The 111,869-nt window shown below is 68.7% G+C and carries 106 protein-coding genes, 2 pseudogenes, 1 riboswitch and 1 other annotated feature (2 of these 110 cut by a window edge); of the genes and pseudogenes, 54 read left to right on the top strand and 54 right to left on the bottom strand.

The window, feature by feature from the left end:
* Nucleotides 1-330: the 3' portion of a TetR/AcrR family transcriptional regulator gene (locus M5C98_RS23510; RefSeq protein WP_272549938.1), read on the top strand. Its footprint begins 324 nt before the window's first position; only the last 330 of its 654 coding nucleotides appear in the window; the start codon falls outside the window, past its left edge; the stop codon is at nt 328-330.
* Between the two features lie 19 nt (nt 331-349).
* On the opposite strand, the gene argP is transcribed toward M5C98_RS23510, so the two are convergent.
* A complete protein-coding gene (gene argP / locus M5C98_RS23515) occupies nt 350-1,246 on the bottom strand; it encodes an HTH-type transcriptional regulator ArgP (protein WP_272549939.1) in 897 nt (298 codons plus the stop codon).
* 95 nt (nt 1,247-1,341) lie between these two features.
* Here argP and M5C98_RS23520 point away from each other — a divergent pair, with 95 nt between their 5' ends.
* From M5C98_RS23520 to M5C98_RS23550, 7 genes are all read left to right on the top strand, one after another.
* Nucleotides 1,342-1,983 (top strand): LysE/ArgO family amino acid transporter, encoded by a 642-nt coding sequence (locus tag M5C98_RS23520; protein WP_272549940.1) that lies wholly within the window; start codon nt 1,342-1,344, stop codon nt 1,981-1,983.
* Nucleotides 1,980-2,393 (top strand): ACT domain-containing protein, encoded by a 414-nt coding sequence (locus M5C98_RS23525; RefSeq protein WP_272549941.1) that lies wholly within the window; start codon nt 1,980-1,982, stop codon nt 2,391-2,393. The genes M5C98_RS23520 and M5C98_RS23525 overlap by 4 nt, the downstream gene beginning before the upstream one ends.
* A 107-nt stretch (nt 2,394-2,500) precedes the next feature.
* Nucleotides 2,501-2,779 (top strand): DUF2164 domain-containing protein, encoded by a 279-nt coding sequence (locus tag M5C98_RS23530; protein WP_272549942.1) that lies wholly within the window; start codon nt 2,501-2,503, stop codon nt 2,777-2,779.
* On the top strand, nt 2,776-3,342 hold the full coding sequence (locus M5C98_RS23535) for a GNAT family N-acetyltransferase (RefSeq protein ID WP_272549943.1): 567 nt from the start codon (nt 2,776-2,778) through the stop codon (nt 3,340-3,342). The genes M5C98_RS23530 and M5C98_RS23535 overlap by 4 nt, the downstream gene beginning before the upstream one ends.
* A gap of 84 nt (nt 3,343-3,426) precedes the next feature.
* On the top strand, nt 3,427-5,337 hold the full coding sequence (locus tag M5C98_RS23540) for a B12-binding domain-containing radical SAM protein (RefSeq protein WP_272549945.1): 1,911 nt from the start codon (nt 3,427-3,429) through the stop codon (nt 5,335-5,337).
* An 89-nt stretch (nt 5,338-5,426) separates the two neighbouring features.
* Nucleotides 5,427-6,035: a hypothetical protein gene (locus tag M5C98_RS23545; protein WP_272549947.1), complete on the top strand. Its 609-nt coding sequence runs from the start codon at nt 5,427-5,429 to the stop codon at nt 6,033-6,035.
* Nucleotides 6,036-6,153: 118 nt separating this feature from the next.
* Entirely contained in the window at nt 6,154-6,999 is an 846-nt protein-coding gene (locus tag M5C98_RS23550) for a hypothetical protein (RefSeq protein ID WP_272549948.1), read from the top strand.
* Between the two features lie 69 nt (nt 7,000-7,068).
* On the opposite strand, the gene M5C98_RS23555 is transcribed toward M5C98_RS23550, so the two are convergent.
* Both M5C98_RS23555 and M5C98_RS23560 read right to left on the bottom strand, forming a co-directional pair.
* Entirely contained in the window at nt 7,069-9,672 is a 2,604-nt protein-coding gene (locus M5C98_RS23555; RefSeq protein ID WP_272549949.1) for a PAS domain-containing protein, read from the bottom strand.
* Between the two features lie 214 nt (nt 9,673-9,886).
* Nucleotides 9,887-11,191 (bottom strand): hypothetical protein, encoded by a 1,305-nt coding sequence (locus M5C98_RS23560; RefSeq protein ID WP_272549951.1) that lies wholly within the window; start codon nt 11,189-11,191, stop codon nt 9,887-9,889.
* Between the two features lie 270 nt (nt 11,192-11,461).
* Here M5C98_RS23560 and M5C98_RS23565 point away from each other — a divergent pair, with 270 nt between their 5' ends.
* Complete coding sequence (locus M5C98_RS23565; protein WP_272549952.1) at nt 11,462-12,748, top strand: solute carrier family 23 protein; 1,287 nt, start codon at nt 11,462-11,464, stop codon at nt 12,746-12,748.
* Nucleotides 12,749-12,801: 53 nt separating this feature from the next.
* Here M5C98_RS23565 and M5C98_RS23570 read toward each other — a convergent pair whose 3' ends face one another.
* The 4 genes from M5C98_RS23570 to M5C98_RS23585 form a co-directional block, all read right to left on the bottom strand.
* Nucleotides 12,802-13,530: a zf-TFIIB domain-containing protein gene (locus M5C98_RS23570; protein ID WP_272549953.1), complete on the bottom strand. Its 729-nt coding sequence runs from the start codon at nt 13,528-13,530 to the stop codon at nt 12,802-12,804.
* Nucleotides 13,531-13,757: 227 nt separating this feature from the next.
* The gene (locus M5C98_RS23575) at nt 13,758-14,168 is read right to left on the bottom strand and encodes a hypothetical protein (RefSeq protein WP_272549954.1); all 411 of its coding nucleotides are present in this window, start codon (nt 14,166-14,168) and stop codon (nt 13,758-13,760) included.
* Between the two features lie 140 nt (nt 14,169-14,308).
* Entirely contained in the window at nt 14,309-14,458 is a 150-nt protein-coding gene (locus M5C98_RS23580) for a hypothetical protein (RefSeq protein WP_272549955.1), read from the bottom strand.
* Nucleotides 14,459-14,749, bottom strand: coding sequence for a hypothetical protein (locus M5C98_RS23585; RefSeq protein WP_272549956.1), 291 nt, complete (start codon nt 14,747-14,749; stop codon nt 14,459-14,461).
* A 60-nt stretch (nt 14,750-14,809) separates the two neighbouring features.
* Here M5C98_RS23585 and M5C98_RS23590 point away from each other — a divergent pair.
* Nucleotides 14,810-14,935 (top strand): annotated as a pseudogene (locus M5C98_RS23590) (transposase); the annotation flags it as partial.
* A 35-nt stretch (nt 14,936-14,970) separates the two neighbouring features.
* Here M5C98_RS23590 and M5C98_RS23595 read toward each other — a convergent pair.
* Together M5C98_RS23595 and M5C98_RS23600 are read right to left on the bottom strand one after the other, a co-directional pair.
* Entirely contained in the window at nt 14,971-15,558 is a 588-nt protein-coding gene (locus M5C98_RS23595; protein ID WP_272549958.1) for a hypothetical protein, read from the bottom strand.
* Nucleotides 15,555-20,402, bottom strand: coding sequence for an RHS repeat-associated core domain-containing protein (locus tag M5C98_RS23600; RefSeq protein WP_272549960.1), 4,848 nt, complete (start codon nt 20,400-20,402; stop codon nt 15,555-15,557). Before M5C98_RS23600 ends, M5C98_RS23595 begins: the two co-directional genes overlap by 4 nt.
* Nucleotides 20,403-20,752: 350 nt before the next feature.
* On the opposite strand from M5C98_RS23600, the gene M5C98_RS23605 reads away from it, so the two are divergent.
* The 6 genes from M5C98_RS23605 (at nt 20,753) to M5C98_RS23630 (ending at nt 27,806) form a co-directional block, all read left to right on the top strand.
* Nucleotides 20,753-22,270, top strand: a complete 1,518-nt coding sequence (locus tag M5C98_RS23605) for an acetyl-CoA hydrolase/transferase family protein (RefSeq protein WP_272549961.1) — start codon at nt 20,753-20,755, stop codon at nt 22,268-22,270.
* Nucleotides 22,271-22,363: 93 nt separating this feature from the next.
* Nucleotides 22,364-22,786 (top strand): hotdog fold thioesterase, encoded by a 423-nt coding sequence (locus M5C98_RS23610; RefSeq protein ID WP_272549962.1) that lies wholly within the window; start codon nt 22,364-22,366, stop codon nt 22,784-22,786.
* 449 nt (nt 22,787-23,235) lie between these two features.
* On the top strand, nt 23,236-24,411 hold the full coding sequence (locus M5C98_RS23615; RefSeq protein ID WP_272549963.1) for a DNA adenine methylase: 1,176 nt from the start codon (nt 23,236-23,238) through the stop codon (nt 24,409-24,411).
* Complete coding sequence (locus M5C98_RS23620; RefSeq protein ID WP_272549964.1) at nt 24,408-25,163, top strand: hypothetical protein; 756 nt, start codon at nt 24,408-24,410, stop codon at nt 25,161-25,163. The genes M5C98_RS23615 and M5C98_RS23620 overlap by 4 nt, the downstream gene beginning before the upstream one ends.
* A complete protein-coding gene (locus tag M5C98_RS23625) occupies nt 25,160-26,137 on the top strand; it encodes a beta-ribofuranosylaminobenzene 5'-phosphate synthase family protein (RefSeq protein ID WP_272549965.1) in 978 nt (325 codons plus the stop codon). The genes M5C98_RS23620 and M5C98_RS23625 overlap by 4 nt, the downstream gene beginning before the upstream one ends.
* Nucleotides 26,130-27,806: an ATP-binding protein gene (locus M5C98_RS23630; RefSeq protein ID WP_272549966.1), complete on the top strand. Its 1,677-nt coding sequence runs from the start codon at nt 26,130-26,132 to the stop codon at nt 27,804-27,806. The genes M5C98_RS23625 and M5C98_RS23630 overlap by 8 nt, the downstream gene beginning before the upstream one ends.
* A gap of 378 nt (nt 27,807-28,184) precedes the next feature.
* On the opposite strand, the pseudogene M5C98_RS23635 reads toward M5C98_RS23630, so the two are convergent.
* Nucleotides 28,185-29,256, bottom strand: a pseudogene (locus M5C98_RS23635) (IS3 family transposase).
* Nucleotides 28,862-28,978 (bottom strand) — a sequence feature (AL1L pseudoknot). (Overlaps the previous pseudogene by 117 nt.)
* Nucleotides 29,257-29,692: 436 nt before the next feature.
* Nucleotides 29,693-30,265 (bottom strand): cob(I)yrinic acid a,c-diamide adenosyltransferase, encoded by a 573-nt coding sequence (locus tag M5C98_RS23640; protein ID WP_272549967.1) that lies wholly within the window; start codon nt 30,263-30,265, stop codon nt 29,693-29,695.
* A gap of 168 nt (nt 30,266-30,433) precedes the next feature.
* Between M5C98_RS23640 and M5C98_RS23645 the strand changes: the two genes are divergently transcribed.
* The gene (locus M5C98_RS23645; protein WP_272549968.1) at nt 30,434-30,814 is read left to right on the top strand and encodes an EF-hand domain-containing protein; all 381 of its coding nucleotides are present in this window, start codon (nt 30,434-30,436) and stop codon (nt 30,812-30,814) included.
* 152 nt (nt 30,815-30,966) lie between these two features.
* Here the strand turns inward: M5C98_RS23645 and M5C98_RS23650 are convergent, their stop codons facing one another.
* From M5C98_RS23650 to M5C98_RS23685, 8 genes are all read right to left on the bottom strand, one after another.
* Nucleotides 30,967-31,770, bottom strand: a complete 804-nt coding sequence (locus M5C98_RS23650; RefSeq protein ID WP_272549969.1) for an amino acid ABC transporter ATP-binding protein — start codon at nt 31,768-31,770, stop codon at nt 30,967-30,969.
* Nucleotides 31,754-32,407, bottom strand: a complete 654-nt coding sequence (locus tag M5C98_RS23655) for an amino acid ABC transporter permease (RefSeq protein WP_272549971.1) — start codon at nt 32,405-32,407, stop codon at nt 31,754-31,756. Before M5C98_RS23655 ends, M5C98_RS23650 begins: the two co-directional genes overlap by 17 nt.
* Before the next feature lie 32 nt (nt 32,408-32,439).
* On the bottom strand, nt 32,440-33,102 hold the full coding sequence (locus M5C98_RS23660) for an amino acid ABC transporter permease (RefSeq protein WP_272549972.1): 663 nt from the start codon (nt 33,100-33,102) through the stop codon (nt 32,440-32,442).
* Nucleotides 33,103-33,148: 46 nt separating this feature from the next.
* Nucleotides 33,149-33,958 carry a transporter substrate-binding domain-containing protein gene (locus M5C98_RS23665; protein ID WP_272549973.1) on the bottom strand — a complete coding sequence of 270 codons (810 nt, stop codon included), beginning with the start codon at nt 33,956-33,958 and terminating at the stop codon, nt 33,149-33,151.
* Entirely contained in the window at nt 33,955-34,728 is a 774-nt protein-coding gene (locus M5C98_RS23670) for a GntR family transcriptional regulator (RefSeq protein ID WP_272549974.1), read from the bottom strand. Before M5C98_RS23670 ends, M5C98_RS23665 begins: the two co-directional genes overlap by 4 nt.
* Nucleotides 34,729-34,820: 92 nt before the next feature.
* A complete protein-coding gene (locus tag M5C98_RS23675) occupies nt 34,821-36,323 on the bottom strand; it encodes a carboxylesterase/lipase family protein (RefSeq protein ID WP_272549975.1) in 1,503 nt (500 codons plus the stop codon).
* Nucleotides 36,320-37,315 (bottom strand): Bug family tripartite tricarboxylate transporter substrate binding protein, encoded by a 996-nt coding sequence (locus M5C98_RS23680; RefSeq protein WP_272549976.1) that lies wholly within the window; start codon nt 37,313-37,315, stop codon nt 36,320-36,322. The genes M5C98_RS23675 and M5C98_RS23680 overlap by 4 nt, the downstream gene beginning before the upstream one ends.
* Nucleotides 37,316-37,391: 76 nt before the next feature.
* Nucleotides 37,392-38,078 carry a TetR/AcrR family transcriptional regulator gene (locus M5C98_RS23685; RefSeq protein WP_272549978.1) on the bottom strand — a complete coding sequence of 229 codons (687 nt, stop codon included), beginning with the start codon at nt 38,076-38,078 and terminating at the stop codon, nt 37,392-37,394.
* A 135-nt stretch (nt 38,079-38,213) separates the two neighbouring features.
* Between M5C98_RS23685 and M5C98_RS23690 the strand changes: the two genes are divergently transcribed.
* The 8 genes from M5C98_RS23690 (at nt 38,214) to M5C98_RS23725 (ending at nt 44,932) form a co-directional block, all read left to right on the top strand.
* The gene (locus M5C98_RS23690; protein WP_272549980.1) at nt 38,214-39,638 is read left to right on the top strand and encodes an FAD-binding oxidoreductase; all 1,425 of its coding nucleotides are present in this window, start codon (nt 38,214-38,216) and stop codon (nt 39,636-39,638) included.
* A 17-nt stretch (nt 39,639-39,655) separates the two neighbouring features.
* Nucleotides 39,656-40,183: an STM3941 family protein gene (locus tag M5C98_RS23695; protein WP_272549981.1), complete on the top strand. Its 528-nt coding sequence runs from the start codon at nt 39,656-39,658 to the stop codon at nt 40,181-40,183.
* A 31-nt stretch (nt 40,184-40,214) separates the two neighbouring features.
* On the top strand, nt 40,215-40,544 hold the full coding sequence (locus M5C98_RS23700) for a hypothetical protein (protein ID WP_272549983.1): 330 nt from the start codon (nt 40,215-40,217) through the stop codon (nt 40,542-40,544).
* A 38-nt stretch (nt 40,545-40,582) separates the two neighbouring features.
* Nucleotides 40,583-41,008, top strand: coding sequence for a hypothetical protein (locus M5C98_RS23705; RefSeq protein WP_272549985.1), 426 nt, complete (start codon nt 40,583-40,585; stop codon nt 41,006-41,008).
* 66 nt (nt 41,009-41,074) lie between these two features.
* Entirely contained in the window at nt 41,075-41,449 is a 375-nt protein-coding gene (locus tag M5C98_RS23710) for a hypothetical protein (protein WP_272549986.1), read from the top strand.
* Nucleotides 41,450-41,582: 133 nt separating this feature from the next.
* Nucleotides 41,583-42,980, top strand: a complete 1,398-nt coding sequence (locus M5C98_RS23715) for an MFS transporter (protein WP_272549988.1) — start codon at nt 41,583-41,585, stop codon at nt 42,978-42,980.
* A 34-nt stretch (nt 42,981-43,014) separates the two neighbouring features.
* Nucleotides 43,015-43,860, top strand: coding sequence for a shikimate dehydrogenase family protein (locus tag M5C98_RS23720; protein ID WP_272549989.1), 846 nt, complete (start codon nt 43,015-43,017; stop codon nt 43,858-43,860).
* 61 nt (nt 43,861-43,921) lie between these two features.
* Nucleotides 43,922-44,932: an aldo/keto reductase gene (locus tag M5C98_RS23725; RefSeq protein WP_272549990.1), complete on the top strand. Its 1,011-nt coding sequence runs from the start codon at nt 43,922-43,924 to the stop codon at nt 44,930-44,932.
* A 116-nt stretch (nt 44,933-45,048) separates the two neighbouring features.
* On the opposite strand, the gene M5C98_RS23730 is transcribed toward M5C98_RS23725, so the two are convergent.
* Entirely contained in the window at nt 45,049-46,338 is a 1,290-nt protein-coding gene (locus tag M5C98_RS23730) for an MFS transporter (protein WP_272549991.1), read from the bottom strand.
* A gap of 64 nt (nt 46,339-46,402) precedes the next feature.
* Here M5C98_RS23730 and M5C98_RS23735 point away from each other — a divergent pair, with 64 nt between their 5' ends.
* The gene (locus tag M5C98_RS23735; RefSeq protein WP_272549992.1) at nt 46,403-47,344 is read left to right on the top strand and encodes an AraC family transcriptional regulator; all 942 of its coding nucleotides are present in this window, start codon (nt 46,403-46,405) and stop codon (nt 47,342-47,344) included.
* A gap of 67 nt (nt 47,345-47,411) precedes the next feature.
* Here the strand turns inward: M5C98_RS23735 and M5C98_RS23740 are convergent, their stop codons facing one another.
* Nucleotides 47,412-50,516, bottom strand: a complete 3,105-nt coding sequence (locus M5C98_RS23740) for a hypothetical protein (RefSeq protein ID WP_272549993.1) — start codon at nt 50,514-50,516, stop codon at nt 47,412-47,414.
* A 172-nt stretch (nt 50,517-50,688) separates the two neighbouring features.
* Here M5C98_RS23740 and M5C98_RS23745 point away from each other — a divergent pair, with 172 nt between their 5' ends.
* The gene (locus M5C98_RS23745; protein WP_272549994.1) at nt 50,689-51,315 is read left to right on the top strand and encodes a flavin reductase family protein; all 627 of its coding nucleotides are present in this window, start codon (nt 50,689-50,691) and stop codon (nt 51,313-51,315) included.
* Between the two features lie 25 nt (nt 51,316-51,340).
* Here the strand turns inward: M5C98_RS23745 and M5C98_RS23750 are convergent, their stop codons facing one another.
* Nucleotides 51,341-53,734: a hypothetical protein gene (locus tag M5C98_RS23750; RefSeq protein ID WP_272549995.1), complete on the bottom strand. Its 2,394-nt coding sequence runs from the start codon at nt 53,732-53,734 to the stop codon at nt 51,341-51,343.
* A 334-nt stretch (nt 53,735-54,068) separates the two neighbouring features.
* Between M5C98_RS23750 and M5C98_RS23755 the strand changes: the two genes are divergently transcribed.
* Nucleotides 54,069-54,287 (top strand): hypothetical protein, encoded by a 219-nt coding sequence (locus M5C98_RS23755; protein ID WP_272549996.1) that lies wholly within the window; start codon nt 54,069-54,071, stop codon nt 54,285-54,287.
* Nucleotides 54,288-54,352: 65 nt separating this feature from the next.
* The gene (locus M5C98_RS23760; RefSeq protein ID WP_272549997.1) at nt 54,353-54,655 is read left to right on the top strand and encodes a hypothetical protein; all 303 of its coding nucleotides are present in this window, start codon (nt 54,353-54,355) and stop codon (nt 54,653-54,655) included.
* A gap of 77 nt (nt 54,656-54,732) precedes the next feature.
* Here the strand turns inward: M5C98_RS23760 and M5C98_RS23765 are convergent, their stop codons facing one another.
* Together M5C98_RS23765 and M5C98_RS23770 are read right to left on the bottom strand one after the other, a co-directional pair.
* Nucleotides 54,733-55,668: an NADP-dependent oxidoreductase gene (locus M5C98_RS23765; RefSeq protein WP_272549999.1), complete on the bottom strand. Its 936-nt coding sequence runs from the start codon at nt 55,666-55,668 to the stop codon at nt 54,733-54,735.
* A 43-nt stretch (nt 55,669-55,711) separates the two neighbouring features.
* Complete coding sequence (locus M5C98_RS23770; protein ID WP_272550000.1) at nt 55,712-56,782, bottom strand: alkene reductase; 1,071 nt, start codon at nt 56,780-56,782, stop codon at nt 55,712-55,714.
* Nucleotides 56,783-56,880: 98 nt separating this feature from the next.
* Between M5C98_RS23770 and M5C98_RS23775 the strand changes: the two genes are divergently transcribed.
* Complete coding sequence (locus M5C98_RS23775) at nt 56,881-57,765, top strand: LysR family transcriptional regulator (RefSeq protein ID WP_272553381.1); 885 nt, start codon at nt 56,881-56,883, stop codon at nt 57,763-57,765.
* Nucleotides 57,766-57,826: 61 nt separating this feature from the next.
* On the opposite strand, the gene M5C98_RS23780 is transcribed toward M5C98_RS23775, so the two are convergent.
* The 13 genes from M5C98_RS23780 to M5C98_RS23840 all read right to left on the bottom strand — a co-directional run bounded on the left by M5C98_RS23780 (nt 57,827) and on the right by M5C98_RS23840 (nt 69,626).
* The gene (locus M5C98_RS23780; RefSeq protein ID WP_272550001.1) at nt 57,827-58,222 is read right to left on the bottom strand and encodes a (2Fe-2S) ferredoxin domain-containing protein; all 396 of its coding nucleotides are present in this window, start codon (nt 58,220-58,222) and stop codon (nt 57,827-57,829) included.
* A complete protein-coding gene (gene cobJ / locus M5C98_RS23785) occupies nt 58,219-59,223 on the bottom strand; it encodes a precorrin-3B C(17)-methyltransferase (protein WP_272550003.1) in 1,005 nt (334 codons plus the stop codon). Before cobJ ends, M5C98_RS23780 begins: the two co-directional genes overlap by 4 nt.
* Before the next feature lie 14 nt (nt 59,224-59,237).
* Nucleotides 59,238-59,900: an energy-coupling factor ABC transporter permease gene (locus M5C98_RS23790; protein ID WP_272550005.1), complete on the bottom strand. Its 663-nt coding sequence runs from the start codon at nt 59,898-59,900 to the stop codon at nt 59,238-59,240.
* Nucleotides 59,901-59,950: 50 nt separating this feature from the next.
* Nucleotides 59,951-60,388 carry a cobalamin biosynthesis protein gene (locus M5C98_RS23795; protein WP_272550006.1) on the bottom strand — a complete coding sequence of 146 codons (438 nt, stop codon included), beginning with the start codon at nt 60,386-60,388 and terminating at the stop codon, nt 59,951-59,953.
* Nucleotides 60,385-61,182 (bottom strand): cobalamin biosynthesis central domain-containing protein, encoded by a 798-nt coding sequence (locus M5C98_RS23800; protein ID WP_272550007.1) that lies wholly within the window; start codon nt 61,180-61,182, stop codon nt 60,385-60,387. The genes M5C98_RS23795 and M5C98_RS23800 overlap by 4 nt, the downstream gene beginning before the upstream one ends.
* Nucleotides 61,179-62,015 carry a precorrin-2 C(20)-methyltransferase gene (gene cobI, locus M5C98_RS23805; protein ID WP_272550008.1) on the bottom strand — a complete coding sequence of 279 codons (837 nt, stop codon included), beginning with the start codon at nt 62,013-62,015 and terminating at the stop codon, nt 61,179-61,181. The genes M5C98_RS23800 and cobI overlap by 4 nt, the downstream gene beginning before the upstream one ends.
* Nucleotides 62,012-63,382 carry a precorrin-6y C5,15-methyltransferase (decarboxylating) subunit CbiE gene (gene cbiE / locus M5C98_RS23810; protein WP_272550009.1) on the bottom strand — a complete coding sequence of 457 codons (1,371 nt, stop codon included), beginning with the start codon at nt 63,380-63,382 and terminating at the stop codon, nt 62,012-62,014. Before cbiE ends, cobI begins: the two co-directional genes overlap by 4 nt.
* Nucleotides 63,379-64,488: a cobalt-precorrin-5B (C(1))-methyltransferase gene (locus M5C98_RS23815; RefSeq protein ID WP_272550010.1), complete on the bottom strand. Its 1,110-nt coding sequence runs from the start codon at nt 64,486-64,488 to the stop codon at nt 63,379-63,381. Before M5C98_RS23815 ends, cbiE begins: the two co-directional genes overlap by 4 nt.
* Nucleotides 64,485-65,180: a precorrin-8X methylmutase gene (locus M5C98_RS23820; protein WP_272550011.1), complete on the bottom strand. Its 696-nt coding sequence runs from the start codon at nt 65,178-65,180 to the stop codon at nt 64,485-64,487. The genes M5C98_RS23815 and M5C98_RS23820 overlap by 4 nt, the downstream gene beginning before the upstream one ends.
* Complete coding sequence (locus M5C98_RS23825; RefSeq protein WP_272550012.1) at nt 65,177-66,229, bottom strand: sirohydrochlorin chelatase; 1,053 nt, start codon at nt 66,227-66,229, stop codon at nt 65,177-65,179. The genes M5C98_RS23820 and M5C98_RS23825 overlap by 4 nt, the downstream gene beginning before the upstream one ends.
* Nucleotides 66,226-67,047, bottom strand: a complete 822-nt coding sequence (cobM, locus tag M5C98_RS23830) for a precorrin-4 C(11)-methyltransferase (protein ID WP_272550013.1) — start codon at nt 67,045-67,047, stop codon at nt 66,226-66,228. Before cobM ends, M5C98_RS23825 begins: the two co-directional genes overlap by 4 nt.
* A 132-nt stretch (nt 67,048-67,179) precedes the next feature.
* Nucleotides 67,180-67,414: riboswitch (cobalamin riboswitch) on the bottom strand.
* Between the two features lie 273 nt (nt 67,415-67,687).
* The gene (locus M5C98_RS23835) at nt 67,688-68,764 is read right to left on the bottom strand and encodes a peptidoglycan-binding domain-containing protein (protein ID WP_272550014.1); all 1,077 of its coding nucleotides are present in this window, start codon (nt 68,762-68,764) and stop codon (nt 67,688-67,690) included.
* Between the two features lie 133 nt (nt 68,765-68,897).
* The gene (locus M5C98_RS23840; RefSeq protein WP_272550016.1) at nt 68,898-69,626 is read right to left on the bottom strand and encodes a class I SAM-dependent methyltransferase; all 729 of its coding nucleotides are present in this window, start codon (nt 69,624-69,626) and stop codon (nt 68,898-68,900) included.
* Between the two features lie 412 nt (nt 69,627-70,038).
* On the opposite strand from M5C98_RS23840, the gene M5C98_RS23845 reads away from it, so the two are divergent.
* From M5C98_RS23845 to M5C98_RS23880, 8 genes are read left to right on the top strand one after another with little or no spacing between them, the layout of a single operon-like run.
* Nucleotides 70,039-71,418, top strand: a complete 1,380-nt coding sequence (locus M5C98_RS23845; RefSeq protein ID WP_272553382.1) for a UbiA family prenyltransferase — start codon at nt 70,039-70,041, stop codon at nt 71,416-71,418.
* Nucleotides 71,412-72,725, top strand: coding sequence for an FAD-binding oxidoreductase (locus tag M5C98_RS23850; RefSeq protein WP_272550018.1), 1,314 nt, complete (start codon nt 71,412-71,414; stop codon nt 72,723-72,725). Before M5C98_RS23845 ends, M5C98_RS23850 begins: the two co-directional genes overlap by 7 nt.
* Before the next feature lie 47 nt (nt 72,726-72,772).
* Complete coding sequence (locus M5C98_RS23855; RefSeq protein WP_272550019.1) at nt 72,773-73,549, top strand: SDR family NAD(P)-dependent oxidoreductase; 777 nt, start codon at nt 72,773-72,775, stop codon at nt 73,547-73,549.
* Nucleotides 73,550-73,552: 3 nt separating this feature from the next.
* The gene (locus tag M5C98_RS23860; protein ID WP_272550020.1) at nt 73,553-75,277 is read left to right on the top strand and encodes a hypothetical protein; all 1,725 of its coding nucleotides are present in this window, start codon (nt 73,553-73,555) and stop codon (nt 75,275-75,277) included.
* A gap of 32 nt (nt 75,278-75,309) precedes the next feature.
* Entirely contained in the window at nt 75,310-76,248 is a 939-nt protein-coding gene (locus M5C98_RS23865; protein ID WP_272550021.1) for an NAD-dependent epimerase/dehydratase family protein, read from the top strand.
* Nucleotides 76,248-77,594: an NAD(P)/FAD-dependent oxidoreductase gene (locus M5C98_RS23870; RefSeq protein WP_272550022.1), complete on the top strand. Its 1,347-nt coding sequence runs from the start codon at nt 76,248-76,250 to the stop codon at nt 77,592-77,594. The genes M5C98_RS23865 and M5C98_RS23870 overlap by 1 nt, the downstream gene beginning before the upstream one ends.
* A gap of 7 nt (nt 77,595-77,601) precedes the next feature.
* Nucleotides 77,602-78,012 (top strand): GtrA family protein, encoded by a 411-nt coding sequence (locus M5C98_RS23875; RefSeq protein ID WP_272550023.1) that lies wholly within the window; start codon nt 77,602-77,604, stop codon nt 78,010-78,012.
* Nucleotides 78,009-78,953 carry a lysylphosphatidylglycerol synthase transmembrane domain-containing protein gene (locus M5C98_RS23880; RefSeq protein ID WP_272550024.1) on the top strand — a complete coding sequence of 315 codons (945 nt, stop codon included), beginning with the start codon at nt 78,009-78,011 and terminating at the stop codon, nt 78,951-78,953. The genes M5C98_RS23875 and M5C98_RS23880 overlap by 4 nt, the downstream gene beginning before the upstream one ends.
* An 18-nt stretch (nt 78,954-78,971) precedes the next feature.
* Here M5C98_RS23880 and M5C98_RS23885 read toward each other — a convergent pair whose 3' ends face one another.
* The 8 genes from M5C98_RS23885 to mnmG all read right to left on the bottom strand — a co-directional run bounded on the left by M5C98_RS23885 (nt 78,972) and on the right by mnmG (nt 87,188).
* Nucleotides 78,972-80,939: a gamma-glutamyl-gamma-aminobutyrate hydrolase family protein gene (locus tag M5C98_RS23885; protein WP_272550026.1), complete on the bottom strand. Its 1,968-nt coding sequence runs from the start codon at nt 80,937-80,939 to the stop codon at nt 78,972-78,974.
* Between the two features lie 162 nt (nt 80,940-81,101).
* Complete coding sequence (locus M5C98_RS23890) at nt 81,102-82,022, bottom strand: ParB/RepB/Spo0J family partition protein (protein WP_272550028.1); 921 nt, start codon at nt 82,020-82,022, stop codon at nt 81,102-81,104.
* Between the two features lie 91 nt (nt 82,023-82,113).
* A complete protein-coding gene (locus M5C98_RS23895) occupies nt 82,114-82,419 on the bottom strand; it encodes a cupin domain-containing protein (protein WP_272550029.1) in 306 nt (101 codons plus the stop codon).
* Nucleotides 82,416-82,970, bottom strand: coding sequence for an RBBP9/YdeN family alpha/beta hydrolase (locus M5C98_RS23900; RefSeq protein ID WP_272550031.1), 555 nt, complete (start codon nt 82,968-82,970; stop codon nt 82,416-82,418). Before M5C98_RS23900 ends, M5C98_RS23895 begins: the two co-directional genes overlap by 4 nt.
* A gap of 78 nt (nt 82,971-83,048) precedes the next feature.
* Entirely contained in the window at nt 83,049-83,819 is a 771-nt protein-coding gene (locus M5C98_RS23905; RefSeq protein ID WP_272550032.1) for a ParA family protein, read from the bottom strand.
* A 22-nt stretch (nt 83,820-83,841) separates the two neighbouring features.
* Complete coding sequence (locus M5C98_RS23910) at nt 83,842-84,456, bottom strand: LysE family translocator (protein WP_272550033.1); 615 nt, start codon at nt 84,454-84,456, stop codon at nt 83,842-83,844.
* Nucleotides 84,457-84,486: 30 nt separating this feature from the next.
* Nucleotides 84,487-85,185 (bottom strand): 16S rRNA (guanine(527)-N(7))-methyltransferase RsmG, encoded by a 699-nt coding sequence (gene rsmG, locus M5C98_RS23915; protein WP_272550035.1) that lies wholly within the window; start codon nt 85,183-85,185, stop codon nt 84,487-84,489.
* Nucleotides 85,182-87,188 (bottom strand): tRNA uridine-5-carboxymethylaminomethyl(34) synthesis enzyme MnmG, encoded by a 2,007-nt coding sequence (gene mnmG / locus M5C98_RS23920; RefSeq protein ID WP_272550036.1) that lies wholly within the window; start codon nt 87,186-87,188, stop codon nt 85,182-85,184. The genes rsmG and mnmG overlap by 4 nt, the downstream gene beginning before the upstream one ends.
* Before the next feature lie 235 nt (nt 87,189-87,423).
* Between mnmG and M5C98_RS23925 the strand changes: the two genes are divergently transcribed.
* From M5C98_RS23925 to gstA, 3 genes are all read left to right on the top strand, one after another.
* The gene (locus M5C98_RS23925) at nt 87,424-88,020 is read left to right on the top strand and encodes an NADPH-dependent FMN reductase (RefSeq protein ID WP_272550037.1); all 597 of its coding nucleotides are present in this window, start codon (nt 87,424-87,426) and stop codon (nt 88,018-88,020) included.
* A 106-nt stretch (nt 88,021-88,126) separates the two neighbouring features.
* The gene (locus M5C98_RS23930) at nt 88,127-88,417 is read left to right on the top strand and encodes a YkgJ family cysteine cluster protein (protein WP_272553383.1); all 291 of its coding nucleotides are present in this window, start codon (nt 88,127-88,129) and stop codon (nt 88,415-88,417) included.
* Nucleotides 88,418-88,456: 39 nt separating this feature from the next.
* The gene (gene gstA / locus M5C98_RS23935; protein WP_272550038.1) at nt 88,457-89,065 is read left to right on the top strand and encodes a glutathione transferase GstA; all 609 of its coding nucleotides are present in this window, start codon (nt 88,457-88,459) and stop codon (nt 89,063-89,065) included.
* 35 nt (nt 89,066-89,100) lie between these two features.
* Here gstA and M5C98_RS23940 read toward each other — a convergent pair whose 3' ends face one another.
* From M5C98_RS23940 to tauA, 3 genes are all read right to left on the bottom strand, one after another.
* The gene (locus M5C98_RS23940) at nt 89,101-89,985 is read right to left on the bottom strand and encodes an ABC transporter permease subunit (RefSeq protein WP_272550040.1); all 885 of its coding nucleotides are present in this window, start codon (nt 89,983-89,985) and stop codon (nt 89,101-89,103) included.
* Nucleotides 89,982-90,788: a taurine ABC transporter ATP-binding protein gene (locus M5C98_RS23945; protein ID WP_442867303.1), complete on the bottom strand. Its 807-nt coding sequence runs from the start codon at nt 90,786-90,788 to the stop codon at nt 89,982-89,984. Before M5C98_RS23945 ends, M5C98_RS23940 begins: the two co-directional genes overlap by 4 nt.
* A 76-nt stretch (nt 90,789-90,864) precedes the next feature.
* On the bottom strand, nt 90,865-91,899 hold the full coding sequence (gene tauA / locus M5C98_RS23950; protein ID WP_272550041.1) for a taurine ABC transporter substrate-binding protein: 1,035 nt from the start codon (nt 91,897-91,899) through the stop codon (nt 90,865-90,867).
* A gap of 359 nt (nt 91,900-92,258) precedes the next feature.
* On the opposite strand from tauA, the gene M5C98_RS23955 reads away from it, so the two are divergent.
* A complete protein-coding gene (locus M5C98_RS23955; RefSeq protein ID WP_272550042.1) occupies nt 92,259-93,383 on the top strand; it encodes an alkene reductase in 1,125 nt (374 codons plus the stop codon).
* Between the two features lie 140 nt (nt 93,384-93,523).
* A complete protein-coding gene (locus tag M5C98_RS23960) occupies nt 93,524-93,829 on the top strand; it encodes an NIPSNAP family protein (RefSeq protein ID WP_272550043.1) in 306 nt (101 codons plus the stop codon).
* Nucleotides 93,830-93,860: 31 nt separating this feature from the next.
* On the opposite strand, the gene M5C98_RS23965 is transcribed toward M5C98_RS23960, so the two are convergent.
* On the bottom strand, nt 93,861-95,297 hold the full coding sequence (locus tag M5C98_RS23965) for a sensor histidine kinase (RefSeq protein WP_272550044.1): 1,437 nt from the start codon (nt 95,295-95,297) through the stop codon (nt 93,861-93,863).
* A complete protein-coding gene (locus tag M5C98_RS23970; protein ID WP_272550045.1) occupies nt 95,294-96,013 on the bottom strand; it encodes a response regulator transcription factor in 720 nt (239 codons plus the stop codon). The genes M5C98_RS23965 and M5C98_RS23970 overlap by 4 nt, the downstream gene beginning before the upstream one ends.
* A 60-nt stretch (nt 96,014-96,073) precedes the next feature.
* Here M5C98_RS23970 and M5C98_RS23975 point away from each other — a divergent pair, with 60 nt between their 5' ends.
* Genes M5C98_RS23975 through M5C98_RS23985 form a run of 3 tightly spaced genes read left to right on the top strand, consistent with a single transcriptional unit; the run spans nt 96,074 to nt 101,800 of the window.
* Nucleotides 96,074-97,435, top strand: a complete 1,362-nt coding sequence (locus M5C98_RS23975) for a TolC family protein (RefSeq protein ID WP_272550046.1) — start codon at nt 96,074-96,076, stop codon at nt 97,433-97,435.
* A 58-nt stretch (nt 97,436-97,493) separates the two neighbouring features.
* Nucleotides 97,494-98,693 carry an efflux RND transporter periplasmic adaptor subunit gene (locus M5C98_RS23980; protein WP_272550048.1) on the top strand — a complete coding sequence of 400 codons (1,200 nt, stop codon included), beginning with the start codon at nt 97,494-97,496 and terminating at the stop codon, nt 98,691-98,693.
* Nucleotides 98,690-101,800 (top strand): efflux RND transporter permease subunit, encoded by a 3,111-nt coding sequence (locus tag M5C98_RS23985; protein WP_272550049.1) that lies wholly within the window; start codon nt 98,690-98,692, stop codon nt 101,798-101,800. Before M5C98_RS23980 ends, M5C98_RS23985 begins: the two co-directional genes overlap by 4 nt.
* 115 nt (nt 101,801-101,915) lie before the next feature.
* Here the strand turns inward: M5C98_RS23985 and M5C98_RS23990 are convergent, their stop codons facing one another.
* Both M5C98_RS23990 and M5C98_RS23995 read right to left on the bottom strand, forming a co-directional pair.
* On the bottom strand, nt 101,916-103,541 hold the full coding sequence (locus tag M5C98_RS23990; protein WP_272550050.1) for a methyl-accepting chemotaxis protein: 1,626 nt from the start codon (nt 103,539-103,541) through the stop codon (nt 101,916-101,918).
* Nucleotides 103,542-103,645: 104 nt separating this feature from the next.
* Nucleotides 103,646-105,982 carry a heavy metal translocating P-type ATPase gene (locus tag M5C98_RS23995; protein ID WP_272550051.1) on the bottom strand — a complete coding sequence of 779 codons (2,337 nt, stop codon included), beginning with the start codon at nt 105,980-105,982 and terminating at the stop codon, nt 103,646-103,648.
* 140 nt (nt 105,983-106,122) lie between these two features.
* Here M5C98_RS23995 and M5C98_RS24000 point away from each other — a divergent pair, with 140 nt between their 5' ends.
* The 6 genes from M5C98_RS24000 to M5C98_RS24025 all read left to right on the top strand — a co-directional run bounded on the left by M5C98_RS24000 (nt 106,123) and on the right by M5C98_RS24025 (nt 110,044).
* Nucleotides 106,123-106,320: a heavy-metal-associated domain-containing protein gene (locus M5C98_RS24000; RefSeq protein WP_272550052.1), complete on the top strand. Its 198-nt coding sequence runs from the start codon at nt 106,123-106,125 to the stop codon at nt 106,318-106,320.
* Entirely contained in the window at nt 106,317-106,802 is a 486-nt protein-coding gene (gene cueR, locus M5C98_RS24005; protein ID WP_272550054.1) for a Cu(I)-responsive transcriptional regulator, read from the top strand. Before M5C98_RS24000 ends, cueR begins: the two co-directional genes overlap by 4 nt.
* Nucleotides 106,803-106,895: 93 nt before the next feature.
* Nucleotides 106,896-107,699 (top strand): enoyl-CoA hydratase/isomerase family protein, encoded by an 804-nt coding sequence (locus M5C98_RS24010; RefSeq protein ID WP_272550055.1) that lies wholly within the window; start codon nt 106,896-106,898, stop codon nt 107,697-107,699.
* 173 nt (nt 107,700-107,872) lie between these two features.
* Nucleotides 107,873-109,060, top strand: a complete 1,188-nt coding sequence (locus tag M5C98_RS24015; RefSeq protein ID WP_272550057.1) for an acetyl-CoA C-acyltransferase family protein — start codon at nt 107,873-107,875, stop codon at nt 109,058-109,060.
* An 82-nt stretch (nt 109,061-109,142) separates the two neighbouring features.
* Nucleotides 109,143-109,535, top strand: a complete 393-nt coding sequence (locus M5C98_RS24020; protein ID WP_272550058.1) for a BPSL0067 family protein — start codon at nt 109,143-109,145, stop codon at nt 109,533-109,535.
* A gap of 23 nt (nt 109,536-109,558) precedes the next feature.
* Nucleotides 109,559-110,044: an STY0301 family protein gene (locus M5C98_RS24025; RefSeq protein WP_272550060.1), complete on the top strand. Its 486-nt coding sequence runs from the start codon at nt 109,559-109,561 to the stop codon at nt 110,042-110,044.
* 126 nt (nt 110,045-110,170) lie between these two features.
* Here the strand turns inward: M5C98_RS24025 and M5C98_RS24030 are convergent, their stop codons facing one another.
* On the bottom strand, nt 110,171-110,419 hold the full coding sequence (locus tag M5C98_RS24030) for a DUF3297 family protein (protein WP_272550061.1): 249 nt from the start codon (nt 110,417-110,419) through the stop codon (nt 110,171-110,173).
* Nucleotides 110,420-110,518: 99 nt separating this feature from the next.
* Here M5C98_RS24030 and M5C98_RS24850 point away from each other — a divergent pair, with 99 nt between their 5' ends.
* Nucleotides 110,519-110,947 carry an STM2901 family protein gene (locus M5C98_RS24850; protein WP_442867304.1) on the top strand — a complete coding sequence of 143 codons (429 nt, stop codon included), beginning with the start codon at nt 110,519-110,521 and terminating at the stop codon, nt 110,945-110,947.
* Nucleotides 110,941-111,315 carry a DUF1493 family protein gene (locus M5C98_RS24040; protein WP_272550063.1) on the top strand — a complete coding sequence of 125 codons (375 nt, stop codon included), beginning with the start codon at nt 110,941-110,943 and terminating at the stop codon, nt 111,313-111,315. The genes M5C98_RS24850 and M5C98_RS24040 overlap by 7 nt, the downstream gene beginning before the upstream one ends.
* A gap of 83 nt (nt 111,316-111,398) precedes the next feature.
* Here the strand turns inward: M5C98_RS24040 and M5C98_RS24045 are convergent, their stop codons facing one another.
* Nucleotides 111,399-111,869: the 3' end of a nucleoside recognition domain-containing protein gene (locus tag M5C98_RS24045; protein ID WP_272550064.1), read on the bottom strand. The gene runs 783 nt beyond the window's last position; the window shows 471 of its 1,254 coding nt (coding positions 784-1,254); the start codon falls outside the window, past its right edge — the gene reads right to left on this strand; the stop codon is at nt 111,399-111,401.

The raw sequence follows: 111,869 nt of genomic DNA on the forward strand, positions 1-111,869 counted from the left end.
GACCTGTCGCGCGTGGCCATGGCCGAGATGCTGCACACCCCGGCCCGCGCGCAGGCCATGGTGGCGCGCCTGGGCGAGAAGGAAGAAGGCGTTACCGCCTGGGTCCACGCCGCGCAGCAGGCCGGCCGCCTGCGTGGCGGGGTCGATCCGCAATACGCCGCGCACCAGTTGCAGGGCATGGTCAAGGCCTTCGCCTTCTGGCCGCAGCTCGCGCTGGGACAGCCGCCGTTGACCGCGGCGCAGCAGCGGCAGGTGCTGGACGACACGGTGGACATGTTCCTGGGCTTCTACGCGGTGCCCGGGGCAGGAGCCAATCCCGCCGCTGGATGAAGCAAGGCCCGCGGGCGGGCTACAGCAGGCCCCGTGCCGCCTCCATCACCCGCTGGGCAAGCCGCTCCAGCCGGGGCGGCTGCTGCGCCCAGCCGTGCCAGTACAGGGCCACATCGGTCGCCGCATCGGGCAGCACGTCGATCAGATCGCCGCGCTCGATGGCATCGCCGATCTGCAGCTGCGGCACCATGCCGTAGCCCAGCCCCAGCCGGATGGCCGCGACGAAGGGCTCCGATGCCGGCACGTAATGGCTCGGATAGGCGCTGGCCTGCAGCCCGAACGCATTGAGCAGCGCATGGGCCTGCAGCGGGTCCTTGCGGTTGAACACCACCGTGGGGGCCCGGCGCGCCGAGGCCCGGGTGATGCCGCGCGGCCCGAACCATTGCGCGGCGAATGCGGGAGAGGCCACCAGCCGGTAGCGCATGCGGCCCAGCGGCTCGGCCGTGCAGCCGCGCATGGCATGCGGCTGGGCCGACACGCAGGCGTGGGCCAGGCCAGCCTCCAGCAGCGCGTGGGTGTGCTCCTGGTCGTCCACCACCAGCTCGATGGCGATGCGCTCGCGCTGCAGCGCGCCCGACAGCGCCGGCAGCAGCCAGGTGGCGAGCGAATCGGCGTTGACCGCGAGCGTGACGGCGAAGAACGCATCCGCGTCCCCATCGCCGCCTGAGAGCCCCGCCAGCAGGTCTTGCTCCATGAGGCGGGCGCGCTGCAGGTGCTGCAGCAATTGCCGGCCCGCCCGGGTGGCGCGGCTGGGCCGCCCGCGCACGATGAGCGGCTGGCCCAGGCGCGTCTCCAGCGCGCGCACGCGCAGCGACACCGCCGAGGACGTGATGTGCAGCGCGGCGGCGGCCTGCTCGAAGCTGCCCGCCTCGGCCACGGCGAGAAAGGCCTCGCATTGTTTTGAATCCAGTGCCATGGCGCCTTTGGGGTTGAAAGCTGAGGAATTCTCAGCCAAGTCGATATTTTCCCAATTCAAGATGGGATTCGATACCGGCCCCAGACAATTCGCCGATGTTGTCTTCCATCACCCCTTTCCTGCACGGGTTCGGCGCGGGGGCCGGCCTGATCATCGCCATCGGCGCGCAGAACGCGCACGTGCTGCGCGTCGGCCTGCTCGGGCGGCACGTGGCCCTCACGGTGGGCACCTGCATCGCCATCGACGTGATCGCCATCGCCGCGGGCGTGGCCGGCATGGGCGCGCTGATCCAGGGCCAGCCCTGGCTGCTGGCGATCGCCCGCTGGGGCGGCGCGGCGTTCCTGGCCTGGTACGGCCTGGGGGCGCTGCGCCGTGCGCTGCGGCCCGATGGCGCACTGGCCGCCGGCCTGGGCGCGCCGGGCGCGGGCCCCACGGCGCGGCAGGCGCTCGCGGCGGTGCTGGCCGTGTCGCTGCTCAACCCGCACATGTACCTGGACACCGTGGTGCTGCTGGGTGCGCTGGGCGGCCAGCAGCCGGCGGGCCAGCAGCTGCGCTTCACGCTGGGCGCCACCACGGCCTCCACCCTGTGGTTCCTCACCCTCGGGCTGGGCGCGCGGCGGCTCGCACCGTGGTTCGCCCGGCCGGTGGCCTGGCGCTGCCTGGACGCGGGCATCGCGGCGGTCATGTTCTCGATCGCGCTGTTCCTGGCCTTCACCCCACTGCATTCCACCCCATGACCGCACCCCTCCTGTCCACCCGCAGCATCACGCTCGCCACCCTGCCCTCCCTCTACGCCGTCGCCCGGCTCGCGCCGCAGGCGGCCATTCCGCCGTGGGCCGATGGCGAGGGGTTCGTCTCGATCTCGCGCAGCGGCGAGGAGCTGTCGATCACCTGCCTGCAGGCGCGCGTGCCGGATGGCGTGCAGGCCGACCGGGGTTGGGTGGCGTTCCGTTTCATGGGGCCGTTCGGCTTCGGCGAGACGGGCATCGTCCTGTCGGTGATTCGCCCGCTGTCGGAGAACGGCATCGGCATCTTCGTGGTCTCCACCTTCGACGGCGACCACCTGCTGGTGTCGCAGGCGGACGGCGAACGCGCCTGCGCCCTGCTGGCCGCCGCGGGCCACCGGGTGGTGCCGGCGGCCGGCTGAAAGGACACGGGCGGGCGGGGAGCGAAGCGAAGGCGGGCAGAATCGGCCGGGTCGCCGGCTTGGGTTTTCCTCCCTCTCGCAGCCGGCCCCTTCGCACCGGAGCCCGCATGACCATCGCATTGCCCAAGGACGTCCACCAGCAGGCCGTAGCCTCCATCGAGCGGTATTTCCGCGAGAACATGGAAGAGAAGATCGGCAACATCGCCGCCAGCGGCCTGCTGGGCTTCTTTCTGGAGGAGATCGGCCCCAGCGTCTACAACCAGGCCGTGGCCGACGTGCAGGAGCGCCTGCAGCAGCGCGTGGCCGAGATCGATATCGAAGTGCACGAAGACGAATTCCGGTACTGGCAGAAGTTCGACCGCGCAGCAAAAAAGGGCCGGCCATGACCGCGCTGCTGCGCACCGCCCGGCCCGCCGACGCCCCGGCCATCGCCGCCCTGCACACCGCCAGCTGGCGGTTCGCCTACCAGGGCGCCTTGTCCGAGCAATACCTCGCCACGCACGTGGAAACCGACCGGCTGGCGCTCTGGACGCAGCGGCTTCAATCACCGCAGCCGCCCGCGGGGCAGCACGTGATCGTGGCCGCCGAAGGCGACCGCCTGCTCGGATTCGTCTGCGCCTACCCGGGCGAAGACCCGGTGTGGGGCAGCCTGCTGGACAACATCCACGTGAGCGCGCAGGCGCACGGGATGGGCATCGGCGCGCAGCTGCTCGCCGCCGTGGCGGACCACTGCACCGCGGCCTGCGCCGAGGCGGGGCTGTATCTCTGGGTGCTGCAGAGCAACCTGCAGGCGCAGCGCTTTTATGCCGCCCACGGGGCCGCGAACGTGCAGGCTGACGATTGGGACGCGCCCGGCGGCACGCGGGTGCCCACGTTCCGCTTCGCCTGGCAGGCGGGCGCACTGCCCGTGTCCGGGCGGCCGAAGCCCCCACGCGGCGCGCCGGCCTGAGCCCTGCGGGATAATCGGCCCTCGCCCGCCTTCCGTCGCGCCTTGTTGCCCCCGCCTTTTGCGCGGCCGCCCTGCCCCACACCCATGCCCGCCTCGACCCCCCGCGTGCTGGCCGTCATCCCGCCGATGACGCAGCTGAACACGCCCTACCCCTCCAGCGCCTACCTGACGGGCTTTCTGCGCTCGCGCGGCGTCACCGCGTTCCAGGAAGACCTGGCGCTGGCCCTGGTGCTGCGGCTGCTCTCGCCCGAGGGCCTGCAGGCCGTGGCCGCGCGGGTGCAGGCCCTGCCCGAGGCGCAGCGCAGCCCGGCGGTCCAGTCCTTCGCCGCGCAGCAGGACCGCTACCTCGCCACGGTGGCGCCGGCCATCGCGTTCCTGCAGGGGCGCGACTCGACGCTCGCGCACCGCATCGCCGGGCGCCACTACCTGCCCGAGGGCCCGCGCTTCGCCTCGCTCGACGTCTATGTGGACGACGAGGGCGGCGACCCGCTGGGCTGGGCCTTCGGCGCCCTGGGCCTGCACGACAAGGCCAAGCACATCGCCACGCTGTACCTGAACGACCTGGCCGATGTGCTGCGCGATGCGGTGGACGAGCGCTTCGAGTTCGTGCGCTATGCCGAGTCGCTGGCCGGCAGCCAGCCCACCTTCGATCCGCTGGCCGACGCGCTGGCTGCGCCGCCCACGCTGGTGGACGAGATGCTGCAGGCGCTCACGCACGAGGCCATCGCGCGCCACGCGCCCGACGTGGTGCTGCTGTCCGTGCCGTTCCCCGGCTCGGTGTACGCGGCCTTTCGCATCGCCCAGGCCATCAAGGCGCGCTACCCGCACATCGCCACGGTGCTGGGCGGCGGCTTCGTGAACACCGAGCTGCGCGAGCTGGCCGAGCCGCGCGTGTTCGACCATTTCGACTACGTGACGCTGGACGCGGGCGAGCGCCCGCTGCTCGCGCTGCTGGAGCACCTGCAGGGCCAGCGCGGCCGCCAGCGCCTGGTGCGCACCTTCGTGCGCGACCCCGAAACGCGTGCCGTGCAGTACGTGAACATGATGGAGGCCGACATCGCCTTCGCCGAGGTGGGCACGCCCACCTGGGACGGCCTGCCGCTGGACCGCTACCTCTCGCTGCTGGACATGCTCAACCCCATGCACCGGCTGTGGAGCGACGGGCGCTGGAACAAGCTCACCGTGGCCCACGGCTGCTACTGGAAGAAGTGCAGCTTCTGCGACGTGAGCCTGGACTACATCAGCCGCTACGAGGGCGCGAGCGCCGCCGTGCTGGCCGACCGCATCGAGCAGATCGTGCGCGAGACCGGGCAGACCGGCTTTCACTTCGTGGACGAGGCCGCCCCGCCGAAGGCCCTCAAGGCGCTGGCCACCGAGCTGATCGAACGCAATGCCGGCATCTCGTGGTGGGGCAACGTGCGGTTCGAGAAGACCTTCACGCCCGAGCTGGCCGAGCTGATGGCCGACTCCGGCTGCATCGCGATCTCGGGCGGGCTGGAGGTGGCCTCGGACCGGCTGCTGCAGCTCATGAAGAAGGGCGTGTCGGTGGACCAGGTGGCGCGCGTGACGCGGGCCTTCACCGATGCCGGCATCCTCGTGCACGCCTACCTGATGTACGGCTTTCCGACGCAGACGGTGCAGGACACCGTGGACGCGCTCGAATACGTGCGCCAGCTGTTCGCCAACGGCTGCATCCAGAGCGGGTTCTTCCACCGCTTCGCCTGCACCGTGCATTCGCCCGTCGGCAAGAACCCCGGGGAGTACGGCGTCACGCTCGCGCCGCTGCCGCCGGGCGACTTCGCCAAGAACGACGTGGCCTTCATCGATCCCACGGGCGTGGACCACGACGCGCTGGGCGGCGCGCTGAAGAAGGCGATCTACAACTACATGCACGGCATCGGGCTGGACGAGGACGTGCGCGCCTGGTTCCCGTTCAAGGTGCCCAAGACCACCGTGGCGCGAAACCGCATCGAGCGGGCTTTGCGGGCGGCATAGGAAACGTTGCGGCCATCACCTGTGGCTGCGCAGATCAGTCGGCAAGGCAGCCTGCGTAAACTACGCAGATTCCAGCTTCCCTCTGCTCCATGACCTTCAATTTGCGCCAGCGCTCTCGTGGGACGGGCCACGCTGCACTTCCTCCCCGCGCCTGGATTTTCGCGGCGGCGCTGGCGGGCCTGGCGTCTGGCGTTTTCGCCGATCAGGGCGCCAAGGGCGCTGCACTGCAGCACCCACAGCCCGTCGCGCCCGACCCTGCCTTCTCGAAGCCTGCGACTGAAAACCTGGCAAGTCCTGAAATGCTTCGGGCCTTCTTGACGGAGCTTCGCCAGACAAGGCGTCCGCAATCGTTTTGCTTCGTGCAGCAGGTGTTCCCGCCCTCCAATGCCGACCCCCAGGGATCTGCCCTGGTGTGGATGGAGTGGATCACCGGATCGCGTCTCTACCGATTGCGGGTGCGTGCACCACAGCCATCCGGCGCACCGAGCGCTGCACAGGACATTGACGCCGCAAGCCGGGGAATGGGGCTGGCGAACGGAAAGTCGGTCAACCTCAAGGCCGATGTGGTGGCGGATGAGGCGGCGGTCGGCTCCAGCACCTACCTCGTCACTCGGGCCTGGGTGGACCGCATTCGGGACCAATGCCGGCTCATCGGCACCGTCGTGCGTGTGCCCGCATTTCGGCCATCGAATCCCTGAAACCCGCCACGGCGAGCACTCAACGCTCCCCTGCCGGCTTATCGGCGCTCCTGCGAACACGCTGCACAAAAAAGAACCGCTGCGTGTCCGCTCCTGCTCTCTCCCGTTGACCCTTCTTATGCCCAATGCCCTGTTGAAGTTTTCCTACAACGCCCCTGTACCCAGCGTATTGACGCTGGTGGTGGGAAACAAGCTCCGCGTCAAACTGGAGGCCATCGACAAACGCCAGAAACTCGTCGCTGTCAGCGACATCCCTCACTTGCTGGACGTGAGCGGCACCCACAACAGCCGCGCCGACTCATGGGCCTTCGTGATCACGGCCATGCGAGAAGGCAATGCCAAGCTGGCCATACAGGTGCAGCAAGGCGCTGGAGCGCCCATGCTGACCATCACCCCTCCACTGGTCAACATCACCATAAAAAAGCAGGTGTCGTTGCCTGATGCCGCATCGGACGTCGGCATGCTGGTGCGCCTCTTTCTGGCAGAGGCACCCGCTCCGCAGACGTGGCCCGACACGGGAGTGACAGATATCGAGGACGCCAAGCAAGGCATGCGAATGATGCGGCGCGTTCTTCACAACAGGCTCAACTCGAAAAAACCGCAGGACTTTGGAGCCCCCAACGCGCGCAGCATCACAGACATCGTCCGTGCCAGCACCCACGGCGTGCAGTTCCTGGGATTCGATCAGTATCCCAAGCTGGGCGGGGGCCAGGAACAAACGATCAACGGGGTGCTGGCGCTCGTGAACGACGCCACCAACCTTCGCTGGAATGCTCAGTACACGGCGTTCTACAACGCTGCGCTCGAAGTGGCCACGGAAAACCTCGCACCCGATCCCAGTCCCACGGGTCTCTTTGGCTGGCGCACGGCCCGCTCGGGAGCACCGTCTCGCGATTTCAGCGAGTTCAAGACGTCAGGGGGCAATACGTTCTTCACGCATGCGATCCAGCGGATCAGCCAATGAACGGAGTCCTCGTAGAACGCAGGCAGCAGTGACAGCAGCGGTGTCTGCCGCCGCCCGTAGCGCAGCGCATTACCGCTCGATCATCTCCCGCACCTTGGCAGCCAGCGCGCCCACGTCGAAGGGCTTGGTGATCACTTCCATCCCGTATTCCAGCAGGCCGTTGCCCACGGCCGCATTTTCGGCATAGCCGGTGATGAACAGCACCTTGAGGCCGGGGCGCGTCACCCGGGCGGCGTCCGCCACCTGGCGGCCATTCAGGCCGCCGGGCAAGCCCACGTCGGTGAGCAGCAGGTCCACGCGGCGTTCGGACTGCAGCACGTGCAGGCCCGCCGGCCCGTCGCCCACCGAGATGACGCGGTAGCCCAGGTTTTCCAGCTCTTCGGCGATGAGCCCGCGGATGATGGATTCGTCCTCGATGACCAGCACCACCTCGCCCTCGCCGCGGTGGCCGTCGATGGCCGGCAGCTCGGGCACATCGGGGTCGGCATCGCCCAGGTAGCGCGGCAGGTACAGGCACATGGTGGTGCCCTCGCCGGGCACCGAATAGATGCGCACCTGCCCGCCCGACTGGCGCACGAAGCCGTACACCATCGACAGGCCCAGGCCCGTGCCCTGCCCCATGGGCTTGGTGGTGAAGAAGGGGTCGAACGCGCGCGCGGCCACATCGGGCTCCATGCCCGCGCCGGTGTCGGTCACGCACACCGAGATGTACTGGCCCGGCGCCAGCTCGCGCTCGGTGGCGGCCCGGTCGTCCAGCCATTTGTTGGCGGTCTCGATGGTCAGGCGCCCGCCGCGGGGCGACATGGCGTCGCGCGCGTTGATGCACAGATTGAGCACCGCGTTCTCCAGCTGCGACGCATCCACCCGGGTCAGCCACAGCCCCCCCGCGCCGACGACTTCCACCTCCACGCCCGGGCCCACCGTGCGTCGCACCATCTCCTCGATGCTGCCGATGAGCCGGTTGACGTCCACGGGCTTGGGGTCCAGCGTCTGGCGGCGCGAGAAGGCCAGCAGGCGCTGGGTGAGGGACGCGGCGCGGCGCACCGAGCCCTGCGCCATGGCGATGTACCGCTCGGCGTTGTCGAACTTCTGCAGCGCGATGCGCTTTTCCAGCACCTGCAGGCTGGCGCTCATGGCGCCCAGCAGGTTGTTGAAGTCGTGCGCGATGCCGCCCGTCAGCTGGCCGATGGCCTCCATCTTCTGCGACTGGCGGTATTTGGCCTCGACCTCCATCAGCTCGTGCGTGCGCTGCGCCACCGCCTGCTCCAGCGACTCGTTCACCTGGCGCAGCTGGGCCTCGGTGCGCGCGCGTTCGGCGGCAGTGCGCGTGCGGGCGGCCACCTCGCGCATGAAGGCGATGTCTTCGGCCGTCCATTCGCGCACGTGTTCATGGTGGGCGAACAGCATGGCCACCAGTTGGCCGTGTTCCACCACCGGCATGTTCATGAAGGCGCGGGCGCACAGGGCCTCCAGCGCCTGTGCCCGGTCGCGGGTGCGCGCATCGCCGCGCACGTCGGCCACGCACACGGATTCGTCGCGCGACAGGTCGTCCACGAAGCCGCCGAAATCGGGCAGGTGCAGCACGGGCGCGAGCGGATCGCAGCCGGGCGCCATCCAGTCGTGGTGCACATGCACGGCCTGCGCGGCGGCATCCACGGCGCCATAGCCCGCGCGGCTGACCTTCAGGGTACGGCCCAGGGTTTCGGCCGCGGCCAGGCAGACGGCGTCCACGCTGTCCAGCGACCGCAGCTGGTCGGAAAACCGCGCCAACGCCTCGCGCCGCGCCTCGGCCGCCATGCGCTCGGTGATGTCCACGCCCTCTACGAAAATGCCGGTCATCGCGCCCGAAGCGTCGCGGATCGGCTGGAAGACGAAGTCCACGTAATGCTCGAGCACAGGCCCGCCGGGCTCGGCCTGGCGCGCATAGCGGGCGGCATGCGCCGTCAGCGCCTCCCCGCTGGAATAGACCCGGTCCAGCAGCTCCACATAGCCCTGCGCGGCCGCGTCCGGCAGCGCCTGCGCCACGGTCAGGCCCAGCAGGGGGCGGTGGCCCACGAGCCGCAGGTAGCCGGGGTTGGCGAGTGCGATCCGGTGGTCGGGCCCCTCCAGCATGGCCATGAAGCTGGGCGACTGCTCGAACAACTGCGCAAAGCGCTCGCGCTCGCCCTTGAGCTGCCGCTCGGCCTGGACCTTGGCGGTGGTGTCCACCACCAGCGCGAGTACGCCCACGGGCTGTCCGGTTCCGTCGAGCAGCGGCGAGTAGTCGAGGTTGATCCACACCGGCTCGGCGCGCCCGTGGAGTTTCAGCACGAACTCCTGGTCCCGGTAGCTCAGGGTGCCGCCGGCCAGGACGGTGTTCACGACATGGCGGTTGAACTGCGCCGCCTCGGGCCAGGCATCGCCGATGTGGCAGCCCAGCAGTTGCGGGTGGCGCTGGCCCGAGAAGGCCGCGTAAGCGTCGTTGTAGATGAGGATGCCGGATTCACCCCACAGCGTGGCCATGGGCATGGAGGCCCGCAGGATGGTGGAGATGGCCCACCGGATGTGGTCCGGCCAGGCCGCCAGGGGGCCGAGGGGCGTGGCGGCCCAGTCATGGCGGGCGATGCGCTGCGCCATCTCGCCGCCGGAACTCAGAAACGCGGGGGGCTGTTGGGTGGGGATGCCGCTGGACATTGGCACGGTTTCCTATTGATCGAAAGCGACCCGCCGGGCACCCGGCAGGATCGTGTGGCGTCCCATCATACGAACGCGCTCCCTTCCTGGATTACTCCTGAATTCATAGCATTGCGCCATAGTATTTATTGCGGTGAATGGCATTTTCAATGGGATACATCAAGCACAACGGAGAAACGATCGTCCTGCCTTTGCACAGCGTTCAGGGGGGCGCTCAGCGGCCTGGGGCCGGGCGCTTCGGTGCCGGGGGCGGCGCCTGCGGCTCGTCGTCGCTGAAGATGCGCCGCAGGGTTTCGCCGATGCGGGCGCCGATGGCCGTGCCGACGCCCGGCGCCACCGCCGTGCCCACGGCCGCCCCGGCCATCGCGGCCGGCGGCAGGGTCAGGGTGGTGTCGTCCATGGTGCCGCCGAATTCGAGCGGAATGCCCACCACGCCATCCACCAGGTCCACGGCCACATGGCCGCTCACCCGCCGGTTCTGCAGCACCGCATCGCCCGTGGCGCTGAGCACGCCCGAAGTGGCCTTGAGGTCGCCGAAGCGCACGATCGTGCCGCCCTCGTCCGCCTCGGTCCGCACCACGCCCTGGAGGCTGTCGAGCTGCGTGGTGCCGCCGCGCTGGGTGCCCACGGTCTTCACGGCCCGCTCCAGGTCGAAGGTGAGCAGCCGGGCGCGCGCCACCGTGAACCGTGTGCGGGTGTGCAGGGCCTGCACCGCCTCGGCCGGATCGGCCCCCTCGGCGATCAGGTCGGTGTGGCCGCTGGCCTTGCCGGCCACCACGGCCCGGCGTTCGAAGGCGGCCATCAGGCCCTCGATGTCCACCCCCGTAAAATCGATGGCGCCCGTCACGCGGTAGCGGCCATTGATTTCCTGCAGGCGCAAGGTGCCCTGCTCGGTGCGCCCGCCGGCGGACACTTCGGCGCGCCACCGGTCCTCGGCGCCTTCGCGCGTGATGGCCATGCGCGTGAGCACCGGCGCACCCGGGCGCTCCAGCCAGGCCTGGCGGGGGCGCCATCCGGAGTCGAATTCGGCACTGCCGGCATAGACGAGCGTCCGGCCGTTGCGGCCGACCCAGCGCACCCCTTGCCACTCGGCCCGCTCCAACGGGATCGGGCCCAAAGTGAAAGAGAGCGGCATGGGGGTCTCGCTGCCCCCGGCGTCGCGCACCTGGAATTGCGACAGCGACGCCTGCGCAATGGTCGCGTTCTCCAGTTGCAGATCGGTGAGTGCCAGGCGCCGGCGCAGCAGATCGCCCCAGCGCACCCCGGCCGAGATGCGCTCGGCGGTCAACGGGGCCTTTTGTTCGGTGCGCACGTCGCGCAGTTCCACGCGCGGCGAGGGAAACAGCGACCAGTGCAGTTGGCCGACCGTGACGGGCACCCCCAGCCGTTCGGTCGCGGCATCGCCCGCGCGGCGGGCCAGCTCGGCCTCGGACGGCCACCAGACCGCCACGGCGCCCGCACACACCAGCGCCACGGCAGTGGCGCCCAGGGCAATCCAGCGAAGGCGATGGCGCGGCATGTGCGTGAGGAACGATCCAGAAGGTGAAAAAGCCCCGAAGAGGGGGCGCGATGCGCTGCGGCGCTGATGAGCAACGTTATCGCAGGCCCCTGCCGCCGCAGGTCGGCTCTTTCCTACTCGGTTGTGGGCGCAGGGGCCGAACCGGGGAGCCGACCCCTCGGGCGGACCGCCCCGCAATGACCCTAAACTCGCCCCCGCCCACCCGGCCGCTCCCCCCAAAAAACAGCACCCGCCCAACGCGGTGCCCATCCACTTTCAGGAGACCTTCCCGTGCCTTCCCCCTACTTTCCCCGCTGGCGGGTGACCACCGCCGCCCAGGGTGCCGTCGTCGCCCCCGACGAACGCCTGCCCTGGGGCCAGACCGCCGTGATGGGCGTGCAGCACGTGATCGCGATGTTCGGCGCCACGGTGCTGGCGCCCATCCTGATGGGGTTCGACCCCAACGTGGCCATCCTGATGAGCGGGCTGGGCACGCTGATCTTCTTCGTCATCACCGGCGGGCGCGTGCCGAGCTACCTGGGCTCGAGCTTCGCCTTCATCGGCGTGGTGGTGGCCGCATCGGGCTACGCCGGCCAGGGCCCCAATGCCAACATGGCCGTGGCGCTGGGCGGCATCGTGGCGTGCGGGCTGGTCTATACCCTCATCGGCGCGCTGGTGCAGGCCATCGGCACCGGCTGGATCGAGCGCTTCATGCCCCCCGTGGTGACGGGCGCGGTGGTGGCGGTGATCGGCCTGAACCTGGCCGGCATTCCCATCAAGAACATGGCGGCCAACAACTTCGAGAGCTGGATGCAGGCCGTCACCTTCGTGTGCGTGGGCCTGGTCGCCGTGCTGACGCGGGGCATGGCGCAGCGCCTGCTGATCCTGCTGGGGCTGATCGCCGCCAGCGGGATCTATGCCGTGTTCACCAACCTGCTGGGCTGGGGCAAGCCGATCGACCTGTCGGCCCTGGCCGCCGCGCCCTGGCTGGGCCTGCCGCACTTCACGGCGCCGGTGTTCAGCGGCCCGGCCATGCTGCTGATCGCGCCCGTGGCAGTCATCCTGGTGGCCGAGAACCTGGGCCACATCAAGGCTGTGACGGCCATGACGGGCCAGAACCTGGACCGCTACATGGGCCGCGCGTTCATCGGCGACGGCATCGCCACCATGGTGAGCGGCAGTGCAGGCGGGACCGGCGTGACCACCTATGCCGAGAACATCGGCGTGATGGCGGCCACCAAGATCTATTCCACCGCCGTGTTCCTGGTGGCGGGGCTGATCGCGCTGCTGCTGGGCTTCAGCCCGAAATTCGGCGCGCTGATCCAGGCGATTCCGCTGCCCGTGATGGGCGGCGTGTCCATCGTCGTCTTCGGCCTCATCGCGGTGGCCGGCGCCAAGATCTGGGTGGACAACCGGGTGGACTTCTCGGACAACAAGAACCTCATCGTGGCGGCCATCACGCTCATCATCGGCACGGGCGACTTCACGCTGAAATTCGGCGACTTCGCACTGGGCGGCATCGGCACCGCCACCTTCGGCGCCATCGGGCTCTACGCGCTGCTGAACCGCCGGCGCTGACCCCTCCCCGAAGGGCGCCGAGGCGGCGCACCGGACAACGAACGGGTGCGGCCTCAGCGCCGCACCAGCGTCCAGACCAGTTCCAGCCCCGCGGCCAGCAGATCGAAGCCGTCGCCCGCGCCGGTCAGCCGCTCTCGCTCCATCTCGCGCCGCTCGCGCGAATGCACGCGCTCCAGGGCCACCAGCGCATCGGCCACGTCGGAAGGCCCGGGCGCGGCGGAAGCCGGTACGGCCCGCGCCGCACTGGCGTGGCGGTTCAGTGCCCGGTCCACCGCCTGCGGGTCCAGCAGCGACAGGGCCGAACGGCAATAGGGGCAGGCGTGGTCGTTGCGAATGTCCACCGTGCCGCCGCAACTGGTGCACTGGATGGTGCCCACGCGCTCGGCCAGCGCATCGATCTCCGCCATCGACAGGTGCCGCACGAACCCCTTTTCCACCATGAGCGAGCCGAAGGTGCTGAACCGGCCGTGCCCCGCGGGGCAGCGGAAGGTCTTGTAGCGCCCGCCCTTGGCCACATCGAAGCCGGGCTCCAGCGCACGCGGGCAGTGCGGGCATTGCAGCCGCGGCGCCACCGGATGGCGCGCGTCCCCGCGGTGTTGGTGCAGCAGCTCGAACAGCGCCACCACCCCGGCCGGTGCCAGGCGCGTGTTCTCCCGCGGGTCGAACCACAGGCCCTGGCAGGCAAAGCACAGGTCCAGCTCGATGGTCTCGCTGCCGTGCGAGCGGAAGCGATGGGACTCAGCCGGTTGCCGGCAGGAGGGGCAAAGGGACATCATGGGCATGGTGGCGTGGATCGTACTGCCGGGCACGCGCCTTGAAGGCGACGGTGATGCCAGCCAAGGAACCGCTCAAAACATGCAAGTTCTGCCTGCGCTTGCGTGCTGCCATGAGGTGGGTTCAGCACCATGCCCCCCCGCGCCCGGGACATGGCCGCGAAGGTGTTTGCCGTGTCGGTGTCGTACGACAAGACGCGGCAACGACGTCAGAAGGTTCTGTTAGCCGCTCTAAATTAGTCCTGGAACTGATTTATGAAAAACAAAATTGCATCTTGACTTGTAGATGTAATCATCAGTGAATATTTTTCCAAAAAGCAGACGTGAAGTGCATTTATTTTATCTTCACCGCTTGCACTTTGAGGATTTTTAAAACTGGAACAGAAAAATCCCCTAACATCTTTCCCATTTTTCATATTTACCACAACATTCTCTGAATCTTTTTTATCACTGAATTTTCTTAGAATGATTGTATATATTTCTCCGTTATAGTCTTGGCAATTTACTGAAACGCGATCTTTTCTATCATCATCGCTATAAGCCGATTTAACACATCGGCCACTCGGTATCATAGATTCAATTCTCGAATGGCTTTTGAGATAAAAAAATAGAAGAAATGCCACCATCAGAGAAGCCAGCAATCCCATAAACAATATATATTTTATCTTCATAACTACAGACCTGGAATGTGCTCTAGACCTCCGGCAGAAGCCCCAGGAGTTTCCATCATTATTTTTTAATTTCACCAGTTTTTGACAGCTAATGTGCAGCGTGGTGTTCTTGATACTCACCGGCCCTCATCGTTTACCTTATTGCCATCAATCAGCATGGAGAAAAAATAAACAAGGCTCACATCGCCACCAAAAATGGTGATTTTTTTATTTTTCAGATAAATAAAATTATATTGATTGCCATTTTTTCTAGAGATATATTTCACTTAATATCCATAAGGTGTATTCTCCACGGCCCTATCCAAAACACCCTCTTTATCGTTTGGCGCGTTAACTATTTTTTCAAAATTTGAACTTTCATCTATGCCAAGCGCCACATCTTCTCCCGTCGAGAGCAAACATCTAAAACGATATCGTTTTTCTTCGGACGGCATACAACCTATAGGCAAAGCGTAATTCTGATTATTAATCGCTATAATTTTATTTTTAACATCGGACTTGGCAAGCGCCGCAATGGCGCACGTCGTTAAAAATATTGAGATAATTAATTTCTTCATGGCTTAGAGCGTATTATGAACTTTGTTCAGTGAGAGCAAAGCCGCGAGTAGAGTTTGCGGATGTCCCGCAAGCCCTATCCAACGGACGTCAGCGATGAAGAATGGAGCTTCCCTACACCCTATCTGACCCTGATGGACCAACACGCTTCCCAGCGAGAGCACGATCTACGGGAAGTCTTCAGTGCTGGCTGGGGCAGGAAGTTCATAGCACGCTCTAATAACTATTTCATCTTTATCAACTCAATTTTTGGCGTGCAAGTGTAAGAATACTGCAAATCGGGAAATATGGCTGTTAATTTCATATGCGTCGGATTACCAGATTTACCCTCATCTGCTGTCAATTTGTCCGCCGTCATCACCATTACGGCATTATCATCGACAATTTTTGCCCGAATTATACTTAAATGATTTAATTCATCCTTCTTTTGCTCATTCAGATAATGCGGCGATTTTTTTGTAAAAAAAGCATTCTTTTTGGCAGCATTTATTAAATCGCCTAGACTACCTTGTTGAGGCGAAGTATTTTTCAAATCAGCCGATCCAATTAATAATGAAAAAGCGAAGCCATCACCTTCAAACCTCCCATTTTTATACTTTCCAGTTTCTGCGATCCACGCGTATTCGGGACGTTCGACAGTCCTCTCAACAACGTTCCATTGCCATATTTTTTTTGGATTTAATATCGGAAATCTTGCAAAAATATAATCCTCAGAAAACATGGCAGAACAATCAATATCATTACGAAATTTCTCAGCCTTGACATTAAAAGAAGTCAAGAAAACAATTGCAAAACAAATTAATTTAATCATTTCCGAGATCCTCTTCGTTGCCTCATTTTATTCGCCAATTCCATAATATCATCAGTATCAGCAGTAGGCGCCGCGCCTCTTTCCTGCAAATCTTTAAAATACATAGGTGAGTCACACCCATATCCCTTTGGGATTTCAGAACTTTTCCACATCGATTCTTCTGGAATATAATCTGAAGGCGTTTTAACATCCTTGCCAGGCTCTTTATCCCCAGGCTGACAAGTTAACTTATTTTTGCTCCATTTTTTACAATATTGCGTGTAGTCATAAGGGCTCGCTTGTTTCCAAACTTTTTCGTTCGGGTTAACCACGTCATAAACCTTGTCTAATGGATGGCTGGGCGCCTCAAGCATCCCCGCAGTCTGCGCATCAATTGATGCTTGTCTATTCACCTCACCCCGTTTAACAGCGCGTTGGTGGGCATTGCCTGTCAAACCCAGTGGATCAATATAAGTAGTTGGCCTGTCAACATAACGGTAGAGGTTGCTTCCACCTGCCAATCCAATCGGATCTTGCGTAATGTATTGCCCCAGGTGGGGGTCGTAATACCGGAAGCGGTTGTAATGCAGCCCCGTCTCAGCATCCAGCTGCTGGCCCTGGAACCGGATGTTCTGCTCGATCCGGTGCGGGTTGTATTCCTCCTGCACGTCTCCCCAGGCACCGTAGCTGGCCGCCCACGTCACTTGCCCCGCCTTGTCTCCATTGCCATCCACCAGCCCGATCGGCGTGCCCAGGTGATCGCACAGGTAGTGCCGGATCGTGATCGGGTTGTCCTTTGCCTGCGCTTTTGTCTCGGCCTGCAACTGCTGGACGCTGCCGGCCATGATCTGCGCCAGTTCCCGGGGCATGTGGCTTTGCGCCCGGGCCAGTGCCTGCGCGCCGTGGGTGGGCTCCAGCACGGCTTGCAGCGCTGCCTGCACCATCTCCCGTTGCGCACGCGGCATGGCCGCGAAGGTGTTGGCTGCATCCGTGGTGTCTTCGCCGGGCTCCGCGCCCAGGCCCATCAGCGTCTGCATCGCATCCTTGGCCCCTTGCCTGCGCTGCAGCTGCAGCAGCGGCACGAAGCTGGCCGGCTCATAGACGGTGTGCCGGATGCCTTTTTCATCCTGCGTGTGCACCAGCCGGTCGGCGTCCCAGCCGTAGTGGGTGGTGTCCTCCCGCCCTTCGCGCACCACGGTCTTGGCCAGGCGCCGCCCGAAGGCGTCGTAGCGGTAGCGCGCCACGGGCGCATCGCCTGTCTCGCCCGGCGCCTGCTCGGAGACCGCCGCCAGTTGGTGCAGCGCGTCGTATTCCAGCCGCAGCGTGCGCCCATCGGCGTGCTGCGCCTGCACGCGGTTGCCGAAGGCGTCGTAGCGGTACTGAAGGATTGCCCCGTCCACTGCGCTGCTCCAGCCGATGCGGTTGCCCGGCCATTGCTGCACCGGCCCGCCCGCGCGGCCTGGCGCGCTGTCCGGCGGCGCCAGCAGATCGAAGCCGGGGTCGTGCAGGTTCTGCTGCACCTGGCTCGCCCAGTCCTGGCGGTCCGCTCCCGGGGCCGCGTCCTGGCCCAAGAGGTCGGGCAGCCGGTTGCCTGCCGGATCGAGCCGCCAGCGCCGCTGCTGCACGCCTTCGGCGACCGCATGCGCCACGCCGGTCAGGCGCTGGTGCACGTCGTAGTGGTAGCGCGTGGCATCCAACGGGGTCTGCACGCCCACCAGCTGGCCCAGCGCGTCGTAGGTGTAGCGGCGCACGGGCAGGGTCCCCAGCGGGCCCGATGCCTGCGCCGCTCCTGTTGCCGTTGTCCGGGGCAGCCCTTGCCAGTCTTGCTGCAGCAGCCGCCCCATGGGGTCCAGGCGCCGGGTCTGGGTGACTGCGGCATGGACCCTTTCCGCGCCGCTGTCCAGTTGCAAGGTGCGTGCGACCTCGCGGTGCAGGGCATCGCGCTCGATGGCCAGCACCGGGGTCTTGTCCAGCAGCAGCCCGTGCACGTGGCCCGAGCCGTAGGCCAGCCAGTCCAGCTCGCCCAGGCCCTGCAGCTGGCTGCCCAGCCGCTGCCCGAGCGCGCCCAGGCGGTGCGCGATGCGGTGTTCGAATTCGGGCTCCGCCTCGCCCCCCAGGTGGGGCGTGGCAGGCGCCTGCCGGTACAGGGTCTGCGCCTCGCCCGTGGCCCGGCCGAAGGGGTCGCGCTCCAGGGCCACGCGGGTGTCGGCGATGAGGCGCTGGGCCTGCAGGCGCTGCGCGGCTTCGGCCAGGGCCGGATCGGGCTCTGCGGTGGAGCTTGCGCCCAGGGCCAGCAGGGCTTGCAGCAGCGGGGCGGGCAGGTCCAGCCATTGATCGCCCAGGGTCTGGAGGTGGGTCTGGGGGTGGGGTTGGCCCTGCGCGGCCGCCCAGGGCAGGTGCGCGGTCCAGGTGCGGGCCGTGGCGAGGGCGCCGCGGTCGTCGTAGGCGTAGGCCTGGATCTGCAGGCTCTCGCCGCGGTCATGGGCGCTGGTGTCGTTGCCCTGTGCGCTGTGCACGCCCGGCGAGCGCACGAGGACGCGGGCCACGATGCGCCCGCCCGCATCATGGTGGTTGCGGCTCCTCACGGTGGCGCCCAGCCCTTGGGCGGCGGCGCCTTGCACGCCCGGGTGTTGGCCCTGCCCGTGTCCGTCGCTCTTGTGCACGAGCTGTCCGGCGGCGTCGTAGCCATAGACTTGCACGCGCCCGTCAAAGCCCACCTCTTGCACCAGCCGGTCCTGCACGTCGTGCACGAAGCGGGTGACGGCCTGGTTCTCGTTGATGAGCTCCACCAGGCGGCCCGCCACGTCGTAGCGCAGCGCGTATCCCCGGCCGGCCTGGGTTTGCGCGATGACGCGGCCCCACAGGTCGTGGCCGTAGGTGACCGAGGTCGTGACGGTGGTGGTCGTGGCGCCATCCCCCACAGGCTGCGCGCCATGCGTGGCCGCCTGCAGCTCGCCGTTCGGTCCCCAGCGGTATTGCACTTGCGTGCCGTCGGGCGCCATGACGCGGGTGGGCCGGCCCGCGCCGTCGTACTGGTAGCGCGTGCGCTGGTTCAGGGCGTCGATGCTCTCGCGCACTTCGCCAAAGGCGCCGTAGTGCCAGGCATGCACCCGGCCCGAGCAGTCGGTGTGGCGCGTGAGCTGCCCGCAGCCGTTGTAGGCCAGTTCCTTGCGCCCGCCCTGCGCGTCGATGACGGCCACGGGCTGGTCGCACCAGGGCCGGGTGGCGGGGTCGATGGCGCCCTCGGCGGTCAGGGGGGCGTATTCGAAGCGGGTGGCGAGGGCCGGGGTATCCAGGCCCTGGGGATCGCCCACGGTCACCTGCAGCAGCCGGCCCCAGGCGTCGTAGTCCATGTGGGTTGGCAGCGCCCCCAGGCCCACGCTCTGCAGCAGCAGGCCGTCCTGCGCCGAGCCCGCTTCGCCCCAGCGCTGGCGGGTGCTGCGCCCGTCGGGGTTCTGCGTGCCCAGCAGCCGCCCGGCGCCGTCGTAGCGCCACCAGGTGGTGCGCCCCAACGGGTCGGTGTGGGCGATGCGCCGGCCCGCGCTGTCGTAGCGGTCGCGCTGCTCGGCGCCATCGGGCAGCACGAGCCGCACCAGGCGCTTGTCTCCGCCCTCGCCTTCGAAGTGGTAGCGGGTGAGCCGGTTCAGGCTGTCGCGCACGCGCACTTCGCTCACTGGCACGGGCTGCGGCACGGGTGGCTGGGTGCCGGGGGCCGGGGTGGCGGGGGGATCGCGGTATTCGAAGACGTACGACAGTCCCTGCTCGTTGTGCTGCTCCACCACGCGGGCGCCGGGCCGGGGCATGGCGGCGCCCTGGTCTTCGTAGAGGTAGGTGTGCAAGGGTCCGCTGCGCACCCGGTGGCGCACCATGCGGTGCAGCCGGTCGTAGCCGAACTCGCGCGTGCGCTGGCCGTCCCGCCCCAGCACTTCGACCAGGTCGCCCGCGCTGTCGTAGCGGTAGCGCACCAGCGGCACCCGGTAGCCCGGGCCGGTGCAGGCCGCATCCAGCGGGTTGTGCACGCAGTCCACGCCGGTCAGCCGCTCGCCGCTGTCCGGGCCGAGCAGCGGGTGGGCGGTGGCGGTGGTTGGGGCCGCGGCGGCAGCCCCCTCCCGCTCGCGGTTGTAGTGCAGCGCATAGCGCCGCCCGCTGCCGTCGGTGATGGCGATGAGCCGCCCGTGCTCGTCGTATCCGTAGTGCTGGCTGCGCCCGAAGCGGTCCAGCACCTGGCCCACGCGGTGGCGCCCGTCCTCCCCCGGCCACAGCAGCCACACGGCGCCGCCGTTGCCCGAGGCGGCGATCACGCACCGGGGATCGCCCATCACTTCAGAGGGAACGTGGGCCCAGCGCGGCTGCCAGGCCCAGGGCTGCAGCTCGGCAGGGGTGCGCGCGAGAGGGGCGGCTGCAAGCGATGTGCCGCCACCGCCGCGCAGGAGCCACAGGTCTTCGCTGGCGCTGTACAGCGCTTGGCCGGGTGCCAACGGCTCGCCGAAGGTGATGGCCCGCCCCCCGGTGTCCAGCAGCACGGTGCGCCCTGCCTCCAGCCGCACGGCGATCTCCATGGGCAGCTTCCAGCCGTAGCCCAGCAGCCCGCAGGTCGCCCCGTGCTCTTCGTTCACGTAGCTGCTGTACTGGCGCTGCCACACGAGCGGCATCGGCCCGGGCAAACTGAAGTCCCGCTCGTCCCCGCCCATCAGCACCTTCGCCCCCAGCGCCGGGTTGACGGGGCTGCCCACCGCCATGCCGCCCGGGCACACGGAGCACGCCACACCCCCCGCCGAGCCGATGAGCACGGTCGCCGAGCCCTGAACGATCGGCCCTCCCTTTTGGGTCATGTCGCCTTGCCGCGCCGCTGGTTTGCCACTCATGCTTTCGCTCTTTCTTGGGGATCGTTTGCCGGGTTCAGGCAAGGGACAGGGGAAGACCTTTGCGCCATCGCATGGGGGTTGAGGCCGTGGCCGTGGCTTTGTTTTTCGCTTTTTTTGGAAGGGCCGCTGCGCGGGGTCAATGAGCAGGCGTTCAGGCAGACCCGGGCTTGGAAACGGCGGCGATCATATCCCGTTAGACGGAAAGTTTTCGGCCCTTGCACGCACACAAAAGTGACCAAAAGTCACAAACAATCGGTGACTGATATGAAAATGGCGCGAGGCACTTGCAGTGCCGCTCATTCCATCCGGCGGGTTACGCTATACAAGTTTTTTGCCTAGGAACTCCACTCATGACCCCACCCAGCCGCGTTCTCAACCCCTTGCTGCGCGAACGCACCATGTCGGCCGAACAGGCCGCCGAGCTGATTCCCGACGGCGCGCGCGTGGGCATGAGCGGCTTCACCGGCGCGGGCTATCCCAAGGCGGTGCCAACTGCGCTGGCACGCCGCATCGAAGGGCTGCACGCGGCTGGCGAGCCCTTCAGCATCGGGCTGTGGACAGGCGCCTCCACCGCGCCGGAGCTGGACGGCGCGCTGGCCAAGGTGGGCGGCATCAACATGCGCATGCCTTACCAGTCCGACCCCACCTGCCGCCAGCAGATCAACGCCGGCCAGATGCAGTATGTGGATGTGCACCTGTCGCACGTGGCGCCCTATGTGTGGTTCGGCTTCTGGGGCAAGCTCGATGTGGCGGTGATCGAGGTGGCGGGCGTGCTGCCCGACGGGCGGCTGATCCCGTCGTCCTCGGTGGGCAACAACAAGACCTGGCTGGACCAGGCGGACCGCATCATCCTGGAGGTCAACAGCTGGCAGCCCGAGGGCCTGGAGGGCATGCACGACATCTACTACGGCACCGATCTGCCGCCCAACCGCGTGCCGATCCCGCTGGTGCGCCCGGCCGACCGCATCGGCGAGCCCTATCTGCGCTGCGACCCTGCCAAGGTGGTGGCCGTGGTGGCCACGCACGCGCCGGACCGCAATTCGGCCTATGCCGCGCCGGACGACACCTCGGAGCGCATCGCCGGCCACATCATCGAGTTCCTGCAGCACGAGGTGGCGCGGGGCCGCCTGCCGCCCGGCCTGCTGCCGCTGCAGTCCGGCGTGGGCAACATCGCCAACGCCGTGCTGGCCGGCCTGAACGCCGGGCCGTTCGACCACATGACGGCCTACACCGAGGTGCTGCAGGACGGCATGCTGGACATGCTGCGCTCGGGCAAGCTCGACAGCGCCTCGGCCACGGCGCTGTCGCTCAGCCCGGCGGCCACCGAGGAATTCACCCGCCACATCGACTTCTACCGCGAGCGCATCGTGCTGCGCCCGCAGGAGATCAGCAACCACCCCGAGCTGATCCGCCGCCTGGGCCTGATCTCGATGAACGGCATGATCGAGGCCGACCTGTACGGCAACGTGAACTCCACGCACGTGATGGGCTCGTCCATCATGAACGGCATCGGCGGCTCGGGCGACTATGCACGCAACGCCTATCTATCGATGTTCCTCACGCCGTCGCTGGCCAAGGGCGGCGCCATCTCGTGCATCGTGCCCATGGCATCGCACGTGGACCACACCGAGCACGACGTGCAGGTGATCGTGACCGAGCAGGGCCTGGCCGACCTGCGCGGGCTGTCGCCCTCGCAGCGCTCGCGCGTGGTGATCGAGCGCTGCGCGCACCCGGACTTCCGGCCCGCGCTGCGCGACTACGTGGACCGCGCCGAGGCCAGCGGCTGCGGCCGCCACACGCCCCACCTGCTGGGCGAGGCGCTGTCATGGCACGAGCGCTACGTGCGCACCGGCACCATGCGCGCCTGAGCGACTCGCCAGGCGAAGGGGGCGCAGGATAATCCGGCCACTTTCCCGGCGCGCGCCGCGGGCCGGGCCCACCAATCCAACGCAAGGAATCCCATGTCCATCTGGAAGCGCCCCATCGATCTGCCCACCGTGCAAGCCGGAAACGAAGGCACGGCCGTGTCCCACCTCGGCATCGAGTTCATCGAGATCGGCGACGACTTCCTGCGCGCCCGCGTGCCCGTGGACGAACGCACCAAGCAGCCTTTCGGCCTGCTGCACGGCGGCGTGAGCGTGGTGCTGGCCGAGACGCTCGGCTCGGTGGGCGCTGTGTATGCCTCGCCCGAGGGCTGGCACGCCGTGGGCCTGGACATCAACGCCAACCACCTGCGCTCGGCCCGCAGCGGCTGGGTGACCGGCACCGCCAAGCCCGTGCACATCGGTCGCACGACGCAGGTGTGGCAGATCGACATGGTCAACGACGAGGGCGAACTGACCTGCGTGTCGCGCCTGACGATCGCCATGCTGGCGCCGCGCTGACCGCCGCGGCGGCGGATTTCAGGCCGGCGGCAGTGCCAGTGGAAATTGAGAATAAAGACCTTTACTACGTCCCGCGCCCAGCAAGGCTCTCAGAACATGTTGGCCATCGAGAGAACTGTTGCGGCCGGCGATGGAGTTCCAGCACAGACCGCGATCGACAAGTTGAGATCGAAGCTTGCAGCTGCTCGCAATGGCAGAGCGTGAGTTCGTCAATACTCATAGTGGCTTTCTCCTTTGGAGCGTGCCACTTGAGGGAATGAAGTGCACGTTATAGCCGCGATGGGCCATCCAAAACTGGAAACCAGTCTGCATTACCTATCGCGCCATCGGTTCGAGTAAGTGACTGTGCAATACTCCTGCCCCAAACAAATACTCATGGGTTTACTGCCTACCCGCGTCGTGTCTGCACCGATGGGCTGGCGAAACGCTCATGCGGGAAGGCCACGCCAGTGCAGACCGAACTTGCAGAATCATGGGAGGCAGAAGAACTCGCGCTCGATGTCGAGGCGTCTCCTATTATCTCGGCGTCGAGTGCGATATCGCGGCGGTTCAGGGAAGACGCACAGCTGTCATCTCGGGAGGTCTCCGCAGCATTCGGCGAGCCAATTCCGTTTCCCACCACTCGCTACTATGGCAGTAAGCGGCGACAGATGGGTTGGTTACGCGAGGAGTTTGGGCGGCTTGAGGGATGCACCGCACTCGATGCTTTTGGCGGGACAGGGGCCGTCTCGCACTTGTTGTCCCAAATGGGCTGGGATGTCACCTACAACGACATCTTCCAATTCAACACGATTTCAGCTCGCGCCTTATTTTCCTCGGCCAGGGTACCCCTATCGACCGCGGGGGTCGCATCGATTTTGAGGACGGTCAAACCACGTCCCGGGTTCATCCACGCCAACTTCGCCGGCCTCTACTTTACCGACGAGGAGAATGCTTGGCTCGATGGCTTCATGACCACTCTCACTCAGGTCGAGCCGGCTTGCAAGGATCTTCTCCTTCATTGTCTTTTCCAGGCATGCCTCAAAAAGCGTCCATATAACCTGTTCCATCGCGCCAACCTCAAGTTGCGCCAGTCGCGGGTCAAAGTGCAATTCGGGAACCGCACCACCTGGGAAAAGAGTTTCGCCGAACATATCCTGAGCACCTTTGAGGAAGTACGGCATATGCAGCGGGGTGTGGGTGGGAGTGTCACAGTCACAGCCGGTCGATCTGCCGAAGAGATCATCCCTGGCTACGACTTCGTCTACGTTGATCCGCCATATTTCAAGCGGACTCGGGACACAGAATCCTACCTGTCGCGCTATCACTTTCTCGAAGGCTTGGCTCGGTACGACGAGTGGCCCCAGTTGCTTGATGGAGGTGACCGTCTCCAACGGATTAAGGCCTCGACGGTTAGTGAATGGACAAGCAAAGCAGCCCTGAAAAGCGATATCGCAGCATTGATCCAAACACATCGAAATGCCAAGTTTGCTCTGTCCTATGTCTCAGGCGAGCATCCATCAGAAGCCGAGTTGTTTGACCTGTTCTGCGACAACTTCAGTCGCGTACGCCTGTCCCGCCGTGCCTACAGCCGCGCGTTGTCCAAGAAAAAGTTCTTCGAACTATTGCTGATCGGTGAGCCATGAGTCTATATAGCAAGAAGCTTTCTATCTCTACACCTTGGGCAATCTTTATCGTTGCGGTCCTTTTGCTGCTAGCGTTAGGAACGTTCACCATCCTCAAGACTGAAAAAGACTTTCTTGGGAATGAGGGGCCGCTGTGGGTCTTCGCGTCGGGCGTGGTCTCAGGGCTGATCGTTACGCTAGCGCAATTCTGTCTTAGTTGGGCGGATGCCAAAGCCATCGACCGTTTCCGGCACATGGGCGTCGAGAATGTGCTGACGACGCGCGACGAGGAAGCCTACTTCGGCAAGCTCATTCAGAAGGCACGTGCCCAGATAGATGTTCTGGGCTCTACAGCGACACGTCTGATGCAAGACTTTGCAGACCTCAACTCGCCAAAGGCAGAGAAGCAATCGTTAATAGAGGCACTGAAGAAGGGCGTGCCGGTCCGCATTCTTGTAGCGAGTCCCGCGCATCTCGATTCTGATGACCAGTACAAGTACTCGCTCACCCGCAAGCGCTTCGAGGTCATTGCGGAAACTTATCCGAACTTTGAAGCCCGTTACTTCAGTGCCACGCCGATCGCCGCATTTGTACGGGCGGACCATGAACTCGTAGTGGGCCCAGTTCTGCCGGGGGTGGAGAGTAAGCACACGCCGGCACTGCATGTTTACAACCATAGTCCCTACGCAGCTTCGTACTTGAAGTACTTCGAAGAGACTTGGAAGATCGCCACTCCGTTGAGCGACATGCCTCCCCTGGAGCCACAGCAGTGATCGTACGCGTAAGCGTCCCATCACGCGTGCATCTCACGCTGATCGATCTCGGACGAACAGGATATCGCCGTAATGGCGGCGTGGGCTTCGGCATCGCCGCACCACGATCTACCTTTGCCTTTGCGCCTGACACCGCGGTTGACCTGAGCGCACTGGCGTCATGTGGCTATCGCCTCGCTGAGATCGAGTCGCTAACCATACGCCTAGAACACCTCATAGAGCAACAGCAGTTGGCGCACGGACTGCTCCTTAATGAGGTCCAACTGCCGGATCGGCACGCCGGATTCGGCACAGGAACCGCCGTTGCACTGGCCAGCCTGGAATCGCTCTTCTTACTGAACGGCCGTGACGTGAGCCAGGAGTTCTTGCGCTCCCACTGCGGGCGGGGCGGCGCCTCAGGTATTGGTCTGAGCAACTATTTCACTGGCGGCTTCATCTTCGATGCCGGTCGACGGTTTAGCTCTGCACCCATCGTTGGATCGGACGCAACGCAGGAGGTGAATGAGCAGCCATTGGAGATTTTGCGCGTTGACCTGCCGGATTGGCCTATGGGCGTCTTAATCCCGCCGGGCGCTTCAGCACTTTCCCTGGAGCAGGAGCAAGCGTTTTTTGTCCAGCGGCTCCCACTCGAGGAAGCTGAGGTGTTCGAAGTCACATACCACGCTGTGTTCGGTACGCTGACTGCCGTACGATGCGGCGATTACGATGCATTCTGCGCATCGATAAACGCTTTGCAGCGCTGCGCGTGGAAGCGCGCCGAGATCGACCTCTACGGGCAGAGCGTTCGCGCATGTGTCGCTCATCTCACATCGATTGGATGCGACGCCGTGGCACTGAGTAGCATAGGTCCGGCATTGATCTTCTGGGCTCGCGATCTTGACGCCACTTTCGCTGCCGCAGTAAGCACTTACGGGCCGTCCGCTGTGTTCCGAACTCGTCCGGACAACGTTGGGCGGACTCTCACCCATGATTGAGATCGTCTTCTTCTCCACGAATCGATCAAAGCTAGCGCATTTTCGCTATCTGGGAGAGAAGGCCGGCTTTCGCGTTAAGGGGTTTCACGAAACCACGTACTACGCCAGCTACAACGAGCCAAAGATTGATGATCGATCGGAGTTGTTGAGGCTCAGCTATGAGAGCGCGCTGGAGCAATGGCTGAAGCGCCAGGGCGCGAACGATGATGATCACAGTACCTTCTTCTTCGAAGACACCTCCGTAGTTGTTGAAGCCTTGAGCAAGAACGGGGAGATACCCGGCGTCAATGTCAAATACTGGATGCGTGACATGACCTTTGCGAAGCTGGATGCATCGCTGAAGCGCGCCGGTAACAACCGCAAGGTCACGGTCCGCTCCGACATCGTGATGCACCTTCCGCAGCGTTGGCGGACTTTACTGAATACAACCGATCGGTATCTTTCGGTGGTGGGCGAATCCCATGGGGTGATTGCAAACTACGAGCACGAGATTCAACCGAACTTGGTGTACCCGTGGCTCGACGACAAGACGTTCAACAAGTGGTTTGTACCTGTCGGAGCCAGCGGTCCGATCAGCATGCTGAACATCGAGGCAGCCGATCTCGCCGACTTTCGAGCACACGCCTTCGAGAAGATCACGACAGTACTCCGTGACAGGCTTAGCTTCCTCGCAACACCCCAGAAACAAGACGCAGACCAGTTACCCATTCCAGGCATTCCAAAGTATCCGTCCGTCTTCGTCATTTGCGGACCGAGTTGCGCTGGCAAGTCCACAACTGCGTACTGGATGCGGGATAAGTACGAACTTCTTCATGTCGAAGCCAGCGACTTCATGCACAAGGCATTTTGGGAACGCCATGGGCCTGGGACAAACGTGCGCATCGGAGATTTCGCGGAGGCGGCACTCCAAACACAACCCGGCATTGTGGCGCTGCCTATTGCCCGCTTCCTTCAGGAAATTGAGGCCTCGGGTGCGGTTGTGACGGGATTCCGCTCTACCAAAGAAGTGAAGGCCTTTCAACAGGAACTGGGGGCCGGCACCGAGGTCGCGCTCATGTACCTAAACGCCTCAGAGCCGATCCGATTGGACCGCGCACTCAGACGCGGCCGAGATGACATCACGCCGGAGAAATTCGCGAAACGAGAGGTACAAGAGATCCGGATGGGCGTGGTAGACATTGCAGCACTACCGAATAGCGATCTGCAACTTAATGAGGGCAGCCTAAAGGAGCTCTATGGGGCCGTCCGTACGCGATATCGCAAGGCCCTAAAAGTCTATACGTCCAATAAGGAGCGGCGCGCACAACGACAGCAGCCACACCGGGCCCAGCTTGAAGGCTTGATTCTTCGAACGTTGCACGCGGAGCAAAATAAGTGGCTCACCACGACGGAGATCGCGGCGGCACTAAATCGAAGGTTCAACGAGGCAAAGTCCAAAAACAATGTCAGTCGATACTTCAATCAGGAGTTCCATCCGTACTACGAGCTCCGCTTTCGGGAGCGGGATGGCAAGCGAACAGGCATCCTTGAATATCGGCTGTCAGCCACAGGCATCAGCCGCGCAAAGCAATTGAATGCTGCTCCGGACGCTCGAAATAACAGAAAACGCGGGAGCGGACACGCCGAGCCAGCGCAGTTGTCGCTCCCCCTTCCGTCGCAAGAAGACTGACCACCTGACGTTCTACGGATCGTGCCGGAAGCACAACGGTTCTAGTGCGCTACTGCATGACGAGAGTCTCACCCAATATTGCGAGACTGGGCAGGAACGCTCCGAGGTCGGCATTCGCAGTTACTTCGCATCTTCTTGCCTTGGCCCGCAGACTATGTCTGATCGGTTTCACCAGTGCCCGCGATATCGGCCGATCCCCCCATTTCCGCAGTGCTCTTCGTTCTTTTCGAGACGGCCATCCGTGATGGTTGCCTGCCGCCACGAAAGCGCATTGACGATGATCTCCAATGGCTGCTATTGGGATGGCAAATTTAGAGAGGAGATTCGTCGCCCCGTGATTGAACCGCCCCGATTTCCGCGGAGGCTGTTTGGTTTAAGTCATCCCACCACCGCGGTGGTCTGACTGGCGAGTTGCCGGTAGTAGTTTGCCTCGGCCTCGGCTGGCGGGATGTAGCCGATGGGTTCGAGCAGACGTTGGTGGTTGAACCAGGAGACCCATTCGAGCGTGGCGAACTCGACGGCCTCCCTGGTTTTCCAGGGCGCCCGGCGGTGAATCAGCTCGGCCTTGTACAGGCCGTTGATGGTCTCTGCCAGAGCGTTGTCGTAGCTGTCGCCCTTGCTGCCGACAGACGGCTCGATGCCGGCCTCGGCTAGCCGCTCGGTGTAGCGGATGCTGACGTATTGCGAGCCCCTGTCCGAGTGGCAAACCAGGCTGCCATCGCGCTCGGGTTGTCGGGCGTACAGGGCCTGCTCCAGCGCATCGAGCACGAGGTCCGTGCGCATCGAGCTGCTGACCCGCCAGCCCACGATGCGGCGTGCGAACACGTCGATGACGAAGGCCACGTACAGCCAGCCCTGCCAGGTGGGAACGTAGGTGAAGTCGCTGACCCACAGCTGGTTGGGCCGCTCTGCACGGAACTGCCGGTTGACCCGGTCCAGCGGGCATAGGGCCTTGGCATCGCCGATGGTGGTGCGCACGACCTTGCCGCGCGTTTGGCGCGGGCACAGCGCCTGTGGGGCTCGCGCAGCAGCGCGGCATGGCGCCGATACGCCGACGGGGCAACCTGCAGGACCTTGCAGAGCGGCTCGACCCCGAAGGCTTTGCGGTGCTGGTCGATGAAGGCTTTCACGACTTCAGTCGGCGGTCGAGCTCCGCTTGGGCGAAAAACGCGCTGGCCAGCTTCAGTATCTCGTTGGCCCGGCGCAGCTCCTTGACCTCGCGCTCGAGCTCCTTCATCCGCTGCGCCTCGCGACTCGTGACGCCTTCGCGCGCACCAGCATCGACCTCGGCGCGCTTGACCCATTCGTTCAAGGTCTGTGGCACGCAGCCAATCTTGGGCGCAATGGACTCGGTGGTCGCCCACAGCGACGGGTACTCCCTACGCTGCTCCTGCACCATCCTCACCGCGCGCTCGCGCACCTCGGGCGAGAACTTGTTCGACTTGCTCATGGCTCAATCCTCTCAGAGTGTTGAGCCTCCGCAGAAACCGGGGCGGTTCAGTAGGATGTTTCAGTGCCGGAGGGGCGGCGTGGCCGTTTTCCCCAGCGCGCGTGGATGACGCTGTGCACAACAGGGCGGGAAGTGCTGGAAACCAATGCCGGCCCGACTTCCACCAACCTGCTCACAAACTAGGCAGCCAGACCCTGGGGCCGACGTTGAGCCTTTACCGGATGGTGAGCACACACGCGGACTCATTAAACGCAAAGACGCAGACTCAAGGAACGCCAAAAGCCGTGACATTCACGGCGCACCATACCGGTGCATCACACCGCCCTCGAGCGACGATTGCATCGTTGCCGGTGCTTTTTTAAGAACTTTCCGACCACATTTGCAAAATTAAAGAACTATTTGCAAAGGTAGCGACTTCATTCTCAATTTCCACCAGTCAGGCCGCGCCGGGCTCCGCCCGCGCCATGCGCTCGCTTTTCCAGTACACGTCGTCGCCGCCATCCAGGCGGTTGAGCACGCGCGCCAGCACGAACATCAGGTCCGAGAGCCGGTTGAGGTAGCGGCGCGGTGCATCGCGCACGGTCTCCACGGCGCCCAGGGCCACCACCGAGCGTTCGGCGCGGCGGGCAACCGTGCGGCAAACATGCGCCTGCGCCGCAGCGCGCGTGCCGGCGGGCAGGATGAATTCGGCCAGCCGCGGCAGCGCCGCATTGTGGGTGGCCAGGGCCTCGTCGAGCTGCGCGAGCGCCTCGTCCTTGAGCAGCTCGAAGCCGGGGATGGAAAGCTCGCCGCCCAGGTTGAACAGCTGGTGCTGCACGTCCGACAGCAGCGTGCGCACCTCGGCGGGCAAGGGCTCGCACAGCAGCAGGCCGATGTGCGAGTTGAGTTCGTCCACATCGCCCATGGCGTGCGGGCGCGGGCTGTCCTTGGAGACGCGGGTGTTGTCGCCCAGGCCCGTAGAGCCGTCGTCTCCGGTGCGCGTGGCGATCTGTGTCAGTCGGTTGCCCATGGGCTGCTCCTTGTGCGTTGCGGACCGCCCTGGCGGCGGCCGCGGGCATTGTGCGTTACAACCGGCAGGCAAATGTGTATCGGGGCAACAGCGGGCAAAATCGCTGGCCGGGCGCCGCGGGTTGCGGTGCAATGCAATCCTGTTCAACTTTCACGGAGCGTGAACCCCATGGCAGCTCAGCGACGACGCAACCTTGCTTTCGACAGCCGCAGCGTGATGCTGTTCGCGGCGATCACCCTGGGAGGTGCCGCAGTGCATGCACAAACGCCTTCTCCGACCCTCACATCCCCGTCCAACCAACCTCCCCAGACCGCGTCGGGCACCTCCATGGGCCTGCATCCCGGCGCCAAGGGCGCCACCTTCGGCGGCTCGCAGCCGGCCGCACCAACCGCCAGCGCATTCGATCGCGTTGACACCGACAAGAACGGACAACTGACCCTGGCAGAGGCCGCACGCCTGCCCGCCATCGGCAACCGTTTCAAGGAGCTCGACAAGGACCATGACGGTGCCCTGTCGCGCTCGGAATTCGAGGCCGGCGCCCACTCCTGACGCCGCCCGGAGCAACTACCACACGAACTCCATTCCACCCCGACGGGCCCGCATGCTGAGGAGCATGCGGGCCTTGACGCGTGGGCGGCCATGCAGCGCTGTCGCTGTCACATGGCAGGTGGTGCCCCTCTCAACCTGCCGGTGGCATCGTTTCAATCGTTCAGCGACGACAGAAACTGCTTGAGTTCCGGCGTCTGCGGGTCGCCGAACAAGTCCTGCGGCGGGCCCATCTCGTGCACGCGGCCCTGGTGCATGAAGATCACGCGGTTGCTCACCTTGCGGGCGAAGGCCATCTCGTGCGTGACCATCAGCAGGGTCATGCCCTCGCGGGCGAGCGACTCCACCACGCGCAGTACCTCGCCCACCAGTTCGGGGTCAAGGGCGGAAGTGATCTCGTCGCACAGCAGCACGGCCGGCTCCATGGCCAGCGCACGGGCGATGGCCACGCGCTGCTGCTGGCCGCCCGACAGCTGGTCGGGCATGGCGTCGAATTTTTCGGCCAGGCCCACGCGCTGCAGCAGCCGGACCGCCTGCGCGGCCGCGTCCTTTTGCGAGCGCTGCTTGACCAGCGTGGGCGCCAGCATGACGTTGCGGCCCACCGAGAGGTGCGGAAAGAGATTGAAGTTCTGGAAGATCATGCCCACGCGCTGGCGCAGCTCGCGCATGGCCATGGCGCTGTCGTGCAGCAGCGGCTTGCCGTCCACCGTGAGCGCGCCGTCCTGGAAGACTTCCAGGCCGTTGATGCAGCGCAGCAGCGTGCTCTTGCCCGAGCCGCTCTTGCCGATGATGGCGATCACCTCGCCGGCCTGCACCGTGAGGTCGATGCCCTTGAGCACCTCGTTGGTGCCGTAGGACTTGCGCAGCGCGGTGATCTGCACGATGGGCCGGCCGGCCGGCGCAGGGACGCGGGGCGCCACGGCGGGCGCATCGGCCAGGGTTTCAGCGGCGGCGGCCATGGAACTTCCTTTCGAGGTGTTGCGCATACAGGCTCACGGGAAAGCACAGCGCGAAATAGACGAGCGCCACACAGGCAAAGACGGCGAACGGCTTGAAGGTGGTGTTGGCGATCATTCCCCCGGCCTTGGTCAGCTCCACGAAGCCGATCACCGAGGCCAGGGCCGTGCCCTTGACGACCTGCACGAGAAAGCCCACCGTGGGCGCGGTGGCGATGCGCACGGCCTGCGGCAGGATCACGTGGCGCATCTGTTCGCCGAACGACAGGGCCAGGCTGCCCGAGGCCTCCCACTGGCCCTTGGGCACGGCGGCCACGCAGCCGCGCCAGATCTCCACCAGGAACGCGCTGGTGTAGAGCGTGAGCGCCACGGCGGCCGAGGTCCAGGCCGACACGTTCAGCCCCACCAGTGCCAGGCCGAAGTACGACAGGAACAGCTGCATCAGCAGCGGCGTGCCCTGGAAGACCTGCACGTACAGGCCCACGGCGCGCTCCGCCGCACGGCCGCCGGTGAGGCGCGCCACGAGCAGCAGCCCGCCCACCAGCCCACCGCCGACGAAGGCGATCAGCGAGAGCACGACGGTCCAGCGCGCGGCCAGCAGCAGGTTGCGCAGGATGTCCCAGAAGGTGAAATCGACCATCTCGCGTTCCTAGAAAAGTGCCGGAGCCATGCTCAGCGGCCGAAGAGAAAGCGCGGGCCCACCCAGTGCAGCAGCCGGCGCAGCGCGATCGAGAGCACGAGGTAGATGCCGGTGGCCACGATGAACGACTCGAACGCGCGGAAGTTGCGGCTCTGGATCAGGTTGGCGGCGTAGCTCAGGTCCTGCACCGAGATCTGGCTGCACACCGCCGAGCCCAGCATCACGATGACGATCTGGCTCACCATGGCGGGCCACACCTTCTTGAGCGCGGGCGGAAGCACCACGCGCGTGAAGACCTGAACGCGCGACAGCGCCAGGCTCACCGCCGCCTCGATCTGGCCGCGCGGCGTGGCCTGGATGCCGGCGCGGATGATCTCGGTCGAGTAGGCGCCCAGGTTCATCACCATGGCGATGAACGAAGCCGCCTCGGGCGAGAGCTTGACGCCCGCCGCCGGCAGCCCGAAGAAGATGAAGAACAGCTGCACGATGAAAGGCGTGTTGCGGACCAGCTCCACATAGGCCGCCACCGGCCAGCGCAGCGCCGCCGGTCCTTCGGCCCTGGCCCAGGCGCAGGCGATGCCCACGGCCATGCCCACCACGGTGGCCACGGCCGTGAGGGCCAGGGTCCAGGCCACGCCCGTGGCCAGCAACGGCCACTGCGACAGCACGGCCATGAAGTCGAACTCGATGCGCATGGGCGGCCGATCAGGTCAACGGATCAGGGGATGCGGACGGCGGGGCTCAGACCGGCAGGTCGCCGGCGGGGCGGCCCAGCCACTTCTTGGCCATGGTGTCCAGCTCGCCGCTCTTCTTGGCGCCGGCGATGATTTCATTGACCTTGGCCATCAGCGCGGCCTCGCCCTTGGGCAGGCCGATGAAGCACGGGCTGTCCTTGAGCAGCAGCTTGTATTCGGCCTGCAGCTGCGGGTTCTTCTGCATCATGTTGCCCGCCACGGAGGCGCTGGTGGCCACGAACTGCGTCTGCCCGGCCACGAAGGCGGCGATGGTGGCGTTGTTGTCCTCGAAGCGCTTCACGTCGATGCTGGGCGGTGCGACCTTGGCGAGTTCCTGGTCTTCCATGGCGCCTCGCGTGACGGCCACGCTCTTGCCGGCCAGGTCGCTCCAGGCCTTGGCCGTGAGGGACTTGGGGCCGAACACGGCCTGGTAGAACGGCGCATAGGCCGAGGTGAAGTCGATGACCTTCTCGCGCTCGGGGTTCTTGCCCAGCGTGGAGATGACGAGGTCGGCCTTCTTGGTCTGCAGGTAGGCGATGCGGTTGGCGCTGGTCACGGCCACCAGTTCCACCTTCACGCCCAGTTTGGCGGCGATGAGTTCGGCCATGTCGATGTCCAGGCCCTGGGGCTTGAGATCGGTGCCGACGAAGCCGTAGGGCGGGTAGTCGGTGGGGATGGCGATCTTGATCGTCTTGGATTTCAGGATGTCGTCCAGCGCCGTTTGCGCATGCACGGGGGCCACGGCGCAAACGAGGCCGGCGGCGGCCACGAGGCCCAAGGCCAGGCGGCGGGAGAGAAAGCGGGTGGCGAAGGTCATAGCAAGGCTCCTAGGTAGGTGGATGCGTCGCCCGGGGACGCGGCGGGGGATGGGGAAGCGGTGGACGAATCGGAAGAAGGCGAAGGGCCTGCGGCACGCCCGGTGCGCACGGGCGCCAGCGCGCTGCGCAGGTGTTCGAGCGGGTCGGCGCTGGCCGGCAGGCGCAGGGCGGACTGCACCGAGCCGATGTGCTCGGCCATCAGCGATTCGGCGCGGGCGATATCGCCCGCCTCCAGCGCCTCGACGATGCGCACGTGGTCGTCGCACGATTGCGCCGCGTCGTGCGACGACTGGTACAGCATGGCGATGAGCGTGGTGCGCGCGGTGAAGTCTCGCAGCGTGTCGGCCAGCAGGCCGTTGCCCAGGCACTCGGCCAGGCACACGTGGAAGTCGCCGAGCAAGAAGCTGCGCGCACCCACGTCGGTGCCGGCCAGGGCCGCCTTCTCGCGCTGCAAGTGGGCACGCAGCTTGCGCACTGCAGCCTTGTCCACCGTCTTCAACTGGTGCAGCAGGCCCAGCTCGATCACGCGGCGCGCCTCGAAGGCCTCGCGCGCTTCGTCCTCGGAGGGCTCGATCACGTACCAGCCGCGGCGCGCGCTGACGGTGACGATGCCGCGCGTGGACAGCCGCGTGAGCGCCTCGCGCACGATGGTGCGGCTGCAGTCGAACAGCATGGCGAGCTGCTGCTCCCCCAGGCGCGCGCCGGGGGCGAGCTTCTGGGCCATCACGGCTTCGATGATGCGGTTGCTGATTTCGGTGGCGCTGGTCATTGCCACGGAACTACGCAGGTTCCGTGCCAACTGGTATACAAGCCAGATGCACCAGTTTGGCGCCTGGCTCGCGCGCCTCGGATCAGCTCAGTTCAGAGCACGCCGTCCCAAGCCTCCAGGGTGGCGGAAGCCGGCGCCGGCCCGCACCAGCCCAGGTCGTCGAAGAACTGCATCCACGGCGTGCCGGGGCCGTGCTCCGGCCAGCCGGGGTCACCCTGCACCACGAAGTTCGCCCAGGCGCCGTGCATGGCATCGGCCAGGGATTGCGGCGGAGCATTGCCGGTCAGTTCGCGGCCGGTGGACGTTTCCAGGTGGTTGAAGACGAACGGCAGGTCCATTCCGTGCGCGGCACCCAGTTGGCCGCCGCATTGCGGCGAGCGCCATTCCAGTTCGTACAGGTGCACCGGCAGCCGTTGCGCGGCGGCCAGGGCTGCGATGCGACGCGCGGGCACGCGGTAGTAGTAGTCGGACTGCATGGCGCACAACATCTCGCCCGCATGATTGCCCCCCTGGCATGCGGGCAACGCCGCATACGCCTGGCGAGCGGCAGGCGGCAGGCCCGTGTCCCGCATGAAGGCGGTGACGTCATCTTGGGTGATGCGATCGATGGCGCCGCCCGGCACGTGGTACAGGCGCATTTCCTCGGCATTGCTGCCCACCAGCACCTGCAAGGCCGGGCGCTGCGGCACTGCCCACCGGCGGTGCAATGCGGCCAGCGGCGCCTGCGGGAGCACTTGCCCGTCGATCACCGGGCGCAGCGGGAACAGGGTGCGACGGCTGAAGCCGTGCCGGTCGCGCAGGGTTTCGTCTTCGGCCAGACGGTGCACAGCGAACAGCACGTCCGCCAGCGGCGCATTGCCCAGGCCCTGCGGCGTGGGCGGCACGCCCAGCAGTTGCGCCACGGCGGTGCGCACCACCTCGGCCTCCGCCGCCGTCTGGCAGGCCACGCTGGGGCTTTGCAGGATGGCGCGGTGAAAGAGGCCCTGTGCCGCCTGCATGCCCATCAGGCAGGCGATGGCGCCCGCGCCGGCCGATTCGCCGAACACCGTCACGCGCTCAGGGTCGCCACCGAAGGCAGTGATGTGGTCCTGCACCCAGCGCAGCGCGGCCTGCATGTCGAGCAGGCCCCGGTTGGCGGGCGCATCGCCACCGAAGTGCATGAAGCCGTCCACGCCGAGGCGGTATTGCAGCGACACGAACACGATGCCCTTGCGGGCGAACGACGCGCCGTCATACAGCGGGTCGCTCGCCCCGCCGCGCAGAAAGCCGCCACCGGGAATCCACACCATCACGGGCAGATGGGCACCCGCACGGGGCTCGGGTGTCCACACGTTCACTGTCAGGCAATCCGGGCCGCCGAGCATGCGGGCCTGCGCGCCGCCGCCGCGCGGCCACTGGGGCGGCACCGGCGCGAAGGCCGTTGCCTCGCGCAAACCCGACCAGGCGGCGACGGGCTCGGGGGCGGCGAAGCGCAGCGCGCCTTGCGGGGCCTGCGCATAAGGCACGCCGCGGAACACGGCAACGCCACGGTCAAGGCGCCCCTGCAGCCCACCTCCGTGGGAAAGGTGCACGCACGGCACGGTATCCAAAGTCATTCAGTGGCCAATCCCAGTTTGTCGATCAACGGTTTCCAGACCGAAGTATCGCGTGCCGCCCAGGTGCGCGCATCGCCCGGCACGGAGGGCGCCAGCGTCACGTTCATGGCCTCCATCCGCGCGCGGTAGGACGCATCGCCGCTGCGGCATTTCTCGGTCGCGGCATTGAGCGTGCCCAGCAGCGCGGGCGGCGTGCCGGCCCGGGCCACCACGGCGATCCACGCGGTGCGGGCCAGGTCCTTGGCGGCCGGCAGGGCCTCGCCGATCGAGGGCACATCCGGCAGCAGGGGCGAGCGCTGCGGCGCGAACACCGCCAGGGGCACGAGCTTGCCCGACCTGGCATGCGGCGCAGCCGTGCCGATGACCAGCGTCATCGCCTGGATCTGCTGGCCCATGAGGGCGGTGAGGCCGGCGCCCTCGCCCACGAAGGGCACGTGCGTGCCGGACACGCCCATGCGATCGAGCAGTGCCGACGTCAGCAGGTGCGCCGGGCTGCCCTTGCCGGGCGAGCCGAAGTCGAGCCCGCCGGGATGGGCCCTGGCCTGGTCCGCCAGTTGCGCCAGCCGCGTGATGCCCAGCCCCGCCGGCACGGCCAGCACCAGCGGCGTGCTGCCCAGCACCGCCACGCTGTCGAAGTCGTGCAGCGGGTCGTAGGGCGGCTGCTTGTAGACGTAAGGCGTGATGGTCATCTGCGACATGCCGATGGTCATCAGCGTGTAACCGTCGGCCGGCTGCGACTTGAGCGCATTGACGGCCAGGATGCCGTTGGCCCCCGGCTTGTTCTGGACCACCACGGGCTGGCCCATCTCCCGCGCGGCGCAGTCGGCCCAGGCGCGCGTCATGGCATCGGACGCGCTGCCCGGCGGCTGCTGGGCGATGAGCTGGATCGGCTTGGCGGGATAGGCCGCGGTCTGGGCGCCCGCCAGAAAGGCCAACGATGCGAGCGCGGCGCCGGCCAGGGCGCGCAGTGCGCCTGTGCGTTGGGGGGTCATGGTGTGTCTCCTTTTGTCGTGATAGATGCCGGGTGCACGCGGCGCGGAACGTGCCTGGGCCAAGGCACGGCGCCGGTCATGCCGGGCGCGGGGGCCTGGCGCGGGGTCGGGGTTTCGATGCCGGAGCGCCCGCGCGGGCCCGGCCGTCGCAGCGCTGCGCGATGAGCGTGGCCAGGCAATCGAGCTGCGCAGCGCCAGCCTCGTCGGCCGGGCGGAACATCTCCAGCAGGCCCAGGCCGCGCAGGGTGGAGAACACCAGCCCCACGAACCCCGCGCGCTCCGGGTCGCCCGCCAGTTCGGGGAACGCCTCGAAGAACCCCGCATGCATGCGCGCATTGAGGTCCTGGCGCAGCGCGGCGATGTGCGCCACGACCTCGGGCTGGTTGCGGCTGCCCAGGTAGATGTTCCACGCCGCCATGAAGCGCGGCTGCGCATAGACGATGTGCCACGCGGCCTGCACGAAATGCTGCGCGCGCTGCAGCGCCGGCAGCGATGCGGCGGGCCACAGCAAGCCCTCGCGGTCCTGCGCTGCGATCAGCTCGCTGAGCACGCGCATCATCAGCACGGCCTTCGACTCGAAATGGTGCTGCACCGCCCCCGACGTCATTCCCGCCGTGCGGGCCAGCTCGTGGATCGACATCGCCTCGAAGCTGCGCGACTGGATGACCTCGATGGCGGTGGCGATCAGGTGCTGCTGCGTGGCGGCGCTGCGCTCGGCATGGGTGCGGCTGGGGGCAGCGCGGCGGGGCGTGCGATGGATCATCGGCGGTGGACGTTATACATTTCGAACGTAATGTAAATACGCGGCAGCGAGGCCGTCAATCCCGGGCAATCCCCTGCCTCGGGGCCCCGCTGCCTACAATGAAAAACCGCACAAATCCAAGCCTGGAGACACGCCATGAATGCCCCCGCCGCCGCCACGCACCTGCTTCCTGAAATCCACCTGCGCCCCGTGCCTCAGGCATTGCTCGACGCACTCGCCGCCCGCTTCGGCGCGCAGTGCTCCACCGCCCAGGCAGTGCGCGAGCAGCACGGCCGCGACGAGGGCTCGCTCAAGGCGCCGCCGCCCTCGGCCGTGGTGTTCGCCGAAACCGTGCAGGACGTGGCCGACGCCGTGAAGCTCGCCGCACAGCACGATGTGCCGGTGATCCCGTATGGCGCGGGTTCCTCGCTCGAAGGCCACTTGCTGGCCGTGCAGGGCGGCATCAGCATCGATGTGAACCGCATGAACCGCGTGCTCAGCGTGGATGCCGACGACCTCACCGTGACCGTGCAGCCCGGCATCACGCGCAAGCAGCTCAACGATGCCATCAAGGACACGGGCCTGTTCTTTCCCATCGACCCCGGCGCGGACGCCAGCATCGGCGGCATGTGCGCCACCCGCGCCAGCGGCACCAACGCCGTGCGCTACGGCACCATGCGCGAGAACGTGCTGGCCCTGGAAGTGGTGACGGCCGGCGGCGAGGTCATCCGCACCGGCACGCGGGCCAAGAAGAGCGCGGCGGGCTACGACCTGACCCGCCTCATGGTGGGCAGCGAAGGCACGCTGGGCGTGATCACCGAAATCACCGTGCGCCTGTACCCGCTGCCCGAGGCCGTGTCGGCCGCCATCTGCTCGTTCCCGAGCATCGAGGCGGCCGTGCGCACCACCATCCAGACCATCCAGCTGGGCGTGCCGATCGCGCGCGTGGAGCTGATCGACGCGCACACCGTGCGCATGGTCAACGCCCACAGCAAGCTCGGCCTGCGCGAGGAGCCCATGCTGCTCATGGAATTCCACGGCTCGCCGGCCGGTGTAAAGGAGCAGGCCGAGGTGGTGCAGGAGATCGCGGCCGAATTCGGCGGCAACGCGTTCGAATGGGCCACCACCCCCGAGGAGCGCACCCGCCTGTGGACCGCGCGGCACAACGCCTACTTCGCCGCGGTGCAAAGCCGCCCCGGCTGCCGCGCCATCAGCACCGACACCTGCGTGCCCATCAGCCGCCTGGCCGACTGCCTGCTCGACTCGGTGACCGAGGCCGACGAGAGCGGCATTCCCTACTTCCTCGTCGGCCACGTGGGCGACGGCAACTTCCACTTCGGCTACCTGATCGACCCCGAGAGCGCCGAAGAGCGCCTGAAGGCCGAGGACCTGAACCACCAGCTCGTCGCCCGCGCGCTGCGCCTGGGCGGCACCTGCACGGGCGAACACGGCGTGGGCCTGCACAAGATGGGCTTCCTGCTGGACGAGACCGGCGCGGGCGCGGTGGACATGATGCGGGCCATCAAGCGCGCGCTGGACCCGAAGAACATCCTGAACCCGGGCAAGATCTTCGCGATGTGACGCGGGCGGCCGAAGCCATGCCTGCGAAACGACTGGCCTTGCGCCGCCGGCGCTGGACCCTCGTTTTTTCCCTGCCGTTCACCGTGCTGATGCTGGTCATCTGCATCTATTCGGTCTTTCTCCTGTTCACGGGAAACCCGCTGGTCACCTTCATCGCAGGGCTCTCGGCATTCGGGGCCTTCTGCGTCGGGGGCACGCTGGGAAAGACGGTGCTCCAGGCCCTCTGCGACCTTCAACCCGCGGTGATCGTCGATTCGAACGGCTTGAACGACGTTCGCGGCGGGACGGGCCTGGTGCCGTGGCACGAGATCGAGCGGGTGAAGCTCGACCTGGACGAGCAGCGCATCCTGGTGGATGTGGCGGACCATGCGGCGCCCGATCGGCGCAGGTGGATCAGCCGGGCCCGGCGGCTTCTCTCCGGCGCCGACTACACCGTGGCGCTGGCGGGCCTGAGCTACCACCCCCAGGAACTGGAACGGGCGCTGGCCTGGCACCAACGGCAGGGCGGAAATCGCCGCGCGGTCCATGGCAAGATCGACGTCTGATCCCCTTGCGGCGATCGCCGGTTGAACCACGATGTCCAAGATCCTGCTGCTCATTGCACTGACCATCCCGCCCTGGCTCGCAGCCAGGCTGGATGCGCCCAGATGGGCCTTGCTGCTTTGCGCCGTGCCCTTCGGCCTGCTCGCGATGCGCATGGGAGACTCGGACGAGCACCTGTTCGGCGACGCGTCGGAGAAGGTCGGGCGCTTCCTGTTCTTGGCGATGGGCATCGGCGGCGTCGCGCTGGGACTGCTGGCGTGGAGCCTGCGGGGCACCGCCTCGGCCCTGGGGATGCTCTGGTGGTTTCTGCCGGTCGCCCTGGTGCTTTTGCTCGTGGGCATCGTCCGCGTCCTGTTCAAGTGATGGCCGCTTCGCGGGCGCCCGTTCCAGCGAACCCAAACATGGCACGTTCTCCCGACGGGACCCACCGGGCGGCACTGCGCTTCGAAGGCGAGATTCGGTTCGGCCCGGAATACTTTTGCCTGTCGATCGACGGCCGCGGCATCCCGCACCGGATCTTCGGCCAGCCCCTCCTGTGGTCGCCCGACTCCCGCTTCCTGGCCGCGCAGGAATGGCTGACCACCGACTACGCCACGGGGCCCATCACCTGCGCTGCGCTGATCGATGCGGCCGAATGGAAGATCGCCCGGCTGGAGGTGCTGGCCAAAGGGTTTGCGCAGGACTTCCAATGGGAGGCGGCCACCTTTCGGTACCAGCAGGCCTTTGCGGCCCGATCCACGGCCCGGTGCGCCCAGGTGGCACTGGAATCCGTGGAGGGCTGGGCGCCCATCGACGCCGCCCCGCCGCTTCCAGCCGATGGGGCATGACGCCTGGGACCGCCGCGCCTGCAACGCTAAAGTCCGCGTGATGGCCACCAACCACCAGGAGAATCCATGAAGTGCTTCGTACACCAGGCCGCCGACGCCGTGGGCACCTGCCGGGCATGCAACAAGGGGATCTGCCCGGACTGCGTCAAGGACCTGGGACACTCCATCTGCTGCAGCCAGGGCCCTTGCGAGACCAAGGCCCGCACGCTGGATTCGCAGGTCGCGCAAAGCAGCGTGGTGCTGGCCGCGCAGCGGCGCAACCGGTTCCTCGCCCCGATGTTCTTCATCATCGCCGGGGCGCTGTTCATCGCCTTCGCAGGCAGCGCCACCGGACAATGGTTCGGTTACGGCCAAGCCTTCGGTCTGGGTTTCATCGTCTTCGGCATCGTCCTGGGCATCGCCAGCCACCGGTACGCCAGGGACCTCGAACGCAAGGCCTGATGCGCAGCGGGCTGCTGCCATCCGCCCCCAAGCACGGATGGCCAAAAGGCGCCCCAAGGCATGAGATGCTCCGCAAAACGCCCAACGCAGGCTTTTGCGTCCAACCAGCCATTCCAACAAGGGAGACAAACCCATGCCAGACCACCGCGCCGCCGACAGCGGCTTACAGCAAACGCGCAAGGCCACCGCCAGTGGCTGGATCGGATCGGTGCTGGAGTACTACGACTTCTTCATCTACGCCACCGCCGCATCGCTGATCTTTCCGCAGATCTTCTTTCCCGCAGGCAACCCGACGGCGGCCATCGTGGCCTCGCTCGCCACCTACGGCGTGGGCTACGTGGCCCGGCCCATCGGCGCCCTGGTGCTCGGGCACTGGGGCGACACCCATGGCCGCAAGCAGGTGCTGGTGCTGTGCATGTTCCTGATGGGGTTTTCCACCCTGGCAGTGGGCCTGCTGCCCACCTATGCGCAGGCCGGCCTGCTGGCCCCGGCAATGCTGGTGGTGCTGCGCCTGATCCAGGGCTTTGCGGTGGCCGGCGAGATCTCGGGGGCCAGCTCGATGATCCTGGAGCACGCGCCGACCGGGCGGCGGGGCTTTTATGCGAGTTTTGCGCTGCAGGGCGTGCAGGCGGGGCAGGTGCTGGCGGCGGCGGTGTTCCTGCCGCTGGCGTATTTCTTGCCGGCCGAGCAGTTCAACACCTGGGGCTGGCGCGTGCCGTTCCTGCTGAGCTTCATCGTCATCCTGGTGGGCTACTACATCCGCCGCGAAGTGCAGGAAACCCCCGTGTTCACCGCCGAGCGCCGGCAGGGCGCCGTGCCGCGCGCGCCCATCGTGCAGGCCTTCCAGGAGAACGGGCCGAACATGCTGCGCGTGGTGTGCATGGCGCTCATGAACGTGATCCCGGTGGTGGCGACCGTGTTCGGCGCGGCCTATGCCGTGCAGCCGGGCTATGGCGTGGGCTTCGACAAGAGCGTGTACCTGTGGATTCCGGTGCTGGGCAACATCGTCGCGGTGCTGGTGATCCCGCACGTGGGCAACCTGTCGGACCGCATCGGCCGGCGCCCGCCGATCATCGTGGGCGCGCTGCTGTCGGGGCTGCTGGCATTCCTGTACCTGTATGCCATCAGCATCCACCACGTGCCGATGGCGATCGGCATGTCGCTGCTCATGTGGGGCGTGGTGTACCAGGGCTACAACGCGGTGTTCCCGAGCTTCTACCCCGAGCTGTTCCCGGCCCGCACCCGCGTGACCTCGATGGCCATCTCGCAGAACGTGGGCACCACGCTCACGGCCCTGCTGCCCGCGCTGTTCGCCGCCGTGGCGCCGCCCGGCTCCACCAACGTGCCGGCCACCGTGGGCGCGATCGCGTTCGGCGTGACAGCCATCGCGGCGCTGGCCGCGTGGTCGGCGCGCGAGACCTTCCGCATTCCCACCCAGGACCTGGGCCATCCCGATGCGCAGCCCCTGTCCGAAGCCGCGTACGAACAGGCCCGCCAGGAGGCCCTGCGCAGCCACGGGCGTGGCCGCTGAAAGACCCACGGCAATCGGCCCCTCATCGTTCCCCATGCAGCAGCAAACCATCAACGGCAGCACCCGCCTGATCGCCCACCTGGGCTACCCGACCGAGGCCTTCAAGGCCCCGATGATCTACAACCCGTGGTTCGCGCAGCAGGGCATCAACGCCCTGGTGGTGCCCATGGGCGTGCAGGCCGAGGACTACCCCGCCACGCTGCAGGTGCTGCGCCGCATGACCAACTGGCACGGCGCGCTGGTGACCATGCCGCACAAGGTGAGCACGCTGGCGCTGGTGGATGCGCTCACGCCCACGGCGCGCATCGCCGGGGCCTGCAACGCCATCCTGCGGCTGCCCGACGGGCGGTTGCTGGGCGACCAGTTCGATGGCGCCGGCTTCGTGCGCGGCGTGCAGCGCAAGGGACTTGCCCTGGCGGGCCGGCGCGCGCTGGTGTCCGGCTGCGGCGGCGTCGGCTCGGCCATCGCCGCCTCGCTGGCAGCGGCGGAGGTGGCCGAGCTAGCCCTGTTCGACGTGGACGGCCACCGCGCGCAGGCGCTGGCCGACCGGCTGCGGCAGCACTACCCCGCCCTGCGCACGGTGGCGGGCCGCAACGACCCGGCCGGGTTCGACCTGGTCGTCAACGCGACACCCCTGGGCATGCGCCGGGACGATCCCCTGCCCTTCGACGTGGCCCGCATCGTCCCCGGCACCTTCGTGGGCGAGGTGGTGATGGCACAGGCCCACACCCCGCTGCTGCAGGCCGCGATGGCCCGGGGCTGCCCGGTGCAGCAGGGAACCGACATGCTGTTCGAGATGATTCCCGCCTACCTGGAGTTCTTCGGCTGGGGCGGGGCCACGCCCGAGGCGCTGCGTGCGGTGGCGCGCATCGTGTATTGACCGGTGCCTGTCCGGCCGCTACCGTCACGCCACCTTCCGCTTCGCACACCAGCGCCATTCGATGCCCACCACCCCCCGCTCCCTCGGCCCCTTCCAGGTCCACCCCATCGGCCTGGGCTGCATGAACCTCAGCCATGCCTACGGCGTGCCGGCCTCGCGCGAGCAGGCCGAGCGGGTGCTGCTCACCGCGCTCGACGAGGGCGTGACGCTGTTCGACACCGCGGCGCTCTACGGCTTCGGGGCCAACGAGACGCTGGTGGGCGAGATCCTCGCGCCGCACCGCCAGCGCATCACGCTGGCGAGCAAGTGCGGCATGCAGGGCGTGGACGCGAACGGCGACGGCCGGCTGGTGCGGGTGATCGATGGCCGCCCGGCGACCTTGCGCGCGACCTGCGAGGCGAGCCTGCGCCGGCTGCGCACCGACGTGATCGACCTGTACTACCTGCACCGCTGGGACCGGCGCGTGCCCATCGAAGACAGCGTGGGCACGTTGGGCGACCTGGTGCGCGAGGGCAAGATCCGCAGCGTGGGCCTGTCGGAGGTGTCGGCCGCCACGCTGCGCCGCGCGCATGCCGAGTACCCCATCACCGCGCTGCAGACCGAATATTCGCTGTGCACGCGCAACCCCGAGATCGCCGTGCTGCAGGCCTGCCGCGAGCTGGGCACGGCGTTCGTGGCGTTCAGCCCGCTGGCGCGGGGCTTTCTGGGCGGCGCGCTGCGCGATGTGTCCACGCTGGCGCCGGGCGACATCCGCCGCACGATGCCCCGCTTCGCGCCCGAGGCCTACGCGGCCAACCTGCGGCTGCTGGGCGCCTACGAAGCCCTCGCCCGCGAGGCCGGCTGCACGCCCGCGCAGCTGGCCCTGGCCTGGCTGCTGGCGCAGGGGCCGGAGATCATCCCGATTCCGGGCACCACGAGCGTGGCCCATCTGCGCGACGACCTGGGCGCTGCCAGCGTGCAGTTGCCGCCCCACCTGCTGGCGCAACTGGATGCGCTCGTCCACGACCGCGCGATGGCGGGTGACCGCTACCCGCCCCAGGCACAGGCGGAGGTGGATACCGAGGTGTTCTGAGCCTGCTGGCGAATTGCTACTATTTTTACAGCAACACGCCCTAGTGAAATATGCGCTGGAGCCCTAAAAGGCTTGAAACCATTTCAGGCGATTGACTGGCCTGCCACCCGCCCGCGTCAGGCCGCCACCGAACGGGCCGCGCGCGTGCGTGCCGCCACGCCGGCCCCCACCACGCCCGCCGAGGCCACGCCCAGCACCAGCGCCGCGGCCGATCCATAGAAGATGCCGTGCGCCGCACCGCGGTCCAGCAGCGCGCCGAAGATCGGCGCCGCCACGCAAAAGCCCAGGTCCAGGCCCGAATACACCGTGCCATACACCCGGCCCGTGGCCCCGGGAGGCGCGGCCCGCTTGATCAGCATGTCGCGCGAGGGGCCCGCCAGGCCCGTGCCCAGGCCCGCGATGGCGGCGAACGCCACGGCGCCCATGCCGGGCAGCCAGCCGGTGCCCACCAGCAGCAGCAGCACGCCGGTGGCCAGCAGGCACACGGTGATGATGCCCTCCAGCCGCGCCACGCGGCCGGCGAGAAAGCCGCCCACCACCATGCCCGCGGCGCCGCACAGCATGTAGCCCGTGACCACCATGGAGGTCACCGCCAGCGGCAGGCCGTACATCTGCTGCAGCGCGGGGCTGGCGAAGCTCTGGATGGCGCTCAAAGCGCAGGTGGTCCAGAAGAAGAACGAAAAGCACAGCCACACCGAGGGCAGCTTAAGAAAGGCCATGGGGTGCTCGGCCACGGCTGCAGCGCCTGCGCCGCCGGCAGCGGTGCCGGGCTTGGGCGCGTGGGCCCAGGCGCCCTGGCGGTCATCGAGCGCATCGCGCTGCCACACCATGATGGCCAGCACCACCGCCGCCAGCGCGGCCCCGCACAGGCAGGCGGTGCGCCACGATCCGGTGGCCGCGGCGATGCCGGCCATGAAGACCGGCGCCGTGGCCCAGCCCAGGTTGCCCGAGATGCCGTGCACCGAGAAGCCGTGGCCCAGGCGCTCGGGCGACACGCGCTTGTTCAGGATGGTGAAGTCCACCGGATGGAAGGGCGCATTGCCCAGGCCCGCCAGCGCCGCCGCCAGCATCAGCCCCGCGTAGCCCTGCGACGTGCCGGCCACGAGGCCCGCCACGGCGAAGCTGGAGAGCGCGAAGAACAGGATCGGGCGCGCGCCCACCCGGTCCACCAGGAAGCCCGACAGCGCCTGCCCCACGCCCGAGATGACGAAGAACACCGACACCAGCAGCCCCAGCTCGGAGTAGTTGAAGCCGAACTCCGCGATCAGGAACGGAAACAGCGGCGGCAGCAGCATGTGAAAGAAATGCGAGGAGCCGTGCGCCAGGCCGATGAGGCCGATGGTGCGGGCGTCCTGGCGCAGCGTGCCCGCGGGTGCTGCGGCAGATGGGGATGCGGTGGAGGTCATGCAGCGATCTTAGGCAGCGGCGCGGCGGCAGGTTGACGATAGACTGCCAACTTCTGTCGCGAACATGCCAAGCACTCCTTCTTCTGCCCTGCAGCGCAGCGCCATCAGCGCCTCCCACGCCAGCGCCCCGCCCGGCACGCGGCCGCGCCGCACGGTGTCGTATGTCAGCTCGCTCACGCCCGACCTGTTCGTGCCCAGCGCCACACGCCCGGTGCGCGCCAAGGCGCGCTGGCTGCCGGCCGACACGCAGGTGCTGCCCCACTGCCACGCCTGGGCCCAGGTGGCGATCTCGACCACGGGCGTGATCCACCTCACCGTGGCGCAGGGCACCTACATCGTGCCGCCTTCGCGCGCGCTGTGGATTCCCCCGGGCGTGGAACACGCGGTGACCATGGTGCAGGACGCCGACCTGCGCACGCTGTACCTGCACCAGCCGCGCGGGCGCTGCGGCCCGGGCGGCGTGGTGCGCGAGGCGGACGATCCGGCCTGGCGGCAGTGCCGGGTACTGGAGGTGTCCGAACTGCTGCGCGCGCTGGTGCGCGAAATGCCCAGCGAACCCGACGGCGCCGGCACCCCGCCCACGCCCGACGCGCTGCGGCGCGAGCGCCACCTGAGCGCGCTGATCTGCGACGAACTGCGCAGCGCCGCCGCCCTGCGCCTGGGCGTGGACCTGCCGCGCGATAAACGCCTTTTGCACCTGTGCGAGGCCGTGCTGGCGGACCCCACGCGCCATGAGACGCTGGAAGACTGGGCGCGCGACACCGGCGCCAGCCCGCGCACCGTGGCGCGGCTTTTCAGGACGGAACTGGGCAGCACCTTCACGCAGTGGCGCCAGCAGGTGATCCTGGCCAAGGCCGTGGCACTGGCCGCCGAACGCCTGCCCGTGGGCCGGATCGCGGCCGAGCTGGGCTACAGCGCCAGCGCCTTCAGCGCCATGGTGCGGCGCGCGGTGGGACAGACGCCGGGGCGGTTCCTGGGGCAGCACCAAGGGCCGGGCATGGCCTGAGCGTGCCCCCGGTGTGCCCCCGCCCCCGGGTCCAAGCGGGGCGCACCGGCGGCGAAAGAGCGGCCCTTCAGTGCCTGGGACACACTGGCGAGCGGCCGAACAACCAGGCCGCCGCAGCGGCCATCAGCGCCGCCAGCAGCCAGCGGGCGCCCAACGACAGCGAGGGCACGGGCTGCACCTGCTGCACCTGCAGGACCGCCACCGCGGTGTCGTCGGCCGCCACGGTGTCCCCCACGGCGGCCGTGCTGGCGCGCAGGCTCGACGGACCCAGCGCGGCCGGGACGCCCGCCACGCGGCAAGTCACCACACCACCTGCCGGCACGGCGTCGTCGCTGACCCAGGGGGCCGCGCCTGGGCCCAGCGTGCAGCCCTGCACGGCCAAGCCCGCAGGCAGGCCGCTGTCGATGGCGCATCGCGTGCCGCTGGCAGCGGGGGTGTTGCCCACGTTGGTGCAGGTGAACGTGCCGGCATAGGTCCCCTGCAGGATCGCCGCAGGCGGCAGTCCGGCCAGGCTGACCGCCATGTCGATGACGGCCATCCGCGTGGTAGCGGTGGCCCGGTTGTTGGCAGGGTCCGCATCGCCCGGCGCGTTGGCCGTGGCGGTGACGGCCACTGCGCCATTGGCAGGGGCGGTGTACCGGAAGGCGAATTGCAGAAACTGCCCGTCCGCCAGGGTGGCCGGCATGCCGGTGAAGGTGGCCGCACAGGTGGCCGGGTCGTACCCGGCCAGGCCCACGCCCGCCGGCAGGCCCGTGAAGGCCACGCCGGCGGGGCAGCTTGCGGGCGTGCCGATGGTGACGGCCCAGGTCCAGCCGCTCGCCGCCGTGCCGCCGTTGTTGGAGAACCGGAGCGAGCCCACCACGGTGCTGCCTGGCGTGGCGGACGCCGGCGCGCTCGCGCCCGCCTGCACATCGTTCGTTCCGATGGCCGTGCTGGCACGCGCCACGTTGTTGGCGGGGTGGTCGTCGGGGTCCTGCGCGGTGGCGATGGCCGCCACGATGGCGACGGGCCCCGACGCGGGCGCGGTGTAGCGCAACGTCAGCGGTGCGGCGGGATCGGCCCCCCGCACCATTTGGCCCGGCGCCAGCGCGGCCGGCAGGCCGGCGAGGGTGTAGCGGCCCTGCCCCGCCACGGTGGAGCAGCTGGCCGAGGCGCCGGCCGGCAGATTGCCGAAGGCCAGCGCCGGCGCCGCGCAGCCCGTGCCCGCCGCAACGGTATAGGTGACCCCTGAAAGCGCCGAGCCGCCCTGGTTGGAGAAGGTGAGCACGCCCTGGACTGTAGCCCCCGGCAGCGCCGTTCCGGGAACGAACACCTCTGCCTCCGCGTCGCGCACGATCGGATCGATCGTCAGGGTGCCGGTCTGCGGCGCAACGCTGTAGTAGGTCCAAAGGTTCAGCCCCTTGGAGTCGCCCCAGCCGCCGGCCGGGGCGCAGTCGCTGTTGGCGTTGGTTCCCGGAAGCCACCAGCGGTACAGGCGGGCGCTGGCGCCATAGGCGAGCGTCGAATCCACGCCCTGCAAGGCCTCGGCGGGGCTCGGTCCGGGCGGCACGGCGCCGGGGCACAGCGTTCCGTTGAGCTGGCCCACCAGGACGCCGCTGCGGGTGACATAGCCCCGGTCGTCGAAGAAGACGGTGGTGTCGCCGGCGCCCGTGCCGTTCAGCCGGGTGATGGTGGGCCCGCCGCCGAAGGTGGCCGTGGCCTTGCTGGTGCCGTTGCCGTTGTTTTCCGAATCCAGCATGGGCAGATGGATCTCGCCCGCCCGCGCGGTCGCCCTGAAAAGATAAGGCGTCGCCTGCGGTGGAAACAGGTTGCCCGCCGCGTCGTTGCCGCTCCACAGCACCGAATATTCGCCCGACCCGGCGATCCCCGTGATGACCGCGTTCGCCGCGTTGGACGGGCTGAAATCCGCGCCGTCGCGGCTCACGACGATCTGGTACGAAGTGGCGTCCTTCGTCGTCACCTGGAACGTGCCGCCCGCGCCGGTGGTGGTGCGCTGCGGGTCGGGCAGGTGGCCGGTGAAGGTGGCGCTCACCAAGGACGGCGTGGGCGGCACGGTGGGAATGTTCAGGGCCGTGAGCACCGCGTCCACCGCGGCCGCATTCGGGCCTGCGGGCGCGATGTCGCTGAAGAAGATCGGGTACTCCGCCCGCTGCGAGGTCACGCCCTGCGGCAGGTCGGTGACGTAGGAGTCCTGCCCGCGAATGTCCTTGTAAAGCGGCTGGCCGTTGTCCAGAAAACCCAGGCTGTTGCCGTACAGCACGAACCCGTTCGGGTCCATGCCGGCAAGCGCCTGGGAGTAGCGGTAGCCGTCGCGCGTCACGTAGTAGTGCCGCGAGAAGATCGGCCGGTTGTTCACGCCCGCAAAGCCTGCCCAGGCATACGTGAAGAGGCGCCCGTTCAGGTCGGCCAGGGCATCGGCGCGCGCGCGTACCGTCACGTCCCAGGCCGCCACGGTGTTGCTGCTGGGGCGGGGGTTGAAGATGTCGGCGTTCAGGTTGGTCGGGCCGCTGGGTGTTGCGGTGAACAGCACGCCGTAGATGCCGTTTTCCGGGACCCGATAGGCGCAGGGCGCAAAGCCTCCGGTGGCGGTGGCGCTGCCGTCGGCGCTGTGCGGGCCCGCCAGTTCTTGCGCCCGCGTCACGATGGCGCCCCGCCCCGGGCCGCCGTAGCTACCGGCAGGAACGGCCGCGGATGCGCAGGAGAATGCGGCCACCGCGGGCACGGTCTCATCCCCCGGCGTGCCGAAATCCGTGGGTGCATAGACCAGGATGTCGCCCCCGTCGCTGCGGTTGCTGGAGCCCAGCAAAACGTATTCGCCCGCCCGGGCATACACGTAGAGGAACGTGCGCCGGTTCACCTTGCCGACGTAGTAATTGCCGGGCTGCAGATCGAGATTGGCGCGGCAGCCGCGGTTGGCCGCGTTGGCACAGGTGCCGCCGCTGGTGGGGTAGCTGGCCGGGTACAGCGTGCGGCTGCCTTCTGCACGGACCGCGGAGGTGAACAGCAGCGCCGTCAAGATCCACCCCCCTGCCGCCATCCACCATGGGCTGTGGAGCCTCACGGGCGAGCCCGCCTGCCTGGCGCGCGACAAGCCGCTACTGCCAGCGTGGAAATCGGCCGTCCACTTCGAGCGGCGCGGCGACAGGCAAGGAACGATGGAAGGCAGGGACATGGCATAAGGGGAAAAGGCGCGGCATGGAATCACGCCTGATGGCTGTGAGTGCCCAACAAAAGGTTACAAGTTGTCAGGAAAGGGGTGGTTTTCACACTGCGGAATAGCCAGGCCCAGGGGCCTCCAGCCCGGCCAGACGGCCCCTGGCAATGCCTGCGGTATCGTCGTGGAGATGAACCAGGCAACCACATTCCACAGCTACGAACCCCGCCAGGGCCACGGCCTTCCGCACGATCCTTTCAACGCCATCGTGGGGCCGCGCCCCATCGGCTGGATCGCCTCGCGCAGCGCGGCCGGCGTACTCAACCTGGCGCCCTACAGCTTCTTCAACGCCTTCAACTACACGCCGCCGATCATCGGATTCGCCAGCATCGGCGCCAAGGACACCCTCGCCAACATCGAGGCAACGGGCGAGTTCGTGTGGAACCTGGCCACCCGCCCGCTGGCCGAGGCCATGAACCAGACCTGCGCCGCCGTGCCGCCCGAGGTGGACGAATTCGCATTGGGCGGCCTCACCCCGGTGGCCTCGCGGATCGTGTCCGTGCCCCGGGTCGCCGAAAGCCCCGTGGCCATGGAATGCCGCCGCACGCAAATCGTGCAGTTGCAAGGCGCGGACGGCGAGAAGGTGCCCACCTGGCTGGTGCTGGGCGAGGTGGTGGCGGTGCACATCGACCGCGCGCTGCTCAAGGACGGGGTGTACGACACGGCCCATGCCGGGCACATCCTGCGCGCGGGCGGGCCGGCGGACTATTTCACGGTGGGGCCGGAGCAGTTGTTCAAGATGCATCGGCCGCGCTGAGCGGCCACCGGCGCGGGCCGCAGCCTCACTGCAGCCGATAGGCGTTTTCCACCGTGTATCTGCCGCCCTCGACGACTCCGCCTTCGTCCTGTTCTTCGTCGTCCGCGTCGATGTGGCCCGCGTCCACGTACTCGAAAGGCGCTGGACTGCCCAGAGACGTCAGCACGCCGCCATAGGCTGGCAATGTCTCGTCCTCCTCGTTGCTCTCCGCAGCAGCGCACACCAGCGCGCACCCCATTGCCTCGGCCTTGCGCCGGGCGAGTTGCATCAAGGCTTGGTCTGCCGGACCCTCGGCCTGCATGCCCGTGTGGGCATACAGCTTCTCGACATACAGAACTGGCTGTCCCGCCGCCTCGTCCAGCAGGAGCCGGACCATGCGCCGCGCAGCGATGGTGCCGTCGTGCGCCCGGACCAGCAGCATGCGGTATTTGCCATCGATCACATAGCCCATCAGGGCCTTGCTGTACTGCGCGTCCTCATCGACGCTCTGGCAACTCGCAATGTCGGTTCCACACAGCAGCAGATCTTCCGGATGGTCGGTGTCCTCGACGGGGAACGGATGTGCAGATGCCTCCAGCGCCACGGGCTTCTTCCACTGCGCATAGGCCTCAGGGGCCAGCCTTTCGATCTCGGCCAGATGGGCAGATTCATTCGTTGCGTACCGCAAGGCCTGGAACCGGGCGAGCCCTTCTTGCGACCAGACGACGCTGTCGGCAAACCGCTCCAGCGCGCTCAGGACCGCCTCTTTTCCATCGTCCTCGTCGAGGTTGGAGCGGATGTTCTGTGCGTGGACGATCAGCGCTTCGGGTTGCCGCCAGGAAGAGAGAAACGCATTCCAACCGGCCAGGTTTTCAGTGCTTTCGTCCCGGGCTCCGGCCCCCGGCATCGCAAGACGCAGCGCGGGTTCGATCACCGATTGGATCGATGCCGGCCTGTTCCGGGATTGCGCCAGATCGGTCAGCATGTCGAGCACAGCGCAAGACTGCGCGTCCTCCCCCGTAGCGCACTGCACCGCGATGGCGATGAACCGCAGGTTGTCGAGAAAGCCGCGGCAACGCTGCGACCCCGTGCCACTGGCAGGCAGCGCATGCTCCAGAAGCTGGCGGCGCTCTTCATGAGAAAGATCGCACTCGCTGTCTGCCAGGAGGGTCAGATCCTTCAGCGCCCGGTGCAGCCAACGACCGTTCTTGAGATCGGACGAGCCCAAGACCTCCAGCAACTGCGGCGAAGGCCGGGCAGGGCCGTCTGCTTGCGCAAACAGCGGATGCAGCGCGATGGCCAAGCTGCGCATGTGGGGCCTGTGAAACGGTGCTGAAAATTGCAGATAGCCGTGGGCATCGTCACCGGCATGGGCTGTCAACGCCAGCCGCTCCGTCAGCTGCCGGCGCAGGTGGGGTGCGTGCAATCGTGCCAAAGACTGCAAAGTGCCCTCCAGTCCCGCCAGTCCCGAGGGCTGCAAGCCGCCGAACATGACCGCGGCTTCGAATGCCCACTGTTGATGCGTCGCGCGCGCCAAGGCGCCTCGATGGGTGGGATCGCCATCCGCGATACGCTGGAGCACGGGTGGAAGCTGCATTCCGGCCAGTGTCCTCTTCAGCGCCTGCAAGCGAATGGCGGGGTCTGAATGCGTCATCTCGATGAAACCGCCCCAGACGGGCTTCCAACGCTGGAATTCTTCGCCCGCCAGCCGACGCAGCTCCTCGCGGGTGGCAAGGGGCGCAAAAAGCTGCAGGGCCTGGGCAAACAACCGCGAATGGCTTGCGGGAGCCAGATCGAGACGATAGAAGCCGCTGCGATGGCGACCGTGGAACTGCAGGTTCTCTGCATCCCGCGCCTGTTGCGCAAGCGCTACTGCAAGGCGCACCGGCTCCGGCAGAGCGAGGATCTCCGGTATTTCGCTTTTCTCCAAACCAATCTGGTGGCGCCGGGCCACCGCCGCTGCGACGATCGACAGGGCCTCGACCGTCGCCCCCTCTTTGCTTGCCAGCGAGTACAACGCCGACAGGCCCTGTGGATGTTCCGCCACGGCCTCGGCCAACGCCCGTCGATCGCTTTCGGCCACCCGGGAATCCACCGCCAGAGCCACGATGTCTGAAAACTGGCGACTGCTCAACGGCACGCGGTCCAGCAAGGCTTTGCGGGCGCGCTCGAACAGCGCATGGGCCTGCCGCTGCACGGCAGATTCGGAGGCCTGGGCCGCAGCGCCGCAAGAGGAATCCTGCGCCCCACCCTGCCGCGCAGCCAGCGACTGCCGAGGCGCCATCGCCCCGGCCTCCTGGGGAGCGCCGCGGGACGCGAGCGGGCCGGCCTCCACCGGCGCGCGCTGCGTGGGTGGGGGCGTACGAGTGGCCTCTTGCCCCGGCCCAGGCGTGGCCTGGGTGGGCAAGGCCGGGTTGCGGGCCGCAACGGGTGTGGTCATGGAAAGGAAGATTTCTCGGGATGGTTTGCAGCCGCGCCGAACGGCTGGGGAATCGATGGCATCGTGCCGCGATCGCAACCAGACACCGACTGCCGTGCGAAACGTTGCACGCCATTGCGACGCCTGGGTGTGCGGCCCCCATCCGCGCGGCGTGGCGGACATGCCCCTGCGGTGCCAAGGACACCGAATCCATCGGCCCAGAGTTTTCCGAAAAACCTTGGGCCCGCAGCGCTTATGCTGCTGGCGCACGCAGCGATCCTTTTTGAAACCCGGGCGCCCACCGCATGCTGCTGCAGACCCCGGCGGCAGGGCGCCTTACGCGGAGCGACGACACATGAACCCCACCCGACTGATCGCCATCGTTTTGATCGTGGCCGGCGCCCTGGGCCTGGCTTACGGCGGCTTCAGCTATACGAAGGACACCACCGTGGTGAAGGTCGGTCCGCTGGAGATTTCGGCCAAGGAAAAAGAGACCGTCAACATCCCGCTGTGGATGGGCATCGGCGCCATTGCCGTCGGCGGCCTGCTGCTGGTGCTGAGCGCGAAGAAGTGATGTCCGCCGTGATGCCGGCATCCTGCGCGATGCAGGGCTGACCCGATGGACCAGGACTGCGCCCCATGAAGGCCGCCGCCTTGCGCCGCTTCGCCGGGCGCTGCTGGTTCGGCCTGCTGTGCACCGCCCTCGGCCTTGCGCCGGTGCTGCTGCTTTTGCTGTCGTGGCCATTGCTGCGCCTGCTCGGCTGCGAAGGCAACGAGGGCTCGGGCATGCAGTGCGCATCGGCCCCGGGGCTGTCGGATGCGGCGTATTCGGTGCTCATGATCGGTGCGTGGGGGTCGATGTTCACGCTGCCCTCGGCGCTGATGCTGTACCTGGCCGGGGTGGTGGTGCGCTGGCTGGCGCGCCCACCGGCGCAGCGGTAGGGCCGGTGCGCCGGCCGGTGCGATGCACCGCCGAAAGACGCTTCGCTTTCCTTGCGGTTGCCGCGGCCGGTAAGCGTTCAGCGCGTGAAGTCGGCCACCACCTTGCCGATGCGAGGGCCGGTGCGATTGCGTTCGATGGCTGCCGGAATGCCGTTGAAGCCCACGGTATCGCTCAGCTTCGAGATCAGCGAGCCTTGGGCAATTTCCTGCGCGAACTGCGCCAGGAGCACCGCGTCCGCCTGGTTCACGAACCACAATCCGCGACGGCCGGCAGGTGTGCGTGCGGCGATGTCGGGCGCGGCCGCGCTGACGATGGCGCCGCCTTCGGCCAGCACGGTCCACGAGCGATCGAGCGCCTCGCCGCCAACGTAGTCCAGCACCAGGCCGATGCCCTGCGCCACCGACTCGAAACGCTCGCTTCGGTGGTCGATGACGTGGTCCGCGCCCAGGCTTCGGACATAGTCGAGGTGCGCTGCGGAGGCCGTGGCGAAGACCTCGGCGCCGGCCCGCTTGGCGTACTGCACGGCGTAGCCGCCCAAGCCGCCCGCAGCGCCGTGGATCAGGATGCGCTGGCCTGCCGCGATGGGCCCCGCCTGGTGCAGGCTCTGCCAGGCTGCAACGGCCGCCACGGGGATGCCGGCGGCCTGCACATCGTCCAGCCCCACGGGGGTGTGCACCAGGTTCGCCTCGGCGACCGGCACGAATTCCGTGTACGCGCCGAGCCGGCCCAGCGGGCCCATGACGCGGTCGCCGACCCGAAAGCGCGAGGCCCCCGGCCCGACGGCCTCGACGGTGCCGGCCAATTCGATGCCGAGCACCGCAGGCAGGGGAATCGGGAAAGCCTTCTGGACCAGGCCTTCGCGGACTTTCCAGTCGATGCCGTTCACGCCGGCCGCCCGGACACGGACCAGCACCTGGCCGTCGCCGGCGGAGGGTTTCGGGATCTCGCCGATCCCGGCGGCCGACGCGCCGCCGTAGGCGCGGATCAGGACCGCGCGTTGGGTCGTTGTCATGGGAGGTTCTCCTGTCCAGATGTCGATGGCGGGGCGCGCCGTTTCAGGCGGCTGCGCCGGCCAGGCCCGGGTAATCGGTGTAGCCCCGGGCATCACCGCCGTAGTAGGTGTTGTGGTCCGGCGCATTCATCGGGGCGTTGGTTTTCAGGCGCTCGACGAAGTCGGGGTTGGCCAGCACCATCTGTCCGTAGGCTTCCAGATCGGCCAGGCCCGACGCCAGGTCGGTGCCGATCTGCTCGCGGGTGCGCCCCGGCCGGTTCACGATGAGCGTGCCGCGCCAGAGCTTGCGAATGTCCGCCACCAGGGCTTCGTCGCCCACGTGCATCACATGCACATAAGCCAGGCCCAGCCGGGAGAGTTCGGCGACCAGATGGCGGTAGAGGGCGGGCCCTTCGGCACCCTCGTCGATGCCCCCCAGCTGCGCGCCAGGCGACAGGCGAATGGCGGTACGGTCCGCACCGATTTCCTCGGCGATCGCGGTGGCCACTTCGATCGCGAAACGGGCGCGGTTCTCGATCGATCCGCCGTACTGGTCGGTGCGGGTGTTGGCGCTCGGGGCGAAGAACTGCTGGACCAGATAGCCATTCGCGCCGTGGATTTCGACGCCGTCGGCACCCGCTTCGATCGCCCGGCGAGCGGCCAGGCGAAAGTCCGCCACGGTCTGGCGAACCTCGTCGGTGGACAGCGCGCGTGGCTCGGGGATGGGCTGCATGCCCGTCATCGTGAACATCGGCGCGCCGGGTGCGATCGCCGAAGGCGCCACGGCCTGCCGGTGGTGGGGCGTGTTGTCGGGGTGCGACATGCGGCCCACGTGCATGAGCTGGATGAACAGCCGCGCGCCCTTGGCGTGCACGGCGCCAGTGATGGCCTGCCAGCCGGCGACATGGGCATCGGTGTAAATGCCGGGGGTGGTGAGGTAGCCTTGGCCGTCGTCGGAAGGCTGCGTGCCTTCGGAGACGATCAGCCCGACATCGGCGCGCTGCGCGTAGTAGGTGGCCGCGAGGGCCGTGGGCGTGCCGTCGGGCGCGGCGCGGGAACGGGTCATCGGCGCCATCACGAGGCGGTTCGACAGGGTGTAGCGGCCGACGGTGGCAGGGCTGAAAAGGGCGGTCATGGGGTTTCTCCGGTTGCGAAGCTGCATCTTCGATTAACCTACCCATGAGATAAAGATGGTTTAGTGAGAATGATTGATCCAATATTGACGCAATGGCCATCGAATACCTGAACGACATGGCGCTTTTCGTGGAGGTGGTGAAAGCCAAGAGTTTTCGCGCGGCCGGCGATGCGACGGGGGTGCCCAACTCGACCTTGTCGCGCCGGATCGGCACGCTGGAGAAATCGATCGGCCTGCGCCTGCTGCATCGCACGACCCGCAGGATCGAGCTGACCGAAGCGGGACAGATCTACTACGAACGCTGCCGGCGCATCGTCGAAGAAGCGCGGATCGCGCATGAGCAGCTGGGCGACATGCTCGCCCAGCCCAGCGGGGTGCTGCGTGCGTCGTTGCCGGTGGACTTTGCGACCATCTACATGGCGCCGCTGATCGCGGAATTCGCCCGCCGCTATCCGGGCATCGCCTTCGATCTGGACCTCACCCCCCGCCGGGTGGACCTGGTGGCCGAGCCCTTCGATGTGGCCATCCGCATGGGCGAGCAACCGGACTCGACGCTGATCGCGCGCCAGCTGGCCCGCCTGACCACCCACCTGTACGCATCGCCCCGCTATCTGCGGGCAGCGGGCGAGCCCGCAGATCCCATCGCGCTGTCACAGCATGAGTGCATCGGCTCTCCGAAGCTCGGCCCGTGGGTGCTGCACGCCAACGAGGGGGAGGCCACCGTGGAAGTCGCTATCGGCCAGCGCTTCAAGGTCAATAGCGTGGGGATGAGCCGCAGCCTGGCCGTGCTGGACCAGGGCATCGCTCTGCTGGCGGAAGGCGTCGTCGCGGACCACGTGGCCGAGGGGCGCCTGCGCCACGTCCTGCCGGGCTGGCACGGAACGCCCGTCCCGGTCTATGCCTTGACCGAAACGCGGCTCCTGCCGGCAAAAACGCTGCGTTTCATCGAGTTCCTGCAGGAGCGGCTGGCCACCGGTCCGTGAAGCCGGCCGCAAGGTGCCCGCCCGGCCGCCCTGGCCGCCCTGGCCGCCGCACTCGCGCCATTCAGCCGCCGGACGGCCCCTGGTGGAACACCAGGTCCTGCACCGGCTGGCCGCCCACCAAGTGGCTTTCGATGATGCGGTCCATGTTGGCGGGCGTGACGTCGTAGTACCAGGTGCCGTCGGGCTGCACGCACATCACCGGCCCGCCCTTGCAGGCGGCAAAGCAGCTCACGCGGCTGCGCTTGACGCGCAGCTCGCCGTCGTTCAGGCCCGCGGCCTTGAACTTGTCGCCCAGGCTGTCGAACAGGGCCTGCGCCTGGCCGTCTTCGGCGCAGCGCGGGCCGGTGCAGATGAGGATGTGGCGGCGGTAGGCCCCGATCTTGGGTTGGATGGCCACGCGCACCCCTTCGGGCGCTGCGGTCGTGGCGATGGCGGGGGTGGGGTCTTGCTGGCTCATGCCTCTTCCTCGGTGGTGGCGACGGCCTCGGCCGCCAGGGGCTGGGCCAGGGTGTCGCGAATGTAATCGGCCGGCAGGCGATGCCGCCGGGCCAGGGCCTCGATGCTTTCGCCGGCCGCGTGGTCGAGCTGCAGATTCTCCAGCCAGCCGTTGAGGCCGGTGGAGAGCGACCGGCCCGGCCGCTCGCCGGCCAGCGTGGCGCCGCCGCCCTCCACGTCGTACTTGTTGGCGTAGCCGCGCGGCGTGACCATGAGCCCGTGCTGCACGATGGTGTTGCTGTTGCCGATCAGCACGGTGCTGAGCATGCCGATATCGGCATCGCACATGGTGGCCAGCGTGGCGAACTCGATGCGCTCGCGGCGGCGGTAGGCGCTCTTGACGATGGCCACCGGCGTGTCCGGGCGGCGGTGGCGCAGGAAAAGGCGCTGGGCTTCTTCGATCTGGCGCGTGCGCCGGCCGCTCTTGGGGTTGTAGAGCGCGACCACGAAGTCGGCCAGGGCGGCGGCATCCAGCCGGCGCGCGATGGTGGGCCAGGGCGTGAGCAGATCGGACAGCGAGATGGCGCAAAAGTCGTGCGTGAGCGGCGCGCCCACGCGGGCCGCGCAGCTGTTGATGGCCGAGGCGCCGGGCACGATCTCGACCTCGATGCCGCCGGGCTCGACCACGCCGTTCTCGTCGAAGGCGGGGGGCGTCCAGCCGGCCTGGAACAGCACCTCGAACGTGGGGCCGGCCATGCCGTACACGCCCGCATCGCCCGAGGAGATGAGCGCCACCTTCTTGCCCTCGCGGGCGCGGGCCAGCGATTCGATGGCGCGGTCCAGCTCCTCGGTCATGGACTTGCGGATGATCTCCTTGCCCTCGATGAGGTCGGCCACCAGCTTGATGTAGGTGACGTAGCCGATGATGGTATCGGCCTCGGCGATGGCGGCACGCGCGCGCGCCGTCATGTGGTCGGTGCTGCCGGGGCCGATGCCCACGAGCATGATCTTTCCTGCGGACATGGTCGCGGGGCTCCTCACGCGGCGGCGGCCGGGCCGGGCGACGCGACGCGCTGCAGCGTGCGCTCGTCGATGCAGGCGGCCAGCCAGCGGCGGCCGCGCAGGCGGGCGGCGCCGAGCGTGATGCCGATGGTGAGCAGCGGCTCCACCGCCACGAGGCTCAGGTACGACGCGGCGAACAGCGCCCAGTCGGCCACGGGCGCCGCATCGCTGCTGATGGACAGCCAGAAGCCCACCATGAGCGTCACGCCGGCGTAGTACATGGCATCGAGCTTGAGCACGTTGGCGACGCTGATGCGCTGCATGCGCTTTCCAAGGCCGTGGTGCACGGCCACCAGCGGCACGGCCAGGCTCAGGAAGTTGATGGCCAGGTGCGCCAGGTCCTGCGGCTCGAACACGAGGGCCTGGGCGAGCAGCCCCAGCCCGAAGCCGAACAGCGTGGGAATGAAGCCGAACAGCAGGTAGATGGGCATGGCGCCCACGAAATGCAGCTCCGATGGCCCCACGGGCATGTGCCAGACCTGCATGAGCACGCTGAAGAAAAAAGCCGCCAGCAGCGTGCGCAGCCAGGCGGTGGGGCTTTTGAGCAGGGGCAGCGCGTGCGCGCCCAGCAGCGCCGTGGCGGCGACGGAGGCAAAGGCGATCTTGTCCTGCGAGAGGATGCCGATTTCGATGTGCATGGTGTGGACCTTTGGGGTGAAGAAGAGGAAAAAATCGGAACGAAAAGGGATCAGCCGGCCGCGCGCGCCATGCGCGCGATCGACACGGTGGCGTTGCGGCCGTCCTCGCCGCGCAGCCGGTGCTTTTCCACCAGCAGGGCGGATGCGTCGTGCGCGGCGCCGGCCGCCAGCAGCGCCGCGGCCTCGCTGACCGACGGGGTGCCCATGTAGCGCAGCACCGTGGCCGAGGGATTGGGCACGGGAACGGCCGCCAGTTGCGCAGCGGTGTACCACTGCAGCGGCCAGCCGTGGCGCGCCGCCAATGCAAGAAACGCGGCCTCGTCGGCCTTGGCGGCGATGCTGGCGGCAGCAGCCACGTGGCGCAGGTCGGCGGGCACCTGCGCCAGGGCTTGCAGCAGGCAGGCCTGAACGGTGGCCTCGGGCGTGCCGCGGTCGCAGCCCAGGCCGATGGCCAGCCGCAGTCCATCGGTGCCGAGTGCCACCGTCATGCCGCAGCGCCCTCCAGCGGCGGGCGGTACACCACCAGGCGCTCGTCCAGGGCCTGCCACTGCTCGGGCGGCACCGGGGCATGGGTGACCCACAGGACGGCCCGGTAGTGCGCCAGATCGACATCGGCCAGGCGGTCGAAGCAGGCGATGTTGGCGGGCAGCGGCGTGGGGCGGTTCCACCAGTCGCGGCGGCCGGCCTCCTGCACCACGGCGATGGGCTCGCCGTTGACGACGTGCGCCGACACGCGCGTGATGTTGATCTTGGGCGCCTCCACGCGCCAGCCCAGGTGGCGCCCGAGGATGTCCACGGGAATGGTCTTGCCCACGTCCGACGCGGTGGTGAGCACCGGCGTGGCGCCGATCAGGGCGGCGATGCGCTCGCTCCAGTCGTTGGCGCCGCCCACATGGCCCGACAGCACGGGGATCACGAACTGGCCCGCGTCGTCCACCACCGTCACGCCGGGGTCTTCGTCCTTCGACTTCAGCACCGGCGCGATGAGCCGCACCACGGCGCCGAGCGAGACGAAGAACACCAGCTGGTCGTAGGCGGCGAAGAGCGGCGCGATCTCGTCGCGCAGCGCGCCTTCGTAGGCCCGCACGGTGTTGGGCAGGCCCTCGAACGCGCTGGCGAACTTGGCCGCGGTGCACACATGGGCCTGGGGCACGTCGCGGGCCAGTTGCGCGGCCTGCGCAGCGCCGTGGCGGGTGATGGCGACGAGGCACACGCGCACGGCCTCCAGCGGCTGCGCGGGCGCGGACAGCACCACGGCGGGGGTGGCGGCGGGGGAATTCATTCGGCAGGCTCCGGTTCGGATAGGAAGGCGCCCACGTCGGTGGGCGAGGATTTCTTGAGGCAACCCTTGATGCGCTCGCCGCGGATGCGGTGCGGGTTCTTGACCACCATGAGCGAGAGGTAGCTGACCTTGGTGCCGCGCAGCGCCGGCAGGTCCGGGCCGCTCACGCAGCGCTCGTCGGGCGCGCCCACGCGCTCGATGAACTGCGTGTGCGGCAGCAGCCCCCGCCGCACGAGCCAGTCGATCAGGTCGTCCATGAGCGGCTTGACCTTCATGAGCACCAGGGTGTCGAAGTCGGGCAGCAGTCGGTCCACCGCGCCCACGCCGTAGGCAGCGGGGACGATGGCGATGGTGTCGTCCTGCTCGGCCAGCGGCATGCCGCGCGCGGCGCAGGCGGCGGTGAAGGCGTTCACGCCCGCGATCACCGGCACCTCGATGCGCGCATCCAGCGCCCGCACGGTGCGCGCCAGGTGGCCGAAGGTGGCGTAGGTGCTGGCATCGCCCTCCACCAGAAACAGCACGTCCTGCCCGGCCAGCAGCCAGGGCAGCACGGCGGCGGCGGCGCGCGCCCAGGCGCGGACGAGCTTGTCGCCGTCGTGCGTCATGGGAAACAGCAGCGTCTGGTGCATGGCGGGCGGTGGCAGGCCCGCGCGCTGCACGATATCGAAGGCGTAGCTGGGCGTCTTGGTGCTGCGCGCGGGGTAGGTCCACACGGCATCGGTGCGCTGCAGCTGGGCCCAGGCCGCGCGGGTGATAAGGCCGGGGTCGCCGGGGCCGAGCGATACGCCGATGAGGCGGCCCAGGGCGGCGCTGGACGGGGTCGTATCGGTCATGCGCCCTCCTCCACCACCGCTGCCGGGGCCTCTGTACTAACGGCTTGCGCGCAGACGATCCACACCGGGTTCTCGGCCGCCATGCGGTGCATGTGCAGGATGGGCTTGCTGCGCGCGGCCTGCAGCTGCAACACGTCCCACGCGGCGCCCGCGGCCTGCAGGGCCTGCGTGGCGGCGGCCAGGTTCTCCAGCGTGACGAAATTCATCACCAGCCAGCCGCCCGGGCGCAGGCGTTTCAGGCACAGCGCAATCAGCTCGGCCAGCTCGCCCCCCGAGCCGCCGATGAAGACGGCATCCGGGTCGGGCCACGCATCCAGCCCCTCGGGCGCCTTGCCGTGCACGAGCGTGTGGTTGGAGACCCCGAAGGCCTGCACGTTCTGCCGCGCGATGGCCGCATCGGCCTCGTTCTTCTCGATGGCCCACACATGGCCCTGGGGACTGAGGCGCGCGGCCTCCAGCCCCACAGAGCCGCTGCCGGCGCCGATGTCCCACACGCGGCTGTCGGCGCGCAGCTGCATGCGCGCCAGCGACACGGCGCGCACTTCCTGCTTGGTGATGAGGCCTTTGTCCGGCTGGCGCTGGTGGTAGGCCGCGTCGGGCAGGCCGAAGCGCACCGGCGCGGGCCGCTGGCGCGTGCGCACCAGCAGCACCACGTTGGGGTCGGCGAAGGCCTGCTGCGCCGCGTCGGCCGGCGCCAGGTCGGCGCACACGCGCTCGTCGGCCGTGCACAGGCGCTCGGCCACGCTGAGCTGGAACTCGTCCTGCAGCCCTTCAGCCAACAGCAGGCGGGCGATGCGCGCAGGCGTGTTGTCGGGGCTGGTCAGCACGGCCAGCCGGTCGTGCGCGCGCACGGCCTGCGCCAGGGCATACAGGCCGTGCGACGGCGCCGCGCCTTGCTGCCACTCGCCCGCATCCCTGGCATGCACCGAGACGATGCGCGCGTCCTGCCAGGCCAGCCCCAGGCGGGCGCAGGCCAGCTGCAGCGTGGAGACGTTGGGAATCACCTCGATGGCCTCGATGCACAGGCGCGAGGCCAGGTAGCTGGCGATGCCGTGGCACAGCGGGTCGCCCGTGGCCAGCACCACGCTGGCCTGCTGCGCATCGCGCGCGGCGGCGATCCAGCCGGGCACGGCGGACAGCTGCCCCGTGAGGTCGCGCCGCGTGGCGCCGGGGGCGATGTCGTCCTCGAACAGCGCCAGCGCGCGCGTGCCGCCCACCACCAGGTCGGCGCGGCGCAGCAGGGCCAGCGCGGTGGCGCCCAGGCTGGCCGCGCCGTCGTCGAGCACGCCGATGATGCGGCAGGGTTGGGGGTCGGGCATGGCGGTCGGGGCGGTGGTCAAGGCGGTCACGGGGTCGGGGGCGTTCATGCGGAGCAGGCCTCGGCCATCTTGCGGCCGTCGAAGTCGCAGACGAGCACCTGGAGTTGGAAGCGGCCCCCGTAGCGGTCGGGTGCCATGAGGGTGTCCACCACCGCGCGGGCCAGCGCATCGTGGAAGGGCGCGGCCAGGCCCAGCGCTTCCATGCGCTCGGCGGCGAAGCGCGCGGTCTCGGCGGCGGCGATCTCGGCGCACACGTCGGCCGGCGCGCCGATGCCGGCGGCCAGGCCGGCGAGCAATTGCGTATCGACCTCGGCGCGGTTGGCGTGGGTGATGGTCTCGCCCTGGGCGATCTTCGTGAGCTTGCCCACCATGCCGCCGATGACGACCTCGCGCAGCCCCTGGGCCACGGCCTCGTCGAGCGCGTAGCGCAGGAAGTCGCCCATCTGCACGAAGCAGGCGGCGGGCAGCTGCGCGCGCTCCTTCATGGCGAACTGCTCGGTGCGCCCGCCGGTGGTGAGCACCGCCACGCCATAGCCCAGCGTGGCCGCCACCTGCACGCCCTGCACCACGCTCGCGCGGTAGGCCGAGGTGGAGTAGGGCTTGACGATGCCGGTGGTGCCGAGGATGGAGATGCCGCCCAGGATGCCCAGCCGCGCGTTGAGCGTCTTCTTCGCCATGTCCACGCCCTGCGGCACGGAGATGGTGACCTCCAGCCCCGCATGGGCAAGCAGCGCCTCGCCCACGGCGCGCACGTTCTCTTCGATGTTCTTGCGCGGCACCGGGTTGATGGCCGGCCCGCCCACCGCCAGGCCCAGCCCGGCCATGGTGACGGTGCCCACGCCGAAGCCGCCCGCCAGCCGCACCGCGCCGGCATCGCCGGGCAGCACGCGCACGTCGGCGGTCAGGTGGGCCTTGTCGGTGCAGTCGGGGTCGTCGCCCGCGTCCTTGATGACCATGGCGTGCGCGGCCTGGCCGTCGCAGCGGCCGTCGTTCACGGCAAAGCGCACCACGTCGCCGTTGGGCAGCAGGCAGTCCACCGCCTCGGGCACGCTGCCGTGCACCAGTCCCAGCACGGCGGCGCGCGCGGCGGCGGCCGAGCACGCCCCGGTGGTGAAGCCGGTGCGCGTGCCGCGGCGCACGGTCTTTTCCATCATGGCGACGGCGTCCCCGGCATCGTGGCCTTCTGGCGGGCCTCGGCCAGCGCCAGCAGCGCGTGCAGCGCGGCCACCACCAGCGTGGAGCCGCCCTTGCGGCCGCGGATGACGATCCACGGCACCGCGTCCACGCCGGCCATCAGGTCCTTGGACTCGGCGGCGGAGACGAAGCCCACCGGCATGCCCACCACGAGCGCCGGGCGCACGCCCTCCTCGCGGATCAGCCGCACCAGTTCGATGAGCGCGGTGGGCGCGTTGCCGATGCCGACGACGGCCCCCTGCAGCAGCCCCCGCCGGTGCGCCTTGCGCATGGCCTGCACGGCGCGCGTGGTGTCCTCGGCCTGGGCCTGGGCGATCACGTCGGCGTCGCTGATGAACTGGTGCGTGCGCATGCCGAAGTGCGCCAGGCGCGGCTGCGACAGGCCCGAGCAGATCATCTCCACGTCGGCCACCACGGGCGCGCCGCCGCGCAGCATGGCGGCGATGCCGGCCTCCACCGCCTGGGGGTGGAAGTCGGTCAGGCCGTTGAACTCGAAGTCGGCGTTGGCGTGGATCATGCGGCGCACGATGGGCCACTGCTGCGCCGTGTACGGATGCGGGCCGGCCTCGGCGTCGATGATGGCGAAGCTGTCGTGCTCGATGGCCTGGCCGGCGCGCGTGAGCTGCTCGGTGACGGTGTTGACGGTGCTCATGCGGCGGCGGTCTCGTGCGGGTGCCCGTGCGCCGGGACGTGGTCATGGCCGTCGCTATGGCCATGGTTGTGGTCGAGCGACGAATGCGCGTGGCCGTGCGCCCCATGGGCCGGGTGCGCAGGTGGCGATCCGGGCCGGTGGACCACCACTTCGGCCGTGGCCAGGGCCACCGCGGGCTCGGGTTGCGCCCCTGGCGCGGGCGCAGGGGCGTGCGTGTGTTCGTGGCTGTGGCCATGCCCCAGGTCGTGCGCGATCTCGCGGTATTTGCAGCCATCGCACGGCAGCAGGCTGTTCGGCACGCCCTCCAGCAGGTCGGCCACGCGGCGGTCCAGCAGCTCGAAGATCTCGCGCTCCAGGCCGAAGTGCTGCGACTGGGCGAAGCGCACCTGCGGGTACTGCGCGCGCAGGTGCTCCACCTGCCGGCCGATGCGCTGCATGAGCGTGCCGGTGTACAGGTAGTACGGCAGCACCACGATCTGCTTCATGCCCAGCAGTGTCTGGCGCTGCACCACGCGCTCCAGGCGCGGCCAGGTGATGCCGGTGAAGGCCAGGTCCACCAGTTCGTGGTGGCCGTCCTCCTGCAGCCAGCGCGCCATCTTGGCGACGTCGCCGTTGGCCTGCCGGTCGGACGAGCCCCGCGCCAGCAGCACCACGCCGGTGGTGGTGGGGTCGGGCATGTCCAGCACGGCCATGCACTCGCGCAGCTTGCGGCGCAGCACGTCCAGGATCGGATCGCAGGCGGTGAGGTGCGGGCCGTAGCGGAAATCGACGCCCGGGCAGTGCGCGCGCGCATGCTCGATGGCCTCGGGGATCTCCATCTTCACGTGGCCCGCCGCGTTGAGGATGAGCGGCAGCACCAGCACGCGCTGGCTGCCCTGCGCGGCCCGCAGCAGGCCGTCGTGCAGGCCGGGCGGCGCGAATTCGATGAAGCACACCTCGATGCGCCAGGCCGGCTGGCGCGCGCGCCACTGCGCCACGAAGGCGTGGATTTCGTCGTTGCCCTCGGGCTCGCGCGAGCCATGGCCGATCAGCAGGATGGTGGTGTTCATGGGGCACGCTCCAAAGGGGGATGGGGTTCGTGGGATGGCTCGCTCGCCTTGCGGAAGCGGTGCGTGAAAGTGGGGTCGTACAGCTTGGACTTGGCCAGCTCCGTCCACTGGCGGGCGCCCAGCGTGGGGCTGGCGATCACCATGGCCTGGCTCACCACCTTGGCCTCGCGGCAGCGGTCGCGGATGTCCGCGAGCGTGCCGCGCACGATCAGCTCCTCGCCCGGCCAGCTGGCCTTGTGCACCACGAGCACGGGCGCGTCGTCGGCCCAGCCGGCTTCGCGCAGCCCGGCCTGCACCTTGTGCAGCAGCGTGATCGACAGAAAGATGCACAGCGTGCAGTGGTGGCGGCCCAGCTCGGCCAGCGACTCGCCCGGCGGCATGGGCGTGCGGCCCTCCACGCGCGTGAAGATCACGCTTTGCGTGACCTCGGGCAGGGTGAAGCTCTCCACCGCCGCCGCGGCCGACGCCATGGCCGAGGAGACCCCCGGCACCACGCGCAGCGGCACGCCGGCCGCGTCCAGCGGCTGCACCACCTCGATCAGCGCGCCGTACAGGGCCGGATCGCCCGTCTGCAGGCGGATCACGGTGTCGTGCTTTTGCGCCTGAAGGATAAGCCACGCCGCCATCTGCGGCAGCGTCATGTCCTTGCTGTCGGCGATGGTGCAGCCGGGCGGCGCCCAGCGCGTGGCCGCCTCGTTGACGAGCGAGCCCGCGAACAGGATGGCGCCAGCGCGCTCGATCAGCGCACGGCCCTTGACCGTGATCAGCTCGGGATCGCCCGGCCCGGCGCCGACGAACCAGACGGTGCCCGGCGTCATGGCCGCGGGGCTGGCGCACGCGCCAGCACAGAGAAGATTTGCATGGGGACCACAGGAATGCATTCGCCCGGACCCCTGCCTCCCCGCAGGTTCCGTGAAATGGACCGCGCGCTCCAAGGCCTGAGCCTTGGGGCGCGCGCCCCCCTGTCGGCCGGTCTCCGGGCTGGCGAAAACCCGTGGGCCCTTCCCAGATGCCGAGGCATCCAGTGGGCACGATTCCACGGGGTGAAGGCGAGGCCTTCTTTCGCTTACCGTTGCGGGGGCAGCCCAGGTTGGGGTGCGGTCCGTGCCGGACGCGCCCTCCCTGGTTCCCGTTTAACTGCGCGGTCGCAATGACCGCGCGAGCACCAACGGGCGGGAGTATAGATCGATTGCAAGGGTTTCAGGCCGTATGCCCTAGTGGAACATGCCTTCATAGCTATTATTTCAATAGCAAACATGGCAGGCCCGGCCGAGGATTCCGAAGAGCTGTGACCGGTGGTAACGCCGTGGCGCAAAGGCGCTGGCGGGCAGCGCGCGGCCAGAAGATCGGCCCGCGATGCGGGCCGGTTGCGAGTGGCGGCCCGCAGGCCTTCGCCGGCCCTGCGCCGGCGCAGGGCGAGGACCGGGGCCGGGGCCCAGCCCGCGGCCCCTTCGCGCCTTAGCGCGAGAGCGCGTCCGCCGTGGCGGCGTCCACGCGGCCCGTGATCGGCAGGCCTTTGCTCTTTTGGAAGTTGCGCAGCGCAGTGGCCGTGCGGGCGCCGGCAGCGCCATCGGGCGTGCCCACGTTGTAGCCCAGCGCGTTCAGGCGCTCCTGGGCCTCGCGCACCGACATGGCGGGAGCGCCACCGGCCGGGGCACCGGCGGGCGCGGGAACGCCGGCACGGGTCTGCGATGGCGCGGCGCCGCCGTCCACGCCCAGGCGGCCACCGCCGCCCAGGCCCTGGCCCTGCACGCTTTGCGCCTTGTAGTTGCGCAGCGCCACGACCATCTGGTTGTAGGCGTCCATGAACGCGGCGGTGAGCACCTTGCCCTGGGCCGTGTTCTGGTAGCCGCCCAGCGAGCCGCCGGCCGAGCCGCCGAACAGGCCGCCGAAGCCGGCGAAATCGCTCTTGGAGGCACTGCCTTCGGAGGCCGAGATCTGCACGCCGGAGCGGTTGTCCACCAGGGTCAGCATGGCGCTGGCCTCGCGCGTCTTGAGGCCGCCGCCCAGGGCGCCGATGGCCCGGCCGCTGCCGCCGCCGATGAGCCCGCCCAGCACGCCGCCGATGCCGCCGGCATCGCTGTTGGAGAAGATGATTTCAGGCGACAGGCCGTAGTCGGAGGCGACCATCTGGCCCTTGCCGAAGTTGCTGCCGCCGCGCATTTCGCCCGATTGCATGATCGCGCGCTCGCGGTCCATGGCCGTCATGCCGGAGGCGCTGCGCTCCACCACGATGAAGCAGTTCGATTGCTGGATCAAGAGGCGCAGCAGGTTGGCCGTGGGCGGCAGTCGGTATTCGTTGCGAAGGATGGTGTACCAGCCGGCCTGCTGGTTTTCCACCAGCGACACGGTGCCCAGGGGCGATGCGCACTTTTGCAGGTCGCTGCTTTCGTTGGCCGTGGCACCGCCGGCGGCCGCGCCGGTGGCGACGGTCTTGGACTCGGCACTGCCCATCTTCATGTTGGTGGTTTCGCATCCCGTCAGCAGGACGGCGGCGCAGACGGCGGCCAGCAGTGGCAAGGTCTTTTTGGACATTGGAGTGTTCCTCTCAGGGAAAAGGGTGAAGACGCCACCTGTCGGCAGGAGGGCGCAAGACAAGGGGCCGCGGCCGCAACGGCCGGCGTGCCAGAGGCGGCGACGGATCATAGCGCCGCGGCTGGGCTGCTGGCTACCGCTGGGCGCCCATGCGATAGACCCAGACCGCATGCCCGCCGTCCGGCTGCAGCCGGGCGTGCGGCACCGCCCCGGGCACCTCGAACGCCAGGCTGACCAGCCAGGTGCCCGGCGCCATTTCCGCCTGCGCCTTGGCGGCGGCGCGGGCCATGCTTTCGGGGCGCTGGAACAGATACACCAGCGTGCAGCCGCTCCAGTCGGCGCGCCACAGGTCGCCCCGCCGCACCTCGGCCCACGGACAGCGCAGCGCGCACAGCAGGCGCAGCGGCCGGCTCCATTCCACGCCCGCCAGCCGCGCCTGCGGATAGGCGCGGCGCAGGGCGATCAAGCCGTCGCCCAGGCCGCAACCGGCGTCCAGCACCCGCGCGCCCGGCGGCAGCGCCACCGTGCGGGCCAAGCCGAGCAGCGCATCGTGCGGCGTAGGGAACAGGGGCGCATCGCGCCAGGCGTTGAGCGGGTACACCAGCAGCAGCAGCGCCAGCGGCACCAGCCAGGCCCAGGCGGGTACGCTGGCCGCGCCGGTCAGCGCCAGGGACAGCGGAAACCCCGCCGCGATCAGACCCCGGCGCCACCAGCCCGAACCCAGCACGCTGGCGGCCGTGCCGACGGCGCAGGCCACGATCAGCGCGGCCACCGGCGCCACCCGCCCCTGCAGGCCGAGGTAGGCCAGCCATGCAGCGGCCCAGGCCAGGAGGGCGGGCAAGGGCCAGGGCAGTCGGTGCATCAGGAAAGAAAGCAGGCGGTGTGGATGGGGCGCCGGAGGCAGGGCCGAGTTTAGTGACCGGCCGGCGAGGTGCTCGACGCCACTGCGCCGCCACCAGCGGCACCGCGCCCACCGCTGGAAACGGAAAACCTTGCGCAGCGGGGTGAACGCATGCGGACTGCGGCATCTTCGCCACACCCGCCCGGGCAGGGTGTAACGCTGGGGCGGGGGTGCCGGCTTCGTGGACAGCGGCTTTTACAATGTTCTGTTGCCATTGCGCACAGAGCGTTACCAAAACGACCGCGCCCCTTCACCCCTCCCCCATCAAAGGCTTCTTTTGCGCCCGCCCCTCGATTCGTCCCAGCCCACCCCGGGCCCGTCGTCGGAACCACCCCTGGTGGTGGACCTGGACGGCACGCTCATCCTGACGGACATGCTGCACGAATCGTCGCTGCAGCTGCTGCGGGACGGGCCGTGGCGCGCGATGGCCCTGCCCGTGTGGCTGGCCCGGGGCAAGGCGGCGCTCAAGCAGGAGATCGGGCAGCGGGTGCAGATGGACGTGGCCACGCTGCCCTACAACGTGCCGTTCGTGCAGTGGCTGCGCAACCAGCACGCGGCCGGGCGGCGCACCGTGCTGTGCACGGCCTCCGACCGCTCGGTGGCGCAGGCCATCGCCGCCCACCTGGGGTGCTTCGACCAGGTCATGGCCAGCGATGGGGCCACCAACCTGGCCGGGGCCGCCAAGGCCGCCGCGCTCGTGCAGGCCTTCGGCGAGCGCGGCTTCGACTACGCGGGCAATTCGCAGGCGGACGTGCCGGTGTGGCAGTCCGCGCGCTCGGCCATCGTGGTCAATGCCTCGGGGGCCGTCACCCGGCGGGCCGAGGCGCAAGGCAACGTGGCCGAACGTTTCCCCCGCGAGCCCCTCGGCCTCAGGCCCTGGCGCAAGGCGCTGCGGCTGCACCAGTGGCTCAAGAACCTGCTGCTGTTCGTGCCGCTGGTGGCCGCGCACCGATTGGCCGACGGCGAGGCCTGGGGCGACCTGCTGGTGGCCTTCCTGGCCTTCAGCCTGTGCGCCTCGTCGGTCTATGTGGCCAACGACCTGCTCGATCTGGAGAGCGACCGCCGGCATCCCCGCAAGCGCCTGCGGCCCTTCGCCTCGGGCGCGCTGGCGGCCTGGCAGGGCGTGGCCCTGGTGCCGGTGCTCACGGCGGCGAGCTTCTTGCTGGCCTGGCAGGTGGGACAGGGGTTTTTCGGCTGGCTGCTGGGGTACTTCGCCATCACCTGGGCGTATTCGCTGGCGCTCAAGCGCTGGGTGCTGGTCGATTGCATCGCGCTGGCGGTGCTCTACACGCTGCGCATCGTGGCGGGGGCCTATGCCATCACGCAGCCGCTGTCGTTCTGGCTGCTGGCGTTCTCGGGCTTTCTCTTCCTGTCGCTGGCGTTCGTCAAGCGCTATGCCGAGCTGATGGTGCAGCAGGCCGCGGGCAAGACGCAGGCGCATGGCCGCGGCTACCTCACGTCGGATGCGCCCATCGTGCAGAACCTGGGCATCGCCGCCGGCTACACGGCCGTGGTGGTGCTGGCGCTTTACCTCAACAGCGAATCGGTGCTGCTGATGTACCGCGCGCCGGAGATGATCTGGGCCGCCGTGCCCGTGATGGTGTTCTGGGTGAGCTGGATGTGGCTGCGCGCGGTGCGCGGGCAGATGCACGACGACCCGCTGGTCTTCGCCTTCAAGGACCGCGCCAGCCTGGCCGCGGGCGCCCTGTTCAGCCTGGCGATGGTCGCCGCCGCACTGGGGCTGCCGTGGTAGCCGTGCGCTCCTGGGGCCGCCTGAGCGCCGACGACCACGATCTGCGCATCCTGGCCGAGCGGCCGCTGGCGCACCTGCCGCGCGAGCCCGGCCAGCACGGGCTCGCGTTCGGCATGGGCCGCAGCTACGGCGACGTGTGCCTGAACCCCGGCGGCGCGCTGTGGTCGCTGCGCGGGCTGGACCGCTTCATCGCCTGGGACGAGGCCACCGGCGAGCTGACCTGCGAGGCCGGCATGCTGCTGCGCGACATCCAGCGCACGTTCGTTCCGCGCGGCTGGATGCTGCCCGTGACCCCGGGCACCCAGCTGGCGACGGTGGGCGGCGCCATCGCCAACGACGTGCACGGCAAGAACCACCATGGAAATGGCTCCTTCGGCGACCATGTGCAGGAGCTGCGGCTGCTGCGCACCGACGGGCTGTCGATCCGCTGCGGCCCGCAGCTGCATCCCGACTGGTTCGCCGCCACGGTGGGCGGCCTGGGCCTGACCGGCGTGGTCACCCAGGCCACGCTGCGGCTGCGGCGCGTGCCCGGCGCGTGGCTGGACACCGAGACCCTGCCCTACGGGTCGCTGGGCGAGTTCTTCGCACTGGCCGATGCCTCCGAGGCCGGCTGGGAGCACACCGTCTCGTGGATCGACTGCCTCTCGGGTGCCCGGGCCGGCGCCACGCGCGGCATCTTCCTGCGCGCCAACGCCGCCGCCCCCGAATTCCAGCACGGCGCCGCACCGAAAGACCGCCAGCGCACCGTGCCGTTCGCGCCGCCCGTCTCGCTCGTCAACCGCCTGAGCCTGCGCCCCTTCAACGCGGCGTACTACCACCTGAACCGCCGCCGCGCCGGCCGCGCGCTGCAGCATTACGAGCCGTTTTCCTACCCGCTGGACAACCTGCAGGAATGGAACCGTATCTACGGCCGCCGGGGCTTCTACCAGTACCAGTGCGTGGTGCCCCGCCCGCACGGCCCCGACGCCGTGGGCGCGCTGCTGCGCGAGATCACCGCGTCGGGCCAGGGCAGCTTCCTGGGCGTGCTCAAGACCTTCGGCGACCGCGAATCGGTGGGCCTGCTGAGCTTTCCGCAGCCGGGCGTCACGCTGGCGCTCGACTTTCCCAACCTGGGCGACCGCACGCTGCGGCTGTTCGACCGGCTCGACGCCGTCGTGGCCGAGGCCGGCGGGCGCCTGTACCCGGCCAAGGACGCGCGCATGCCGCGCGCCCTGTTCGAGGCCGGCTACCCGAAGCTCGCCCAATTCCTTCCGTACCGCGACCCGAACATCCGGTCCGCGATGTCGCGACGCCTGATGGGCGACTGACCTGCGGCTTTTTCTCCAAGACAAGAACGAACGAACTCACCGCCAACATGCAGAACAACAACAACGCCAGCAACGCACCGCAGACCCTCGTGATCGTCGGCGCCACCTCGCTGATCGCGCAGCACTGCGCACGCCAATGGCTGCAGGCCGGCGGCATCGGCCGCGTGGTGCTCGTGGGGCGCGATGCGGCCCGGCTGCAGGGCGTGGCCGACGACCTGCAGGTGCGCCAGCCCCAGGCCCGCATCGAGGTGCTGGCCGGCGATGTGACCCAGGCGGCGTCCATCGCCGCGCTGGTGCAGCACCTGGCGGCCCAGGGCGTGCCGGACACGGTGCTCATCGCCCATGGCAGCCTGCCCGACCAGCCCCAGTGCCAGAGCGATCTGGCCAGCGCCGAGCAGGCCATGGTGGTCAACGGCCTGTCGCCCGTGCTGTGCGCGGAGGCGTTCGCCGGCGCGATGCAGGTGGCGGGGCGCGGCACGATCGGCATCATCGGCTCGGTGGCCGGCGACCGGGGCCGCAAATCCAACTACGTGTACGGCGCCGCCAAGGGACTGGTGGAGCGCTATGCCGAAGGGCTGCAGCACCGCCTGGCGGCCACGAACGTGAAGGTGGTGCTGGTCAAGCCCGGCCCCACCGACACGCCGATGACGGCGCACCTGAAGGCGCGCGGCGCCAAGCTCGCCAGCGTGGAGCAGGTGGCCCAGGCCGTGGTGCGCGGCATGGCCCGCGGCACCCCCGTGGTGTATGCCCCGGCGAAATGGGCGCTCATCATGGCCGTGATCCGCAACCTGCCGCGCATGGTCTTCCACAAGATGGACATCTGATCCATGCCGTGGACCCCTGAACGCCGCCGCCTCTGGGCGGCGGTGGCCCTTGCGGGCTACGCAACGCTCTTTGCGCTGGTGACGGCCGTGGCGGCCTGGCGCACCTTCACGCCCGTGCCGATCTGGGACATGTGGGGCGCGATGGAGTTCTACGCCGACGTGCGCGATGGCGCCGGCTGGCAGGCCTGGTGGCGGCTCTTCAACGAGCACCGCATCGTGCTGTCCAAGGCCTTGTTCTGGATGGAATACCGCTGGTTCGGCGGCACCCAGGCGTTCCTGATCGCGGCCAACTACCTGCTGGTGGCGGGCAGCATCGCCACCTTCTGGGCCTTCCTGAGGGCGCGCCTGGGGCCGATGACCCGCACGGCGTCGGTGGCGGTGCTGTCCCTGCTGTCCGTCTGGCTGCTGTCGTGGGTGCAGCAGGAAAACCTCACCTGGGCGTTCCAGAGCCAGTTCTTCCTGGCCCAGTGGCTGCCGCTGGCCGGGCTGTACTGCCTGTACCGCGCCACGCAAGCGCCGCAGGGCACAGGGTGGCACAGCGGGCGCTGGTTCGCTGGCGGCTGCGCCCTGGGCGTGCTGAGCATCGGCACCATGGCCAACGGCATCATGGCGCTGCCCATGATGGCGCTTTACGCCGCCGTGGTGCGCATGGAATGGCGCCGCGTCGCATTGCTGGCCGTGCTGGCCGCCGCGGGCGTTGGCATCTACATGGCGGACTTCGTCGCGCCCACGCCCCGGCCCGGCCTGCTGGCCATGCTCCAGACCCGGCCGCTGGGCCTGCTGCAATACACGCTGCAGTACCTGGGCAGCCCGTTCCAGCACCTGGCGGGCAAGATGGAGACGATGTGGATCAGCCAGGCCTTCGGCGTGCTGTTCACCGTGCTGGCGCTGGCCCGGCTGGTGCCCGCGCTGCGCGCCCCGCGCACGCATGCGCTGGAGCTGTCGCTGCTCACCTTCGTGGCCTTCGTGGCGGGCATCGCCTTCGCCACCGCCAGCGGCCGCCTGCAGTTCAGCATGGAAGGCTCGCTGGCCAGCCGCTACACCACGCCCACGATGATGGCCTGGGCGGCACTCGCCGTGCTGTATGCGCCGCGCATGATGGCCCTGCGCGGCCTGGCCCGCGCCGGGGCCGCCGTGCTGCTGGTGGCGGTGCTGGCGCAGATGCTGTCGGTGCAGATGCGCGAAACCAAACGCAGCGATGTCCCCCACCTGCGCATGACCGGCGCGCTGGCGCTGGCGATGGGGGTGCACGACGAGCGGCGCATCGGCATGCTGATCTGGGACCGGGCCCTGGGCGAGCGCATCGTCGCCAAGGCCCGCCAGCAGGGCCACTCGATCTTCGGCCGGCCGCCGCTCGCCGACGCCGCCACGGCCCTGGGCTCGCACACCGACGTGCCGCCCGCCCGCTGCACGGCCTTCGTGGACTGGGTGCAGCGCGTGCAGGGCGACCCGCGCTTTGTCTCGGTGAGCGGCGCGCTGCTGCCCTCCGAAGGCGATGCGCCGCCGCCATCGATGCGCCTCGTCGCGCCCGATGGCACCGTGGTGGGCCTGGGCGTGCCCCACCGCTGGCGCAAGCTGAGCGCGCCCGGCGGCCCCCATGCGCCCGCACGCTACCTGACCTTCACCGCCTACCTGCAGGCCGCGCCCGAGGCGCTGCCCACCGCCGTGACCCTGACCGCACCCGGCACCGACTGCTCGGTGGCCCTGCAGATACCGGCGCCGCAATGAGCGCCCCGAACCCGACGAGAAAAGCCAACACCATGAAGAACGCCAAAATCATCCTGCCGGGAGGCGCCGGCCTCGTGGGCCAGAACCTCGTGGCCCACCTGAAGCTGCACGGCTATCACAACCTCGTCGTGCTGGACAAGCACACGAGCAACCTGGCCATCCTGCGGCAGGTGCACCCCGACATCGTGGCCGAGGACGCCGACCTGGCCGAGCCCGGCGCGTGGGAGCGCCACTTCGAGGGCGCGGACGTGGTGGTCATGCTGCAGGCGCAGATCGGCGCGCCGCAGGCCGACCCGTTCGTGCGCAACAACCTCACCTCCACCGGCCGCATCCTCGATCTGATCCAGCGCCACCGCATTGCGCAGACCGTGCACATCAGCTCCTCGGTGGTCGAGTCGGTCGCCCAGGACCACTACACCGAGACCAAGCGCGCGCAGGAAAAAATGGTGCTGGACAGCGGCATTCCCTGCGTGGTGCTGCGGCCCACGCTGATGTTCGGCTGGTTCGACCGCAAGCACCTGGGCTGGCTGTCGCGCTTCATGCGCAAGGTGCCGGTGTTCCCGATTCCGGGCAGCGGCCGCTACATGCGCCAGCCGCTGTACGCGGCGGATTTCTGCCGCATCATCGTGCGCTGCATCGAGGAGCGCCGCGTGGGCGGCGTGTTCAACATCACGGGCCTGGAGAAGGTGGACTACATCGACATCATTCGCCAGATCAAGGCCGCTACGGGCGCGGGCGCGTGGATCGTGAAGATCCCCTACGGCCTTTTCTCCCTGCTGCTCAAGGTGTGGGCGCTGTTCGACAAGGACCCGCCGTTCACCGCCGACCAGCTCAAGGCGCTGGTGGCCCACGACGAGTTCGAGGTGATCGACTGGCCCGGCATCTTCGGCGTGCGCGCCACGCCCTTCGCCGAGGCCATCCACGAAACCTTCAACCACCCGGAATACAGCCGCGTGGTGCTGGAGTTCTGATGAACGTGCAGACCCCCTCTCCTTCCGCATCCGCCCCCACCACAGCCGCACCGGGCCAGCGCATCGCCGTGCTGGGCGCCGGCCCCATGGGCCTGGCCGTGGCCTACCAGCTCGCGCGCGACGGCCACCGGCCCGTGGTCTTCGAGGCCGACGACCGCGTGGGCGGCATGACCGCGATGTTCGACTTCGACGGCCTGCCCATCGAGCGCTACTACCACTTCCACTGCACCTCCGACCACGCCTTCCTGCAGATGCTCGACGAGCTGGGCCTCAAGGACAAGATGCGCTGGCGAGAGACGCGCATGGGCTACTGGTTCCAAAAACGCCTGCAGCCCTGGGGCAACCCGGTGGCGCTGCTGCGCTTTCAGGGACTGGGCCTGGTCGCCAAGTTCCGCTACGGCCTGCACGCGTTCCTGTCCACGAAGCGCACCGACTGGAAGCCGCTGGACGGCGAAGAGGCCACGGGCTGGATCCGCCGCTGGGTGGGCAAGGAGGCCTACGAGGTGCTGTGGCGGCGCCTGTTCGACTACAAGTTCTACGACCATGCCGGCAACCTGTCGGCCGCGTGGATCTGGAGCCGCATCCGCCGCATCGGGCGCTCGCGCTACAGCCTCATGCGCGAAAAGCTCGGCCACCTCGATGGCGGCTCGGCCACGCTGCTGGACGGCATGGTGGCCGACATAAAGCGCCACGGCGGCGAGATCCGCCTGTCCACCCCCGTCACCCGCGTGCGCATGGACGCCACGCGCGTGCAGGGCGTGGAGACCGCCCAGGGCTTCGAGGCCTTCGACAAGGTGGTGAGCACCATCCCCCTGCCCTACGTGCCGCGCACCATGCCCGACCTGCCGCCCGCGCTGCTGGCGCAGTACGGCGCGCTGCAGAACATCGCCGTGGTCTGCGTGATCGCCAAGCTGCGCCAGCCCCTCACCGGCAACTTCTGGCTCAACGTGAACGATCCGGACATGGACATTCCCGGCCTGGTCGAATACAGCAACCTGCGCCCGCTGGCGGAGTCGGTGGTGTACGTGCCGTTCTACATGCCCGGCGAGCACCCCAAATTCGCCGAGCCCGACGCGGCCTTCCTCGACAAGGTGCGCCGCTACCTGAAGGCCATTAACCCGAAGCTGCAGGACAGCGACTTCCTGGCCCTGCGCGCCAGCCGCTACCGCTACGCCCAGCCCATCTGCCCGCCCAACTACCTGGACAGCCTGCCGCCCGTGCAGCTGCCCGTGCGCGGCCTGTGGGTGGCCGACACGTCCTACTACTACCCCGAGGACCGCGGCATCTCCGAGAGCATCGGCTTCGGGCGCCAGATGGCCGCGCAGGCGGCCGCGGCACCGGTCTAGGCGCGGCATGCTCGCGCAGTTCCGCTCCCGGCAGTTCGTGGCCTTCCTGGTGACGGGCGGCGTGGCCGCGCTCGCCAACTTCATCGCGCGCATCGTGCTCAACCAGTGGATGCCGTTTTCCTACGCCGTGGTACTGGCCTACGGCGTGGGCATGGTCACGGCCTTCCTGCTGGCGCGCGCCTTCGTGTTCCAGGGCAGCCAGCAGTCGGTGCGCAAGTCCGCCGCGTTCTTCGTGCTGGTGAACCTCGTGGCGGTGGCGCAGACCTGGGCCGTGAGCCTGCTGCTGGCGCGCCAGGTGCTGCCGGCCCTGGGCGTGACCGCCTTCGTGCCCGAGATCGCCCATGCCGTGGGCGTGGCCGTGCCGGTGTTCACGAGCTACCTGGGCCACAAGCGCTGGTCCTTCGCCGACCGCGCATGAAGCCCGGCCACGCCGTCGCCGCGGCCGGGGCCTGCACGGCGGCCTACGTGGCCGCCCTGGTGTGGGCCGACGCGCGCAACCAGGTTTTCGCGCAACTGCCGCAGGTGCTCGCGTGGATGCCCTCGATGGCGGCGATCGCCTTCACCTCGTACCTGCTGCGCTACCTGCGCTGGCGCTGGCTGCTGGCGCGCGCGGGGCACGCCGTGCCCTGGGGCGCGGGCTTTCTGGCCTACCTCTCGGGCTTTGCCTTCACCGCCACGCCGGGCAAGGTGGGCGAGCTGGTGCGTGTGCGCTACTTCGCGCGCGCCGGCGTGCCGGCGGCGCGCACCGTCTCGGCTTTCGTGTACGAGCGTGCGTTCGACCTGCTGTGCGTGGTGCTGCTGGCGGCGCTGGCCATCCCCGCCCTGCCGCTGTTCGCGGTGCTGGTGGCGTTCGTGGCGGGCATGATCGGCGCCGTCGTGCTGGTGGCGGCACGGCCCGCATGGCTGCTGCGCGGTGCCGCCCGGCTGCGCCGCCGCGGCTGGCCGCGACTGTCGCGTGCGGTGCGGGCCCTGGCGCTGGGATTGGCCGGCTGCAGGGCGTGGCTGCACCCGCTGGATTGGGGGCTTTCGCTGGGCCTGGGCCTGGCCGCATGGGGCCTGGTGGCGCTGTCGTTCGCCTGGCTGCTGTACGGGCTGGGCATCGGCCTGCCCTGGCGCGATGCCGCCTCCCTCTACCCCACCGCCATGCTGGCCGGCGCCGCGTCCATGCTGCCGGCCGGCATCGGCACCACCGAGGCCACGCTGGTCGCCCTGCTGGCGCTGCACGCCGTGCCGCTGGGCCTGGCCACGCTGGCGGCCGTGGGCATCCGCGTGGCCACGCTGTGGTTCGCCGTGCTGTGCGGCTTCGTGGCCATCGGGGTGCTGGAGCACCAGCGCGCGCGGGGCGAAGCCGCCAGGTGAGCGCGCTGGCGCGGTGCGTCAGCCGATGGCCGGCTCCATTGCAGGTTCTGCAGGCCGCAGCTTGGCACGGCCTTCCACCAGCGCTTCGGCCGTGATGGAGGCCTTGTGGCGGTGCGCGGTCGCCGCGTCCGACAGGATCTTCCACAGCGCATCGTTGCCGGGCGACATGTGGTCCAGGATGCCGCTGGCGATCAGGTCGGCCGGGTTCTGCAGGCCCGACGTCTGCGCGCCCGGTCGCGTGTAGCCCGCCCCCAATTGCTCCAGTTCCGTGTTGGACAACGGCCGGGCCTCGCCGCCCCGGGCGGTCGATCCGTCGAAGAACTCGGGGTGGAACTGCAAGCCGATCAGCGGTGCCCGCGGCTGGGACGATTCGACCGCCATGATGGCCCGCCAGGCGGTTTCGCCCCCTTCCGAGGGAATGGTCCGGCGCAGCGAGGTGCTCAGGTGCGGCCGGCCTTCCGGTGGGTCGATCACGGCCTGGTGGTGGTACACGGCCGCGCGGATGTCCTGCAGCGCGTTGCCGAAGACGCCGACGCCGTTCTCCGCACCCTCGGTGGCCTGCGCCTGCCCGGCTTCTTCGCCCCGGTCGTTGTCGAGCGTGCGAACACCGACCTGGTGCCCCACGTGCTGCTGCAGCGCCGCGCCGAAAAACACATTGGTCATCTGAAAGCCCCGGCAGATCGCCATCAGGGGCACGCCGTGGTGAAAGCACTGGTGCAGCAGGCCCATTTCGAGCACGGATCGGCGGTAGTCCCCGCTCCAGTCCGTCTTCGGCTCCGGTGTCTGGCCATACAGGTGCGGCGAAACGTCCTCGCCGCCGGGGAGAACAACGGAGTCCACGTGCCGGGCCAGGATCTCGGCCTTGGCCAGGATCTGCGCGATCTTCGGCAGGGCTTCGGGGTTCGCCAGGGCATCGATCACGAGGCGTTGCGGCAAGGATTGGTCGCTACCCGGTTGCGAGGCCAGTTTTTTGAGGTGCTTGTCAACCTCGGCATCGACATCCTTCGCCTGCAGCGAGGCGGCCCGCATCTCGACCCGCAGGGGCAAGGTGCCCGCCACGGCCGCGAGCTTGGCCCCCACGCGCGGGACGGTGATGCCCCGCGACTCATGGGAGACCAGCGTGGCCGTGGTGGGCCGGGTGAGGCCGGCTGTCGCGTCGGACACCGCGTCGATGATGAAGCGCCCCTTCGTGCCCAGGAACACGGTGTCGGTCAGGTCGGACGGTCCTTTGGTGGCGGACGCTTCGATCCGCGTACCCTCTGCCACCGAGGCGCAGAGGAAGTGCGTGCCGGGCATCTTCACGCCCGTGAACACGCAATCGCCCGTCAGTTGCGCATCCTCGAAACTGCAGTGGTGCAGCTCGCTGTCTTCGAAGCGAACGCCGCTCAGTGCCGCGTGGAGAAACATCGTCTCCTCGAATTCGCAGCGCTTGAAAGCGGTGTTGCGCAGCGAGGCGTTCGCCAACGACACGCTTTCGAACCGGCAGCTTTCGAACCGGCTGCCTTCGATGTGCGTGTCGGCCAGGGAGCTGGCATCGAATCGGCAGCGCTTGAAATCCACGCCCGACAGATCCCACCCCCGCAAAGCCGGACCACCCTCGGCCAACCGCGCGCCCTCCAGCACATGGGAATGGCCCGCAGCGGCCAACGCCGCCGCGAGCGACGGCTTGCCACTGCCTGCTGTGCCTGCCGGTTGACTGGCACCGGCCTTCAGGATCTGTTGCAGCAGCGCGGTGTCCGCCGCGCCCACGTCGAGTGGTGCGCTTTGCGGCGCCGCAAGGCCCGCGTTGACCGGCAGCGCCGACAGCGGCGCGCGCGACCGCAAGGCTTCGGCGCCGAAGGAGCGGGCTTGCCTGGCCGGCAGGTCCGGATGGCCGGATGGCCCGGCCGCAGCAGGCCCGCCTTTGCTGACAGCCGGCGCGCCATCGCCTCCGGTGGATTCGGATTGCCGGTGCTTCACATCGGCGGCATTCACTGACACTTTCATCGCATGTACCTCCCTGTCCGCCGGCCTCCCTGCGCGGCCCAACGCCACCAGTGGAGCCATGCCGACGGGGCGCCGATTCTGAACAGGGACCGCACCCGTGCAAAGCGCGGATTTCGCATATCGACCAACGCAATGCGCTGGTGCCATGCGGCGGGGAGAGCGTCAGCCCCGCAGGCGCTCGATCAGGCCGTTGAGCGCCTCGATCGAGCCGAACTGGATCGCCAGCTCGCCCATCTCTTCGGTTCGGCTGCCGCGCTTGACGCGCTTTTTGACACGCACTTCGACCTCGGCCATGAGCAGGTCGGACAGCTCTTCTTCGACCCGCTTGAGGTCGCGCGACTTGGCGTCCTTCTTGGGCTTTTGCGGCACCAGGCTGAACTCTGCGCCGATCTTCTTGACCAGGGCCTCGGCCTCGCGCACCGACAGCTTCTTGGCCGCGATCTGGTTGCCCGCCGTGATCTGCGCCGCCCGGTCCAGCGACAGCAGTGCGCGCGCATGGCCCATGTCGATGTCGCCGGCCATCAGCATCGTCTGCACCGGATCGGCCAGGTTCAGCAGACGCAGCAGGTTGCTGGCGGCGCTGCGCGAGCGGCCCACGGCCTGCGCGGCCTGCTCGTGCGTGAGACCGAATTCCTTGACCAGGCGCGACAGGCCCTGCGCCTCTTCGAGCGGGTTCAGGTCCTCGCGCTGGATGTTCTCGATGAGCGCCATGGCGGCGGCCGACTCGTCGGGCACGTCGCGCACCAGCACCGGCACCTCGGCCAGGCCCGCCAGCCGCGCGGCCCGAAAGCGCCGCTCGCCGGCAATGATCTCGTAGCGGCCCGCGTTGTCGCCCTGCGCCAGCCGGCGCACCAGGATCGGCTGCATGATGCCCTGCGCCTTGATCGATTCGGCCAGTTCGTACAGCGCGCCTTCGTCCATGCGCGTGCGGGGCTGGTACACGCCGGGCACCATGTCGGCCAGGGCCAGGGTGGTGGGGGTGCCTTCTGGCGGCGGCGGGGCGGCATCGCCCTTTTCGGCGACCTTGGGGCCCAGCAGTGCTTCCAGGCCGCGGCCGAGGCCCTTGGGTTTCTTGGTGACCATGATGGGGTGTGCTTTCAGTGTCTTTACTCGAAGGAAGGTGGCCGGCGCGGGCAGGGACCTCCAGGCCGCCGGGAGAGATAAGGGAGTGTGGTCAGCGGTCGATGATGACCAGGGTGCCGTGGCTGCCGGGCGCCACGGCGTGCGGCGTGCCCGCGGGAACGATGAAGACCTCGCCGGCCTGCACCACGTGGCGGGCCCCGCCGATCTCCAGGTTCATCTGCCCTTGCAGCACCAGCAGGGCTTCGTCGAAATCGTGGACCTCGTCGGGATAGGCCTGCGCATCCATCCGAAGCACCTTCACCTGCGCGCCCGCGGCCACGCCGCACACCCGCGACCGCCAGGCCTGGGGAGCCGAGCGCGCCAGCGCCAGCAGATCGACGGGGGCGGCCGGCGTCATGCCGCCGGCCCCGGCGCCTGCAAGAGCGACTGCAGCCATGCCATGCCCTCGGCCCAGTCGCCCAGGCCCGACTCGGCATTGATGTGGCCGAGCGCGCCCGCATCGACGAAGCGCGCCCCCCAGTCGCGGCCCAGCCCCTGCACGCGCTCGAAGCGGCAATACGGGTCGTTGCGGCTGCCCACCAGCACGGCGGGAAACGGCAGCGGCTGGCGCGCGATGGGGGCCCAGCCAGGCAGCAGCGGCGCGATGTCGGGGTGCTCCACGTCGCCCGGCGCCACCAGCAGCGCGCCGGCCACGCGGTGCGCGTTGCGCGTGTGCGCGGCCCACCAGGCGGTGAGGATGCAGCCCAGGCTGTGCGCCACCAGCACCACGGGGCCGTCGGCGTCCACCACCACCTCTTCCAGGCGGGCGGACCAGTCGCCGCGCAGCGGGTGCATCCAGTCGTGCTGCTCCACGCGCCGGTAGCCGTGCAGGCGTTCCCAGCGGCTTTGCCAGTGGTCTTCCCCGGAGTTCTGCCAACCGGGCAGCAGCAGCACGTTGTCTGGTTTCATACTATGTTTTTGATAGCAAAGAGGGCAATGAATCCGCCGGCATGAAGGCGATCTGACTCCAAAACCTGCAGGGGCTTGCTACATGCGCTTGACGCGCTTGACCATCTCGCGGGCGAAGTCCAGGAACGCCTGGCTGCCCTTGGCGGACGGGTCGAACACCACGCCGGGCAGGCCGTAGCTCGGCGCCTCGGCCAGGCGCACGTTGCGCGGGATCACCGTGTTGAACACCTTGTCGCCGAAGTGGTCCTTGAGCTGCTCGCTCACCTGGCTTTGCAGCGTGATGCGCGGGTCGAACATCACGCGCAGCAGGCCGATGATCTGCAGGTCCTTGTTCAGGTTGGCGTGCACCTGCTTGATGGTGTTGACCAGGTCGGTCAGCCCCTCCAGCGCGAAATACTCGCACTGCATGGGCACGATGACGCCGTGGGCGCAGCACAGGCCGTTGAGCGTGAGCATGCTCAAGGACGGCGGGCAGTCGATGAGGATGAAGTCGTAATCCTGGTCCACCTCGGCGAGGGCTGCCTTCAGGCGCCGCTCGCGGTGCTCCAGGGCCACCAGTTCGACCTCGGCGCCCGCCAGTTCGCGGTTGGCGCCCAGCACGTGGTAGCCGCATTTTTCCGCCAGAACGGCCGCCTCCTTGACCGAGGACGACTCCAGCAGCACGTCGTACACCGTCAGCTCCAGCGCGCGCTTGTCCACGCCCGAGCCCATGGTGGCATTGCCCTGCGGGTCCAGATCGACCATCAGCACCCGCTGGCCGATCTTGGCCAGACCCGCGGCCAGGTTGACGGAAGTGGTGGTCTTGCCCACCCCGCCCTTCTGATTGGCAATGCAAAAAATCTTGGCCATGACTGCTTTCGTTTCGCGGAAATTATTTGGTAAGGGCCAGCTTGATGCCGAAGCCGATGAGGAAGACGCCGGCGATCTTTTCCAGCCCGCGCGCCACCTTTGGGTTGGCGCGCATGCGCTCGGCCAGGCGGTGCGTGAGCAGCACGACGACGAGGCCGTACACGAAGGTCAGCACCGCGATGGTGGCCGCCATGGCGCCGAAGGTAAGCAGCCCCTGGTGGCGGGCCGGGTCCACGAACAGCGGAAAGAATGCCATGTAGAACACGATGGCCTTGGGATTGAGCAGCGTGATCCACGCCGCCTGCTGAAAGTAATGCCGGGGCTCGATGGTGAGCACGGGCTGGCTGCCGGGCCGGGCAAGGAGCATCTTGAAGCCCAGCCACGCCAGGTAGGCCGCGCCCAGCCATTGGACGGCATGGAAGGCCGTGGGATAGGAGGCCAGCAGGGCCGCCACGCCCGCCACCGCGAGCCACATCAGCACCTGGTCACCGGCCATCACGCCCAGCGTGGCGGCCAATCCCGCGCGGATGCCGCCCTTGCCGGTGGAGGTGATGAGCGCTAGATTGCCGGGACCGGGAATGGCAAGGAACAACACGATGGCTGCGACGAACGCGCCGTAATCTGCGATGCCAAACATGGGAGCCCCCCGAAAACTGGAGGAGCGAGTTTAAGCGACGGCCGGCGCGCCACCCTCCGGGCGCCGCATCCAGACGATGCAACGCTCGGCATCCAGGCCGGGCACGGCCAGAGGTTCCACGTGAAACACTTCCACTTCGGCCGGCAGCGCAGCGATTTCATCGTCGGGCCGCTTGCCCTTCATGGCCAGCCACACGGCATGGCGCGCCATGGCGCCGCCCGACCAATGGGTGAAGTCGGGCAGCGAGGCGAAGGCGCGGCAGCTCACCAGGTCATACGGCCCGGACAGGGTTTCGACCCGGGCGTGAATGCCATGCAGGTTGGGCAGCCGCAGCGTCACGGCCGCCTGCTGGATGAACGCTGCCTTCTTGGCCACCGTGTCCACGCAGCTCACGTCCAGGCCCGGGCAGCAGATGGCGAACACCACGCCGGGCAGCCCGCCGCCTGAGCCCACGTCCAGCAAGCGCGGCGGCAGCGCAGGGTTGGCATCCAGGCCGACAGGCACCAGCGCCAACTGGCGACGCAGCGGCGGCACCGCCGCCATGCTGTCCAGCAGGTGGTGGGTGAGCATCTCCTGCGGGTCGCGCACGGCTGTCAGGTTGTAAACCTTGTTCCACTTTTGCAGCAGCGCCAGAAAATCCAGCAGTTGCGTGATCTGGGCCGTGCTCAGGCCCAGGCCCAGGGCTTGCGCGCCGTCGGCCAACGTGCCCTGCAAAGCCTCGGTGTTCATGCCGACACCTCCGCCGCCGCGGGTGCGGTGCTGAATCCTTTGAAACCGCCCTTCTTCAAATGCACCATCAGCAGCGAGATCGCAGCAGGTGTCACGCCTGAAATGCGCGAGGCCTGCCCCAGGGTTTCGGGACGGTGCTTTTGCAGCTTCTGGCGAACCTCGATCGAGAGGGCCGGCACCTGCAGATAGTCCAGCTCGGCGGGTAGGCGCAGCGTTTCGAAGTGCGCCGCGCGCTGCACCTCGTCCTTCTGACGGTCGATGTAGCCGGAGTATTTGGCGGCAATCTCCACCTGCTCGACCACCGGCCCCGCCAATTCGCCGAGTGTTTCACGTGAAACGTCCGGCGACGCGAGGCGGCCACCGTCCATGCCCATGAGCGTGGGGTAGTCCACCTCGGGGCGGCGCAGCAGGTCGAACAGGTTGTATTCATGCTCGATGGATTTGCCCAGCACCCGGGCCGACTCCTCGGCGGGCAGGCTGCGGGGGTTCACCCACGTGGTCTTGAGGCGCTCTGTTTCACGTGAAACCGCATCGCGCTTGCGGCTGAAGGCATCCCAGCGCGCGTCGTCCACCAGGCCCAGCTGACGACCGGCCTCGGTCAGGCGCATGTCCGCGTTGTCCTCGCGCAGCTGCAGGCGGAACTCGGCCCGGCTGGTGAACATGCGGTAGGGCTCGGTCACGCCCTTGGTGATGAGGTCGTCCACCATCACGCCCAGGTAAGCCTCATCGCGGCGCGGCAGCCAGGCGCCGCCGAAATCATTGGCCTCGCCCTTGAACTGGCGGCAGTGCAGCGCGGCGTTGATGCCCGCGAACAACCCCTGCGCCGCAGCCTCTTCGTAGCCCGTGGTGCCGTTGATCTGACCGGCGAAGAACAGGCCCTGCACCTGCCGCGTCTCGAACGTGCTCTTGAGCGAGCGCGGGTCAAAGTAGTCGTATTCGATCGCGTAGCCGGGGCGCAGGATGTGCGCGTTCTCCAGCCCCGCCATGCTGCGCACCAGGTCGTACTGAATGTCGAAAGGCAGGCTGGTGCTGATGCCGTTGGGGTAGAACTCGTGCGTGGTCAGGCCCTCGGGCTCCAGGAAGATCTGGTGGCTGTCCTTGTCGGCAAACCGGTTGATCTTGTCTTCCACGCTCGGGCAGTAGCGCGGGCCGACGCCCTCGATCTTGCCGGTGAACATGGGGCTGCGGTCGAAGCCGCTGCGGATGATGTCGTGCGTGCGCTCGTTGGTGTGGGTCATCCAGCACGGCACCTGGCGCGGGTGCATGGCCGCCCCGCCGTGCGCGTGGGCCATGAAGCTGAACACCGGCACCGTGCCCTCGTTCACGCCGCCGGGCATGCCGTCGCCGGGCTGCTCCTCGCATTTCGAAAAATCGATGCTGCGGCCGTCGATGCGCGGCGGCGTGCCGGTCTTCAGGCGCCCCTGCGGCAGCTTCAATTCCTTCAGGCGGGCCGACAGGCTGGCGGCCGGCGGGTCGCCCGCCCGGCCGGCGGCGTAGTTGTTCAGGCCCACGTGGATCTTGCCGTCCAGGAAGGTGCCGGCCGTGAGCACCACCGTGCGGCTGCGAAACCGCAGGCCCACCTGCGTGACGGCGCCCACCACCCGGTCGCCCTCGACCATCAGATCGTCCACGGCCTGCTGGAACAGCCACAGGTTGGGCTGGTTCTCCAGCATGCGGCGGATGGCGGCCTTGTACAGAATGCGGTCGGCCTGCGCGCGCGTGGCCCGCACGGCCGGACCTTTGGAGCTGTTGAGGATGCGGAACTGGATGCCGCCCTCGTCCGTGGCCAGCGCCATCGCGCCGCCCAGCGCATCCACCTCTTTCACCAGGTGGCCCTTGCCGATGCCGCCGATGGAGGGGTTGCAGCTCATCTGCCCCAGCGTCTCGATGTTGTGCGTGAGCAGCAAGGTGCGCTGGCCCATGCGCGCAGCGGCCAGCGCGGCCTCGGTGCCGGCGTGGCCGCCACCGACGACGATGACATCAAATTCCTGGGGGTACAACATGGGACTGCTCCGGGGCCCCGTGGGGCCGTTCATCGACTCGAACGCCGCCGCAGGGCGCGGGGCGTGTCCGCCAGCACCGGCGCGAAGGGCCGGCCCTGCCGGGCTGGAAAACCCGTGATTTTCCCACTTCGGGCCCGCCCCTGCCACCCGTGCTGTTTCACGTGGAACCGGGCGCTCGGGACACGGCGGGTTTCTTGCAGGTTTCCTGCCCGGGCGATGTGCTTCAATCGCGGCCATGCAAAAACTCCTCGTCTTCGCGGGCAGTACCCGCCAGCAATCGTTCAATCGCCGCCTCGCCCGGGCCACCGCCGACATCGCGCGCGATGCCGGGGCCGATGTGACCCTGCTCGAACTGTCGGACTTCGACATCCCCATGTACAACGCCGATCTGGAAGCCACCGGCACCCCGCCCGACGTGCTGCGCCTGAAGGCCGCGCTGGATGCCCACCCGGGCTGGATCATCTGCTCGCCCGAGTACAACGGCAGCTACACCGCGCTGCTCAAGAACACCATCGACTGGGCCTCCAGCCCCGTAGCCGGCCACCCGGTGTGGAGCGACGGCACCCGCCCTTTTCGCGGCAAGGTGGTGGGCATGCTGAGCGCCTCCAATGGCGGCCTGGGCGGCCTGCGCTCGCAGAGCCACCTGGCGCCCCTGCTCATCAACCTGGAGTGCTGGGTGGCGCCGCAGGCCTTCGCCTTGGGCCTGGCCGCCAGCGCACTGGACGACCAGGGCACCCTGGCGCACGAACCCCACCGCCAGCGCGTGCGGGCCGTGGTGGACCAGGTGCTATGGGCGGCCGACCGGCTGGGCACTCCGGGCCTGGCCGCTTGAGGCGGCAACCCGCCCAGGGGTACGAGCCAAAAACGGCTCTACCGCAATATCCACTAGGGCATAACGCTATTAATTTAATAGCAAGCCAATGGAAAGTACCGGTGTGATCCCTTGCCGCGAAGGCTGCGGCGCGTGCTGCACGGCGCCCTCCATCACCAGCCCGATCCCCGGCATGCCCCAGGGCAAGCCGGCTGGCGTGCGCTGCATCCAGCTGGACGACGCGCAGCGCTGCCGCATCTTCGGCCACCCGGAGCGCCCGGCCGTGTGCGGCTCGCTGCAGCCCGAGCCGGCCATGTGCGGGCCGGACCGGGCCCATGCCCTGCACTACCTGGGCCAACTGGAGGCGGTCACGCGCCCGGCGTCCCCGCCTTCAGCGGCGTCGGCCGCTTCCGGCTAGCATGCAGAGCTTGTCCAACACCACACCTTCGGGTCATCCATGAAGCTCTACTACAGCCCCGGCGCCTGTTCCCTTTCCCCCCACATCGCCCTGCACGAAGCCGGCCTGGCCTTCACCCCCGTGCTGGCCAGCACCAAGAGCCACAAGCTGCAGGACGGCACCGACTACTACACGATCAACCCGCTGGGCTACGTTCCCCTGCTGGAGCTGGACGACGGCACCCGCCTGCGCGAAGGCCCGGCCATCGTGCAATACATCGCCGACCAGGCCCCCCTCAAGAACCTGGCCCCCGCCAACGGCACCCTGGCACGCTACCGCCTGCAGGAATGGCTGACCTTCATCGGCACCGAACTGCACAAGGGCTTCAGCCCCCTGTTCGGCACGTCCACGCCCGAGGAATACAAGGCCACCGTGCGCGAGAAGCTCCTGTCGCGCCTGCAATGGGTGGACAGCCAGCTCGACGGCAAGGAATGGCTCATGGGCGAGCATTTTTCGGTGGCTGACGGCTACCTGTTCACCGTGGTGGGTTGGGGCAAGGTGGTGGGCCTGGACACGTCCCACCTGACCCACCTGTCGGCGCACCACGCCCGCGTGGGCGCCCGCCCAGCAGTGCAGACCGCGCTCAGGGCCGAAGGCCTGCTCAAGTAAGCCCAAACCGCTGGATGGGGCGGGCGAGGCGCGGCTCAGGCCCGCCCTTTCCAGGGCACGAGCCGTGCCTCGGCCCAGCGCACGGCCAGGTCGAAGGCCCAGGCGACCAGGCCGATCACCGCGATGCCCATCACCACCAGGTCGGTGCGCAGGAAGTTCGAGGCGTTGAGCACCATCTGCCCCACGCCCACGGTGGCGGCCACCATCTCGGCCGCGACCAGCGTCGTCCAGCCGAAACCCAGGGCGATGCGCAGGCCCACCAATATCTCCGGCAGCGCCGCCGGCACCACCACATGCCACACCACCTGCAGGCGGCTTGCGCCCAGCGAGGCCGCGGCATTGAGCTGCTCGGTGCTGGCACTGCGCACGCCGGCCTTGGCGGCCAGGGCGATGGGCGCAAAGCACGCCAGGTAGATCAGCAGCACCTTGGACGCCTCGTCGATGCCCAGCCAGATCACGATGAGCGGCAGGTAGGCCAGGGGCGGCAGGGGCCGGTAGAACTCGATCGGCGGGTCGAACACGCCGCGCGCGATGCGGCTCACCCCCATGGCGATGCCCACGGGTACGGCTGTCACCGCAGCCAGGGCGAAGGCGCCGAACACGCGCATCGCGCTCCACTGCAGGTGCACCCACAGCGGCTCGCCGCCCTGGATCTGGCCGCGCCAGGCATCGGCGAACGCGCGCGCCACGGCGCTCGGCGAAGGCAGGAACAGCGGCGGCACCCAGCGCCAGTGCGTGGCGGCCCACCACAGGGCCAGCAGCGCCAGGACGCACACCGCGCTCAAGGCCCGGCTGCTGCCCGCTCCGGGCCGAAGAAACGGTGCCACGGGGCGCAGGGCCGACGGGTCCAGCGCCGTGTCCCGGTGGGGCGCCCGCAGCGCTGCATTCTCGTTCTCTTGCGGGGCCGGCAGGCCGCTCATGCGCCGGTCCCCATGGCATCAGGCACGCTTTGCGGCCCCACCCAATCCAGTACGCGCTCACGCCAGGCGATGAAGTCTGGGCTGGATTTCACCGCGCGCGCCGCCTGGCCGCCCAGGTGGGCGCGGTTGAACGCCAGGGCCTGCTCGCGCACGATGCGGCCCGGGCGTGGCGACATCACCACCAGGCGCGAGGCGAGGAACAGCGCCTCCTCCACGTCATGGGTGATGAAGAAAATGGTCTTGCCCGTGCGCTGCCACAGCCGCAGCACCAGCTCCTGCAGGGATTCGCGCGTGAAGGCGTCGAGCGCGCCCAGCGGCTCGTCCATCAGCATCACGTCCGGATCGCTGGCCAGCACACGCGCGATGCCCACGCGCTGCTGCATGCCGCCCGACAACTGCCACACGGGCGCCTGGGCAAAGGCCTCCAAACCCACCAGGGCCAGCGTCTCGGCCGCCACCGTCCGGCGCGTTTCACGTGGAACACCGCGCAGCCGCAGGCCCAGCGCCACGTTGTCGATCACGTTGAGCCAGGGCATCAGCGCATGCTTTTGGAACACCACCCCGCGCTCGGCCCCCGGCCCGCGCACCACGCGCCCGCCCAGCGCGATGTGCCCCGCCGAGGCCGGCGTGAAGCCCGCGATGCAGTTGAGCAGCGTGGTCTTGCCACAGCCCGAGGCGCCCAGCGCGACGACGAATTCGCCCGCGGCGATGTCCAGGTCCACCCCGGCAAGCGCCAGCACCGGCTCGACCCCGCGCGCGCCGTCCCAGCGCGCATCGGCATAGCGCACGCTCAGCCCGCGGATGACCAGGTCGCCCGCACTGTGGGCCACCGGCGGCGTGGCGGATGCAGCCGCAGGGTCTTCGCCCCCAGCAGGCAGGCTATTTCGCACGCTGCACCCAGGTGGGGTTCACGCCCACCGAATAGTCGGGCAGCACGGCCTGGATGGTGCCCTGCTCCTTCAGAAAAGCCGCCGTGGCCGCCAGCGACTGCGCCGCCACCGATTGCGCACCGCCGCCCAGCCATTTCGGCGAGGCCTGCTCGGCCGGCGGCACGAAGGCATACAGCGCGAGGCTGGCAGGCACCGAGGGCGCCTCGGCGCCGGTCCACTTCGCCACCCCCTTCACCTGGGGCGAATCGGCCGTCCAGGCGGCCTTCTGCGCCGTATAGGCGCGGTCGGCATCGGCCAACACCTGCACGAACTGGGTGAGGAAGGCATCGTGCTCGCGCGCGAACGGCTTGGACACGGCCAGCGCGTCGAACGTGGCCTTGCCGGTCTGCGCGGCGATCTGGCCCGAGGTGGCGATCACCGTGCCGCTTTGCTTGGCCTTGGCCAGCACCGGGTCCCACACGAACGTGGCATCGATGTCGCCGCGCTCCCAGGCCGCCAGGATCTCGGGCGGGCGCAGGTTCACGATCTTCACGCCCTTGGGGTCCACGCCCGCTGCCTGCAGCGCCACCAGCGCATGGAAGTGCGTGGTCGAGACGAACGGCAGGCCGATCTTCTTGCCCTTCAAGTCCGCCAGCTGCTTCACGCCCGAGCCGTTGCGGGCCACCAGGGCCTCGGCCTCGTGGATGTCGTCCAGGATCCAGAACACCTCGATGGGCACGCCCTGCGACAGCGCCGCGGCGAACGGCGAAGACCCCGCCTCGCCGATGTGGATCGCGCCCGAGGCCAGCGCGCGCACCACCTCGGCCCCGCTGCCCAGCTTGCGGTAGGTGACCTGGTAGCCCGTGCGCTTTTCGACCTCCCGGGTCTCCTGCGCATAGCGCCACGGCACCACCATGTCCTGGTAGCCGATCACCACCTCCCTCTTGCCCTGCGCCCCGGCCGCCGCGCAGAACAAGGTGGCGCCCAGCAGGACGGAAAGGCCGCGCACGGCGGCCCTGCGGGCGGTGGAGAAAGGGGAATGCATGGCGGAATGTCCTCAGAGAAAAAGGGGGTGGGGTTGCCTGGAACGGGTGGCCCCGGGACACAGCGTGCAGGCAGGGGCCATGGGTGCGCCCCTGCGCAAAATTCTAGGAACCGGCCCCGGCGCCGCATGCGCCCGTTTCGCGCATCGATATCCGGAAAACGCATCAGCTCCGCAGCCGCGCTCCGGGTGCACCAAGCCCGCCGCCGCTAGCACAGACGGCAAATCCTTGGGGTCGCCAGTGCACTGCAGCAATCGGGAAATGGCGGTAAGTTCGTGTCCCTGGCTTGAGACGGGCCCGGCCCGACGCCACCCCGAGCCCAGGCCCTTTTTTCTTTTCCTTCAAAGAAAGCACCCTCGTCATGACGACTCTCTTCGATCCGGTCCAGGCCGGCGATCTGCACCTGGCCAACCGCATTGCCATGGCGCCGCTCACGCGCAACCGCTCGCCCGACGCCATTCCGAAGGACATCACGGCCACCTACTATGCCCAGCGCGCCACCGCCGGCCTGCTCATCACCGAGGCCACCGCCATCAGCCACCAGGGCCAGGGCTACGCCGACGTGCCCGGCCTGTACGGCACCGAGCAGCTCGAGGGCTGGAAGCGCGTGACCGAGGCCGTGCATGCACGCGGCGGCAAGATCGTCACCCAGCTGTGGCACGTGGGCCGCATCTCGCACAACGACCTGCAGCCGGACGGCGGCAAGCCCGTGGCACCATCGGCCATCACCGCCCAATCCAAGACCTACCTGGTGGACCGCACGACGGGCAAGGGCCAGTTCGTACCCACCTCCGAGCCGCGCGCGCTGGATGCGGGCGAGCTGCCCGGCATCGTGCACGCGTACGCCGCCGCCGCGCGCAATGCGGTCGAGACAGCGGGCTTCGACGGTGTGGAGATCCATGGCGCCAACGGCTACCTGCTGGACCAGTTCCTCAAGACCGGCGCCAACCAGCGCACCGACGACTACGGCGGCAGCATCGAAAACCGCGCCCGCCTGCTGCTGGAGGCCACGCGCGCCGCGGTGGACGCCATCGGCGGCGGCAAGGTGGGCATCCGCCTGTCGCCCGTGACGCCGGCCAACGACATCGCCGATGCCGACCCGCAGCCCCTGTTCGACTACGTGATCCGCCAGCTCGCTCCGCTGGGCCTGGCCTACATCCACGTGATCGAAGGCGCCACCGGCGGCCCGCGCGAAGTGCAAGGACGCCCCTTCGACTACGCCGCGCTCAAGGCCGCCTACCGCGAAGCCGGCGGCAAGGGCGCGTGGATGGTGAACAACGCCTACGACGGCGCCCTCGCCAGCCAGGCGGTGGCCAGCGGCGATGCCAACATCGTCGCCTTCGGCAAGGCCTTCATCTCCAACCCGGACCTGGTCGAGCGCCTGCGCCAGAACGCGCCGCTCAACGCATGGGACCAGAGCACGTTCTACGGCGGCGGCGAAAAGGGCTACACCGACTACCCCACGCTGGCCGAAAAGGCCGCCTGACGCGCATCACCGGCTGCGGGCGGCGCCGGATGGCGCGCCTGCGTGCCGCAGCGTAAAGTGCCCGCTGGCCCCGGCCCGCCACAGCCCCGAAGGCCCGGCGGGCTTTTTTTCGTCCCCCACTTTTTCACGGCACCTTCCCCATGGTCACCTGCTACCTGCGCTACGTCATCGATCCCCGCCAGCTCGCCGAATTCGAGCACTACGGCAAGCTCTGGATCCCGCTGGTGGAAAAATTCGGCGGCCAGCACCACGGCTATTTCCTGCCGTCGGAAGGGGCGAACAACATCGCGCTGGCGCTGTTCACCTTTCCCTCGCTGGCGGCTTACGAAACCTACCGCGCGCAGTCGATGCAGGACCCGGAATGCCTCGCCGCCTTCCGCTACGCACAGGAAACGCGCTGCATCCTGAGCTACGAGCGCAGCTTCTTCCGGCCCGTTTTCGAATGAGCCAGGGGCGCCGGGCGACCCGGGGCACCTGTCACCCGGCAAACACCAGCCGCACGCGCAGCCCTTCGCCCTGCGGGCCCGGCTCCAGCGCCAGGCGCACGCCCAGCAGCTCGGCGTAGCGCGCCACGATGGCGAGCCCCAGGCCAGCGCCCTGCCCCAGGCGCTCGCCCTCGCGGCCCTGGGCCCAGCGCTGCAGCAGGTCGGTGCGCTGCGCGGCCGACAGGCCCGGGCCGTTGTCCACCACGGCCAGCACGGTGGCTTCGCGGCCATCGGCCGTGGCCTCGCGCGAGATTTCCACGGTCACGCGGGGCCGCGTGCCGGCCCCCGGGCGGCCGTAGCGCAGGGCGTTGTCGATCAGGTTGCCCAGCACCCCTTCGATGAGCAGCGGCTGGCCCTGCACGGCCACGGGCTGGTCCAGGCCGGTGGCGCCCAGGTCCACGCCCGCCGCATCGGCGCGCGGCAAAAAACGCAGCACGGCGTCGCGCGCCAGCTCGTCCAGGGCCACGGGCTGGCGGGGCATGGCGCCGCGGGCCTCGTCGGCCAGGGCCAGCGCGAGCAGCTGGTCCACCAGGTGGCTGGCGCGGGCCTCGCTGTCGGCAATGCCGGCCAGTTGCTCGCGCCACACGGCGGGGTCCTTGTGGGCCAGGCCGTAGCCCGCCAGGGCGCGGATGCCCGCCAGCGGGGTGCGCAGTTCGTGCGCCACGTTGCCGGCGAACTCGCGCTGGGCGCGCACGCCCTGGGCCACGCGCGCCAGCAGGTCGTTCACCGCGGCGCCCAGGTGCTGCACGTCGCGGGTGGATGCCTCCACGGGCACGGGGGCCAGGTCGCGCGCGTCGCGCCGGTCCAGCGCCTGCTGGAACGCGGCCAGGGGCTGCAGATCGCGCTGGATGGCGCGGCGCAGCCACACGGCCAGCGCCACCAGCAGCAGCAGTTGCGACACGCCCGAGTACAGCAGCACGCTGCGCAGCATGGCGCTGCGGCTGTGCACGGTCTGCGCGGTGACGACCTCGAACGGCAGGGGCTCGCGCACATCGAGCCGCACCGCGCGCAGCGCCCGGCCATGGAACTGGATGTCGGAGAACCGGTAGGCCTCGTCGCCGCGCGGCGGCGGCACGGGCAGGCCGCCGGCATTGCCCGCCAGCATGGAGCCATCGGGTCGCAGCACCGCGAAGTACACCGTCTCCACCTGATCGAACAGCACGGCCTTGACCTCGCGCGAGGTGAGCGCGAAATCGAGCGCATCGCCCTTGGCGCGCACGTTGGCGGCCACCGCATAGGCATCGTCGAGCAGCGAGCGGTCGAACGCGCGCTGGGTGAACGCATTGGCCAGCAGCACCGAGCCGGCCGTGCCCACCAGCCACGTCAGGCCCAGCGGCACCAGCACGTGGCGCAGCAGCCGCGCCTGCAGCGAGCGGGGCTCGCGCTGCGCGGGTGCCGGCGGGGGCGAGGGGGGTGCGGCGGCGTTCATGGCGCGCCGGGCCCGCCCGCCTCGGGCTCCACCATGTAGCCCAGTCCGCGCAGCGTGCGGATGCCCGCCCCGCTGCCCTGCAGCTTCTTGCGCAGGCGGGAGATGAACGCCTCCAGCGCGTTGTCGCCCAGGGCCTCGTCGAAGTCGGAGAGCTTGTCGGACAGGGTGCGCTTGCTCACCACGCGCCCGGGCGGCGTCATCAGCTCCCACAGCACCTCGAATTCGCGCGCGGGCAGTTCGACGGGTGCAGCGTGCAAGGTGAAGCGGCGCGCCCGGCGGTCCAGCACCAGGGCGCCGACGGCGGCGCGGTCGTCCGCGCCCAGCGTGCGCCGGGCCAGGGCGCGCAGGCGGGCCTCCACCTCGGCCAGATCGAAGGGCTTGCCCAGGTAGTCGTCGGCGCCGGCATCCAGGCCGGCGATGCGCTCCTCGGTGCGGTCGCGCGCGGTGAGCACCAGCACCGGCGTGCGGTCGCCCCGGGCGCGTGCCGCGCGCAGCACCGTGAGGCCGCTGGCCACTGCGCTGGTGAGGGCACTGCCCGGCGAGCCGCCCTGCGGCAGGTTCAGGTCCAGCAGCACGGCATCGAAGGGCTGCACGCTCCAGAAGTGGTGCGCCTCGGCCACGCTGGCGGCAGCATCCACGCGGTGGCCCGCATCGGTCAGGCTGCGCAGCATCACGCCGCGCAGCACGTCATCGTCTTCCACGACCAGGATTCGCATGGGTTGGGGCTGGGTTGGTTGGTCAGGTAGCGGTCAGGCGCCTGGGCCGATAAACGCGGCATGAGCATACGACACCCCTGCATCCTTCTTTGCGCGCTGGCCTGCGCGCTGCCGGGCTGGAGCCAGACCCGCGCCTCCGACAGCCCGGCGGCGCCGGCCGCCACGGCCCCTGCCGCCGTGGCGGCCCAATGGACGCTGGCGCAGGCCCTGGCCGCCGCCCGCGACAACAGCGACGTGATCCAGTCCCGCCAGGCGCTGGCCGCGGCGCGCGCCGACGTGCTGAGCGCCGACCATGCCCCCTTGCCGGTGTTCAGCTCCAAGGCCACCTCCATGGACCTGCAGCACGGCCTGGGGCCCGGCAACGTGCTCACGCGCAAGCGCATCGACAAGTCGGTGGGCATCGACTGGACCTGGGAGCGCGGCAACAAGCGCGAGCTGCGCACGCAGGCCGCCCAGCGCGCCGCCGATGCGGCCCAGGCGGATGTGGAAGACACGCAGACCCAGCAGCTGCAGGCCGCGCTGGCCGCCTACTACGACCTGCTGGCCGCGCAGGAGCGCGTGCGCGAAACCGCCGAGATCGAGCGCAGCATGGGCGAGCTGGCCCGCCTGGCCGACCGCCGCGTGAAGGCGGGCGACCTGTCCGCGCAGGACGCGGCCCGCACCCGCATCGAGGCCGAGCGCGCCCGCGCCGACACGCAGGCCGCCACGCAGCTGCAGGAGCAGGCCGCGCTGGCGCTGGCGCAGGTCACGGCCAGCAGCCTGGCGGTGCAGGCCGGCGGCACCGACTGGCCCGCCCTGCCCGCCCAGCCCACGGCTGCCACCCCGGGTGCGGCCCCTGGCAGCGGCCCGCTGGACGGCGGCGGCGATCTGGGCGCCTGGGCCGAGGCCCGCGCCGACGTGCGCGCCGCCATCGCCCGCGTGCAGTCCGCCCAGGCGGCGCTGGACAACGCCAGCGCCCTGCGCAAGTCAGACTGGACGGTGGGTGCCTCGGTGGACCACTACCCGGGCACCTCCAACCGCCTGCTGGAAGTGCGCGTGCAGATCCCGCTGCAGTGGGGCTACCAGTTCCAGGGCGAGATCGGCCGCGCCCAAGCCGAGCTGACCCGGGCGCAGGACGCGCTGGACAACACGCGCCGCCTGGCCCTGCTGGACCTGCAGCACCTGCAGCAGGCCGCGCTGAGCGCCGCGCGCCGCGCCGCCAGCTACGACGAAGGCGTGCTGCCCCGCGCCCGCCAGGTGGCGCAGAGCGCCGAGCTGGCCTACCGCAAGGGCGCCATGCCGCTGACCGACCTGCTGGACGCCCAGCGCACCCTGCGCGCCACGGCGCTGGAAGCGCTGTCGGCCCGCGCCGACTACGCCAAGGCGCAGGGCGCATGGCTGCTGCGCACGCAGCCGCAAACCCTGCTGGGCAGCCTGCCCTGAGCGCCCGCGCCGCCTCCCGTCTTTTACCCACCCATTTCCTCTTACCGCGAAGTCCACCATGGTGCACCCTGCCCTCACCCTACCGCGCCTGACCACCTGCGGCCTGCTCGCCCTCGCCCTGGGCGGCGGCGCGCTGCTGCAAGGCTGCAGCAAGGCCGCCGAAGCCACTGCGGCGCCGGAAGCCGCGCCGCCCATCGCCCAGTCCGGGCAATTGCGCTTTCCGCCCGGCCACCCGCAACTGGCGCTGCTGGCCGTGGCCCCCGCGCGGGCCAGCAAGGAGCTGGCGGTGGACCTGCCCGCGCGCCTGGTGTGGAACGAAGAGCGCACCCAGCGCGTGTACCCGGCCTTCGCCGGCCGCGTGACGGCCATCCGCGCCGACCTGGGCCAGGCAGTCAAGGCCGGGGCGCCGCTGGCGCTGCTGGCCTCGCCCGACTTCGGCCAGGCCCAGGCGGATACGGCCAAGGCCCGCGCCGACCAGTCGTTCGCCCAGCAGGGCCTGCGCCGCCAGCGCGAGCTGTTCGAGGCCGGCATCGTGGCCCGCAAGGACCTGGAGCAGGCCGAGGCCGACGCCGCCCGCGCCCAGGCCGAAGTGGCCCGCGCCGCGGCGCGCACCAGCCTCTACGGCGGCGGCAACGCCGTGAACCAGCAGCTCGCGCTCACGGCCGGCATGGCGGGCGTGGTGGTGGAGCGCAACCTCAACCCCGGCCAGGAGGTGCGGCCCGACCAGTCCGGCCCCGGCAACCCGGCGCTGTTCGTGGTGACCGACCCGGCCTCGCTGTGGGTGCAGATCGACGCGCGCGAGGGCGACCTGGCCTCGCTGCGGCCCGGCGACAGCTTCACGCTGCAGGTGCCCGCCTACCCCGACGCCACCTTCACCGGCCGCGTGATGGCCACTGCCGACGCCATCGACCCCGGCACGCGCACGCTCAAGGTGCGCGGCGTGGTGCCCAACACCGACCGGCGCCTGAAGGCCGAAATGCTGGCCACCGTGCACGTGCAGGAAAGCCGTGACAGCGGCGTCGTCATCCCGGCCGCCGCCGTCACGCTCAGCGGGGCCGTGCACACGGTGTACGTGCAGCGCGAGGCCGGCGTGTTCGAGCCGCGCACCGTCACGCTGGGCCACGAGGGGCCGAAGGACGTGGTGGTCACCGCCGGCCTGCAGGCGGGCGACAAGGTCGTCACGCAGAACGTGCTGCTGCTGGCGCGGCAATTCCAGCTGGCCGAGCAGGACGGCGCACCCCAGAAGGCCGCGCCATGAAGCGGCTCATCCACTACGCGCTGCACCAGCCGCTCTTCATCGTGCTGGGCGTGCTGCTGTTCGCCATGGCGGGCGTGATCGCGTTCAAGAACCTGTCGGTGGAGGCCTTTCCCGATGTGACCGACACGCAGGTCACCATCATCGCGCTGTACCCCGGGCGCGCCGCGGAAGAGGTGGAAAAGCAGGTCACCCTGCCCATCGAGGTGGCGCTGTCGGGCCTGCCCAACGCCATCCGCGTGTTCTCGCACACGCAATTCGGCCTGTCGTTCACCGTGGTCACCTACGACGACAACGCCAACGTGAACCTGGTCCGCCAGCAGGTGGGCGAGCGCCTGCGCGGCGTGGACCTGCCGCCGGGCGTGGAGGCCGACATCGCCCCCAATGCCACGCCCGTGGGCGAAATCATGCGCTACCGCGTCAAGGGCGACGGGCACTCCACCACCGACCTGCGCACCATCGAGGACTGGACCGTGGAACGCGCCCTGCGCCAGGTGCCCGGCGTGGCCGACGTGGTGGCCATGGGCGGCTCGATCAAGCAATACGAAGTGCAGCCCGACCTGGACAAGCTGCGCGCATACAAGCTCACCTTCCAGAACCTGCTGGATGCGCTGGGCCGCGGCAACGCCAATGCGGGCGGCAGCTACGTGGCACAGGGCGCGCAGCAGTACGCCATCCGCGGCATCGGCCTGCTGCAATCGAGCGAGGACATCGGCCGCATCGTGGTCGCCGCGCACGGCGGCACGCCGGTGCTGATCCGCGACGTGGCCCAGGTGAAGGTGGGCGCGGTTCCGCGCCTGGGCACCGTGGGGCAGGACGACGACGACGACGTGGTGACCGGCATCGTGGTCATGCGCAAGGGCGAGAACGCGAGCGTGGTGCTCAAGAACGTCAAGGACAAGATCGCCGACCTGAACGCGCGCAGCCTGCCGCCGGGCGTGCAGATCGTGCCGTTCTACGACCGCACGTGGCTCATGGACAAGACGCTCACCACCGTGTTCCGCAACCTCGTGGAAGGCGCGCTGCTGGTGTCGCTGGTGCTGTACCTGTTTTTGTCCAACCTGCGCGCCAGCCTGGCCGTGGTGGTGGTCATTCCGCTGTCGCTGCTGGCCACGTTCATGGGCCTCAAGGTGATGGGCGTGCCCGCCAACCTGTTGAGCCTGGGGGCCATGGACTTCGGCATCATCGTGGACGGCGCGGTCATCGTGATCGAAAACATCATGCACCGCCTGGCCGAGCGCGGCGAGGACATGGACGACCGCGACCGGCGCGACACCATCATCGAAGCCGCCGGCGAAGTGGGCCGGCCCACGCTGTTTTCGATGCTCATCATCATCGCGGCGCACATCCCGATCTTTGCCCTGCAGCGCCACGAAGGCCGCATCTTCCAGCCCATGGCGCTGTCGGTCACCACGGCGCTCATCGGCTCGCTGATCTTCTCGCTCACCCTGGTGCCGCTGCTGGCCTACTGGATGCTGCGCAGGAAGCTGCCGCACGGCGACAACCGGTTGGTCCGCGCCGCCAAGCGCGCCTACGCGCCGGTGCTGGAATGGGCGCTGCACCGCCGCCGCACGGTGGTCGTGGTGGCGCTGGCCGTGTTCGGCCTGGCGCTGGTGGCCGCATCGCGCCTGGGCTCGGAGTTCCTGCCCGAGCTGGACGAAGGCACCATCTGGGTCAACGTGCGGCTGCCGGCGAGCGTGTCCAACGACGAGGCCGCGCGCATGCTGCGCCAGGTGCGGCAGGCCCTGCGCACCGTGCCCGAGGTGCGCACGACCGTCTCCAAGGCCGGCCAGCCCGAGGACGGCACCGATCCCAAGACCATCTCCATGGCCGAGATCTTCGTGGACGTGAAGCCCGCCGAGCAGTGGCGCCCGGGCCTCACGCACGCCCAGCTCATCGACGAGATGGACCGCGCCGTCTCCGCCATTCCCGGCATGGAACCCGCGTTCTCCCAGCCCATCCGCGACAACGTGCTCGAATCGATCTCGCAGATCGACGGGCAGATCGTCATCAAGGTGGCGGGCGACGACCTGGTGGAACTCAAACGCCTGACCCAGTCGATCGAAAGCGAGATCCGCCAGGTGCCGGGCGTGTACCGCGCCGAGATCGACCGCCTGGGCGACCTACCGCAGCTGGTGATCGACATCGACCGCGACCGCGCGGCGCGCTACGGCCTGAACGTGGGCGACATCCAGGACGTGATCGAAGCCGCGCTCGCCGGCAAGGCCACCACCAACCTGTGGGAGGGCGAACGCAAGTTCGCCGTGGCTGTGCGCATGCCGGAAGACCGCCGCGCGCTCGCACGCCTGCCCGACACGCCCATCGCCACGCCGGACGGCGGCTACACCACGCTGGGCAGCGTGGCGCGCATCCGCGAGACCAGCGGCGCCATGAACATCGCCCGCGAAGCCGGCCGCCGCACCATGGCCATCGGCATCTTCATCAAGGACCGCGACATGGGCTCGGTGGTGAAGGACATGCAGACCCGCGTGGAGCAGAACGTGAAGCTGCCGGCGGGCTACCAGGTCAACTGGTCGGGCGAGTTCGAGAACCAGGAGCGCGCCATGAAACGCCTGTCGGTGGTCGTGCCCATCTCGCTGCTGCTGATCTTCGTGCTGCTGTTCGACGCCTTCAAGTCGTTCAAGATGGCCTCGCTGATCCTCATCAACGTGCCGCTCGCGCTCATCGGCGGGTTCATCGCGCTGTGGGTGTTCGGCATCCCGCTGTCGGTGTCGGCGGCCATCGGCTTCATCGCGCTGTCGGGCCAGGCGGTGCTCAACGGCGTGGTGATGCTGTCGGTGTTCCAGCAACTGCAGGCGGGGGGCATGGCCGTGGTCGATGCCGTGCGCCAGGGCTCCATGCAGCGCCTGCGCACCGTGCTCATGACCGCCTTGCTGGCCATGCTGGGCCTGCTGCCCATGGCGCTGTCGCACGAGATCGGCTCGGAGACGCAGCGGCCCCTGGCCATCGTGGTGATCGGCGGGCTGGTCACGGCCACGCTGCTCACGCTGGTGGTGCTGCCGGCACTGTATGTGGCGTGGTTCGGGCCGCGCAAGGCAAGCGGTGGCGAGCCCGCGCCGGGCGGCGAGCCCTCCAAGGCATTGACCTGAGCGCCCACCTGAAAGACCCTGGCCGCGCCGGCATGGCGCCGGTCCGGGAGGGGCAGGAAGAATGCAAGAAAGGGGACGGCGGAGATGGCCGGAAGGACCGGCCCGCCCGCCCGGGTCAGCCCCCGGTGAGCTGCGGCCGCGCCAGGCTGGCGCCTTCCACTGCTGCGTAGGCCTGCCCGTCGGCCAGATGGAACTGCTGCACCACCTGCGACAGGCGCGCGGCCTGCTCGCGCAGCGATTCGGCGGCGGCAGCGGATTGCTCCACCAGCGCGGCGTTCTGCTGCGTCATGCGGTCGATCTCGCCCACCGAGCCGTTGACCTGGCCGATGCCCGTGGTCTGCTCGGCCGAGGCGGAATTGATCTCGCCGATGATGTCCGATACGCGCTGCACGCTGTCCACGATTTCCTTCATGGCCGCGCCGGCATCCTCGACATGCCGCACGCCGCCGTCCACCGCGGCCACGCTGGAGCTGATCAGCGCCTTGATTTCCTTGGCCGCTTCGGCCGAGCGCTGAGCCAGGCTGCGCACCTCGCCGGCCACCACCGCGAAGCCCCGGCCCTGCTCGCCCGCGCGGGCGGCTTCCACGGCCGCGTTCAGCGCCAGGATGTTGGTCTGGAAGGCGATGCCGTCGATCACGCCGATGATGTCGCCGATCTTGCGGCTGGAGCTGGAGATCTCGTGCATGCTGGCCACGGCCTGCTGCACCACGCTGCCGCCGCGCGTGGCGATGCCCGATGCGGACGACGCCAGTTGGTTGGCCACCTGCGAGGACGAAGCCGTCTGCTGCACCGTGGTGGTGAGTTCCGCCAGCGAAGCCACGGCCTCCTGGGCGTTGCTGGCCGTCTGCTCGGTGCGGCCGGACAGGTCCTGGTTGCCGGTGGCGATCTCGGCGCTGGCGGTGGCGATGCTGCCGCTCGCATCGCGCACCTGCGAGACCAGCGCCCCCAGGCCCTGCTGCATGTCGCCGAGCGCACGCTGCAGGTCGGCCACTTCGTCGCGGCCATCCACCTGCACGCGCTGCGACAGGTCGCCGCCGGCGATCGCCAGGGCCATGCGCCGCGCCTCGGCCAGGGGACGGCAGATGGACACCATGTTGAGCAAGGTCAGCGGCACCACCACCACGATGGTGATGAGCACCGCCAGCACGAAGAGCCACTGGGTCTCGCCGGACACCTGCTTTTGCCGGGCCGCGACCTCGGCCACCTCGTCGCGCAGGCTGGTATCGAGCTGGGCCATGAGCTTGTCCGCCTCGGCGAACTCGGCCACGGCCTTGCCGCTCATGCGGTTGGCGACGGTGGCGGTGTCGTAGCCGCCGGCCTCCAACTGCCGGGCCACGTGCCCGAACTGCTCGCGGTACACGTCCAGCCGCTTGACGATGTCGCGCACCAGGGCGTTGTCCGGGTCTTCGGGGCCTTCGAGGAAGCGGGCCGCGACCTTCTTGGCGCGGTCCAGGCTGGCCAGCCAGGCCGTGTGGGCCTGCTTGACGCCCTCGGGCTTCTCGTACTGGATGATCATGTCCTTCTCGAACTGGCGGATGGCACCCATCTCGCCGCGCAGCTCGGCCATGTAGCCCACCTCGGAGAAGGAATTGGCCATGAACTCCTCGCTCATCGCATGGATGCGGAACATGCCCAGCATGCCCGCGCCCCCCAGCAATCCGAGCAAACCCAGCACCACGGCGATCGCACCCAGCATGCGGACCCGGATGGAAAAACCCCGCATGAGCGAAAAGAAATTCATAGTTGTCGTCCTCTAATCTCTTCGGTGCCAAGGAAGGATGCGCACCATATGCAACCAAACGTTGCAGTGTGCCAGACCCATCGGCTTTTAACCGAATGTAACTATCAAACGCGCCAGCGCTTCAATAGCAACGCGTTCGCCATCACACTCACCGAGCTGAGCGCCATGGCCGCACCCGCCACCACGGGGCTCAGGTAGCCCAGCGCCGCGAGCGGGATGCCGGCCACGTTGTAGGCGAACGCCCAGAACAGGTTCTGCCGGATCTTGGCCACCGTGCGGTGCGAAATGTCCAGCGCCGCGGCCACCAGCCGGGGATCGCCGCGCATCAGCGTGATGCCCGCCGCCTGCATGGCCACATCGGTGCCGTTGCCCATGGCCATGCCCACGTCGGCGGCGGCCAGGGCCGGGGCGTCGTTCACGCCGTCGCCCACCATGGCCACCGCATGGCGCGCCCCGCGGTGAACGCCCGGCCCCGCCGCGGCTTCGGCCTCGGACCGCAGGCGCGCCACGCACGCCGCCTTGTCGCCCGGCAGCACCTCGGCCATCACCTCGCCGGCATCCGGGTCCAGCCCCAGGCGGCGCGCCATGGCCTCGGCCGCGCCCCGGTGGTCGCCCGACACCATCACCACGCGAAGACCGCGCGCCCGCAGCGCCGCCAGGGCCTCGCGTGCGCCGGGCTTGGGCTCGTCGCCGAAGGCCAGCACGGCCCGCAGCACCCAAGCCGCGCCGGCCGGTCCTCCGCCCGGCTGCGCTTCGGCCACGGCCGACACGCTGGCACCGGCCGATTGCAGTGCGGCGGCGGGTGCGGCCAGGGCGCCCAGCGGCACGCCCAGTTCCTCCATCCAGCGCAGGCTGCCCACGCGGAAATGGCGCCCGGCCGCCGTGCCCTCGGTGCCCCGGCCCGGCACGGCGCTCACCGCCTGCGGCGCGGGCACACCCAAGCCGCGGCGACGGGCCTCCTGCACCACGGCGCGGGCCAGCGGGTGCTCGCTGCCGCTCTGCACGCCGGCCACCGCCGCGAGCAATGCGGCCCCGTCCTGCCCGGGCGCCACCTCGAAGGCGGTCAGCCGGGGCTGGCCCACCGTCAGCGTGCCCGTCTTGTCGAAGGCGACCGTGCCCACGCGGTGCGCGCGCTCCAGCGCCTCGGCGTCCCGGATCAGGATGCCGTGCCGGGCCGCCACGCCCGTGCCCGCCATGATGGCCGCCGGCGTCGCCAGGCCCAAAGCGCAGGGGCAGGCGATCACCAGCACCGCCACGGCGTGGATCACCGCCGCCTCGCCGCCGGCGCCCACCCAGAGCCAGCCCAGCAGCGTGGCCAGCGCGATGCCCAGCACCACCGGCACGAAAACCGCCGACACCCGGTCCACCAGCCGCTGGATCGGCGCCTTGCCGGCCTGCGCGTCTTCCACCAGCCGGATGATGCGGGCCAGCACCGTCTCGGCCCCCACGGCCGACACCTGCACCACCACCCGCCCGTCGCCGTTGACCGAGCCGCCCGTGAGCGCCTCGCCCGTGGTGCGCGGCACCGGCAGCGGCTCGCCCGTCAGCATGGATTCATCGACCTGCGTGTGCCCTTCCAGCACCGTGCCGTCCACGGGGATGCGCTCGCCCGGGCGCACCACGATCCGGTCGCCGGCCATCACCTCGGCCACGGGCACGTCCAACTCGCCATCGGCGCCCACCAGGTGCGCCACGTCGGGCCGCAGGGCGTGCAGCGCCCGGATGGCCGCCGTGGTCTGGCGCTTGGCCCGCGCCTCCAGCCACTTGCCCAGCAGCACCAGCGTGATCACCACGGCCGAGGCCTCGAAGTACAGGTGCGGGGCATGGCCGGCGGGCGCGGTCAGCCACAGCCAGAGCGACAGCCCGTAGCCTGCGCTGGTGCCGATCGCCACGAGCAGGTCCATGTTGCCGGCGCGCGCCTTGAGCGCGTGCCAGCCGGCCCGGTAGAACCGCGCGCCCAGCCCGAACTGCACCGGCGTGGCCAGCAGGCACTGCAGCCACGCCGGCAGCATGCCGTGCGGGCCGAGCAGCGCGCCGAAGCGCTCCGGGAACAGGCCCAGCAGCATCGGCAGCACCAGCGGCGCCGACAGCGCCAGCCCCAGGGCCACCGGCCCGAAGCCCGCCCAGGGCGACTGGCCGCGCGCCTCGGCGTCCTGCACCTGCGGGGCGCGGGGCTCGTAGCCCGCGTTGCGCACCGCCCGGCGCAACTGCGCCTCCATCGCCGCGGCCGCACCGGCCACACCGGCAGCACTGGCCGCATAGACCACATGGGCCCGCTCGGTCGCCAGGTTGACTGTGGCCTCCTGCACGCCCGGCACCTTGCGCAGCGCGCGCTCCACGCGGCCCGAGCAACTCGCGCAGGTCATGCCCCCGATGCCCAGGTCGAGCGTGGCCGGGGCGGCATCGGAGGGGAATAGCGGGGCGATGGAGGTCGGGTTCATGGTGGGCACCTTAAACCTTGACGCCATGGCAAGGTCAAGCGAACCATGGAAAACGCCGAGCCGCTTGACTCTGCCACCATGTCAGGGTTCATGATGCAGACCGCTTTCTCTTTTTCCCAACCCACCGAACGGAGCACCCCATGCAACACCATCTCCAAGTCACTGGCATGACCTGCGGCCACTGCGAACGCGCCGTCGTCCACGCCGTCCGCCAGGTCGATCCCGACGCCACCGTACAGGTGGACCTGGCCCAGGGCAAGGTGGTGGTCGAAAGCGACCAGGCACGCGACGCGCTGGCCGCCGCGATCACCGAAGAGGGCTACACGGTCGCCGCATGAGCGCCACGGCCACGCACCAAGCCACACCGCAGGGCGGGCCGGTGCCCATCGGCACTGCCGCCGAGCGGGCCGGGGTCTCTCCGCGCATGGTGCGCCACTACGAGGCCCTGGGCCTGCTGGCCGGCGTGGCGCGCACCGGCAGCGGCTACCGCCAGTACACCGAGGCCGACGTGCACACCCTGCGCTTCATCCGCCGCAGCCGCGATCTGGGGTTCTCGATGCAGGAGATCGCCACCCTGCTCGGCCTGTGGCAGGACAAGCGCCGCGCCAGCGCCCATGTGAAGCAGATCGCCCAAGCCCACATCGACGACCTGGCCCAGCGCATCGCCGCCATGCAGGCCATGCAACGCACGCTGCAGTCGCTGGTGGGCTGCTGCCAGGGGGACGCGCGGCCGGACTGCCCGATCCTGGACGACCTGGCCGCAGCGCCCGGGGATACTGCCCCGGTCATTCATATCAAAAAAGATAGCAACTGGCCCTAGCATTCTTTGCCGCCAAGGCACAAAAGCCTTGCAATGGCCTGCAGCAAAAGCGGTGGCAGCTCATTTTTCAATAGCAAAACACAGGAGACAACGATGCCGCAGCCACCCGCACCCGACGCCGCCAGCCCGCCCCTGGTCTTTCGCCGCGAAGGGGCCGTTGCCACGCTGCAGTTCAACCGCCCGGCCGCGCTCAACGCCATCGACGTGCCCATGGCCCAGGCCCTGTGCGCCGCCGCGCGCAGCATCGCGGCCGATCCGGGCGTGCGGGCCGTGGTGCTGTGCGGCGCGGGCAAGGGCTTCATGGCGGGGGGCGATCTGGCCACCTTGCGCGAAGACCCCGTCCAGGGCGCCGCCGACCTGCTGGGCCCGCTCAACGAGGCCGCCACCCTGCTCGCGAACATCGACGCGCCCGTCATCGCCAAAGTGCATGGCGTGGCCACCGGGGCCGGGATGAGCCTGATGCTGCTGGCCGACTTCATCCTCGCCGCCGAGGGCACGCGCTTCAACCTGGCCTACATCAACCTGGGCACCAGCTGCGACGTGGGCGCCTCGTGGGCCCTGCCGCGCCAGGTGGGCCTGCGCCGCGCGCTGGAGATCGCCCTGCTCGGCGACACGCTCACCAGCGCCGACGCAGAGCGCCTGGGCCTGGTTAACCGGGTGGTGCCCGCCGACCAGCTCGATGCGGCCGTGGACGCACTCGCCACGCGCCTGGCCGCCGGCCCCACGGTGGCGCTGGGCCACATGCGCCGGCTGATGCGCGCCTCGTTCGACCGCGACCTGCCCGCGCAGCTGGAGGCCGAAACCCGCGCCTTCGGCGACTGCGCGCGCACGGCCGATCTGGCCGCGGGCATCGCCGCCTTCTACGCCAAGGAAAAGCCGCGCTTCGAAGGGCGATAGGCAAAAAACAATGGGGCGCGGCACCGGCGGCTGACGCCCAGGCGCCTGCCCCGCTCGCCGCACAGCCCTAACATCCCGTCCGATCCACACGGCGCAGCACCCGCACCGCAAAAAGACCCGCCCCCGATTTTCAGAACCTGTCCGTCCATTCATTCCTTGAGGAGACCCCTGCCATGAACCACCGCGACGTCTTCATCGTCGGCACCGCCCGCACCGCCATCGGCACCTTCGGCGGCACGCTCAAGGACGTGCCCAACAGCCAGCTGGCCACCACGGTCACGCGCGCCGCCATAGAACGCAGCGGCCTCGCGCCCGACACGGTGGGCCATGTGGTCATGGGCAACGTCATCCCGACCGACACCAAGGACGCCTACCTCGCCCGCGTGGCCGCCATCGATGCGGGCTGCCCCATCGAGACGCCGGCCTTCAACGTCAACCGCCTGTGCGGCTCCGGCCTGCAGGCCATCGTGTCGGCGGCGCAGGCCATCGTGCTGGGCGACTGCGACGTGGCTATCGGCGGCGGCAGCGAATCCATGAGCCGCGGCCCCTACTTCGACACCGCCGCGCGCTACGGCCAGCGCATGGGCGACGCCAAGAGCATCGACTACATGCTGGGCATCCTGCACGACCCCTGGCAGAAGATGCACATGGGCATCACCGCCGAGAACGTGGCCGAGCGCTACCGCATCAGCCGCACCATGCAGGACGAATTGGCCGCCGCCAGCCAGCACCGCGCGGCCGCCGCCATCGCCGCCGGGCACTTCCAGGCGCAGATCGTTCCGGTCGAGATCGCCACGCGCAAGGGCACCGTGCTGTTCGACACCGACGAGCACGTGCGCGGCAACACCACGCTCGACGTGCTGGCCGGCATGAAGCCCGCGTTCAAGAAGGACGGCGGCAGCGTCACCGCCGGCAACGCCTCGGGCATCAACGACGGCGCCGCCGCCGTGGTGCTGGTGGCCGGCGACCGCGTCGCGGCGCTGGGCGCCAAGCCGCTCGCGCGCCTGGTCGGCTATGCGCACGCGGGCGTGGACCCGGCCTACATGGGCATCGGCCCCGTGCCGGCCACGCGCCAGGTGCTGCAGCGCACGGGCCTGAAAATTGAGGACATGGACGTCATCGAGGCCAACGAGGCCTTCGCTGCCCAGGCCTGCGCCGTCATCCAGGAACTCGGCCTGGACCCCGCCAAAGTCAACCCCAACGGTTCGGGCATCTCCCTGGGCCACCCCGTGGGCGCCACCGGCGCGATCATCACGACCAAGGCCATCGCCGAGTTGCACCGCACGGGCGGGCGCTATGCCCTGGTCACGATGTGCATCGGCGGCGGGCAGGGCATCGCGGCCATCTTCGAGCGGGTTTGAAACGATTGGAAACAGCCCGGTAGAAACTGCGCAGTGGGGCACGGGGCCGAATAGGATCGGCCCCTTTGTCCACCAAAAAACGATGCCTTACATCTACCAGAACGCCGAAGCCCTGGAGGGAACCAGCAAGGTCGGCAGCAAGCACTGCGTGGCCCTGCTGCAGCACTATGCGCAACTGCCCCACACCAGTTCCTGGAAACCGGGCGAAACCGTGTTCGGCAACGCCAACATCAAGAAGGGCACGGCGATCGCCACCTTCAACGACAAAGGACGCTACGGCAGCCTGCCCACGGGCAACCACGCCGCGTTCTTCATCTCGCAGGACCCTGGCGGCATCTGGATCATGGACCAGTGGCTGAGCGATACGCAAAAACCCAAGGTCTCCATGCGCTACGTCCGCCCGAAAGTCCAGCGCAAGAACGGGGATTTCGCCGATCCCAGCAACAACGCCGCCGCGTATTCCGTCATCGAATGAACAACGACCCAGGAAAACGCCCCATGCGCCCTGCCACCCCTCTGCGCCGATCGCCAGCCCGCTCTGCGGCCCTCTCCCTCTCCCTCGCCCTGGCTGCGGCGGCAACCGCCGCCCTGTCCGGCCCCGCGATCGCCGCCACGGCATCGCTGGAATGCCCGGCCACCGTGCGCCTCACCTCGCCCCGGGCGGAGGCCGCCAGCCTGCCGGCCGGCACCGAGATCGTGCTGGACCAGCGCCCTCTGCGCCTGACCGGCCACAACGTGTTCGACGGCCCGCCCGCCCAGGGCGCCGTCCTCATGCCGCAATCGGACAAGCCCGGCAAGGGCGGCTCCATGGCCGTTTGGAATTTCGAAGGCGACTACCCCCAGGGCAAGTTCCTTGCATGCGACTACGCCGGCGGCGCCGTGCGCGTGGTGCAGCGCGTGGACGACGCGGTGAAACGCTGCACCGCCCAGTCGAGCACCACGAAGAACCCGGCCACGCTGCAGACGCGGTTCCAGTGCGAGTGAACACGCGCCTGAGGGCGCGCGGCGGATGGCCCGGCAGGCGGGGGCCCACCGCGACGGCCCCCACCGCCCACTTGCTATTTTTTCAATAGCACACCAGGCAAGCAATCCGCCGGCATGGCGGGGTTTTCACTTGTAGAACGCTTCCACCGCGCCCTTGAGCGTGATCATCAGCGGCCGCCCCTTGCGGTCCACCGTCTTGCCCGCGGGCACCTTCACCCAGCCTCCGCTCACGCAGTATTCCTCCACGTCGAAGCGCTCCTTGCCATTGAAGCGGATGCCGATGTCGTGCTGGAAGACAGCGGCGACATGGTGCGGGCTGCGCGGGTCGATGGAAAGGTGGTCGGGCAGATCGGGGCGTTGCGGAGCGTCGGTCATCAATTTTCTCTTCTGAAAACAAAAATCAACAATGGAGAGCGAAATAATCGGATGGGTTAATGATTCAATCCTGCACGATCAATAACAAAGGGAGTCATCCTGTCAAATACCTATCAATACCATGACCTCGCCGACCTTTCTCCGGAAGAATTATTCCTGTGGATAGCCATCGACCAGACACTGGATCAACTGGGCGGGGTCGATATCGCCGCTGCAGCGGCCATCCTTTCAGGGCAGCCATTCCTGCCGACGCGCGGTAAATTCTCAGGAGCGACCCGAGGAACATCGATCGCTTCGGTGGTATCAAGAAAAATGCTGCAGCAGCGAATGCCCTTTGCTTTGCCGACCCTCACGGGGGCCAGCTTGAGAACGCTCAGACTGACTTTCACCAGGAGCCTCGGGGCCTTCGTGGGGCGCTTGGTTCCTGGCGTCGGCTGGACCGTGCTGGCCTACGATGTTTTCCAGATCATCAACCAGTCGATCACGAAGTACAACGCCCTCGCGAAGAAAGAAGACCGCCTATGGTAGCCGCCGCCCCTTCCGACTTATGGAAAGACCTGGTTCAGCTGGCATCGTCTGTCGATTCCATGGGATTAAGGCAGCTGGGAAAGCAAATCGATTACACGCCCCATACCGATCTGGTCAAAGACCTGGGCTTGACCGGCGATGACGCCTTTCATTTCATGGAAAATTTTGCTTCCAGGTTCCATGTGGCCCCAGGCGATTACCGGCCATCCGACTATTTCGGCGCAGAAGGTCTCTGGCTGCTTTCCCCTTTCAAGAAAAACAAGCGCACCAGACCCATTACCCTGGGCATGCTCCTCCTGGCGGCAAAGGCAGGCGTGTGGGATGCACAAAGGCTTCAACAGGCGCATGAGCAAAAACAGTACGGCTGACTCGCGGTCGCAAGATCGCGCAGGTGATTGATCAGCCGGTGCCCGTGGTCGTCTTGGCTCTGCCCAAGCCGGGGTCCAATCCCTTACCGCAGCATCGCGTACCCCACCCCGATCGCCGCCGCCAGCCCCACCGCATCCGCCACCAGCGCGCACGCCAGCGCATGCCGCGCGTGCCGGATGCCCACGCTGCCGAAGTACACCGCCAGCACGTAGAAGGTGGTTTCCGTCGAGCCCTGCACGATGGCGGCCAGGCGGCCGGCGAAGGAATCGACGCCGTGCGTCTGCATGACGTCGATCATCAAACCCCGCGCGCCCGCGCCGGAGAGCACTTTCATCAGCCCCACGGGCAGGGCCGGTAGGAACGCGGTGTCCCAGCCCATCGCCGCCACGCCCGCGCCGATGGCACCCAGCAGCGCATCCATGCAGCCGGCCGCGCGGAAGACGCCGATGGCCGCGAGGATGGCGATGAGGTAGGGCACGATCTGCACCGCCACGCCGAAGCCTTCCTTGGCGCCTTCGATGAAGGCGTCGTACACGTTCACGCGCCGCACGGC

This window comes from Acidovorax sp. NCPPB 3576 (assembly GCF_028473605.1).
Classification (GTDB): Bacteria; Pseudomonadota; Gammaproteobacteria; order Burkholderiales; family Burkholderiaceae_C; genus Paracidovorax.

Coding starts and splice junctions, on each gene's coding strand:
- M5C98_RS23740 (WP_272549993.1), bottom strand. CDS start 50,516: ATGTCCCTGCCTTCCATCGTTCCTTGCCTGTCGCCGCGCCGCTCGAAG.
- M5C98_RS23865 (WP_272550021.1), top strand. CDS start 75,310: ATGAAGAACGCCAAAATCATCCTGCCGGGAGGCGCCGGCCTCGTGGGC.
- M5C98_RS23940 (WP_272550040.1), bottom strand. CDS start 89,985: ATGAGCGGCCTGCCGGCCCCGCAAGAGAACGAGAATGCAGCGCTGCGG.
- M5C98_RS23895 (WP_272550029.1), bottom strand. CDS start 82,419: ATGACGCCGGCCGCCCCCGTCGATCTGCTGGCGCTGGCGCGCTCGGCT.
- M5C98_RS23845 (WP_272553382.1), top strand. CDS start 70,039: ATGCTGCACGAATCGTCGCTGCAGCTGCTGCGGGACGGGCCGTGGCGC.
- M5C98_RS24015 (WP_272550057.1), top strand. CDS start 107,873: ATGAACCACCGCGACGTCTTCATCGTCGGCACCGCCCGCACCGCCATC.
- M5C98_RS23675 (WP_272549975.1), bottom strand. CDS start 36,323: ATGACTTTGGATACCGTGCCGTGCGTGCACCTTTCCCACGGAGGTGGG.
- M5C98_RS23770 (WP_272550000.1), bottom strand. CDS start 56,782: ATGACCGCCCTTTTCAGCCCTGCCACCGTCGGCCGCTACACCCTGTCG.
- cobM (WP_272550013.1), bottom strand. CDS start 67,047: ATGACGCCGGGCACCGTCTGGTTCGTCGGCGCCGGGCCGGGCGATCCC.
- M5C98_RS23955 (WP_272550042.1), top strand. CDS start 92,259: ATGACGACTCTCTTCGATCCGGTCCAGGCCGGCGATCTGCACCTGGCC.
- M5C98_RS23745 (WP_272549994.1), top strand. CDS start 50,689: ATGAACCAGGCAACCACATTCCACAGCTACGAACCCCGCCAGGGCCAC.
- M5C98_RS23965 (WP_272550044.1), bottom strand. CDS start 95,297: ATGAACGCCGCCGCACCCCCCTCGCCCCCGCCGGCACCCGCGCAGCGC.
- M5C98_RS23730 (WP_272549991.1), bottom strand. CDS start 46,338: ATGACCTCCACCGCATCCCCATCTGCCGCAGCACCCGCGGGCACGCTG.
- M5C98_RS23670 (WP_272549974.1), bottom strand. CDS start 34,728: ATGACCAGCGCCACCGAAATCAGCAACCGCATCATCGAAGCCGTGATG.
- M5C98_RS23840 (WP_272550016.1), bottom strand. CDS start 69,626: ATGCACCGACTGCCCTGGCCCTTGCCCGCCCTCCTGGCCTGGGCCGCT.
- M5C98_RS23795 (WP_272550006.1), bottom strand. CDS start 60,388: ATGACGGTGGCACTCGGCACCGATGGACTGCGGCTGGCCATCGGCCTG.
- M5C98_RS23620 (WP_272549964.1), top strand. CDS start 24,408: ATGAGTCTATATAGCAAGAAGCTTTCTATCTCTACACCTTGGGCAATC.
- M5C98_RS23760 (WP_272549997.1), top strand. CDS start 54,353: ATGAAGGCCGCCGCCTTGCGCCGCTTCGCCGGGCGCTGCTGGTTCGGC.
- M5C98_RS23560 (WP_272549951.1), bottom strand. CDS start 11,191: ATGCCGCGCCATCGCCTTCGCTGGATTGCCCTGGGCGCCACTGCCGTG.
- M5C98_RS23735 (WP_272549992.1), top strand. CDS start 46,403: ATGCCAAGCACTCCTTCTTCTGCCCTGCAGCGCAGCGCCATCAGCGCC.
- M5C98_RS23825 (WP_272550012.1), bottom strand. CDS start 66,229: ATGAACACCACCATCCTGCTGATCGGCCATGGCTCGCGCGAGCCCGAG.
- M5C98_RS23960 (WP_272550043.1), top strand. CDS start 93,524: ATGGTCACCTGCTACCTGCGCTACGTCATCGATCCCCGCCAGCTCGCC.
- M5C98_RS23535 (WP_272549943.1), top strand. CDS start 2,776: ATGACCGCGCTGCTGCGCACCGCCCGGCCCGCCGACGCCCCGGCCATC.
- gstA (WP_272550038.1), top strand. CDS start 88,457: ATGAAGCTCTACTACAGCCCCGGCGCCTGTTCCCTTTCCCCCCACATC.
- M5C98_RS23725 (WP_272549990.1), top strand. CDS start 43,922: ATGCCCACCACCCCCCGCTCCCTCGGCCCCTTCCAGGTCCACCCCATC.
- mnmG (WP_272550036.1), bottom strand. CDS start 87,188: ATGTTGTACCCCCAGGAATTTGATGTCATCGTCGTCGGTGGCGGCCAC.
- M5C98_RS23520 (WP_272549940.1), top strand. CDS start 1,342: ATGTTGTCTTCCATCACCCCTTTCCTGCACGGGTTCGGCGCGGGGGCC.
- M5C98_RS23700 (WP_272549983.1), top strand. CDS start 40,215: ATGTCCAAGATCCTGCTGCTCATTGCACTGACCATCCCGCCCTGGCTC.
- M5C98_RS23890 (WP_272550028.1), bottom strand. CDS start 82,022: ATGGTCACCAAGAAACCCAAGGGCCTCGGCCGCGGCCTGGAAGCACTG.
- M5C98_RS23975 (WP_272550046.1), top strand. CDS start 96,074: ATGAGCATACGACACCCCTGCATCCTTCTTTGCGCGCTGGCCTGCGCG.
- M5C98_RS24010 (WP_272550055.1), top strand. CDS start 106,896: ATGCCGCAGCCACCCGCACCCGACGCCGCCAGCCCGCCCCTGGTCTTT.
- M5C98_RS23800 (WP_272550007.1), bottom strand. CDS start 61,182: ATGAATTCCCCCGCCGCCACCCCCGCCGTGGTGCTGTCCGCGCCCGCG.
- M5C98_RS23690 (WP_272549980.1), top strand. CDS start 38,214: ATGAATGCCCCCGCCGCCGCCACGCACCTGCTTCCTGAAATCCACCTG.
- M5C98_RS23640 (WP_272549967.1), bottom strand. CDS start 30,265: ATGGGCAACCGACTGACACAGATCGCCACGCGCACCGGAGACGACGGC.
- M5C98_RS23555 (WP_272549949.1), bottom strand. CDS start 9,672: ATGTCCAGCGGCATCCCCACCCAACAGCCCCCCGCGTTTCTGAGTTCC.
- M5C98_RS23585 (WP_272549956.1), bottom strand. CDS start 14,749: ATGAAGAAATTAATTATCTCAATATTTTTAACGACGTGCGCCATTGCG.
- M5C98_RS23540 (WP_272549945.1), top strand. CDS start 3,427: ATGCCCGCCTCGACCCCCCGCGTGCTGGCCGTCATCCCGCCGATGACG.
- tauA (WP_272550041.1), bottom strand. CDS start 91,899: ATGCATTCCCCTTTCTCCACCGCCCGCAGGGCCGCCGTGCGCGGCCTT.
- M5C98_RS23755 (WP_272549996.1), top strand. CDS start 54,069: ATGAACCCCACCCGACTGATCGCCATCGTTTTGATCGTGGCCGGCGCC.
- cueR (WP_272550054.1), top strand. CDS start 106,317: ATGAGCGCCACGGCCACGCACCAAGCCACACCGCAGGGCGGGCCGGTG.
- M5C98_RS23570 (WP_272549953.1), bottom strand. CDS start 13,530: ATGCCCATGATGTCCCTTTGCCCCTCCTGCCGGCAACCGGCTGAGTCC.
- M5C98_RS23905 (WP_272550032.1), bottom strand. CDS start 83,819: ATGGCCAAGATTTTTTGCATTGCCAATCAGAAGGGCGGGGTGGGCAAG.
- M5C98_RS23900 (WP_272550031.1), bottom strand. CDS start 82,970: ATGAAACCAGACAACGTGCTGCTGCTGCCCGGTTGGCAGAACTCCGGG.
- cobJ (WP_272550003.1), bottom strand. CDS start 59,223: ATGTCCGCAGGAAAGATCATGCTCGTGGGCATCGGCCCCGGCAGCACC.
- M5C98_RS23780 (WP_272550001.1), bottom strand. CDS start 58,222: ATGAGCCAGCAAGACCCCACCCCCGCCATCGCCACGACCGCAGCGCCC.
- M5C98_RS23575 (WP_272549954.1), bottom strand. CDS start 14,168: ATGGGATTGCTGGCTTCTCTGATGGTGGCATTTCTTCTATTTTTTTAT.
- M5C98_RS23530 (WP_272549942.1), top strand. CDS start 2,501: ATGACCATCGCATTGCCCAAGGACGTCCACCAGCAGGCCGTAGCCTCC.
- M5C98_RS23650 (WP_272549969.1), bottom strand. CDS start 31,770: ATGGCCGCCGCCGCTGAAACCCTGGCCGATGCGCCCGCCGTGGCGCCC.
- M5C98_RS23985 (WP_272550049.1), top strand. CDS start 98,690: ATGAAGCGGCTCATCCACTACGCGCTGCACCAGCCGCTCTTCATCGTG.
- M5C98_RS23820 (WP_272550011.1), bottom strand. CDS start 65,180: ATGAGCACCGTCAACACCGTCACCGAGCAGCTCACGCGCGCCGGCCAG.
- M5C98_RS23715 (WP_272549988.1), top strand. CDS start 41,583: ATGCCAGACCACCGCGCCGCCGACAGCGGCTTACAGCAAACGCGCAAG.
- M5C98_RS23910 (WP_272550033.1), bottom strand. CDS start 84,456: ATGTTTGGCATCGCAGATTACGGCGCGTTCGTCGCAGCCATCGTGTTG.
- cbiE (WP_272550009.1), bottom strand. CDS start 63,382: ATGAACGCCCCCGACCCCGTGACCGCCTTGACCACCGCCCCGACCGCC.
- M5C98_RS23885 (WP_272550026.1), bottom strand. CDS start 80,939: ATGAAAGTGTCAGTGAATGCCGCCGATGTGAAGCACCGGCAATCCGAA.
- M5C98_RS23790 (WP_272550005.1), bottom strand. CDS start 59,900: ATGCACATCGAAATCGGCATCCTCTCGCAGGACAAGATCGCCTTTGCC.
- M5C98_RS23645 (WP_272549968.1), top strand. CDS start 30,434: ATGGCAGCTCAGCGACGACGCAACCTTGCTTTCGACAGCCGCAGCGTG.
- M5C98_RS24040 (WP_272550063.1), top strand. CDS start 110,941: ATGGTAGCCGCCGCCCCTTCCGACTTATGGAAAGACCTGGTTCAGCTG.
- argP (WP_272549939.1), bottom strand. CDS start 1,246: ATGGCACTGGATTCAAAACAATGCGAGGCCTTTCTCGCCGTGGCCGAG.
- M5C98_RS23980 (WP_272550048.1), top strand. CDS start 97,494: ATGGTGCACCCTGCCCTCACCCTACCGCGCCTGACCACCTGCGGCCTG.
- M5C98_RS24000 (WP_272550052.1), top strand. CDS start 106,123: ATGCAACACCATCTCCAAGTCACTGGCATGACCTGCGGCCACTGCGAA.
- M5C98_RS23595 (WP_272549958.1), bottom strand. CDS start 15,558: ATGATTAAATTAATTTGTTTTGCAATTGTTTTCTTGACTTCTTTTAAT.
- M5C98_RS23870 (WP_272550022.1), top strand. CDS start 76,248: ATGAACGTGCAGACCCCCTCTCCTTCCGCATCCGCCCCCACCACAGCC.
- M5C98_RS23655 (WP_272549971.1), bottom strand. CDS start 32,407: ATGGTCGATTTCACCTTCTGGGACATCCTGCGCAACCTGCTGCTGGCC.
- M5C98_RS23680 (WP_272549976.1), bottom strand. CDS start 37,315: ATGACCCCCCAACGCACAGGCGCACTGCGCGCCCTGGCCGGCGCCGCG.
- M5C98_RS23835 (WP_272550014.1), bottom strand. CDS start 68,764: ATGTCCAAAAAGACCTTGCCACTGCTGGCCGCCGTCTGCGCCGCCGTC.
- M5C98_RS23815 (WP_272550010.1), bottom strand. CDS start 64,488: ATGATGGAAAAGACCGTGCGCCGCGGCACGCGCACCGGCTTCACCACC.
- M5C98_RS24030 (WP_272550061.1), bottom strand. CDS start 110,419: ATGACCGACGCTCCGCAACGCCCCGATCTGCCCGACCACCTTTCCATC.
- M5C98_RS23705 (WP_272549985.1), top strand. CDS start 40,583: ATGGCACGTTCTCCCGACGGGACCCACCGGGCGGCACTGCGCTTCGAA.
- cobI (WP_272550008.1), bottom strand. CDS start 62,015: ATGACCGATACGACCCCGTCCAGCGCCGCCCTGGGCCGCCTCATCGGC.
- M5C98_RS23660 (WP_272549972.1), bottom strand. CDS start 33,102: ATGCGCATCGAGTTCGACTTCATGGCCGTGCTGTCGCAGTGGCCGTTG.
- M5C98_RS24020 (WP_272550058.1), top strand. CDS start 109,143: ATGCCTTACATCTACCAGAACGCCGAAGCCCTGGAGGGAACCAGCAAG.
- M5C98_RS23710 (WP_272549986.1), top strand. CDS start 41,075: ATGAAGTGCTTCGTACACCAGGCCGCCGACGCCGTGGGCACCTGCCGG.
- M5C98_RS23665 (WP_272549973.1), bottom strand. CDS start 33,958: ATGACCTTCGCCACCCGCTTTCTCTCCCGCCGCCTGGCCTTGGGCCTC.
- M5C98_RS23550 (WP_272549948.1), top strand. CDS start 6,154: ATGCCCAATGCCCTGTTGAAGTTTTCCTACAACGCCCCTGTACCCAGC.
- M5C98_RS23545 (WP_272549947.1), top strand. CDS start 5,427: ATGACCTTCAATTTGCGCCAGCGCTCTCGTGGGACGGGCCACGCTGCA.
- M5C98_RS23750 (WP_272549995.1), bottom strand. CDS start 53,734: ATGACCACACCCGTTGCGGCCCGCAACCCGGCCTTGCCCACCCAGGCC.
- M5C98_RS24025 (WP_272550060.1), top strand. CDS start 109,559: ATGCGCCCTGCCACCCCTCTGCGCCGATCGCCAGCCCGCTCTGCGGCC.
- M5C98_RS23880 (WP_272550024.1), top strand. CDS start 78,009: ATGAAGCCCGGCCACGCCGTCGCCGCGGCCGGGGCCTGCACGGCGGCC.
- M5C98_RS23605 (WP_272549961.1), top strand. CDS start 20,753: ATGACCCCACCCAGCCGCGTTCTCAACCCCTTGCTGCGCGAACGCACC.
- M5C98_RS23695 (WP_272549981.1), top strand. CDS start 39,656: ATGCCTGCGAAACGACTGGCCTTGCGCCGCCGGCGCTGGACCCTCGTT.
- M5C98_RS23970 (WP_272550045.1), bottom strand. CDS start 96,013: ATGCGAATCCTGGTCGTGGAAGACGATGACGTGCTGCGCGGCGTGATG.
- M5C98_RS23855 (WP_272550019.1), top strand. CDS start 72,773: ATGCAGAACAACAACAACGCCAGCAACGCACCGCAGACCCTCGTGATC.
- rsmG (WP_272550035.1), bottom strand. CDS start 85,185: ATGAACACCGAGGCTTTGCAGGGCACGTTGGCCGACGGCGCGCAAGCC.
- M5C98_RS23685 (WP_272549978.1), bottom strand. CDS start 38,078: ATGATCCATCGCACGCCCCGCCGCGCTGCCCCCAGCCGCACCCATGCC.
- M5C98_RS23990 (WP_272550050.1), bottom strand. CDS start 103,541: ATGAATTTCTTTTCGCTCATGCGGGGTTTTTCCATCCGGGTCCGCATG.
- M5C98_RS23875 (WP_272550023.1), top strand. CDS start 77,602: ATGCTCGCGCAGTTCCGCTCCCGGCAGTTCGTGGCCTTCCTGGTGACG.
- M5C98_RS23765 (WP_272549999.1), bottom strand. CDS start 55,668: ATGACAACGACCCAACGCGCGGTCCTGATCCGCGCCTACGGCGGCGCG.
- M5C98_RS23525 (WP_272549941.1), top strand. CDS start 1,980: ATGACCGCACCCCTCCTGTCCACCCGCAGCATCACGCTCGCCACCCTG.
- M5C98_RS23925 (WP_272550037.1), top strand. CDS start 87,424: ATGCAAAAACTCCTCGTCTTCGCGGGCAGTACCCGCCAGCAATCGTTC.
- M5C98_RS23995 (WP_272550051.1), bottom strand. CDS start 105,982: ATGAACCCGACCTCCATCGCCCCGCTATTCCCCTCCGATGCCGCCCCG.
- M5C98_RS23610 (WP_272549962.1), top strand. CDS start 22,364: ATGTCCATCTGGAAGCGCCCCATCGATCTGCCCACCGTGCAAGCCGGA.
- M5C98_RS23630 (WP_272549966.1), top strand. CDS start 26,130: ATGATTGAGATCGTCTTCTTCTCCACGAATCGATCAAAGCTAGCGCAT.
- M5C98_RS23720 (WP_272549989.1), top strand. CDS start 43,015: ATGCAGCAGCAAACCATCAACGGCAGCACCCGCCTGATCGCCCACCTG.
- M5C98_RS23860 (WP_272550020.1), top strand. CDS start 73,553: ATGCCGTGGACCCCTGAACGCCGCCGCCTCTGGGCGGCGGTGGCCCTT.
- M5C98_RS23600 (WP_272549960.1), bottom strand. CDS start 20,402: ATGAGTGGCAAACCAGCGGCGCGGCAAGGCGACATGACCCAAAAGGGA.